The organism is Kitasatospora sp. NPDC097605, assembly GCF_040302725.1.
GTDB lineage: Bacteria > Actinomycetota > Actinomycetes > Streptomycetales > Streptomycetaceae > Kitasatospora.
The window spans coordinates 203,989-316,506 of the sequence record NZ_JBEOSF010000005.1; the positions used below are offsets into that span (position 1 = coordinate 203,989).

General features: G+C 73.9%; 107 protein-coding genes (2 of these 107 cut by a window edge). 52 read left to right on the forward strand and 55 right to left on the reverse strand.

Annotation, left to right across the window (positions count from 1 at the left end):
• Nucleotides 1-89: the 5' portion of a VOC family protein gene (locus ABTX81_RS08190; protein WP_350542397.1), read on the reverse strand. It extends 286 nt beyond the left edge of the window; only the first 89 of its 375 coding nucleotides appear in the window; its start codon is at nt 87-89; its stop codon lies off the left edge, out of view.
• A gap of 26 nt (nt 90-115) precedes the next feature.
• The gene (locus tag ABTX81_RS08195) at nt 116-1,018 is read right to left on the reverse strand and encodes an aminoglycoside phosphotransferase family protein (protein WP_502892729.1); all 903 of its coding nucleotides are present in this window, start codon (nt 1,016-1,018) and stop codon (nt 116-118) included.
• Nucleotides 1,019-1,101: 83 nt separating this feature from the next.
• On the opposite strand from ABTX81_RS08195, the gene ABTX81_RS08200 reads away from it, so the two are divergent.
• Together ABTX81_RS08200 and ABTX81_RS08205 are read left to right on the forward strand one after the other, a co-directional pair.
• Entirely contained in the window at nt 1,102-2,277 is a 1,176-nt protein-coding gene (locus ABTX81_RS08200) for a GNAT family N-acetyltransferase (protein WP_350542399.1), read from the forward strand.
• The gene (locus tag ABTX81_RS08205; RefSeq protein WP_350542400.1) at nt 2,274-3,029 is read left to right on the forward strand and encodes an alpha/beta fold hydrolase; all 756 of its coding nucleotides are present in this window, start codon (nt 2,274-2,276) and stop codon (nt 3,027-3,029) included. The genes ABTX81_RS08200 and ABTX81_RS08205 overlap by 4 nt, the downstream gene beginning before the upstream one ends.
• Nucleotides 3,030-3,129: 100 nt before the next feature.
• Here the strand turns inward: ABTX81_RS08205 and ABTX81_RS08210 are convergent, their stop codons facing one another.
• The 3 genes from ABTX81_RS08210 to ABTX81_RS08220 form a co-directional block, all read right to left on the reverse strand.
• The gene (locus ABTX81_RS08210; protein ID WP_350542401.1) at nt 3,130-3,753 is read right to left on the reverse strand and encodes a DJ-1/PfpI family protein; all 624 of its coding nucleotides are present in this window, start codon (nt 3,751-3,753) and stop codon (nt 3,130-3,132) included.
• Nucleotides 3,754-4,091: 338 nt separating this feature from the next.
• Entirely contained in the window at nt 4,092-5,030 is a 939-nt protein-coding gene (locus ABTX81_RS08215) for a HEAT repeat domain-containing protein (protein WP_350542402.1), read from the reverse strand.
• Nucleotides 5,031-5,125: 95 nt separating this feature from the next.
• A complete protein-coding gene (locus ABTX81_RS08220) occupies nt 5,126-7,606 on the reverse strand; it encodes a collagenase (RefSeq protein ID WP_350542403.1) in 2,481 nt (826 codons plus the stop codon).
• 329 nt (nt 7,607-7,935) lie between these two features.
• Here ABTX81_RS08220 and ABTX81_RS08225 point away from each other — a divergent pair, with 329 nt between their 5' ends.
• Together ABTX81_RS08225 and ABTX81_RS08230 are read left to right on the forward strand one after the other, a co-directional pair.
• Nucleotides 7,936-8,583 carry a DUF998 domain-containing protein gene (locus tag ABTX81_RS08225; protein ID WP_502892724.1) on the forward strand — a complete coding sequence of 216 codons (648 nt, stop codon included), beginning with the start codon at nt 7,936-7,938 and terminating at the stop codon, nt 8,581-8,583.
• A gap of 45 nt (nt 8,584-8,628) precedes the next feature.
• Nucleotides 8,629-8,844 (forward strand): DUF4287 domain-containing protein, encoded by a 216-nt coding sequence (locus ABTX81_RS08230; RefSeq protein WP_350542404.1) that lies wholly within the window; start codon nt 8,629-8,631, stop codon nt 8,842-8,844.
• Nucleotides 8,845-8,864: 20 nt separating this feature from the next.
• Here ABTX81_RS08230 and mqnP read toward each other — a convergent pair whose 3' ends face one another.
• Both mqnP and ABTX81_RS08240 read right to left on the reverse strand, forming a co-directional pair.
• Complete coding sequence (mqnP, locus tag ABTX81_RS08235; RefSeq protein ID WP_350542405.1) at nt 8,865-9,770, reverse strand: menaquinone biosynthesis prenyltransferase MqnP; 906 nt, start codon at nt 9,768-9,770, stop codon at nt 8,865-8,867.
• Complete coding sequence (locus ABTX81_RS08240; RefSeq protein WP_350542406.1) at nt 9,767-11,224, reverse strand: menaquinone biosynthesis decarboxylase; 1,458 nt, start codon at nt 11,222-11,224, stop codon at nt 9,767-9,769. Before ABTX81_RS08240 ends, mqnP begins: the two co-directional genes overlap by 4 nt.
• Nucleotides 11,225-11,352: 128 nt before the next feature.
• On the opposite strand from ABTX81_RS08240, the gene ABTX81_RS08245 reads away from it, so the two are divergent.
• From ABTX81_RS08245 to ABTX81_RS08260, 4 genes are all read left to right on the forward strand, one after another.
• On the forward strand, nt 11,353-11,757 hold the full coding sequence (locus ABTX81_RS08245) for a PLD nuclease N-terminal domain-containing protein (RefSeq protein WP_350542407.1): 405 nt from the start codon (nt 11,353-11,355) through the stop codon (nt 11,755-11,757).
• A 440-nt stretch (nt 11,758-12,197) separates the two neighbouring features.
• Entirely contained in the window at nt 12,198-13,799 is a 1,602-nt protein-coding gene (locus ABTX81_RS08250; RefSeq protein WP_350542408.1) for an acyl-CoA carboxylase subunit beta, read from the forward strand.
• 88 nt (nt 13,800-13,887) lie between these two features.
• The gene (locus tag ABTX81_RS08255) at nt 13,888-14,100 is read left to right on the forward strand and encodes an acyl-CoA carboxylase subunit epsilon (RefSeq protein WP_350542409.1); all 213 of its coding nucleotides are present in this window, start codon (nt 13,888-13,890) and stop codon (nt 14,098-14,100) included.
• 241 nt (nt 14,101-14,341) lie between these two features.
• Nucleotides 14,342-14,956 carry a ScbR family autoregulator-binding transcription factor gene (locus tag ABTX81_RS08260; RefSeq protein ID WP_350542410.1) on the forward strand — a complete coding sequence of 205 codons (615 nt, stop codon included), beginning with the start codon at nt 14,342-14,344 and terminating at the stop codon, nt 14,954-14,956.
• 233 nt (nt 14,957-15,189) lie between these two features.
• On the opposite strand, the gene ABTX81_RS08265 is transcribed toward ABTX81_RS08260, so the two are convergent.
• Nucleotides 15,190-15,840 (reverse strand): ScbR family autoregulator-binding transcription factor, encoded by a 651-nt coding sequence (locus tag ABTX81_RS08265; RefSeq protein WP_350542411.1) that lies wholly within the window; start codon nt 15,838-15,840, stop codon nt 15,190-15,192.
• Nucleotides 15,841-16,204: 364 nt separating this feature from the next.
• Between ABTX81_RS08265 and ABTX81_RS08270 the strand changes: the two genes are divergently transcribed.
• Nucleotides 16,205-17,269 carry a ScbA/BarX family gamma-butyrolactone biosynthesis protein gene (locus tag ABTX81_RS08270; RefSeq protein ID WP_350542412.1) on the forward strand — a complete coding sequence of 355 codons (1,065 nt, stop codon included), beginning with the start codon at nt 16,205-16,207 and terminating at the stop codon, nt 17,267-17,269.
• A 23-nt stretch (nt 17,270-17,292) separates the two neighbouring features.
• On the opposite strand, the gene ABTX81_RS08275 is transcribed toward ABTX81_RS08270, so the two are convergent.
• The 7 genes from ABTX81_RS08275 to hemL all read right to left on the reverse strand — a co-directional run bounded on the left by ABTX81_RS08275 (nt 17,293) and on the right by hemL (nt 24,399).
• Complete coding sequence (locus ABTX81_RS08275; RefSeq protein WP_350542413.1) at nt 17,293-17,679, reverse strand: hypothetical protein; 387 nt, start codon at nt 17,677-17,679, stop codon at nt 17,293-17,295.
• Nucleotides 17,680-17,823: 144 nt separating this feature from the next.
• Nucleotides 17,824-18,957 (reverse strand): c-type cytochrome biogenesis protein CcsB, encoded by a 1,134-nt coding sequence (ccsB, locus tag ABTX81_RS08280; protein ID WP_350542414.1) that lies wholly within the window; start codon nt 18,955-18,957, stop codon nt 17,824-17,826.
• Between the two features lie 3 nt (nt 18,958-18,960).
• Entirely contained in the window at nt 18,961-20,727 is a 1,767-nt protein-coding gene (resB, locus tag ABTX81_RS08285; protein ID WP_350542415.1) for a cytochrome c biogenesis protein ResB, read from the reverse strand.
• A 3-nt stretch (nt 20,728-20,730) separates the two neighbouring features.
• Nucleotides 20,731-21,504, reverse strand: a complete 774-nt coding sequence (locus ABTX81_RS08290; protein WP_350542416.1) for a cytochrome c biogenesis CcdA family protein — start codon at nt 21,502-21,504, stop codon at nt 20,731-20,733.
• Complete coding sequence (locus ABTX81_RS08295) at nt 21,501-22,115, reverse strand: TlpA family protein disulfide reductase (protein ID WP_502892725.1); 615 nt, start codon at nt 22,113-22,115, stop codon at nt 21,501-21,503. Before ABTX81_RS08295 ends, ABTX81_RS08290 begins: the two co-directional genes overlap by 4 nt.
• Before the next feature lie 260 nt (nt 22,116-22,375).
• Nucleotides 22,376-23,023, reverse strand: a complete 648-nt coding sequence (locus ABTX81_RS08300) for a histidine phosphatase family protein (RefSeq protein ID WP_350542532.1) — start codon at nt 23,021-23,023, stop codon at nt 22,376-22,378.
• 47 nt (nt 23,024-23,070) lie between these two features.
• Nucleotides 23,071-24,399: a glutamate-1-semialdehyde 2,1-aminomutase gene (hemL, locus tag ABTX81_RS08305; protein ID WP_350542418.1), complete on the reverse strand. Its 1,329-nt coding sequence runs from the start codon at nt 24,397-24,399 to the stop codon at nt 23,071-23,073.
• A 320-nt stretch (nt 24,400-24,719) separates the two neighbouring features.
• Between hemL and ABTX81_RS08310 the strand changes: the two genes are divergently transcribed.
• Complete coding sequence (locus ABTX81_RS08310; RefSeq protein WP_502892726.1) at nt 24,720-25,349, forward strand: hypothetical protein; 630 nt, start codon at nt 24,720-24,722, stop codon at nt 25,347-25,349.
• Nucleotides 25,350-25,659: 310 nt separating this feature from the next.
• On the opposite strand, the gene ABTX81_RS08315 is transcribed toward ABTX81_RS08310, so the two are convergent.
• The 5 genes from ABTX81_RS08315 to ABTX81_RS08335 form a co-directional block, all read right to left on the reverse strand.
• Nucleotides 25,660-27,387: an LCP family protein gene (locus ABTX81_RS08315; protein ID WP_350542419.1), complete on the reverse strand. Its 1,728-nt coding sequence runs from the start codon at nt 27,385-27,387 to the stop codon at nt 25,660-25,662.
• 158 nt (nt 27,388-27,545) lie between these two features.
• Nucleotides 27,546-28,046, reverse strand: coding sequence for a MarR family winged helix-turn-helix transcriptional regulator (locus ABTX81_RS08320; protein ID WP_350542420.1), 501 nt, complete (start codon nt 28,044-28,046; stop codon nt 27,546-27,548).
• A gap of 35 nt (nt 28,047-28,081) precedes the next feature.
• Complete coding sequence (locus ABTX81_RS08325; protein WP_350542421.1) at nt 28,082-29,245, reverse strand: putative hexosyltransferase; 1,164 nt, start codon at nt 29,243-29,245, stop codon at nt 28,082-28,084.
• 295 nt (nt 29,246-29,540) lie between these two features.
• Nucleotides 29,541-29,774 (reverse strand): hypothetical protein, encoded by a 234-nt coding sequence (locus tag ABTX81_RS08330; protein ID WP_350542422.1) that lies wholly within the window; start codon nt 29,772-29,774, stop codon nt 29,541-29,543.
• Between the two features lie 201 nt (nt 29,775-29,975).
• Nucleotides 29,976-30,218: a chaplin gene (locus ABTX81_RS08335; protein WP_350542423.1), complete on the reverse strand. Its 243-nt coding sequence runs from the start codon at nt 30,216-30,218 to the stop codon at nt 29,976-29,978.
• A gap of 475 nt (nt 30,219-30,693) precedes the next feature.
• On the opposite strand from ABTX81_RS08335, the gene ABTX81_RS08340 reads away from it, so the two are divergent.
• From ABTX81_RS08340 to ABTX81_RS08350, 3 genes are all read left to right on the forward strand, one after another.
• The gene (locus tag ABTX81_RS08340) at nt 30,694-30,936 is read left to right on the forward strand and encodes a chaplin (protein ID WP_350542424.1); all 243 of its coding nucleotides are present in this window, start codon (nt 30,694-30,696) and stop codon (nt 30,934-30,936) included.
• Nucleotides 30,937-31,047: 111 nt separating this feature from the next.
• A complete protein-coding gene (locus ABTX81_RS08345) occupies nt 31,048-31,350 on the forward strand; it encodes a chaplin (RefSeq protein ID WP_350542425.1) in 303 nt (100 codons plus the stop codon).
• Between the two features lie 119 nt (nt 31,351-31,469).
• Complete coding sequence (locus ABTX81_RS08350; protein ID WP_350542426.1) at nt 31,470-31,844, forward strand: hypothetical protein; 375 nt, start codon at nt 31,470-31,472, stop codon at nt 31,842-31,844.
• A 76-nt stretch (nt 31,845-31,920) separates the two neighbouring features.
• On the opposite strand, the gene ABTX81_RS08355 is transcribed toward ABTX81_RS08350, so the two are convergent.
• Nucleotides 31,921-32,577: a hypothetical protein gene (locus ABTX81_RS08355; RefSeq protein ID WP_350542427.1), complete on the reverse strand. Its 657-nt coding sequence runs from the start codon at nt 32,575-32,577 to the stop codon at nt 31,921-31,923.
• Nucleotides 32,578-32,886: 309 nt separating this feature from the next.
• Between ABTX81_RS08355 and ABTX81_RS08360 the strand changes: the two genes are divergently transcribed.
• From ABTX81_RS08360 to ABTX81_RS08370, 3 genes are all read left to right on the forward strand, one after another.
• Nucleotides 32,887-33,231 (forward strand): rodlet layer protein, encoded by a 345-nt coding sequence (locus ABTX81_RS08360; protein WP_350542428.1) that lies wholly within the window; start codon nt 32,887-32,889, stop codon nt 33,229-33,231.
• An 82-nt stretch (nt 33,232-33,313) separates the two neighbouring features.
• Nucleotides 33,314-33,658 (forward strand): rodlet layer protein, encoded by a 345-nt coding sequence (locus ABTX81_RS08365; RefSeq protein WP_350542429.1) that lies wholly within the window; start codon nt 33,314-33,316, stop codon nt 33,656-33,658.
• A 126-nt stretch (nt 33,659-33,784) separates the two neighbouring features.
• Entirely contained in the window at nt 33,785-34,048 is a 264-nt protein-coding gene (locus ABTX81_RS08370) for a hypothetical protein (RefSeq protein WP_350542430.1), read from the forward strand.
• Nucleotides 34,049-34,130: 82 nt separating this feature from the next.
• On the opposite strand, the gene hemB is transcribed toward ABTX81_RS08370, so the two are convergent.
• The 7 genes from hemB to ABTX81_RS08405 all read right to left on the reverse strand — a co-directional run bounded on the left by hemB (nt 34,131) and on the right by ABTX81_RS08405 (nt 41,545).
• Nucleotides 34,131-35,111, reverse strand: coding sequence for a porphobilinogen synthase (hemB, locus tag ABTX81_RS08375; RefSeq protein ID WP_350542431.1), 981 nt, complete (start codon nt 35,109-35,111; stop codon nt 34,131-34,133).
• A gap of 65 nt (nt 35,112-35,176) precedes the next feature.
• On the reverse strand, nt 35,177-36,847 hold the full coding sequence (locus tag ABTX81_RS08380; protein WP_350542432.1) for a bifunctional uroporphyrinogen-III C-methyltransferase/uroporphyrinogen-III synthase: 1,671 nt from the start codon (nt 36,845-36,847) through the stop codon (nt 35,177-35,179).
• Entirely contained in the window at nt 36,844-37,857 is a 1,014-nt protein-coding gene (hemC, locus tag ABTX81_RS08385; protein WP_350542433.1) for a hydroxymethylbilane synthase, read from the reverse strand. Before hemC ends, ABTX81_RS08380 begins: the two co-directional genes overlap by 4 nt.
• Before the next feature lie 41 nt (nt 37,858-37,898).
• On the reverse strand, nt 37,899-39,236 hold the full coding sequence (locus ABTX81_RS08390) for a glutamyl-tRNA reductase (protein ID WP_350542434.1): 1,338 nt from the start codon (nt 39,234-39,236) through the stop codon (nt 37,899-37,901).
• A 31-nt stretch (nt 39,237-39,267) separates the two neighbouring features.
• A complete protein-coding gene (locus tag ABTX81_RS08395) occupies nt 39,268-40,155 on the reverse strand; it encodes a redox-sensing transcriptional repressor Rex (RefSeq protein ID WP_350542435.1) in 888 nt (295 codons plus the stop codon).
• Nucleotides 40,156-40,256: 101 nt separating this feature from the next.
• Nucleotides 40,257-41,033, reverse strand: coding sequence for a 3'-5' exonuclease (locus tag ABTX81_RS08400; RefSeq protein ID WP_350542436.1), 777 nt, complete (start codon nt 41,031-41,033; stop codon nt 40,257-40,259).
• A gap of 227 nt (nt 41,034-41,260) precedes the next feature.
• Nucleotides 41,261-41,545, reverse strand: a complete 285-nt coding sequence (locus tag ABTX81_RS08405; protein ID WP_350542437.1) for a glutaredoxin family protein — start codon at nt 41,543-41,545, stop codon at nt 41,261-41,263.
• 118 nt (nt 41,546-41,663) lie between these two features.
• Between ABTX81_RS08405 and ABTX81_RS08410 the strand changes: the two genes are divergently transcribed.
• From ABTX81_RS08410 to ABTX81_RS08420, 3 genes are all read left to right on the forward strand, one after another.
• Nucleotides 41,664-42,662, forward strand: a complete 999-nt coding sequence (locus tag ABTX81_RS08410; RefSeq protein ID WP_350542438.1) for an HAD family hydrolase — start codon at nt 41,664-41,666, stop codon at nt 42,660-42,662.
• A 598-nt stretch (nt 42,663-43,260) separates the two neighbouring features.
• The gene (locus ABTX81_RS08415; RefSeq protein ID WP_502892730.1) at nt 43,261-44,034 is read left to right on the forward strand and encodes an ECF subfamily RNA polymerase sigma factor, BldN family; all 774 of its coding nucleotides are present in this window, start codon (nt 43,261-43,263) and stop codon (nt 44,032-44,034) included.
• Nucleotides 44,035-44,329: 295 nt separating this feature from the next.
• On the forward strand, nt 44,330-45,685 hold the full coding sequence (locus tag ABTX81_RS08420; RefSeq protein ID WP_350542439.1) for a DUF5667 domain-containing protein: 1,356 nt from the start codon (nt 44,330-44,332) through the stop codon (nt 45,683-45,685).
• A 77-nt stretch (nt 45,686-45,762) separates the two neighbouring features.
• On the opposite strand, the gene ABTX81_RS08425 is transcribed toward ABTX81_RS08420, so the two are convergent.
• The 6 genes from ABTX81_RS08425 to ABTX81_RS08450 form a co-directional block, all read right to left on the reverse strand.
• Nucleotides 45,763-46,776 (reverse strand): lysophospholipid acyltransferase family protein, encoded by a 1,014-nt coding sequence (locus ABTX81_RS08425; RefSeq protein WP_350542440.1) that lies wholly within the window; start codon nt 46,774-46,776, stop codon nt 45,763-45,765.
• Nucleotides 46,777-46,782: 6 nt separating this feature from the next.
• Entirely contained in the window at nt 46,783-47,880 is a 1,098-nt protein-coding gene (locus tag ABTX81_RS08430; protein WP_350542441.1) for an NAD-dependent epimerase/dehydratase family protein, read from the reverse strand.
• 150 nt (nt 47,881-48,030) lie between these two features.
• Nucleotides 48,031-48,147 (reverse strand): 30S ribosomal protein bS22, encoded by a 117-nt coding sequence (locus ABTX81_RS08435; RefSeq protein ID WP_425311139.1) that lies wholly within the window; start codon nt 48,145-48,147, stop codon nt 48,031-48,033.
• A 171-nt stretch (nt 48,148-48,318) separates the two neighbouring features.
• Nucleotides 48,319-48,528 (reverse strand): helix-turn-helix domain-containing protein, encoded by a 210-nt coding sequence (locus ABTX81_RS08440; RefSeq protein WP_045937940.1) that lies wholly within the window; start codon nt 48,526-48,528, stop codon nt 48,319-48,321.
• Between the two features lie 251 nt (nt 48,529-48,779).
• On the reverse strand, nt 48,780-49,976 hold the full coding sequence (locus ABTX81_RS08445) for an acetoin utilization protein AcuC (RefSeq protein WP_350542442.1): 1,197 nt from the start codon (nt 49,974-49,976) through the stop codon (nt 48,780-48,782).
• A 69-nt stretch (nt 49,977-50,045) separates the two neighbouring features.
• A complete protein-coding gene (locus ABTX81_RS08450; RefSeq protein WP_350542443.1) occupies nt 50,046-50,423 on the reverse strand; it encodes an HGxxPAAW family protein in 378 nt (125 codons plus the stop codon).
• Between the two features lie 149 nt (nt 50,424-50,572).
• Here ABTX81_RS08450 and ABTX81_RS08455 point away from each other — a divergent pair, with 149 nt between their 5' ends.
• Entirely contained in the window at nt 50,573-51,058 is a 486-nt protein-coding gene (locus tag ABTX81_RS08455; RefSeq protein ID WP_350542444.1) for a MarR family transcriptional regulator, read from the forward strand.
• Here ABTX81_RS08455 and ABTX81_RS08460 read toward each other — a convergent pair.
• Nucleotides 50,997-52,232, reverse strand: coding sequence for an MFS transporter (locus tag ABTX81_RS08460; protein ID WP_350542534.1), 1,236 nt, complete (start codon nt 52,230-52,232; stop codon nt 50,997-50,999). The genes ABTX81_RS08455 and ABTX81_RS08460 overlap by 62 nt on opposite strands.
• 339 nt (nt 52,233-52,571) lie before the next feature.
• Between ABTX81_RS08460 and ABTX81_RS08465 the strand changes: the two genes are divergently transcribed.
• Nucleotides 52,572-52,934, forward strand: a complete 363-nt coding sequence (locus ABTX81_RS08465) for a peptidoglycan-binding domain-containing protein (RefSeq protein ID WP_350542445.1) — start codon at nt 52,572-52,574, stop codon at nt 52,932-52,934.
• Between the two features lie 65 nt (nt 52,935-52,999).
• Here the strand turns inward: ABTX81_RS08465 and ABTX81_RS08470 are convergent, their stop codons facing one another.
• Complete coding sequence (locus ABTX81_RS08470; protein ID WP_350542446.1) at nt 53,000-53,653, reverse strand: HAD family hydrolase; 654 nt, start codon at nt 53,651-53,653, stop codon at nt 53,000-53,002.
• A gap of 31 nt (nt 53,654-53,684) precedes the next feature.
• Nucleotides 53,685-54,512, reverse strand: coding sequence for a pyrroline-5-carboxylate reductase (proC, locus tag ABTX81_RS08475; protein ID WP_350542447.1), 828 nt, complete (start codon nt 54,510-54,512; stop codon nt 53,685-53,687).
• A gap of 334 nt (nt 54,513-54,846) precedes the next feature.
• Here proC and ABTX81_RS08480 point away from each other — a divergent pair, with 334 nt between their 5' ends.
• Both ABTX81_RS08480 and ABTX81_RS08485 read left to right on the forward strand, forming a co-directional pair.
• On the forward strand, nt 54,847-55,281 hold the full coding sequence (locus ABTX81_RS08480; RefSeq protein WP_350542448.1) for a hypothetical protein: 435 nt from the start codon (nt 54,847-54,849) through the stop codon (nt 55,279-55,281).
• Nucleotides 55,282-55,470: 189 nt separating this feature from the next.
• Nucleotides 55,471-56,826: an SCO2583/SCO2584 N-terminal domain-containing protein gene (locus ABTX81_RS08485; protein ID WP_350542449.1), complete on the forward strand. Its 1,356-nt coding sequence runs from the start codon at nt 55,471-55,473 to the stop codon at nt 56,824-56,826.
• A gap of 12 nt (nt 56,827-56,838) precedes the next feature.
• Here ABTX81_RS08485 and ABTX81_RS08490 read toward each other — a convergent pair whose 3' ends face one another.
• The 8 genes from ABTX81_RS08490 to ABTX81_RS08525 all read right to left on the reverse strand — a co-directional run bounded on the left by ABTX81_RS08490 (nt 56,839) and on the right by ABTX81_RS08525 (nt 67,687).
• A complete protein-coding gene (locus ABTX81_RS08490; protein WP_350542450.1) occupies nt 56,839-57,366 on the reverse strand; it encodes a hypothetical protein in 528 nt (175 codons plus the stop codon).
• Nucleotides 57,367-57,456: 90 nt separating this feature from the next.
• Nucleotides 57,457-59,301, reverse strand: a complete 1,845-nt coding sequence (gene ilvD, locus ABTX81_RS08495) for a dihydroxy-acid dehydratase (RefSeq protein WP_350542451.1) — start codon at nt 59,299-59,301, stop codon at nt 57,457-57,459.
• Nucleotides 59,302-59,420: 119 nt separating this feature from the next.
• Nucleotides 59,421-60,227, reverse strand: coding sequence for a class I SAM-dependent methyltransferase (locus ABTX81_RS08500; protein WP_350542452.1), 807 nt, complete (start codon nt 60,225-60,227; stop codon nt 59,421-59,423).
• A 32-nt stretch (nt 60,228-60,259) separates the two neighbouring features.
• On the reverse strand, nt 60,260-61,087 hold the full coding sequence (locus ABTX81_RS08505; protein ID WP_350542535.1) for a sugar phosphate isomerase/epimerase family protein: 828 nt from the start codon (nt 61,085-61,087) through the stop codon (nt 60,260-60,262).
• A 619-nt stretch (nt 61,088-61,706) separates the two neighbouring features.
• Entirely contained in the window at nt 61,707-62,669 is a 963-nt protein-coding gene (locus ABTX81_RS08510; RefSeq protein WP_350542453.1) for a Ppx/GppA family phosphatase, read from the reverse strand.
• Between the two features lie 228 nt (nt 62,670-62,897).
• Nucleotides 62,898-64,190, reverse strand: a complete 1,293-nt coding sequence (locus ABTX81_RS08515) for an SUKH-4 family immunity protein (protein ID WP_350542454.1) — start codon at nt 64,188-64,190, stop codon at nt 62,898-62,900.
• A 97-nt stretch (nt 64,191-64,287) separates the two neighbouring features.
• On the reverse strand, nt 64,288-67,224 hold the full coding sequence (locus ABTX81_RS08520; RefSeq protein ID WP_350542455.1) for a toxin glutamine deamidase domain-containing protein: 2,937 nt from the start codon (nt 67,222-67,224) through the stop codon (nt 64,288-64,290).
• 103 nt (nt 67,225-67,327) lie between these two features.
• On the reverse strand, nt 67,328-67,687 hold the full coding sequence (locus ABTX81_RS08525; protein ID WP_350542456.1) for a hypothetical protein: 360 nt from the start codon (nt 67,685-67,687) through the stop codon (nt 67,328-67,330).
• A gap of 305 nt (nt 67,688-67,992) precedes the next feature.
• Here ABTX81_RS08525 and ABTX81_RS08530 point away from each other — a divergent pair, with 305 nt between their 5' ends.
• Complete coding sequence (locus ABTX81_RS08530) at nt 67,993-68,817, forward strand: DUF3109 family protein (RefSeq protein WP_350542536.1); 825 nt, start codon at nt 67,993-67,995, stop codon at nt 68,815-68,817.
• A 47-nt stretch (nt 68,818-68,864) separates the two neighbouring features.
• Here ABTX81_RS08530 and ABTX81_RS08535 read toward each other — a convergent pair whose 3' ends face one another.
• On the reverse strand, nt 68,865-70,034 hold the full coding sequence (locus tag ABTX81_RS08535) for an NADH-quinone oxidoreductase subunit D (RefSeq protein WP_350542457.1): 1,170 nt from the start codon (nt 70,032-70,034) through the stop codon (nt 68,865-68,867).
• Nucleotides 70,031-71,086 (reverse strand): SAM-dependent methyltransferase, encoded by a 1,056-nt coding sequence (locus tag ABTX81_RS08540; protein WP_350542458.1) that lies wholly within the window; start codon nt 71,084-71,086, stop codon nt 70,031-70,033. The genes ABTX81_RS08535 and ABTX81_RS08540 overlap by 4 nt, the downstream gene beginning before the upstream one ends.
• 139 nt (nt 71,087-71,225) lie before the next feature.
• Between ABTX81_RS08540 and ABTX81_RS08545 the strand changes: the two genes are divergently transcribed.
• The 24 genes from ABTX81_RS08545 (at nt 71,226) to ABTX81_RS08660 (ending at nt 97,410) form a co-directional block, all read left to right on the forward strand.
• The gene (locus tag ABTX81_RS08545) at nt 71,226-72,458 is read left to right on the forward strand and encodes a sensor histidine kinase (RefSeq protein WP_350542459.1); all 1,233 of its coding nucleotides are present in this window, start codon (nt 71,226-71,228) and stop codon (nt 72,456-72,458) included.
• Between the two features lie 65 nt (nt 72,459-72,523).
• A complete protein-coding gene (locus tag ABTX81_RS08550; protein ID WP_350542460.1) occupies nt 72,524-73,216 on the forward strand; it encodes a response regulator in 693 nt (230 codons plus the stop codon).
• Nucleotides 73,217-73,322: 106 nt separating this feature from the next.
• Nucleotides 73,323-74,258: a Rossmann-like and DUF2520 domain-containing protein gene (locus tag ABTX81_RS08555; RefSeq protein ID WP_350542461.1), complete on the forward strand. Its 936-nt coding sequence runs from the start codon at nt 73,323-73,325 to the stop codon at nt 74,256-74,258.
• On the forward strand, nt 74,258-75,163 hold the full coding sequence (gene panC, locus ABTX81_RS08560; protein ID WP_350542462.1) for a pantoate--beta-alanine ligase: 906 nt from the start codon (nt 74,258-74,260) through the stop codon (nt 75,161-75,163). The genes ABTX81_RS08555 and panC overlap by 1 nt, the downstream gene beginning before the upstream one ends.
• A gap of 59 nt (nt 75,164-75,222) precedes the next feature.
• Nucleotides 75,223-75,672 (forward strand): aspartate 1-decarboxylase, encoded by a 450-nt coding sequence (gene panD / locus ABTX81_RS08565; protein ID WP_350542463.1) that lies wholly within the window; start codon nt 75,223-75,225, stop codon nt 75,670-75,672.
• Nucleotides 75,673-75,686: 14 nt separating this feature from the next.
• Nucleotides 75,687-77,363 carry an L-aspartate oxidase gene (locus ABTX81_RS08570; protein WP_350542464.1) on the forward strand — a complete coding sequence of 559 codons (1,677 nt, stop codon included), beginning with the start codon at nt 75,687-75,689 and terminating at the stop codon, nt 77,361-77,363.
• A 4-nt stretch (nt 77,364-77,367) separates the two neighbouring features.
• Nucleotides 77,368-78,360 carry a carboxylating nicotinate-nucleotide diphosphorylase gene (gene nadC / locus ABTX81_RS08575; RefSeq protein WP_350542465.1) on the forward strand — a complete coding sequence of 331 codons (993 nt, stop codon included), beginning with the start codon at nt 77,368-77,370 and terminating at the stop codon, nt 78,358-78,360.
• Between the two features lie 85 nt (nt 78,361-78,445).
• Complete coding sequence (locus ABTX81_RS08580) at nt 78,446-79,240, forward strand: type III pantothenate kinase (protein WP_350542466.1); 795 nt, start codon at nt 78,446-78,448, stop codon at nt 79,238-79,240.
• 177 nt (nt 79,241-79,417) lie between these two features.
• The gene (locus ABTX81_RS08585; RefSeq protein WP_350542467.1) at nt 79,418-79,699 is read left to right on the forward strand and encodes a LuxR C-terminal-related transcriptional regulator; all 282 of its coding nucleotides are present in this window, start codon (nt 79,418-79,420) and stop codon (nt 79,697-79,699) included.
• Between the two features lie 137 nt (nt 79,700-79,836).
• Nucleotides 79,837-80,253 (forward strand): hypothetical protein, encoded by a 417-nt coding sequence (locus ABTX81_RS08590; protein ID WP_350542468.1) that lies wholly within the window; start codon nt 79,837-79,839, stop codon nt 80,251-80,253.
• 90 nt (nt 80,254-80,343) lie between these two features.
• Entirely contained in the window at nt 80,344-81,306 is a 963-nt protein-coding gene (locus ABTX81_RS08595) for a hypothetical protein (protein ID WP_350542469.1), read from the forward strand.
• A 90-nt stretch (nt 81,307-81,396) separates the two neighbouring features.
• A complete protein-coding gene (locus ABTX81_RS08600; RefSeq protein ID WP_350542470.1) occupies nt 81,397-82,356 on the forward strand; it encodes a hypothetical protein in 960 nt (319 codons plus the stop codon).
• A gap of 88 nt (nt 82,357-82,444) precedes the next feature.
• Nucleotides 82,445-84,112, forward strand: coding sequence for a peptidoglycan-binding protein (locus tag ABTX81_RS08605; protein WP_350542471.1), 1,668 nt, complete (start codon nt 82,445-82,447; stop codon nt 84,110-84,112).
• Nucleotides 84,109-84,825, forward strand: a complete 717-nt coding sequence (locus tag ABTX81_RS08610) for an ABC transporter ATP-binding protein (protein WP_350542472.1) — start codon at nt 84,109-84,111, stop codon at nt 84,823-84,825. The genes ABTX81_RS08605 and ABTX81_RS08610 overlap by 4 nt, the downstream gene beginning before the upstream one ends.
• Nucleotides 84,822-86,060, forward strand: a complete 1,239-nt coding sequence (locus ABTX81_RS08615) for an ABC transporter permease (protein ID WP_350542473.1) — start codon at nt 84,822-84,824, stop codon at nt 86,058-86,060. The genes ABTX81_RS08610 and ABTX81_RS08615 overlap by 4 nt, the downstream gene beginning before the upstream one ends.
• 117 nt (nt 86,061-86,177) lie before the next feature.
• Complete coding sequence (locus ABTX81_RS08620; protein WP_350542474.1) at nt 86,178-86,951, forward strand: hypothetical protein; 774 nt, start codon at nt 86,178-86,180, stop codon at nt 86,949-86,951.
• Between the two features lie 145 nt (nt 86,952-87,096).
• The gene (gene lysX, locus ABTX81_RS08625; RefSeq protein ID WP_350542475.1) at nt 87,097-88,653 is read left to right on the forward strand and encodes a bifunctional lysylphosphatidylglycerol synthetase/lysine--tRNA ligase LysX; all 1,557 of its coding nucleotides are present in this window, start codon (nt 87,097-87,099) and stop codon (nt 88,651-88,653) included.
• Nucleotides 88,654-88,657: 4 nt separating this feature from the next.
• Complete coding sequence (locus tag ABTX81_RS08630) at nt 88,658-88,780, forward strand: hypothetical protein (protein WP_350542476.1); 123 nt, start codon at nt 88,658-88,660, stop codon at nt 88,778-88,780.
• A gap of 119 nt (nt 88,781-88,899) precedes the next feature.
• Entirely contained in the window at nt 88,900-89,337 is a 438-nt protein-coding gene (locus ABTX81_RS08635; RefSeq protein ID WP_350542477.1) for a BlaI/MecI/CopY family transcriptional regulator, read from the forward strand.
• Nucleotides 89,338-89,346: 9 nt separating this feature from the next.
• Nucleotides 89,347-89,883 carry an amino-acid N-acetyltransferase gene (locus ABTX81_RS08640; protein WP_344339283.1) on the forward strand — a complete coding sequence of 179 codons (537 nt, stop codon included), beginning with the start codon at nt 89,347-89,349 and terminating at the stop codon, nt 89,881-89,883.
• A 92-nt stretch (nt 89,884-89,975) separates the two neighbouring features.
• Nucleotides 89,976-90,326 (forward strand): histone-like nucleoid-structuring protein Lsr2, encoded by a 351-nt coding sequence (locus tag ABTX81_RS08645; RefSeq protein WP_344339286.1) that lies wholly within the window; start codon nt 89,976-89,978, stop codon nt 90,324-90,326.
• A gap of 585 nt (nt 90,327-90,911) precedes the next feature.
• The gene (locus ABTX81_RS08650; protein WP_350542478.1) at nt 90,912-93,431 is read left to right on the forward strand and encodes an ATP-dependent Clp protease ATP-binding subunit; all 2,520 of its coding nucleotides are present in this window, start codon (nt 90,912-90,914) and stop codon (nt 93,429-93,431) included.
• Nucleotides 93,432-93,783: 352 nt separating this feature from the next.
• A complete protein-coding gene (locus tag ABTX81_RS08655) occupies nt 93,784-96,132 on the forward strand; it encodes an immune inhibitor A domain-containing protein (protein ID WP_350542479.1) in 2,349 nt (782 codons plus the stop codon).
• Between the two features lie 426 nt (nt 96,133-96,558).
• Nucleotides 96,559-97,410, forward strand: coding sequence for a M23 family metallopeptidase (locus ABTX81_RS08660; RefSeq protein ID WP_350542480.1), 852 nt, complete (start codon nt 96,559-96,561; stop codon nt 97,408-97,410).
• Nucleotides 97,411-97,447: 37 nt separating this feature from the next.
• On the opposite strand, the gene ABTX81_RS08665 is transcribed toward ABTX81_RS08660, so the two are convergent.
• Nucleotides 97,448-98,074, reverse strand: a complete 627-nt coding sequence (locus ABTX81_RS08665; RefSeq protein WP_350542481.1) for a TetR/AcrR family transcriptional regulator — start codon at nt 98,072-98,074, stop codon at nt 97,448-97,450.
• Nucleotides 98,075-98,330: 256 nt separating this feature from the next.
• Here ABTX81_RS08665 and ABTX81_RS08670 point away from each other — a divergent pair, with 256 nt between their 5' ends.
• Nucleotides 98,331-99,959, forward strand: coding sequence for an MDR family MFS transporter (locus tag ABTX81_RS08670; protein WP_350542482.1), 1,629 nt, complete (start codon nt 98,331-98,333; stop codon nt 99,957-99,959).
• Between the two features lie 73 nt (nt 99,960-100,032).
• On the opposite strand, the gene ABTX81_RS08675 is transcribed toward ABTX81_RS08670, so the two are convergent.
• Entirely contained in the window at nt 100,033-100,971 is a 939-nt protein-coding gene (locus tag ABTX81_RS08675; RefSeq protein ID WP_350542483.1) for an HhH-GPD family protein, read from the reverse strand.
• 182 nt (nt 100,972-101,153) lie between these two features.
• On the opposite strand from ABTX81_RS08675, the gene ABTX81_RS08680 reads away from it, so the two are divergent.
• Nucleotides 101,154-102,062 (forward strand): hypothetical protein, encoded by a 909-nt coding sequence (locus ABTX81_RS08680; RefSeq protein WP_350542484.1) that lies wholly within the window; start codon nt 101,154-101,156, stop codon nt 102,060-102,062.
• Between the two features lie 88 nt (nt 102,063-102,150).
• On the opposite strand, the gene disA is transcribed toward ABTX81_RS08680, so the two are convergent.
• Nucleotides 102,151-103,209, reverse strand: a complete 1,059-nt coding sequence (disA, locus tag ABTX81_RS08685; RefSeq protein ID WP_344345239.1) for a DNA integrity scanning diadenylate cyclase DisA — start codon at nt 103,207-103,209, stop codon at nt 102,151-102,153.
• A gap of 189 nt (nt 103,210-103,398) precedes the next feature.
• Nucleotides 103,399-104,889, reverse strand: coding sequence for a DNA repair protein RadA (gene radA / locus ABTX81_RS08690; RefSeq protein ID WP_350542485.1), 1,491 nt, complete (start codon nt 104,887-104,889; stop codon nt 103,399-103,401).
• Nucleotides 104,890-105,084: 195 nt separating this feature from the next.
• Here radA and ABTX81_RS08695 point away from each other — a divergent pair, with 195 nt between their 5' ends.
• The gene (locus ABTX81_RS08695) at nt 105,085-106,929 is read left to right on the forward strand and encodes a sigma-70 family RNA polymerase sigma factor (protein WP_350542486.1); all 1,845 of its coding nucleotides are present in this window, start codon (nt 105,085-105,087) and stop codon (nt 106,927-106,929) included.
• A 36-nt stretch (nt 106,930-106,965) separates the two neighbouring features.
• On the opposite strand, the gene ABTX81_RS08700 is transcribed toward ABTX81_RS08695, so the two are convergent.
• The 3 genes from ABTX81_RS08700 to ABTX81_RS08710 all read right to left on the reverse strand — a co-directional run bounded on the left by ABTX81_RS08700 (nt 106,966) and on the right by ABTX81_RS08710 (nt 111,139).
• Entirely contained in the window at nt 106,966-107,637 is a 672-nt protein-coding gene (locus tag ABTX81_RS08700; RefSeq protein ID WP_350542487.1) for a GAP family protein, read from the reverse strand.
• Between the two features lie 805 nt (nt 107,638-108,442).
• On the reverse strand, nt 108,443-109,783 hold the full coding sequence (locus tag ABTX81_RS08705) for a DUF1254 domain-containing protein (RefSeq protein ID WP_350542488.1): 1,341 nt from the start codon (nt 109,781-109,783) through the stop codon (nt 108,443-108,445).
• A 21-nt stretch (nt 109,784-109,804) separates the two neighbouring features.
• Entirely contained in the window at nt 109,805-111,139 is a 1,335-nt protein-coding gene (locus ABTX81_RS08710; RefSeq protein ID WP_350542489.1) for a DUF1254 domain-containing protein, read from the reverse strand.
• Between the two features lie 219 nt (nt 111,140-111,358).
• On the opposite strand from ABTX81_RS08710, the gene ABTX81_RS08715 reads away from it, so the two are divergent.
• A complete protein-coding gene (locus tag ABTX81_RS08715; protein ID WP_350542490.1) occupies nt 111,359-112,399 on the forward strand; it encodes an NAD-dependent epimerase/dehydratase family protein in 1,041 nt (346 codons plus the stop codon).
• 66 nt (nt 112,400-112,465) lie between these two features.
• On the opposite strand, the gene ABTX81_RS08720 is transcribed toward ABTX81_RS08715, so the two are convergent.
• Nucleotides 112,466-112,518, reverse strand: partial view of a family 2 encapsulin nanocompartment cargo protein polyprenyl transferase gene (locus tag ABTX81_RS08720; RefSeq protein WP_350542491.1) — the final stretch only. 997 nt of this gene lie beyond the right edge of the window; the window shows 53 of its 1,050 coding nt (coding positions 998-1,050); its start codon lies off the right edge, out of view; the stop codon is at nt 112,466-112,468.

Below are 112,518 nucleotides of genomic sequence, written 5' to 3' on the forward strand. Positions count from 1 at the left end.
ACCTCTCCGCCGAGCAGTTCCGCGTAGAACCGGGACAGCACGGCCGGGTCCGGACAGTCCAGGACGACGCACTGCAGTTCGCCGATCATCGGGGCTCCTTCGGGAGGGGTGGGGTTCACAGCGGATCGCCGAGCGCCGCCTCGATCTGGTGGCGGGTGGCCCGGGCGATCCGGGGGTCGGTGGCGGCGTAGTGGGAGTACGCGTTGAGGCCGGTGGCCAGCGCCCAGCCGCGGCCGCGCAGCCAGGTGGCGTCGTCCACGCCGAGGGCGGTGCGCAGCACCGCCCGGGCGGGGGCGTCCAGCAGGGTCCAGGCGATGACCAGGTCGCAGGCCGGGTCGCCGGCACCGAGACCGCCGAAGTCGATGACGGCGGTGAGCCGGCCGTCGACGGCGAGCAGGTTCCCGGTGTGCAGGTCGCCGTGGAACCAGACCGGTGGGCCGTGGTGGGCGGGCGCGTGCACGGCGGCGTCCCAGAGCGCGGTGAGCGCGCGGGTGTCGAACGCGCTCCCGACCGCCGCGATCCGGGCGCGCGTCCCGGCGTCACGGCCGGCCAGCGGGGCGCCCAGGTGGTCGTTGTGCGCCCCCGGCGCGAGGCCGGGGGCCGTCGGAAGCGCCTGGAGCGCGGACAGGAAGCCGGCCAGCCTGGCCGCCTCGGCGGACAGGTCGGTGAGGACGGCGGGCCCGGCGGGCGTCCCGCCGTCCAGCCAGCGGGCGACCGACCAGTGCCACGGGTACCCGTGCGCCGGCCGCCCGACGGCCACCGGCGCCGGCACCGCCAGCGGCAGGTGCGGCGCGAGCCGCGGCAGCCAGCGCGCCTCCTTCTCGGCCTGCCCGGCCGCCCACTCCCCCCGGGGCAGCCGGACGGCCAACGCGTCGCCGAGCCGGTGGATCACATGGTCGGAGCCGCCGGGCTCGACCCGGCGCAACGGCAGCCGGGCCCACTGCGGGAACTGCTCCCCGAGCAGCCGCCGGACCAGCGCGGTGTCGAGGGCCGGGGTCTGCGAGGTCACAGCGGACAGTTCAACCCGCGGGTGCCGCCCTGTCGAACGGTTTTCGCGCGATCATGGTGGACAGGCGGTCCGGGGACCGCCAGCATGCTCGAATGGCCACCGACGACGGATCCGTCCACGCGCACCTCGACCGGCTGCGCCGGGAGCGCGGCCTGCTCACGCCCACCGAACTGCTCGAACTCGCCGAGTACGGCGTCGCCGTGCTCGATCCGTTCTCGGTGATCGTCTCCCGGCGGGTCAAGCTGGGGCCGGACAATGTGCTCTACCCCGGCGTCGTCATCGAGTGCGACGAGCGGAGCCGCTGCGCGGTGGGCCCCGGCAATGTGCTGCACGGCGGCACCCGGATCACCGCCGTCGACGGCGGCAGCGTCACCATCGGAGCCCGCTCGGAGTTCGGCGGCGGCACCCGGATCAGCGCCGGGGCGCACGAGAGCATCGAAATCGGCGACGAGGTCCGGCTCATGGGCGGCGCCTCGGTCACCGGCGACAGCCTGCTCGGCGACGGCTCGCAGATCCTCGGCGGGATCTCGGCGCACTCGGTCGAACTCGCCGCCGGCCGGCCGCACGGCTACCCGGACCCGGACGGCCGCGGCGGCGTGATCGAAGGGTACGGCCGGGCCACCGGCGCCGTGGTCCCCACCGGCGACCAGATCTTCAACATCGGCTACGAGATCGGCCACACGACCACCGACCGGCAGCGCTCCTACCATCCGGAGGCCCCGCGGCTCGGCCCCGGGCCCACGCTGGAGCGGCTGACGGCCGAACACGCGGGCGCCGTCCTCGCGTTCGAACAGGAGAACCGGGACTTCTTCGCCGATTCGGTGCCTGACCGCGGGGACGAGTACTTCACCCCCGACGGCTTCGCCGAACGGCACCGGGCGCTGCTCGCCGAACAGGCCGAGGGCCGCTGCCACTTCCACGTCGTCCTGAACGGCTACGGCCGGGTCATCGGCCGGGTCAACCTGGTGGACGTGGCCGACGGCGGCGCCGAGCTCGGCTACCGGGTGGCGGAGGCCGACACCCGGCAGGGCGTGGCCCGGGTCGCCGTCGAGCAGGTCTGCCGGCTGGCCGCCACCCGGTACGGGCTGACCTCCCTCACCGCCGTGACCGCGGAGGACAACGAGGCCTCCCGGGCGCTCCTCGCCCGCACCGGGTTCATCGCGACGGGCAGGCGGTCCGCCGGCGGGGAGCCGGGCCTGGTCCACCGCCGCATGCTCCGAGCCGCGCGGTTCGAGGGCCCCGGTCCGGGGGAATCACGGGGGGCATGACGATCCCTCACCGCTTGGTCGGCTCCGGCGCCCACAAGGTCCTGGTGCTGCACGACTGGTTCGGCACCAGCGCCGGCTGGGGCCCGTTCCCGGACTACCTGGACGGCTCCGCCTTCTCCTACGCGTTCCTCGACTACCGGGGCTACGGCGAGCGCAAGGACGTGACCGGCGCCTACACGCTGGCCGAGATCGCGGACGACGCGCTCGCGCTGGCCGACCAGCTCGGCTGGCCGGAGTTCTCGCTGGTCGGGCACTCGATGGGCGGCAAGGCCGTCCAGCAGGTGCTCGCCCGGGCGCCGCACCGGGTGCGGCGCCTGGCCGGACTGGCGCCCGTCCCGGCCGGGCCGTACCCGATGGACGCGGACGGCGAGGCGCTGTTCTACGGCGCGGCCGAGGACCGGGCGAAGCGGTACGAGATCCTGGACCGGGTGACCGGGCGGCGGGCCGGCCGGGTCTGGCTCGACCGGATGGTGGACCGCTCGCTGGAGCTCTCCACCCGTGAGGCCTTCGGCCGGTACGTGCGGGACTGGACCACCGCCGACCTGGTGGACCGGATCACCGGGAACCCCGTGCCGGTCCGGGTGTTCGTGGGCGAGCACGACCTCCTGCTGACCGCCGAGGCGATGCGCGCCACCTTCCTGGTCCACTACCCCAACGCCGAGGTCGAGCAGCTGCCCGCCGCCGGCCACTACCCGATGCACGAGACCCCGGTCGCCCTGGCCGCGGCGCTGGAGTCCTTCCTGCGCGCCTGACGGCCCTCCGCCGCCGCCCGCACGGGTTCATGGCGAACGCGCGCTGCGCTGGGCCGCCGGGATCCGGGCGGTTCCGCCGAGCCGCCGAGGTCCGGCGCCGCTACCCGAGCTCCTTGATCCGCTCCCGCACGGCGGGCGAGGCCTTCGCCCAACTGCCGCTGTCGAAGGGCGGTTCGGGGTCGTACTCGGCGTGCAGCTGGATCGCCCGGGCGGTGGTCTCGTCGGTGAGCAGGGCGGCGAGCCGGAGCGCCATGTCGATGCCGGCGGAGACGCCGGCCGCCGTGACGATCCGGCCCCGGTGCACCACCCGCTCGGGGGTGAACACGGCGCCGTAGGCGGCCAGTTCACCGGCGGCCGCCCAGTGCGTGGTGGCGTCGAGGCCGTCCAGCAGCCCGGCGGCCCCGAGCAGCAGCGCACCGGTGCACACGGAGGCGGTGAACCGGGTGGTCGCGTGCACCCGGCGCAGCCAGTCGAGGAAGTCGGCGTCGCCCCTCAGCGGCCGGGTGCCGTGCCCGCCCGGGACGAGCAGCACCTCGCACGCCCCGACCTCCGTGTACCGGGCGGGCACGTCCAGCCGCATCCCCCCAATGCTGTCGGCCACCGGCCCCCGCTCCCCCGCCGCCACGAACCGCACGGTGGCCCCGGGAAGATAGCCGAGCACCTGGTACGGGCCGATCGCGTCGAGCGGCTCGAAGTCGTCGAAGAGCGGGATGACGATGTCCATGTCCCGCAGCGTAGGCCCGAGTTGGCACCCCGTCCCGCCCCCGGTCAGCGGATTCACGAGAACGAGTGGTCTGCACCACCGGCCTTTACCCCGACGCATCCGGCCCCGGCGCCCTTCCTCGCCGCCGTCGAGCGGCAGGCCGCCGAACCGGTCCGCGCCGCCGAGGCGCTCCTCTCGACGGCAGCGGCTACCAGGGCAGCGGGGAGCCGAGCCCATGCGCCATCTCGACGTCGTCGGCGGGCTCATGGCGTACACGTCGTCCCCGGCCGCGGGCTTGGTCGTCTGCCAGGTGACCGCACCACCGAACCGACCGGAGCGGCGCCGGTCCGGCGTCGGGGCTACGGGCGCGGCTGCGCCGGGTGGTCGGCGATGACCAGGTCGGCCGCGTGGGACAGGTCGTCGTCCGCGCGGGCCAGCAGGGCCGTGACGTCGTAGACAGGGGCGTCCGGGTCGGTGCCGATGGCCAGGGTCAGGCCGGGTTCGCAGCGGGTCGCCCGGAGGGCGGGCGCGAGGTCGGGGCGCTGCCGCTCCACGGCGCACGCCAAGTCCCAGGCCCGGTCCTCCAGTCGGCGCCGCCGCGCCGGGTCGCAGGCGGCCAGTGCCTCGGCCACCCCGTGGTCGTCCGGGTCGTAGTCCTCCAGCAGCGGCAGCAGTTCGGGGGCGGCCAGGATCTCCGCCGCCCGGAAGGTGAGGACGGCCGCGCCGTCCGGGTCCGCCAGCAGCTCGCCCAGCAGCGGCACGGCCCGGGGGTCGCGCCGGCGGGCCAGGCCGCGGACGCCCTCCTCGCGGGCGTCCGGGTACTCGTCACCGGTCCGCTCCCAGAGCGCCGCCCGCACCTCGGGGCCGTCGGCCTCGCACTGGAAGCCGAGCGTGAACGTCGCCCAGTCGCGGACCTCCGGGTCCGGGTCCCGGGTCAGGCCGATGAGCGCGCGCACGCCGGGGGCGTCCGGGCCGGCGGTGACCACCTCGTCGAGGGACAGCGCGGAGGCCACCTCCTTGCGCACCTCCCTGTCGGGGTGGCCGGCCAGGGCGACCAGGACGGGGGCCGCCCGTCCGTCCCCGGTCCGGCCGAGGGCGTGTGCCAGGCGGGCCAGGACGCGGTCGTCCCGCTCCCGCTCGGCGAGCCCGAGCAGTGCGGTCAGGGCGCCGTCCCGGACCGCTTCGTCGCGGTCGGCCGCCCCGCCGACCAGATCGCAGCCCGCCGCCCGCTCGGCCGCCTCCGCCGAGCCGAGCAGCTCGGACCCGTGCGCGAGCGCCGCCCCCGTGTTCATCACCATGCGGTCAGTCTGGCGCACGGCCCCGCCCGGGCGGAACGCCCGGCCGGGGAATCCCGGCCGGGCGTCGGCACCCGGTACCGCTGCCGCGGGTCGGGTCAGAACTCGGTGCTGACCGTGACTCCGCTGAAGTCGGTCACGGCGTACAGGCTGAGGTAGCGGTAGCCGGCCGTGGCGTTGGTGACGGTGAGGGACTGGGTGGTGCCGGCGCCGGTGGAGGAGGCGGTGAAGGCGTTCGGCGAGGCCCAGGTGTCGGCGTTGTAGTACAGGTGCGCGGTGCCGGTGCCGCCGGAGGTGGTGACCTTCAGCGTGGTGGTGCCGGCCGGCAGGTAGATGTACAGGTAGTCGGAGTTACCGGCGGTCGCGGCGCGGCCGGTGCGCGAGCAGTTGCGGCCCATCGCGTCGGCGCGCTGCTCGGGGCAGGCCGGCAGGACGACCGGGGCGTCCTTCACGGTGACCGTGGCCGCGGTGGTGGCGGCCCGGCCGGTGTCGTCGGTGGCGGTCAGGGCGACGGTGTACGAGCCGGCCGCCGCGTAGGTGTGGCTCGGGTTGCGCTCGTCCGAGGAGGTGCCGTCGCCGAAGGTCCAGTGCCAGGCGGTGATCCGGCCGGAGCCGGTCTGCACGGCCCGCTCGGTCGCGGTGACGGTCGCGCCGTTCACCGAGGTGTCGAACAGGGCGGTCGGACCGGCCGCGTAGCAGGCGCCGGCGGCGCAGGTGGTGAGCCAGGCGTCGAAGTCGGCATCGTAGGAGGTGCCGAGGTCGTTGTAGACCGCGTAGCCGCCGGGGTAGTCACCGGCCCGGAAGCGCTCCAGCATGGCCTGGACGTCGGCCGGGTGCCGCTCCAGCATGTACCGGACGGACAGGTAGCCCCACGGGTAGATGCGGGTCGAGTCCGAGTTGGCGTAGGTGTTCTGGAAGAGGGTGCTGAGCTTGTAGGTGTGCTTGGCCGCCTGGGCCATCGCGTCGACGTCGGTGGCGCCCCGGTAGCTGTACGAGATGTACTCGGCGAGGCCCTCGACCCACCACTTGTTCGGGACCGACGACTGGGTGGTGTAGCTGCCCTTCAGGTTGTAGATGCTGTCGAGGTAGTGGGTGTACTCGTGGTTGAGGTTCCACACCCGGGCGGGGTCGTTGACGTTCCAGGCCTTCTGGTACATCACGGTCGCGGCCCGGTTGTTCGGGTCACTCGCGTCCATGACGGTCTGGCCGCCGTTGTCGGTGTCGTTGCCGAAGATCGCCCACGAGTAGGTGGTGTAGTCGGCCTTGTTGGCGAAGATCCCGAAGGTGACGGTCTTGGCGTACTGGTTCGGGATCGGTCCGTTGTCCTTGGCCACGCCGTGGAAGAACGCGTCCTGGTTGCGCAGGCTGGCGCAGACGGTGGCCAGTTCGGCGGCCGACAGGGCCTGGGCCTGGAGGGTGCGGTTGTCGCAGACCAGCTGGTTCGGCAGGACCACCGAGGTGAGCTTGGCGGGCAGGTCGCAGGTGCCGTAGTAGGAGCACTGGTTGTTGTCGAACCAGTTCGCCTGGACGGCCGTGTGCACGTACAGCGACGCGTGGGGGCTGAGCAGCGGCGCGGAGTCCAGCACCTTCTTGACCAGCGGCTTGGCCACGGCCTCGGCGGCGGGGCTGGTTCCGGCGAACCGGGCCAGGTCGTTGCCCGCGTTGGTGTCGAGGAAGGCGTTGGACCCGCTGAGCAGGTCCCGGTGCTTGATCGCGAAGTCGGCGAGCGAGTTGACGAGGCTCGGATCGGCGGCGAGCGCCCGGACGAAGTCCTTGTTCCGGTAGCCCTCCCAGAGCGGGTAGTACAGCACCGAGTTGACGGCGCTGACCATCTGCGGGAAGGCGCTGTAGGAGTTGTCGAACTCGTCCAGCATCCGCTTGTAGACGCCCATGTAGTGGGCCTGGACGTTGGCGCTGTCGGTGAGCCACACCACCTCCTTGAGGACGCGGCCGTTGTCCTCGGTGACGTCGCGCCAGCGGGTGCCGGCGAAGAGCGCGTCCAGGGCGGACGTGACGGCGTCGGTGAGCGCGGGGGTGTACGGGCCGGCCGCGGCGGGGTAGTGGAACTGGATGTAGTAACCCACCTGCAGGTACTTCACCAGCTGGGTGATGCCGGTCGAGTTGTCGCCGGTGTAGCCGGCCGCCAGGTCCTTGAGGGCGGCCGCGACGGACAGCATCCGGGACTGCTGGAAGATGCTCGGGTCGGCGCTGCCGCTGCTGTACAGCGACTTGACGCAGTCCACCGTCGAGCTCTTGATGAACGCGACCAGGTCGGCCCCGGTGCGGGCCGCGAAGTCGGCCGGTGTGCAGCTCTGCGCGGCGAGGGACTTGGACAGGGCGGGGGCGCCCGCCTCGTCGTCGGCGGTCGGCTCGGTCATCCGCGTCGCGCCGATCAGCGCCGGGGGCAGCGCGGCCGCGGGCTCGGCGAGGTCCTCGGACCCCGTCGTCGCGGTCGGGGCCGGCGCGGCGGGTGCGGCAGGGGGTGCCGCGAAGGCCTGGGCCGGGAGCACGGCGGTGGCCGTGGCGCAACAGGCGACGACGCCGGCTGCGAGCATGGAGAGTCTGGTGCGCAGGAGCACGCCGAATCCTTCGTCGAGTGGGGGCAGCCCGGCGTGGGGCCGGGCTGAAGGAAGGAGATGTGGCGTGGATCCTGTCACCAGCCGAAGATCAGAACAATGTCACAGGTTATATTGCACGAGAATTTCGGCCACCCCGCCGTTCGCGGCGCCCTCCGGGCGGCTGACCTGCGACGTTCACGGCCGGGGCGGTTCGCCGCGCACGCGCCAAAGGGACGTCGGACCACGAGCCGGGCGACCGCAGCGGCCGAAAAGCCACCCGGACTGGCCGATCCGCACCCCCACCGCGAACGCCCGGCGGAGCGGTGACGCGCGTCACATCCGATCCGCCGATGAGTTTCCGCGCCGCCCCCGGTCCTAAGGGCATGACCAACACGCTGACGGCGCAGAGCGCCCCCGCCACCGCCCGCCCGCTGCTGACCGCCGGGGCGGTCGGCGGGCCGCTCTTCCTCGCCGCCGGCCTCGCCGGGGGATTGACCCGGGAGGGGTTCGACTTCTCCCGCAACGCGCTCAGCCAACTGAGCCTCGGCGAGCTCGGGTGGATCCAGCAGGGCGCGTTCCTGCTCACCGGCGCGCTGCTGCTCGCGGGCGCCGTCGGGCTGCGCCGGGCGCTGCCCGGCAGCATCTGGGCGCCGCGGCTGGTCGGGGTGTTCGGCGCGAGCTTCGTCCTGGACGGGTTCTTCGCGGCCGACCCCGGCGCCGGGTTCCCGGTCGGGGCGCCCGAGGAGCGGGTGACCGGGCTGAGCGGGCACGGGGCTGTGCACCTGGCCGGCGGGACGGTCGGCTTCCTCGCGCTGTGCGCCGCGTTCCTCGTCCTCGCCCGGCACCTGGACCGCCGCCGGGCCCTCGCCTCGCGCGTCGTCGCGGCCGTGGTGCTCGTCGGCTTCGGCGCCTCGGGCGTCACCGTGCTCGCGTTCACCCTCGCGGCCGCGCTCGGCCTCGGCTGGCTGACCGCTGTCGCGATCAAGCTCCATGCATGAAGATCACCATCAGAAGATCATCCGATAGCCGAGGAGAGTCACCCCATGAGCGAGACCCCCGCCGTCAAGGGCCCGGCCAGCTACTTCCCCTCCATCGAGCAGAAGTACGGGCAGCCGATCGCGCACTGGAAGGAGCTGATCCGCTCCTCCCCGCTGACCAGGCACATGGAGCTGGTCGCCTGGCTGAAGGAGGAACACGGGCTCGGCCACGGGCACGCGAACGCCCTCGTCAAGCACACGCTCGACGAGGGCGGGAAGTAGGGCCCCGGAGGGGCGCGGTCTCAGACGCCGAGGCCGCGCACCACCAGGTCCACCAGCGCGAAGAAGAACAGCGAGATGCCGACGAAGCCGTTCGTCTGGAAGAACGCCCGGTTCAGCCGGGACAGGTCGTTCGGCTTGACGATGGTGTGCTCGTAGACGAAGGCGCCGGCCACCACCAGCAGGCCGATCCAGAACGCCACGCCCGCGTCGGTGAGCACCGCGTACCAGCCGAGCAGCAGCGTGGTGACGACGTGGCAGGCGCGCGCGCCGCGGATGGCGGCCGGGACGCCGAAGCGCGCCGGCACCGAGCGCACGCCGCCCTCCCGGTCGGACGAGACGTCCTGGCAGGCGTAGATCAGGTCGAAGCCGCCGATCCAGATGCCGACCGCCGCGCCGAGCACGACGGCGTCCCAGGACCAGCTGCCGGTGACGGCCAGCCAGGCGCCCACCGGGCCCATCGCCTGGGCCAGGCCCAGGATGGCCTGCGGGAAGTCGGTGAACCGCTTGCCGTACGGGTAGACCACCATCGGCACCACGGCCACCGGCGCGAGCGCCAGGCAGAGCGGGTTGAGCAGCGCCGCGGCGCCGAGGAAGACCACCAGGGCGATCGCCGAGCCGATGTACGCGGTCTTCAGCGAGACGGCGCCGGTGACCAGTTCGCGCCCGGCCGTGCGCGGGTTGCGGGCGTCGATCTCGCGGTCGATGATCCGGTTGGCGGCCATGGCGAAGGTCCGCAGGCCCACCATGCAGACCGTGACGATGAACAGCTCGCTCCAGTGCACCCGCCCGTCGGCCAGGAACATCGCCGTCAGCGCCGCGATGTAGGCGAACGGCAGGGCGAAGACCGAGTGCTCGATCATCACCAGCCGCAGGAAGGACTTGACCTTGCCGGGCTGGGCCTCCGGGAGCGCGGCGGCGGTGCTCACAGCCCGTACTCCTTCCAGCGCCGGTCCACCAGGGCGGCGGTCGCCGGGTCGGAGCTGACCATCTCGGGCCAGCCGCCGTCGCGGGTGTAGCCCTCCTCGGGCAGCTTGCGGGTCGCGTCGATGCCCGCCTTGCCGCCCCAGAACTGCTGGTAGGACGCGTGGTCGAGGTGGTCGACCGGGCCCTCCACCACGGTGAGGTCGCGGCTGTAGTCGACGTTGCCGAAGGCCCGCCAGGCGACCTCCTGGTAGTCGTGGACGTCGCAGTCGGCGTCCACCACGATGATCAGCTTGGTCAGCGACATCATGTGCGCGCCCCAGATGGCGTGCATGGTCTTCTGCGCGTGCTTCGGGTACTTCTTGTCGATCGAGACGATCACGCAGTTGTGGAAGCCGCCGGCCTCGGGCAGGTCGTAGTCGACGATGTCCGGGATGATGATCTTCAGCAGCGGCAGGAAGAACCGCTCGGTGAACTTGCCCAGCGGGCCGTCCTCCGTCGGCGGGCGGCCGACCACGATGGACTGCAGGATCGGCCGGCGGCGCATCGTCACGCAGTCGATCGTCAGCGCCGGGAACGGCTCCTGCGGCGTGTAGAAGCCGGTGTGGTCGCCGAACGGCCCCTCGAGCAGCAGCTCGCCGGGCTCCAGCCAGCCCTCCAGGACCACCTCGGCGTCGGCCGGGACCTGCAGCGGGACGGTCTTGCAGTCCACCATCCGCACCCGCTCGCCCGCGACGAAGCCGGCGAACAGGTACTCGTCGATGTCGCCCGGCAGCGGCGCGGTGGCCGCGTAGGTGACGGCCGGCGGGCAGCCGAAGGCGATCGCGACCGGCAGCTTCTCGCCCCGCTTGGCGGCCACCGCGGCGTGGTTGCGGCTGTCCTTGTGGATCTGCCAGTGCATGCCGATGGTGCGGCGGTCGTGCCGCTGCAGCCGGTACAGGCCGAGGTTGCGGACGCCGCTGTCCGGGTCCTTGGTGTGGGTGAGGCCCAGGTTGAAGAAGGAACCGCCGTCCAGCGGCCAGGTGAACAGCGCCGGCAGCTCGTCCAGGTTGACGTCCTCGCCGGTGAGCACCACCTCGTGCACGGGCGCGTCGCCGGACTTGACGTGCTTCGGCGGCACATGGGCCATCGAGGCGAGCTTGCCGAAGGCGTCCCGGAAGCCGGTGAAGCCCTGCGGCAGCTCCGGCTTCAGCAGACCGGAGATCCGGTCGCCGATCTCCTCCGGGCCCTTGAGGCCCAGCGCCTTGGAGAGCCGGCGCTCGGTGCCGAAGACGTTCATCGCCAGCGGCATCGTGGAGCCCTTGACGTTCTCGAACAGCAGCGCCGGACCCTTGGCCTTCTGCACGCGGTCGACGATCTCGCCGATCTCCAGATAGGGGTCCACCTCCGCCTTGATGCGCTTGAGGTCGCCTTCGCGGTCGAGGGCCCGCAGGAACGAGCGGAGATCGTCGTATGCCATGCCAGCCAGTATCCGCCACCCGCTAGCCTGGCCTGTGTCAAGGGCCCCCTTGGAACGGCGCACCGCCAGCGCGGCCGCCGCCCGAGGGACCCGACCGCCACCGACGCCGCCCGGGGGAGATCGCCGCCGTGCTGAGGATCCTGACCTTCGTGCTCCCGCTCGCCCTGTGGGTGTGGGCCTTCATCGACTGCCTGACCACCCCCGAGGAGGAGGTGAAGCACCTCCCCAAGGTGGTCTGGGTGATCATCGTGCTGCTCTTCCCGCTCGTCGGCTCGATCGCCTGGCTGGTGGCCGGCAAGCAGCGCGCGGTGCGCACCGCCCCGGCCGGCGGTCACGGCGCGAGCGGCCCGGCATACGACCGCCGCCGCGACGGCCGCCCGCTCGCCCCGGACGACAACCCGGAGTTCCTCGCCTCGTTGAAGAAGCACAACAACGAGCACGAGGACATGCTCAAGCAGTGGGAGGCGGATTTGCGCCGCCGCGAGAACGAGCTGCGCGGCAAGGAGGACCCGGACGAGGAACGGCGGTCCTGACCCCGGATCGCTCGGACAGCCCACCCGGCACCCACCGGGTGGGCTGCGGTGTTTTTGGCGCATCCCTACGACTGGGAGGGCACCACCGGCCGGCGGCCCCGGCCTTCACCACCGCACCGAGCGCCCCTCTAGCAGCCCTTGAGCAGGCCCGGGCAGGATTCATCGAGACAGCTCTGACCTGCGTTTTTCCTCATGTTCAGCTCACTCCCGAGCCATCCGCGCGACAGCTCGGGGTAATCGAACGGCTACCCGTCGCACGGGCCGAAACGCTTCGGTTTCTGTGCAGCCCTGACATCTAAACGGACGCGACCTTGTACGGAATCGACGCCGAAACCAGCGTGCGGCCCCTCGTACAGTCATAAGTGAAGAAGTGATTCGCAGCCGGGGGCATCGCAGACGTTGGCTGTCGGACAGTTCCCTCACCTTTGGAGTGGTTCGAGATGACGGTTGTGCACCAGGCGCCGGTCGACGACGACGCCCCCGAAGTACCCGCCGACGTGCGGGGCAGGGTCGCGGAGCTGCACGAGCTGCGCGAGCAGGTCCGGCGCGGCCCGAGCGAGAAGGCCACCGAGGCCCAGCACGCCAAGGGCAAGCTGACCGCCCGCGAGCGCATCGACCTGCTGCTCGACGAGGGCTCCTTCCACGAGGTCGAGCCGCTGCGCCGGCACCGCGCCCAGGGCTTCGGCCTGGAGGCGAAGAAGCCGCACACCGACGGCGTCGTCGTCGGCTGGGGCACCGTGCACGGCCGGACGGTCTTCACCTACGCCCACGACTTCCGGATCTTCGGCGGCGCGCTCGGCGAGGCCCACGCCCAGAAGATCCACAAGATCATGGACATGGCCATCGCGGCCGGTGCCCCGCTGGTCTCGCTGAACGACGGCGCCGGCGCCCGCATCCAGGAGGGCGTCACCGCCCTGGCCGGCTACGGCGGCATCTTCCAGCGCAACACCAAGGCCTCCGGCGTCATCCCGCAGATCTCCGTGATGCTCGGCCCGTGCGCCGGCGGCGCGGCCTACTCGCCGGCCCTCACCGACTTCGTCTTCATGGTCCGCGAGACCTCGCAGATGTTCATCACCGGCCCGGACGTCGTCCAGGCCGTCACCGGCGAGAAGATCAGCCAGAACGGGCTCGGCGGCGCCGATGTGCACGCCGGGGTCTCCGGCGTCTCGCACTTCGTCTACGACGACGAGCAGTCCTGCATCGAGGAGGTCCGCTACCTCCTCTCGCTGCTGCCGCAGAACAACCGCGAGATGCCGCCGGCGGCCGTCAACGACGACCCGGTGGACCGCCGCAACGAGTCGCTGCTCGACCTGGTGCCGGCCGACGGCAACCGGCCGTACGACATGCGCAAGGTGATCGAGGAGATCGTCGACCACGGCGAGTACCTGGAGGTCCACGAGCGCTGGGCCACCAACGTGCTCTGCGTGCTCGCCCGGATCGACGGCCACGTCACCGGCATCATCGCCAACCAGCCGCAGTCGCTGGCCGGCGTCCTGGACATCAACGCCAGCGAGAAGGCCGCCCGCTTCGTCCAGATGTGCGACGCCTTCAACATCCCGCTGGTCACCATGCTCGACGTCCCCGGCTTCCTGCCCGGCGTGGACCAGGAGCACGACGGCATCATCCGGCACGGCGCGAAGCTCCTCTACGCCTACTGCAACGCGACCGTGCCGCGGATCCAGCTGATCCTGCGCAAGGCCTACGGCGGCGCCTACATCGTCATGGACTCGCGCTCGATCGGCGCCGACCTCTCGTTCGCCTGGCCGACCAACGAGATCGCCGTCATGGGCGCCGAGGGCGCCGCCAACGTCATCTTCCGCCGGGACATCAACGCCGCCGACGACCCGGACGCGATGCGCACCCAGAAGATCAAGGAATACAAGAGCGAGCTGATGCACCCGTACTACGCGGCCGAGCGCGGCCTCGTGGACGACGTCATCGACCCCGCCGAGACCCGCCAGGTCCTGGCGTCCTCGCTGGCCATGCTGCGCACCAAGCACGCGGACCTGCCCAGCCGCAAGCACGGCAACCCGCCGATGTAGCGGCGGCGCCGCCCGGCCGGGCCACCGCACCGCCGGGCACGCCGACGACGACCACCTTCACCACCATCCGCCGGGAGAGAACCGGACCATGACCGCTTCCGCCGAACCACTCGTCCGCATCGTCCGCGGCTCGCTCTCCGACGAGGAGCTCGCCGCCCTGACCGCCGTGCTGATGGCCCGCGCCGCGGCCGCCCAGCAGGCGGCGGCCGCCGCCTCGCCGGTCGAGCCGATCGCCAACTGGCAGCGCCTGGAGCGCCGCCCGGCGTACTACTCGCCGGTCAGCTGGCAGTGGGCCGCCTGACGGCTCCACCGAGGACCCGGACGCCCGTCCGACCGCCGGCCGGCCACCCCTCCGCGGGGGTGGCCGGCCGGCGGCGTTCCTCCCCGCGGCGATCCCGGCGATCCCGGCGGCCGCGCGCGACCGGCGTGCACCGGCGCCCGGGACGGCTCGAAAGGATCGCTACCGCACAGTACGGGGGCCACCGCCCGGCCCGCCGCCGTAGGATCCAGCCGCTGCCGACGACAGAGACCAGGGAGGCCGCATGGCCAGGCAGGCCCGGGCGCTGGCGACCCGCCAGACGGTGCTGCACGCCGCGGCCGAGGTGTTCGACGAACGCGGCTACGCGGGCGCCACCATGGCCGAGATCCTGGAACGGGCCGGCGTCACCAAGGGCGCGCTCTACTTCCACTTCCCGTCCAAGGAGGAGCTGGCGCTCGCCGTGATCGAGGGCCAGGGGGCCCTGCTGGCCGCCTGGCAGCCCGCCACCGACAGCCCGATGCAGACCGTCATCGACCTCGCCTACGCCTTCGCGCACGGGCTGCTGGACGATCCGCTGCTGCGCGGCGCGATCCGGCTGACCATCGAGCACGGCAGCTTCACCCAGCCTCAGGTCGGCGCCTACCAGGGCTGGATGGACGCGGCGAGCGAGCTGCTGGAGCGGGCGCTGGAGGCCGGCGAGCTGCACCCGGGCGTGCGGCCGGCGGCCGCCGCCGGGGTGATCACCGGCGCGGTGACCGGCATCCAGCTCAGCTCACAGGTGCTGACGGACCGCAGGGACCTGCTGCAGCGGATGGCCGACCTCTGGACGCTCCTGCTGCCCGGCCTGGTCGAACCGGCCACCCTCGCCCGCCTGGACACCACGGGAAGGGCTCTATAGTCGCCCGCTCGCCTCCGGGGCGCTCCGACCCGGCGCCGACGGTCGGCGGGCACGGCGCCACCTCCTCCGTCGGCGGCTTGGCCCTTCTCCCTTTCGGCACCGGCGCGCCCCTTCGGCTCGGGGCGGGTGTCGTGCTCGTTCCGGCTCGGGGCGGGTGTCGTGCTCGTTCCGGCTCGGGGCGGGTGTCGTGCTCGTTCCGGCTCGGGGCGAGTCGCCCGCTCGCCTGGGTCCCGCTAGATCCGGTAGCCCGGGAGGTGGTCGGCCGGGACGAGGGACGGGAGGGCGGCCGACCAGAGGCCGCTGATCGCCGCGGGGGCGAGCCGGCCGGTGGACTCGGCGGCGAACAGGACCAGGCCGGCCGCCAGGGTGGTGAGCAGGCCGGCCGCCTGCGCCCGGTCGAGCCCGGGCCGCAGTTCGCCGGCCGCCGCGGCCCGGTCGAGCAGGGTGCGGAAGACCGCGGTCAGGCTCCGCCAGGCGTCCGCCGAGGGCTCCGGCGGCGAGCCCGCCGGGGCCACCACCGCGCCGACGGCGCAGCCCGCCGGCCGGCCGCCGAGGCCGAGCAGCACGCCGGCCCTGACCACCACGTCCTCGCGCAGCAGCCGGGCCAGTTCGTGGGTCAGGTCGACGAGTTCCTGGACGGCCGGCCCGCCGCCGCGCAGCGCGCGCAGCACCGCCAGGCCGACGGTGTCGGCGGCCTCGGTGCGGACCCCGTCGGCCAGCGCCTGCTTGGAGACGAAGTGGAAGTAGAGCGCGCCCTTGCTGACGCCCGCCCGGCGGCTGATGTCGACCAGGCTGGCCGACTCGAAGCCCGCGTCGGCGAAGGTGTCCGCGGCGGCGAGCAGCACGGCCTGCCTGGTTCGCCCCGCCCGTTCCTGCTTAGCCACTCGGCCCCTCCGGCCCCGGCCGCGACGGGCTGCGGCCCGCCCGGTTGCTGTCACGGCGCCCCCGTCGATGCCGCGGCGCCCCGTCTGCGGACCATCGGTGGCGCGCCGCGCCCGCCCGAAACCGCATGGTTGGTATCTAATCTAGCCCCTGTCCGGCCCCCGCCGTCCAGGGGGGAACGGGCCCCCGCCCAAGGGCCGGAGCGGGCCGACCGGGCGTTGCCGCAGGCCGGCGCCCGGGTACGGTGGGCATCGCGGGAGGAGGCCAGTGGCGACCCCGCAGAGGGAGCAGAAACCGGGTGGCCTGTATGTTTTGCGAGGGCCGCCCGCACGGCCGGCCGACCGACACCCGGGAGTGGGGCCCGTCATGCCAGTGTTCACCGCGATGGACGGCGACGCCCCGTATCCCCACCCCCACCCCGGCCCCGTCCACCGGGGCCAGGGCCGCTACGACTTCCACGAGCGGACCGTCTCGCGGCACCTGGTGCGCCGCTCCTCGGTCGCCGAGGTGCTGATCACCGGCTGGCAGGCCACCGGCCCGTACGACTTCCTGCTCGGCGCCCAGTGGCCCCGGCTGCACGGCTTCTACCGGCTGCCCGGCGACCGGCACCACGACCCGGTGCTGATGGCCGAGACGGTCCGTCAGGCCGCCCTGCTGGTGGGCCACGCCGGCTTCGGCGTCCCGCACGACCATCACGCGGTGCTCGACGAGCTCGGCTACACGCTCGGCCCGGCCGGTCTGGACGGTCTCGCGGTCACCGCCGCCCCCACCGAGCTGATGCTCCGGATCAGCTGCCACGACGTCCGGATGCGGCACGGCCGGCTGGCCGCGCTGCGGGTGCAGGCCGAGGTCGAACGCGACGGCCGCCCGGTCGCCCGCGGCTTCGGCGGGCTGCGGATCCTCTCCCCCGCCGCGTACGAGCGGCTGTGCGGCCCCGGCCCGGCCGCCGCCCCGCTGCGGCTCCCGGACCCGGCCACCGCACCCGAGCTGGTGGGCCGCCAGCAGGCCGCCGACGTCGTGCTCGGCCCCGCGCTGCTGCCCGGCAGCTGGCTGCTGCGCGCGGACTCCGGCCACCCGGTGCTGTTCGACCCGATGGACCCGGCGCCCGGCCACCTGCCCGGGATGCTCGTCCTGGAGGCCGCCCGGCAGGCCGCCCAGCGGCTGCACCACCCGGACCGGGTGGTGCCGCTGGAGCTGGTCACGTCCTTCCACGACCCGATCGCGCCGGACCGCCCCTGTGTGGTGCGGGCGGTCCGGGAGGCCGGTCAGGAGACCGGCGGCGGCAGCGGGCGGCGGGCGGCGCTGCGGGTCCTGCTGGTGCAGGAGGGCCGGACGGTCGCCGAGGCCCGGCTGCTCACCGGGCCGGCCGGCGGCGGCCCGGCCCAGGCCGCGCCGGCCCCGGCCCGCCGCGGCCTGCCGCTCGCCAGCTGAACCCCGCGCGCGGGCCGGCCGGGTCAGGCGGCCACCAGCGCGGACGGCCGCCCGGCGTGCATCACCGAGAGGTTCTCCGCCAGCCGCCCCGGGTCCTGGGCCAGCCACAGCCGCAGCGCGGCGCCCAGCATCGCGCTGGCCGAGCCGATCCGCACCTGGGTCAGCTGGGCGATCCGGGCCGCGCCCGGCACCAGCAGGTCGGCCAGCGGCGTCGGCAGCCAGACGGTCAGCGCGCACGGCGCGGGGGCCGCGAGGGCGCCCAGCAGCCGGTAGGCGTCGGCCGGCGAGCTCAGCGTGGGGATGATGTCCAGCAGCCCGTCGGCCACCACCTCGGACACGTCGCTGCGGTGTCCCTGGGCGAGCCGGCGGAGCAGCAGGTGCTCGGCGGCGGTGATTCGGACGGTCAGCATGACCTCGTCGCACTCCATTGCGCGATTTCCTCCTCAGTTCCTCCCCGTGCCGGACCGGGCGGGCCGGCACGAACTACCCCTGTCGCACCTCGGCCCGGCTTCCTGGTGTGGAGTGCCGGGCCGGTGGGTGGTTTCCGGTCCCGGTCAGATCCCCGCGTAGGAGTGCTTGCCGGTGACGAAGATGTTCACGCCGTAGTAGTTGAACAGCCAGCAGGCGAAGGCGGCGAGCGCCAGGTACGCGGCCTTGCGCCCCTTCCAGCCGGCGGTGGCGCGGGCGTGCAGGTAGCACGCGTAGGCGACCCAGGTGATGAACGACCAGGTCTCCTTCGGGTCCCACTCCCAGTACTTGCCCCAGGCGGCCTCGGCCCAGATCGCGCCCGCGATGATGGTGAACGTCCACAGCGGGAAGACCAGGGCGTTGATCCGGTAGGACAGCTTGTCCAGGGTCGAGGCGGCGGGCAGCCGGCGCCAGATGGACGGCGAGGTGCCGAGCGGGCCCCTGGCCAGGCCGGCCGCCATCCGCTTGTCGAAGGAGTCCTTGCCCAGGTACAGCAGCGTGGTGACGAACGCCGCGTAGAAGGCGCCGCCGCAGACGATCGCGGTGGAGACGTGGATCGCCAGCCAGTACGAGTGCAGCGCCGGGACGAGCTGCTCGGACTCGGTGTACAGCACCTCCGTGGCGATGCCCAGGGTGAGCACGACCGCCAGGGTGACCGGCAGGCCCAGCCAGCGGACCGGCTTCTTGGCGACCAGCAGGCCGACGAAGGCCGTCGTCATGGCGAGCGCGAAGGCGCAGGAGAACTCGTACATGTTGCCCCACGGCCAGCGGGAGACCGAGAGGCCGCGGGTGAGCACGCCGCCGATGTGCAGCAGCAGGCCGAGGACGGTGAGCGAGACCGCGATCCGGCCGGACAGGTCGGCCTTCTCGCTGGTGCCGGCCGCGCCGGGCCCGTCGACCTCCTCGTCGCCGCGCCCGCTGGTCACCACCGTGGCGCCCTCGCCGGCCAGTGCCGTCCGGGTGAGCGTGGTGGTGCCGCCGCGCGCCGAGGCGACGGTGACGGTGACCTTCTTGGCGCCCTTGGCCTTGGCCTCGGCGTCCGCGACGGTCGCGGCCAGGCCCGCCTGTTCGGTGGAGCGGACGGCGACGGCGCCCTTGGCACCGAAGGTCCACTCGAACATGTAGGCGAACATGGCGATCAGATAGACCGCCATCGCCGAATAGATCAGCTTGTTGGACAGGTCGGCCAGCTGCGGGTCGACCGACGAGGCGAGGTGCACCGTCTACTCCTTGGAGTTCTGGTCGGCGGGGACTGCGGATTCTTCGGGTGCTGAGGCCTCGTCGGCCTCGGTGGCGCCGCCCTCGGCGGGCTCGCCGCCCTCCTCGGGCTCGTCGTCGAGCGCGGGAGCGTCGTCCTGGAGGTCCACCGCGAGCGCGGCCAGCTCCTCGGCGATCTTCGCCGACTCGCTGCGGCCCAGCCCGGCCAGCTCGACCAGCGTCCCGCCGTCCGGCAGGGCCACCGCCCGCACCCAGATCCGGCGGCGCTGGATGAACAGCGAGCCGATCAGGCCGGCGATCGCCGCCACCGCGCCGGCCAGCGCGATGCCGTTGCCCGGACGGTGCGAGACGTTGAAGCTGGCCCACTTCTTGTAGCCCTCGAAGGTGACCGTGCCGTAGCCGTCCGGCAGCTCCCAGACCTGGTTGGGCTTCAGCCTGGCCTTCGCCGGCTCGCCGTCCCGCTGGAGCTGGGTCAGGTTCTTGGTGTTGAGCTGGTAGATGTTCTGCGGCAGGCCGGAGTCGGTGCCCAGGTCGCCCGCGTAGGCGTTGAGCACCAGCGCCGGGTCCGCGTCACCGGGGAACAGCGAGCGCGGGCCGGTGTTCTTGTCGAAGGCCACCGGGGCGGTCGGCAGGAAGAAGCCGGAGAGGCCCAGCTGGGTCTTCTTGCCGTCCTTCTCGCCGTAGTCGGAGACCTTGATGACGCCGGTGGAGGTCAGGTTGCCGTCCTGCGGCAGGAACGGGGTGGCACCGGTGTAGACGACGTCACCCGCGGCGTTGCGGACCGTGATCACCGGGGCGTAGCCGTGGCCGATCAGGTAGAACTTGCTGCCGCCGATCTCCAGCGGGTGGTTGACCTCGATCTTGCCCGTCCTGAGCTTCGACGGGTCGCTGCCCTCGTAGTACTCGACCCCCGCGGTGAACTCCCGCGCGCTGCCGATCTGGGAGCCGTTGCTCTGGAACTTCGAGGTGAAGCTGGACAGCTTCACGTAGAAGGGGTCGAGGTCGTCGCTGCCGTAGAAGCGGGTCCCGGTGAAGTCGTCCAGCTGCGTGATGGTGTTGGAGTAGCCCTCGCCCTCGACCAGCAGCTTGCCGCCGGTGCCGCTGGCCAGGCTCGCCCAGGCGAAGCCGCCGAGCAGCGCGAACAGCGACAGGTGGAAGACCAGGTTGCCGACCTCGCGCAGGTAGCCCTTCTCGGCCGCCACCGCGCCGCCGTCCAGGTGCGCCCGGAACCTGCGCCCGCGCAGCAGCCGGTGGGCGGCGGTGCCGACGGCCTCGGCGTCCGCGTCGGTCCGCCAGGCCGCGTACACCGGCATCCGGGTCAGGTTGCGCGGCGCCGCCGGCGGCCGGGAGCGCAGCACGCCGACGAACTGCCAGGTGCGCGGCACGATGCAGCCGGCCAGCGAGACGAACAGCAGGATGTAGATCGCCGAGAACCAGACCGAGCTGTAGACGTCGAACAGCTGGAGCTTCTCGTAGATCGGCGCGACCGTGGTGTGCTGCGCCTTCCAGGTCTCGACCTTGAACTGGTTCTGGCCGTTCTGCGGGATCAGCGAGCCCGGGATGGCGGCCAGCGAGAGCAGGAACAGCAGGATCAGCGCGACCCGCATCGAGGTCAGCTGGCGCCACATCCAGCGCAGCCAGCCGAGCACGCCGATACCGGTGGGGCCGTCGGACTCGGCCGGGGCGGTGGTGAGCCGCTCGGCCTCGTCGTCCTCCGCACCCCGCGCGGCGTCGGCCGCGCGCCGCTCGCGATCGGTCGTGGTGTTGGTCACGGGTCAGATTCCGATCTCGAAGTCGCCGAACTGGCTCTGCAGCTCACTCACCATGGAGTCCCAGATCCCGGTGACCAGCAGCAGACCGACCACGACGAGCATGCCGCCGCCGATCCGCATGACGAGCGGATAGTGCCGCTTGACCCAGCCGAAGGCGCCCAGCGCCCGGCGGAAGGCCAGCGCGGCCACGACGAACGGTACGCCCAGGCCCAGGCAGTAGACGGTCATCAGCAGGGCCGCGCGGCCGGCGTCGGCCTGGTTGAAGGCCAGCGTCTGGATCGCCGACATGGTCGGGCCGAGGCAGGGCGTCCAGCCGACGCCGAACACAACGCCCAGCATCGGCGCGCCGAGCAGGCCGACGGCCGGACGGCGGTGCGAGCGCAGCTCGCGCACGCTCAGCCCGGGCACCAGGCCCATGAACGCCAGGCCCATGACGACGGTCACCGCGCCGAGCACGATCGAGATGACCCGCTTGTGCTCCTGGAGCGTCTGGCCGAAGAAGCCGAACAGCGCGCCGCCGGAGACGAACACGGCGGTGAAGCCAAGGATGAAAAGCAGCGCGCCAGCCAGCATCCGGCCGCGCCGGGCCCCGCGGGCGTCCGCGAGGTCGGAGGCGGAGAAGCCGGTGACGTAGGAGAGGTAACCGGGGACGAGCGGGAGCACGCACGGCGAGAAGAACGACACCAGACCGGCCGCCAGCGCGATCGGCGCGGCCACCAGCAGCGCCCCGCTCTGGATGGTCCCGGTGGTGTCGGCGAGCTGCAGCGCCGCGCTCACCGCTGCTGCTCCGCCACGACCGGCTGGAGCATCGTCTCCAGGGCGTCGTCGGTCTGGCCGCCGACGGCGCGGGCGGCGAGCTTGCCGTCCCGGTCGACCACCAGGGTGGTCGGGATGGACTGCGGGTTGAGGCTGCCCTTGGGGAACTTGAGCAGCTCCTCGCCGGCCGGGTCGTAGAGGCTGGGGAAGGTGACGCCCTTCTCCTGCTCGAAGCGGACGGCGTTCTTGATCTCGGTGTCCCGGGTGTTGATCCCGAGGAACTGCACGCCCTGGTCCTGGTACTTCTCCCAGACCCGCTGGAGGTCGTCGGCCTCCGAGCGGCACGGGCCGCACCAGGAGCCCCAGACGTTCAGCACGACGACCTTGCCCCGGTAGTCGGAGAGCTTGACCGGGGTGCCCTCCAGGGTCGTGCCGCCGATGTCCGGCGCGTCCTGGCGGTGGCCGGCGGCGGCGGTCGAGATGTTGCTGCCCTTGGCGGTGACGAACCCGATCTGCCCGTCACCACTGGCCGAGGAGCCGGAGGAGCTGCAACCGGTGAGGACCAGCGCGGCAGCGGCGGCGGTGACCGCGGCGGCGGCGAGACGGGGTCGGGGGCGCGTCATGCCAGACATGTGAAAAGTTTCGCATGGAGTCGCGGGCGGGCCCCGGGGGGTCCGGCCTTGTCTGCCGGACCCCCTCTGACCTGCGGCGGGACCATGGGACCTGGTGTCGCGGGAGTGTGACGCAGGTCTTACTCACACGGCTCTTACGCCGGATCGGGAACCATGAACACCGTTCCGCGCGTCCGGGCTTCCTCGGCGTACCCGGATTCCGGGTGCCCCGGAGCCGCTGTCGCGTGTGGCTGTCGACCCGTGGCTGGTCGCCCCCGTGATCAGGCGCCGAAGCTCTTGCCCACCGGCTTGCTCTTGCCGCCCTTGCCGACCAGGTGGGCCGGCAGCAGGTCGCGGGCCGGCTCGCGGTAGCCGACCGAGACGATCCGGTCCCCCTCGTAGGTGAAGCTGGTCAGCGAGGCCAGCGAGCACTGCCGGTTGCGCGGGTCGTGCCAGAGCCGGCGGCGCTCCACGAAGGAGCGGACGATCCAGATCGGCAGCTGGTGGCTGACGCAGACCGCCTCGTGCCCGCGCGCGGCGTCCCGGGCCGCGGCCAGCGCGCCCATCATCCGCACCGCCTGCTCCAGGTACGGCTCGCCCCAGGAGGGCTTGAACGGGTTGGTCAGGTACTTCCAGTAGGACGGGTTGCGCAGCGAGCCGTCGCCCACCCCGAAGGTCTTGCCCTCGAAGATGTTCTCCGCCTCGATCAGCCGCCCGTCCGACGCGACGTCCAGGCCGTGCGACTTGGCGATCGGCGCGGCCGTCTCCTGGGCGCGCTCCAGCGGGGACGCCACCACATGGGTGATGTCCCGCCCGGCCAGGTCCTCGGCGACCCGCTCGGCCATCTCGCGGCCCAGCTCGGACAGCCGGTAGCCCGGCAGCCGCCCGTACAGGACGCCCTCCGGGTTGTGCACCTCGCCGTGCCGCATCAGGTGGACGACGGTGATGTCCTTGGCACTCACTTCTCGGTCCCCCCTCAGGCGGTGGCTTCGGCGGCGGCCCGGGCGGCGGCGGGCAGCGCGGCGGCGATCCGCTCCAGCGCCCGCTCGTCGTGCGCGGCGGAGACGAACCAGGACTCGAAGGCGGACGGCGGCAGGTAGACGCCCTCGGCGAGCATCGCGTGGAAGAACGCGGTGAAGCGGAACGCCTCCTGGGTCTTCGCCTCGGCGTAGTTCGTCACGGCGTCCTCGGTGAAGAACACCGAGAACATGTTCCCGGCGGTCTGCAGCCGGTGCGCCACGCCCTCCTTGGCGAGCGCCGCGGAGACCAGGCCGGAGACCTCGCCGGCGACCCGGTCGACGGTCGCGTAGACCTCGTCGGTGCAGCCGCGCAGCTGGGCCAGGCCGGCCGCGGTGGCGATCGGGTTCCCGGAGAGGGTGCCGGCCTGGTAGACCGGGCCGGCCGGGGCGAGGTGGGCCATCACGTCGGCGCGGCCGCCGAAGGCCGCGGCCGGGAAGCCGCCGCCCATGACCTTGCCGAAGGTCAGCAGGTCGGGCGCCCAGCCCTCGTTCGCCGCCTCCAGGCCGTACCAGCCGGCCTTGGAGACGCGGAAGCCGGTCATCACCTCGTCGGAGATGAACAGCGCGCCGTTCTCCCGGCAGAGCCGGGCCAGGCCGCCGTTGAAGCCCGGCAGCGGCGGGACGACGCCCATGTTGCCGGGCGAGGCCTCGGTGATCACGCAGGCGATCTCGCCGGGGTGGGCCCGGAAGGCCTCCTCGACGGCGGCGAGGTCGTTGTAGGGCAGCACGATGGTGTCGCCGGCCTGGGCGCCGGTGACGCCCGGGGTGTCCGGCAGGCCGAAGGTGGCGACGCCGGAACCGGCGGCGGCCAGCAGCGCGTCCACATGGCCGTGGTAGCAGCCGGCGAACTTCACGACCTTCGCGCGGCCGGTGAAGCCGCGGGCCAGCCGGATCGCCGACATGGTCGCCTCGGTGCCCGAGGAGACCAGGCGGACCTGCTCGACCGGGGCGACCCGGGAGACGATCTCCTCCGCCAGCTCGACCTCGCCCTCGCCGGGGGTGCCGAAGGAGGTGCCGCGGGACACCGCCCGCTGCACGGCGTCGAGCACGTCCGGGTGCGCGTGGCCGAGGATCATCGGTCCCCACGAGCAGACCAGGTCGACGTACTCGCGGCCGTCGGCGTCGGTCAGGTAGGGGCCGGTGCCGGACACCATGAAGCGCGGCGTACCGCCGACCGCGCGGAAGGCGCGCACCGGCGAGTTGACGCCGCCGGGGGTCACGACCGACGCGCGGTCGAAGAGCGACTGGGACTGGGGTGCTTCGTAGGGATAGCTCACAAGAGACATGGTCTCAAATCGTGTCCTTCACCTCTGCATGTCGAACCTCATCATCTGGAACGATGATCCGGGCGCCCGCATCTGTACGGTTATCCATACAACGGGGCCCCTGGCTGCGCCGGACACCCGGACCAGTCAGACTATGTACCCAGAGTGTCTCCGGAGTCCCACCGGCCGCTAGGACGGACGGGCGCTCCGGGTCGATGCAGGGGTGTGAAGAGGACTGCCGCGTACCGCGACTGGGTACGGCGGCGCATGACGGGTAAGGAGCACGTCCGGAGGACACCGGATGTGCGGGGGTCTGTCGATTCCGGCGAATTCCGGTGAGGATGGTCCGAGTGTCCGAGGCGCAGGACGGTCACGACGAGGCCGCGGGTGGCCCCCGCCGGCCCACCGAGGCCGCACGCGGGGGTAAGGGAGCGGGAACGGGGCGTAGCGGCCGTGGCCGTGAGAGGCGGGGTGAGGGACGCGTGGGGGTGACGTACAAGTACTTCGGCGCACCCGACCGGGCGACCGCGGCCCGGGTCCCGACCGCCCTGGGGCCGGGCGGGCTCGGGCTGGACGCGGGCGAGCTCGGCTCGCTCGGCCGGCTCGGCGACCTGATGGAGACCAGTGGCTCCCCCAACGGCCACCTCTCCACCAAGATCAAACCGGAGACCATGAGCGCGATGGTCCTCACCGGCATCCAGGGCGTGCCGCTGCACCAGGTGCCGCCGCTGGAACTGGTCGTGCTGCACCCGGACTACGCCGTCGTCCAGCTGCCGCAGAACGTCGTCGAACCGCTGCGCAAGGCGGACGAGACCGAACTCGGCGCCGCCGCCTTCATCTGGTCCACCGTCCCCGACCGCCGGGGCCCGCGCGACGCCTTCGTGATCTACAGCATGCTGCACGAGTGGCAGGACTTCGCCAACCGCCTGCACGACGCCGGCCACCAGCTCTACTGCCTGGTCTGGCCCTGACCGGGGCGTGAACGCGGGAGGGGCCCCGGTCGGGGCCTGAGGTTCCAGGAGTCGCGGCGACAACCGGTTCTGCGGCCCCGGCCGTCGGTCGCCGACGCGGCCACGGCCGGTCCGCCGCCTTCCGCCACGCCTGCGCTCACGGGACCCGGACCACATCGTGGCGGTGCGCGGGGACGACACCGCGCACCGCCGCCACACCCGGACCTTCTACCGAGTCCTCGACACCGTCCAGGACCTCATACGGGCCTGGACCGGCGAATGCCCCATCTGGCCGCGAGTCACCCACCACCACCCCGGACCTGACGGCGTACTAGTAGCTGGTGTTGGCGCAGATGTCGTCGTCCGCCGAGCGGGCGTCCTCGGTGACCGAGGTGGGCAGCGGGGCGGGGACCGCCGGGGTGCCCGGAGCGGTCGTTCCGGCGGCGCCGCCGTTGGCGTCGGCGAAGTCCTTGCCGAGGACGACGCTGATGCCGGCCGCCGAGGTGGGGGTGAGGGTGGCACCGGGGAACAGCTCGGCGACCTTCTCGGCGTTGGCCTTCTGCCCGGCGCCGTACTCGATCGTGGTGGTGGCCTTGTCGGTGGACCTCGCCTGGTTGACCCCGGTGACGGTGAACTGCGCCGCCTTGAGCGCCTCGCCCGCCTTGGCGCCCAGGCCGTTGTAGGTCGTTCCGTTGTAGACGGCGACCTTGATCGGGGCCGCCGGGGCGGTGTGCGCGGGGGGCGCGGTGGTGGTCGGCGGGGCCTCCGGGGTGGGGGTGGCGGGCGCGTCGGGCTGCTGGCCGGTGGCGTCCTTGCCGTCCAGGGTGCGGTCGGCGCGGATCGCCTCCCACAGCCGGTCCACGTCCGGCTTCACCAGGTCGAGGTTGGCCTCGTTGTAACGCCACGGCGGAGTCACGAACTTGAGGTCGTGGAGGTCGATGTTCTTCAGCGACAGGGCGAAGGACATCAGCTTGTCGACCGTGTCGAGCCCCTCGTCGACGCGCAGCGACTTGGTGGCGGCGTCGGCCAGCGGCAGCAGGGTGGTGGGCTCCAGGCCCTTCTTCTTCACCGTGCTGATCATCGAACTCATGAAGGCCTGTTGACGCTTCATCCGGCCGATGTCGGAGCCGTCGCCGATGCCGTGCCGCAGCCGGACGTAGTCGAGCGCCTGCTGGCCCTCCACCTTCTGCGGACCCTTCTTCAGGACGAGGGAGCCCTTCGTGGGCAGCTTCTCGTTGAGGTCCTTCTGGTAGATGTCCTTGGGCAGGCAGACCTCGACCCCGCCGACGGCCTTGGTCATCGCCGCGAAGCCCTGGAAGTCGACCACGATGGTGTGGTCGACCCGGATCCCGGTGAGCTTCTCCACGGTGTTCTGGGTGCAGGCGGGGTTGCCCTCCGCCGTGCCGCCCACCGAGAAGGCGGCGTTGAACAGGACGTCCTTGCCCTTTTGTTCCTTGGTCCACTTCCCGTTCGGGAGCTTGCACGGCGGGATGGTGACCAGGGAGTTGCGCGGGATCGAGACACCGATGGCGTTCTTGTGGTCGGCGTAGACGTGCAACAGGATCGTGGTGTCCGAGCGGGCGCCATCGGTGTCGCCACCGCCGAGGTCCGAGTTGTCGCCGCCGCGGCTGTCCGAGCCGATCAGCAGGATGTTCACCGGCTTGTTGCCGTTGGCGTCGACCTGCGCCTCCGGCGGGCGGTCCTTGCTGAGCGCGTCGGAGTCGATCGTCTTGATGTTGCCGTTGAGCTTGAGGTAGATCGCGCCACCGGTGCCGGCTATCAGCACCAGTGCGCCGACCGCGGTCCAGCCGACGATCTTCTTGACGTTGCGCTGGGGCTTCTTGCCGCGACCGCCCGCGCGGCGGTGGCCCTGGCCGTTCGACCCGCCGTCACCACCCTGCCCGCCACGGCCCTTCGACTGCGCCGCCCGCCGCGCCTCGGCCCGGCCGCCCGGCCTGGGCGCCGGCACGGCGGCGGTCGATCCGGTGCCCGACGAGCCGCTCCGCGCGCCGGTGGACCCCGCCGAGCCGGTCGAACCCTCCGGACGTGGCTTGGCCACGCTGGGCTGACTCCTGTCTCGGCGACCCGACATCCCCGCACCTCTCACGGCTGTGCCATCGAACGATCAGCGGCCAGGACGTCCCCCCTGGCGCCAGGTGGAGCATACAAGCCGACCGGAAACGGGCTACCGCCGCGCCCGGGCCTCACCCCGGGCGGTCAGCCCCGGGCCCGGCGGGCGCGGCGCACCGTCCGCTCGCCCCCGACCGGATCGGCCAACGCCCCTCCCCCGTCGACCAGGCGGCTCAGCGCGGTGACGAAGGCCGTCCGCTCGGCCCGCGGCAGCGATTCCAGCACCTCCCGGTGCACCCGGTCGGCGATCGCCGTACCGCGCTCGACGGCCTGCTCGCCCGCCTCGGTGACCCGCACGATCCGGGCCCGCCGGTCGGCCTCGGCCGGGCGCCGCTCGGCCAGCCCGGCCCGCTCCAGCTCGTCGACGGTCACCACCATGGTGGTCTTGTCGAGGTCGGCCAGCTCCGCCAGCTGGATCTGGGTGCGCTCGGCCGCCAGCGCGTGGAAGAGCACGCCGTAGGCGCGCGGGGTGACGCCCAGCTCGGTGAACGCCGCCGCCATCCGGGTCGCCAGGACATGGCTGGCGTGGTCCAGCAGACCGGAGAGGTCGCTGATCTGGCGCACGGGCGGTGTGCGGCTGGTCGTCATGCGTCGAGGTTACGCGGCACCGCGCGGGCCCTCGGCTACGGGATGCCGAGCTCGAACAGGGCGTACCCCGCGTACCATCCGGCCGCCACCGCCGGCATCGCGACCAGGCCGCCCAGCGTCGTCGGGCGCAGCCGGCGCAGCGCCACCGCCAGGCCGATGAACAGCGGGAAGGCCGGCAGCAGGTAGCGCGAGATGTTGCCGTAGATCTGGTTGCTGCTCAGCGCCAGGACGACGGTCAGCAGCGTGTAGAGCACCAGGACCAGCGGTGGCCGCAGGCGCAGCAGCAGCACCAGCAGCCCGGGCAGGGCGATCAGCAGGCCCACCGCGATGAGGTCCGGCGCCGGGTTGGACTGCCAGAACGTCCAGTGCCCGGTGACCGTGTCCAGGGTGCTGCGGGCGGTGGACGCGCCCCAGTCGAAGTAGCGGTTCCAGGCGCCGCGCTGGAGCTTGAAGTACCCGGTCCAGTCGCCCATCCGGTAGCCGACCCAGGCGACGTAGCCGACCAGGCCCCACGGGGTGATCAGCATCGCGGTCAGCGGGCGGGCCACCCCGTCGGTGCGCCGCACCAGCGCCACCAGCGCGGAGATCGAGACCGCGGCGATCAGCGCGGCCGCGGTCGGCCGGTTGAGTCCGGCCACCAGGGCGAGCACTCCGGCGGCGAGCCAGTGGCGGGTCATCACGCAGTAGCAGGCCCAGGCCGAGAGGGCGACGAACAGCGAGTCCGAGTAGACCGCCCACTCCACGCCCGAGCCGGGGAACAGGCCCCAGATCACCGCCGCGATCACCCCGGCCCGGAAGCCGCCGAGCCGGTCGGCGACCGCGAAGATCCCGGCCGCGGCGACGAAGGAGGCGAGCACCGAGACGACGATGCCCGAGCCGTACGGGCCGAGCCCGGTGACCGCCCCGACCAGCCGCATCAGCCACGGGTACAGCGGGAAGAAGGCGGAGGAGTTCTCGTAGTAGGTGGCCAGCGGGTAGCCGTGCAGCGGGATCAGCTGCGGGTCGTAGCCGTTCTCGGCGATCCGCTGGTACCAGACGCCGTCCCAGGTGCCGAGCACGTCCCACGGCCGGGCGCCGCCGCCGCGCCCCGGGTCCTTCTTCAGGAAGTCCTCGGTGTGCGAGAGCAGGAGGAGGAAGACGGTCAGGCCGGTCGCCTTGACCACCGCGTACGCGCCGAGCGCGGGCGCGTAGCGGTCCACCGCGGCGCCGAACCGGCCCGGGGCCCAGACCTCCGACGCCTCTGACGTGTCCGGCGTCTCCGGCGTTTCCGGCGTTTCCGGGGCTTTCTCCACCGGAGTGGCGGACGGCGGGGGCACGCCCGCGCCACCGCCCGACGATTCGGTGCTCGATGCCGCGCTCATCAGCTCTGGTACTCCCCGCCCCGCTCGTGACCGGCGCGCCGCCGATACCGCGACGCCGGGCGAGAATACGACACCGCCGCCGCCGTGCGGACGGGCAGCCCGCCCGGCGGACGGGCAGCGGGTCGCGGACGGATCAACCGTGCAGGTGGACGATGCCGAGCTTGGTGAGCCGCCACTGCTGGGCCGGGGCGCCGGCGCCGGCGGCCAGTTCGACGAGCGGGTCGCCCTTGGCGTCGAGCCGGCCGGTGGCGGTGGCGAGTTTGCGGCGGTCCTGGGAGTCGGCCGGCTTCCACAGGCCGTCACCGGCCGGGCTGACCACCCAGCGCTGGTTGCCGCCGCCCTCGCCGGCACCGCCCGTCAGCGGCATCGTGCTGCACTGCCTCGCGCAGGTCTCACCTGCCAGGTACTGACGAGTAACGCAACAAGGATCCTGACGGCACCGGCCGTTGACGGCGGCGCGGGCCGCGGCGGCTCCGCGAACGGCCCCGGAAACGCCGAGAGCCGCCACCCCGCGCCCCAGGAGGGAAGCACGGAAGCGGCGGCTCGCACCGGCCGGACCGACGGCTGATCAGCCGGCGTTGATGCAGGTGTTGCCGAAGGCCGGGTTCAGGACGCCGATGAGGACGTTGACAGTGTTGCCGCACACGTTGAGCGGAACGTGCACCGGGATCTGGATCTGGTTGCCGGAGACGACACCGGGGGAGTTGGCGGCGACGCCCTGCGCGCCGGAGCTGGCCAGCGCGGTGCCGGCACCGGCGGCGACGATGCCGACCACAGCGGCGCCGACGGCGGCCGTCTTCTTGATGCTCATGGGAGCCTCCTGACTGTTCGACAGAGATGCACGGGGAGTGCGACATCTCCAACGAGACCCCCTCGGGCCGGTTGCGAAGGCACCCCCACTGTCACCCGACCGGAGGAACGGCGCCGCCGGGCCCGGCAATCGGGTGACACCCGGATCCGACCGTTTCCCCCGGCACCCTGCCTCGTTCTCCAGTCGGAACACGCTCCACCCGCCCCGCTACGACGAGGAGATCCGCCGCCGGTCCAAACCCGTCCGGAATTCTCCCGGTCGCGCGTCGATTCGAATACTTCCCGGCCGTGCGGGAATTGTTCGCGGCGCACGGTTCCGCGGCGGCCGCTCATCGCCCGAGCCATGGGCGACACGCGCCATCTGGGCCACCCGAGTGACAATCACGGCATTCCCAGAAGCCAACGGGCCAGGATTTCCCCTCGCCCGGCTCCCGACTATTCCACAGACGGTCGGGAAGAATACGGAGGAAGAACACATGCGCAACGTCAAGAAGACCGCCGTCCTGTCGATCGCCACCGCCGGCCTGGTGGTCGGTGCGGCCGGCGGCGCGTTCGCCAGCGCCGGTGCCGAGGGCGTCGCCGCCAACTCCCCCGGTGTCATCTCCGGCAACCAGCTGCAGGTGCCGATCCACGTGCCGATCAACCTGTGCGGCAACACCATCAACATCATCGCGCTGCTGAACCCGGCGTTCGGCAACACCTGCGTCAACGCCGGCTGAACCGGCGGCCGCCGAGCCGGCGGCCGCGGCTCCACCGCACCCGTGCCGCACCCCGCCACCGGGCGGGGTGCGGCCCGTTCAACCCGTGTGTGATCGAGGAGATCAACCCCCATGCAGAACGTGAAGAAGGCCGCCGTCCTCACCGCCGCCGCCGCCGGCCTCGTGCTGGGTGCGGCGGGCGGTGCCGCCGCCAGCGCCGGTGCCGAGGGCGTCGCCGCCGGCTCGCCCGGTGTCATCTCCGGCAACCAGATCCAGGTCCCGGTGCACATCCCGGTCAACCTGTGCGGCAACTCCATCAACGTGGTCGGCATCCTGAACCCGGCGTTCGGCAACACCTGCATCAACGCCGAGGCCCCGCAGCAGCACGTCGAGCACGAGCACGTCGAGCACGAGCATGTCGAGGACGACTGCTGATCCCGATCAGCACGCGTTCCGCCCGAACTGCCCCCCGGCCCGCCGGCCGGGGGGCGGTTCGGCGTACCCGGGCGCGGTCAGGTCGCCCGGGGAACCCCTCCCCCCGAAGGTGGAAACCCATGGTTTCGAAGAAGAGCGGGGCCGGCCTCGCCGCCGCCCTGGGCGCCGCGGTGCTGCTCGGCGGCGCGGGCGCGGGCACGGCCCACGCGGCCCCGGCCGGTGGCGGCGCGGCCCTGGCCAAGACCGACCTCGCCCAGGCGCTCGGCGGCACCACGACCGGTCTCGGTTACGGCATCGCGCCGCTCAAGGACCTGCGGCTGGACCCGTGGGCCAACTCCTCGGCCGATGTGCTGAACAACGGCGCGACCGTCCAGCCGGAGGGCTCCGGCCTGGCGCCGGTCGGCACCGACCTCCTCACCGGCCCGCTCAGCGCCGGCGGCGGTCCCCGTGACCTGCCGCTGATCGGCGGCCTGCTCGGGGCGCTGCCCGGCTGAGCCGCCGGCCGTCCGTGCGAGAGCCCGGCACCCCGTCGTGAGGGGGTGCCGGGCTCTCGTGCCGTCCGGCTGCCCGTCAGAGCTGCGTCAGGCCGGCCAGGCCGGTCTCCCCGACGACGCCGGTGGTGGTGGCGGTCGCGGTGGCGGCCAGGTTCCCCACCGAGTCGGTCACCGAGATCCGCTCGTCCTCGGTGCCCAGGGTGGCCTTGGCGCCTGGCACCGCCTGGACGGCGCCGGTCACCAGCCGCGGGTCGAGCTCGCCCAGCTTGAGCCGGCCGTCGGCGAGCTGGCCGGTGCCGTCCTCGACGAGCGAGAGCGGCTTGCCGAGGCCGACCGCGGGGGTGTCGGCGTGCAGCGGCGCGGCCGGGGCGTCCAGCAGCAGCTCGCCGAGGTCGGCGCTCCGGTCGAGCAGCGGCAGCGGCAGCTCGGCCTTGGCGGTCGGGCCCACCTTGCCGATGCCGAGCGCGGGCACGACGCGGTCCGGGATCAGCGCGTCCCCCGTGGTGTGGGTGGGAGCCGGCGGCATCAGCAGCGAGGTCGGGATGGCGCCCGAGATCCGGCTGTCCAGCGGCGCCAGCGGGATGTCCACCGGCACCTGCTGGGTGGCCAGCTGGTCCTCCAGCGCCCCGACCTGCTCGGGACCGACCGGGGCGGCGGACGCCGCCCCCTGGGAGGCGAGTACGCCCGCACCGACCGCCAGCAGCATCGCGCCGGCCCGCTTGGAGAACCTCATGCTTTTCACCGTTCTGCCTGTCCGTACTGGAGATCCAATGGGGGGCGGCCGCGCGGGCGCGGCCGAAAGCAATGGGCTCAACGAGCGACCGGTGTTCCCGATGGCACCGGTTAACCGTTTCGGGTTAATAATCCGACCGGACACTCGGCGCCGCCGCGCCTCCCGGACTCTTTTCCAAAATCCCCGTAACCTTCCGAGCCGTGATTCTTTGATCTGAACGTCAGTGACCGCAGACCGGGTCTGGGCGTTGAACGCGTCGTACGCACGGAAACCGCACGGAAACCGAGTTTTTCAGAGAGGGATCTCCTCATGATCCAGAAGTCCTTCGCCGCCGCCGGCCTGGCCGCCGCCGCGCTGGCCGCCGCCGCGACGCCGGCCTCGGCCATCGCTGACTCGGACGGCGCCGCCGGGTCGTTCCAGGGCAACGGTGGCACCAACTTCACCGGCACCGTCGGCGACCACAGCCCGAACTTCCACTTCCTGGACAACGCGAACATCTGCCTGCCCGAGATCCACAACATCGCCGTCGGCGTGGCCGGCATCGCCGTGCCGATCGAGGTCCCGATCGCCAACAGCGGTGGCAAGCAGTACTGCACCCAGGGCCAGGGCACCCAGAGCCACGGCGACGCGGGCATCTCGCACCTGATCGGCTGACCCGCCCGTCCCGGCAGCGTCACCCTTCCGAACCGACCACCTTCGAATCGCTCCCCGATTCACCCCCGAGAGGAACACCGCAATGATCAAGAAGTCCCTCGCCGCCGCCGGCCTGGCCGCCGCCGCCATCGCGATGTCCGCCGGCTCGGCCGGCGCCATCGCCGACTCGGACGGCTCGGCCGTCTCGGTCCAGGGCAACGGTGGCACCAACCACACCGGCACCAACGGTGACCACAGCCCGAACTTCCACACCCTGGACAACCCGAACATCTGCCTGCCGGAGATCCACAACGTGGCGGTCGGCGTCCTCGGCCTGGCCGTGCCGATCGAGGTTCCGGTCCTCAACAGCACCCCGAAGCAGATCTGCAACGTCGGCCAGAACACCCAGTCCTCGGGCGACGCGGGTGTCTCGCACCTGATCGGCTGATCCAGCCGCACGGCGCGACGGAGGGCCCGGGGACGACTGGTCCCCGGGCCCTCCGGGCGTCCGGGCGGAAGCACACCCCACAGACCGAGCGCCCGCCCCGGGCGCTCCGGAAGAAAGGGCAGATCCATGAAGAGCACGCTGGGCAAGATCACCCTGACCGCCATCGGCGCCCTGGCGCTGGCCGGTCTCGCCGCCCCGGCGGCGTCCGCGCACGTCGGCGTGGCCGGCGGCGGCGGCTTCGTCGCCTCCGCCGACCCGGTGTTCGCGGCCGGCGGGGGTGGCGGCATCGCCCACACCTCCAACATCAAGGCCGGCGAGTTCGGCGGGGGCGCCGCGACCTCCACCGCCCTCTTCGGCGGCGGCGGGGGCTTCGCCCACATCGGCGACTGATCGCCGGCACGGACGAAGGCCGGGTCCCTCCCGTCGGAGGGGCCCGGCCTTCGCCGTGCGCGGGGTGCTGCCTCGGCATCCGCTACTTGAGCATCGCGGCGGCCTCGACGGCCCAGTAGGTGAGGATCTGCTCGGCGCCGGCCCGGCGGATCGAGGTGAGGGTCTCCAGGATGGTGCGCTCCCGCTCGATCCAGCCGTTGGCGGCGGCGGCCTCCACCATCGCGTACTCACCGGAGATCTGGTACGCGGAGACCGGCACCGGGGAGGCGTCGGCGACCTGCCGCAGGACGTCCAGGTAGAGCATCGCGGGCTTGACCATCACCATGTCGGCGCCCTCGGCGAGGTCGAGCTCCAGCTCGCGCAGCGCCTCGCGGGCGTTCGCCGGGTCCTGCTGGTAGGTCTTGCGGTCGCCCTGGAGCGAGGAGTTGACGGCCTCGCGGAACGGCCCGTACAGGGCGGAGGCGTACTTGGCGGTGTAGGCGAGGATCGCCACGCCCTGGTGCCCGGCCTCGTCCAGCGCCCGGCGGATCACGGCGATCTGGCCGTCCATCATGCCGGACGGGCCGACCATGTGGACGCCGGCCTCGGCCTGGACCACGGCCATCTCGGCGTAGCGCGTCAGGGTGGCGTCGTTGTCCACGCCGCCGTCCGCCGTCAGCACGCCGCAGTGGCCGTGGTCGGTGAACTCGTCCAGGCAGAGGTCCGACATGACCACCAGCTGGTCGCCGACCTCGGCGACCACATCACGGATCGCCTGCTGCAGGATGCCGTCCGGGTTGGTCCCCTCGGAGCCGACGGCGTCCTTCACCTCGGGCAGGCCGAACAGCATGATGCCGCCCACCCCCGCCTCGGCGGCCTCCACCGCGGCCTTCCGCAGGGTGTCCCGGGTGTGCTGGACCACGCCGGGCATCGAGGAGATCGGCTTCGGCTCGGTGATGCCCTCGCGGACGAAGGCGGGGAGGATCAGTTCCGCCGGGTGCAGCCGGGTCTCGGCGACCAGCCGGCGCACCGCCGGGGTCGAGCGGAGCCGGCGCGGGCGGACGTACGGGAATTCAGCGGACACGGCTTCTCTCTCCGAACGATGGTGCGGTGCCGGGGGCGGCGGTCGGGCCGCCCCCGGTCTCTACGTCAGCGCGCGGCCTTGCGGCGCGAGCCGGGACGGCGCTCACTGGGGCGGTAGACCGGTTCGCCCGCGGCGGTCGCGGTGTCCCGGCGCTTGGCCCCGAAGTCCGCCAGCGCCTGGGCCAGCGCGGCCGCCGACGGCGCCGGGGCCATCACGTCGACCCGCAGGCCGTGCTCCTCGGCGGTCTTGGCGGTGGCCGGGCCGATGCAGGCGATGACGGTCACGTTGTGCGGCTTGCCCGCGATGCCGACCAGGTTCCGCACGGTCGAGGACGAGGTGAACAGCACCGCGTCGAAACCGCCGCCCTTGATCGCCTCACGGGTCTCGGCCGGCGGCGGCGAGGCGCGCACCGTCCGGTACGCCGTCACGTCGTCGACCTCCCAGCCCAGCTCGACCAGGCCGGCCACCAGGGTCTCGGTGGCGATGTCGGCGCGCGGCAGCAGCACCCGGTCGATCGGGTCGAACACCGGGTCGTACGGCGGCCAGTCCTCCAGCAGCCCGGCCGCGGACTGCTCGCCGGAGGGCACCAGGTCCGGCTTCACGCCGAAGTCCACCAGCGCCTGCGCGGTGGTCTCGCCGACCGCCGCGACCTTGATCCCGGCGAACGCCCGGGCGTCCAGGCCGTACTCCTCGAACTTCTCCCGCACCGCGCGCACCGCGTTCACCGAGGTGAAGGCGATCCACTCGTAGCGGCCGGTGACCAGGCCCTTGATCGCCCGCTCCATCTGCTGCGGGGTGCGCGGCGGCTCGACCGCGATGGTCGGCACCTCCTGCGGCACCGCGCCGTACGAGCGCAGCTGCTCGGAGAGGCCGTGCGCCTGCTCCTTGGTGCGCGGCACCAGCACGTTCCAGCCGAACAGGGGCTTGGTCTCGAACCAGGAGTGCGAGGCGCGGTGGGCGACCTGCTCACCGACCACGGCTATCACCGCGGTGGCCGGGTCCACCGGGGCGGAGACCGGGGAGGGCAGCACCCGGGCGGCCTTGAGGTCCGCCGCGATGGAGGCCAGGGTCGCGGTGAAGGTGCGCTGGCGGGTGGTGGTGCCGGAGAGCGTGGCGCTCAGCGCGGAGTCCGGCTTGCGGCCGTTGGCGACCAGCGCGTTGGCGGTGGCCGGCAGCTGGCCCAGGGTGGTGCGCACCACCAGGGTCGTCTCCGGCGCGCCCAGGTCCACCGGGGAGCCGGCCAGCAGCGCCGCGGCCTCCACGAAGCGGACGTCGGTGCCGGCCGCGCCGCGCAGCGGCACGCCCGCGTAGGCGGGGACGCCGACCGACTGGGCGACGCCCGGGATCACCTCGAAGGCGATCCCGGCACCGGCGCAGCCGAGCATCTCCTCGGCCGCGCAGCCGTCCAGGCCCGGGTCGCCGTCGACGGTCCGCACCACGTGCTTGCCGGAGCGCACGGCCTCGGCGACCAGGTGGGCCAGATCGAACTCCGGGCCCTCGGCGCCCGGGGCGTGCACCTGCACACCGGACGGACAGTGGCTGCGCACGGCGGCGGCGGTCAGCGGGTCGGCGACCAGCACGTCGGCGGAGGCCAGCACCTCGACCGCGCGCAGGGTCAGCAGGCCCGGGTCGCCGGGGCCCGCGCCCAGGAAGGTGCAGCGGCCGGCGGAGGGGACCGTGCCCCCGAAGGGGCTGTCGGCCGGGAACGGGCTGTCGGTGGCGGCGGTGGGGCTCATCGGGCTCGCTCCCCCATCAGGGCGGCCGCGCCCGCGTCGAGCAGCCGGGCGGCCAGGGCGCGGCCGAGGGCCGCCGCCTGCTGCTCGGCGGTCTCGTCGAGGACGATCGGACCGTGGGCGGACATCTTCAGCAGGGTGGCGCCGTCGGGGGTGCCGACCACACCTTCCAGCCGCAGTTCGGTCTGGTGGTTCCAGCCGGCCAGCGCGGCGACCGGCGCGGAGCAGCCGGCCTCCAGAGCGGCCAGCAGGGCACGCTCGGCGGCCACCGCGACCCGGGTGGGGGCGTGGTCGAGGGCCGACAGCTCGGCGGTCAGGCCGGTGTTCGCGCTGGTGCACTCCACGGCGAGCGCGCCCTGGCCCGGGGCCGGGATCATCAGCTCGGGGTCGAGGTGCTCGGTGATCTCGGCGCTGCGGCCGAGCCGGTTCAGGCCGGCCGTGGCCAGCACGACCGCGTCCAGCTCGCCGGAGGTGACGAAGCCGATCCGGGTGTCCACGTTGCCGCGGATCGCGACCGTCTCCAGCTGGGCGCCGTTGGCCTCGGCCCAGGCGTTCAGCTGCGCCATCCGGCGCGGCGAGCCGGTGCCGATCCGGGCCGGGCGGCCGGCGCCGGCCAGCTTCTCGACCAGTTCGCCCAGCGCCAGGCCCTCGCGCGCGACCAGGGCGTCGCGGCTGTCCTCGCGCTGCGGGACGGCCGCCAGCACCAGGCCCTCGGGCTCGGCGGTCGGCAGGTCCTTGAGGGAGTGCACGGCGAAGTCGATCCGGCCCTCCAGCAGCGCGTCGCGCAGCGCCGAGACGAACACCCCGGTGCCGCCGATCTGGGCCAGCGCCTCGCGGGAGGTGTCGCCGTAGGTGGTGATCTCCACCAACTCGACGGGGCGTCCGGTGAGGCGCGTCACCTCCCGGGCGACCATGCCCGACTGGGCCATGGCGAGCGCGCTGCGCCGGGTGCCGAGCCGCAGGGGGGCCGCGGTGGCGTCCGGCGTCCGGCCGGTGAGCGGTTGACCATTCATGAGGTGATCGTCCCGGTGGTACTCGTGGGATGGCTGACGGTTCATCCGGCGCCCCCGCCCGCAGGCTGCTGGGTGCCGATCGGGGTGCCCGAAACCGCGTGCACGGCGGCCGGGTCGAGGTCGAAGAGTTCGCGCAGGGCCTCCGCGTAGGAGGCGCCGCCGGGCTCGGCGGCCAACTGCTTCACCCGCACGGTGGGCGCGTGCAACAACTTGTCCACCACCCGGCGGACGGTCTGGCCGATCTCGGCGCGGGAGCGCTCGTCCAGTCCGGGCAGCCGGGAGTCCAGGCGGCCCAGCTCGGCGGCGACCACCTCGGAGGCCATCGCGCGCAGCGCCACCACGGTGGGGGCGATCCGCGCGGCCCGCTGGGCGGCGCCGAAGGCGGTGACCTCCTCGGAGACGATGCCGGAGACGGCGTCGACGTCGCCCGCGCCGGGGGTGGCGGCGTGGGCGTGCGAGAGGCTCTCCAGGTCGACCAGCAGCGCGCCGGGCAGCTCGTGCACGGCCTGGTCGACGTCGCGCGGCATGGCGAGGTCGAGCAGGGCGAGCGGGGTCGCTCCGGCACGTGCCGCGACCGCGGCGGCGACGTCGTCGGCCTTGATCACCACGCCGGCCGCGCCGGTGCAGGAGATCACCAGGTCGACGTCGGCCAGCGCCTCGGGCACCTTGGCCAGCTCCAGCGTGCGGGCGACGTCCGCGCCGAGGATCTCGACCAGCCGCTCGGCGCGGGCCGGCGTCCGGTTGGCGATCAGCAGGTCGGTCACGCCGGAGCGGACCAGGGTGGCGGCGGCCAGCGAGCTCATCGAGCCCGCGCCGACCACCAGCGCCCGCTTGCCCGCGATCTCGCCCGCGCCGGCCGCGACCTGCTCCAGGCCGAAGGTCACCAGCGACTGGCCGGCCTTGTCGATGCCGGTCTCGCTGTGCGCCCGCTTGCCGACCCGCAGCGCCTGCTGGAACAGCTCGTTCAGGCCGCGCCCGGCGGTGTGCTCCTCCTGGGCCTTGGCCAGGGCGTCGCGCAGCTGGCCGAGGATCTGGCCCTCGCCGACCACCATCGAGTCGAGGCCGCAGGCCACCGAGAAGAGGTGGTGGACGGCGCGGTCCTCGTAGTGGACGTAGAGGTGCGAGGTCAGCTCCTCCAGGTCCACCCCGCTGTGGTGGGCCAGCAGCAGCGACAGCTCGGCGACGCCGGCGTGGAACTTGTCCACGTCGGCGTACAGCTCGATCCGGTTGCAGGTGTTCAGCAGCGCGGCCTCGGCGACGGTCGCGGACGCGGCCGCGTCGTGCAGCAGCCGCGTCGGCACCCCACCGGTCAGCGCGGCGCGCTCCAGCACGCCGACCGGGGCCGTGCGATGGCTCAGCCCTACGACGAGAAGACTCACGCCCGCTCCCTGGTCCCACGAATCTCGGTGCTCATGCCGGCATCACCGCGGACAGCTCGCCCTCGCCGGCCTTGCCGGGCTTGCCCTTCGCCGCCGGGTCCGCGTCCTCGGCGGCCGCGCGCGTCTTGCCGCTGCCCCCGGCCGCCCGGCGGAGCTTGGCGGCGGCGGCGCGCACCGGGCCGGGGGCCCGGTCGAGCACGGACTCGGTGCGGTCCGGCTCGTCGCCGGCCTTGCGCTGCTCGTGGAAGGCGAGGATCTGCAGCTCGATGGAGAGGTCCACCTTGCGCACGTCCACGCCGTCCGGGACGGACAGCACGGTCGGGGCGAAGTTCAGGATGCTGGTGACGCCGGCCTCGACCAGCCGGTCGCAGACCTGCTGGGCCGCGCCGGGCGGGGTGGTGATGACGCCGATCGAGACGTGCTGGCTCTCCACGATGGACTCCAGTTCGTCCATGTGGCGCACGGGCAGGCCGGCCGCGCTGCTGCCGACCACGGCCGGGTCGGCGTCGAGCAGGGCGGCGACCCGGAAGCCGCGGGAGGCGAAGCCGCCGTAGTTGGCGAGCGCGTGGCCGAGGTTGCCGATGCCGACGATGACGACCGGCCAGTCCTGGGTCAGGCCCAGCTCGCGGGAGATCTGGTAGACCAGGTACTCGACGTCGTAGCCGACGCCGCGGGTGCCGTAGGAGCCCAGGTAGGAGAAGTCCTTGCGGAGCTTGGCGGAGTTCACGCCGGCCGCGGCGGCCAGTTCCTCGGAGGAGACGGTCGGCACCGAGCGCTCGGAGAGCGCGGTGAGCGCGCGCAGGTAGAGGGGCAGCCGGGCGACCGTCGCCTCGGGGATCCCCCGGGCACGCGAAGATCGGCGCGCGGCGCCCGGGTCGGGCGTCTGCGAACTGCTCTGTGGTGATCGGCCGACGGCCACGGCGCTCCTGTGGGTGAAGCTGGGCTTTGGCAGCCAGGCTATGCGTTTGTGAACGTGTGCACAAAGATGGTGTCCGATTTGTCCCTGCACAGTGACGCGCATCACGCCGTCGACCCCATAGCACCGGCCGCTTTCCGGGCCGTCGCCGGGGGCGGTGCAGCGGGTGGCCGGGGACCGTACGGAAGGCGCTCCGGCAGGTCACGCGGGGCGGGGAGGGGAACCGGACGGGCGAGGTCGCGCAGCACCAGCGGGACCGGCTCGCCGGACGGCCGGGAACGCGCCCGGCCCAGCCGCGGCCACGGCACCCGGGCCGCCTCCCGCAGCGGCTCCGCCCAGTCCCCCGGCGGGCAGGACGGCGCGTCCAGGCAGTGCCGCAGCAGGTCGGCGGTGGCACGGGCGTCGCCCAGCGCGGTGTGCGCCGCGAACCCGCCGAGGCCGGCCGCCTCCACGCAGGCCGCCAGGCCGAAGCCGCGGGCCTCCGGCAGGTGGGCACGGGCCAGCCGCATGGTGCAGAGCAGCGGCACCGGCGGCAGCGGCACGCCGATCCGGGCGAACTCGCGATCCAGGAACGCGTGGTCGCAGGTGACGTGATGGCCGACCAGCACCCGGCCGGTCAGCAGCTCCAGCAGCCTCGGCGCGATCTCGCGGAAGCGCGGGGCGCCCTCGACGTCCTGCTGCTCGATCCGGTGCACATGGGTCGGGCCGACCGGGCCGAGCGGGTCCAGCAGGGTGCAGAACTCGCCCTCCGGGCGGAGCCGCTCGTCCAGCAGCACCACGGCGACCTCGACCACCCGGTGCCGCCAGGGGCTGCGGCCGGTCGCCTCCACGTCCACCACGGCGAAGCCCGCGCGGGCGGCCGGCGACGGCTCGGGAAGCATGGCGGCACTCCTCGCGTGCTCAGCCCCCCTTGGGCGCAAACGAGTTCGATCGTAAGCCGACCGACGGGAGGCGCCCCAAGCCGAGCGCGCCGAATCTTCGCAACGATTCGGCGAACCGCCCCCGCCGTCCGGCGGGGGTCGGGCGCGCCACCGGCGGGGCCGGGGGCGGGTGCGGGGCGGCGCCTCCGGCGGTGGCCGGGGCGACGGCCGAGGGCGGCCGGTGGGGGTCAGGCGCCGAGGGCGGTGCGCAGGCGCTTCTCGTCCACGCGCCAGAAGTCGTGCTGGCGGCCGTCGACCAGGGTGACCGGGATCTGCTCCCAGTAGCGCCGGTAGAGCTCCTCGTCCTGGGTGATGTCCTTCTCCTCGAAGGACGCGCCCAGCTCGGCCGTGACCCGGACGATCACCTCCCGGGCGTCGTCGCACAGGTGGCAGCCGGGCTTGGCCACCAGGGTCACCGTCCGGTCGGCGGGCTTCGGCCCCGGGTTCTTGTCACGTCGCAGCAGTGGGCTCACCCCGCCATTGTGCGACGCCCCTACAAACGGGCCGGACACGACCGGCCTTCCCCCCGTTCACCCGGCGGGCACGCCGCCGTCACGGCCGCCGCACAGGTGGCTGGCTATGCTCGATGACATGGCCGTGCTCCGAAGGCTCACCCAGGCAAGGCGTTCCACCAGCTCGCGGACCGCCCTGGCGGGCGAGGCCGCGGCCGAGGCGGCGGAGGCCGCGCTGCGGGCCGCGCCGGAGCCGCCCGCCGACGAGGACCGGCCCGGCGAGGCCCAGTCCGAGGAGGCCCAGCCGGCCAAGCGCGGCAAGGCGCCCAAGGCCCCCGAGGGCAACCACACGCCCGAGCCGGACGACCCGCGCGCCGCCGCGTTCTTCGACTGCGACAACACCATCCTGCGCGGCGCCGCGATCTTCTACCTCGGCGTCGGCCTCTACCGGCGCGGTTTCCTCAGCCGCCGGGACATCGCCCGGTTCGCCTGGCAGCAGGCCTGGTTCCGGCTGCACGGCGCCGAGGACCCGGAGCACATGGCGGACGCCAAGCACACCGCGCTCGGCGTGGTGGCCGGCAAGCGGACGGCCGACCTGGAGGCGCTCTGCGAGGAGGTCTTCGAGGACGTCATCGCCGACAAGGTGTGGCCGGGCACCCGCGCGCTGGTGCAGATGCACCTGGACGCCGGGCAGCGGGTCTGGCTGGTCACCGCCGCGCCGGTGGAGGTGGCCCGGATCATCGCGGCCCGGCTCGGCATGACCGGCGCGCTCGGCACGGTGGCCGAGGCGCGCGACGGCGCGTACACCGGCCGGCTGGTCGGCGACCTGCTGCACGGCCCGGCCAAGGCGGCCGCCGTGCGCTCGCTGGCCCGGCGCGAGCGGCTCGACCTGGACCGGTGCGCCGCCTACAGCGACTCGGCCAACGACATCCCGATGCTCTCGCTGGTCGGCCACCCGTACGTGGTGAACCCGGACGGCGCGCTGCGGCGGCACGCCCGGGCGCAGGGCTGGCGGGTCCGGGACTTCCGGACCGGCCGGAAAGCGGCCCGGGTGGGCCTGCCGGCGGCCGCCGCGCTCGGCGTGGTGGCGGGCGCCGCGGCGGCCGGGGTGGCGCTGCACCGCCGGCACCGGGCCTGACCCGCCGGCACCGGGCCTGACCCGCCACGCCCGGACGGTCGCCCCTCGCCGGGGTGAGCGCGGTCAATCCGCACGCTGACCAGGCCGCTCGTACGGGCGAACTCCCGCGTGCCGCGGGGCCGTCCGGGCCCGCTGACCGAACCCGACACCCGGTGACCGGATCTGATTGTTCGCCGGTTCGCGAAACTCGGGGATTATCCGACCCTCAGGCCGGGAAACCGCCCGCGCTACCGCCGAATTGGTCACCTGGCGCATCCGTTCTGTCACGTTGAGCCAAGCCATCGCCGACATGTTCGGTCAATGTCAGCCGGATATGCACCCCATGCGGATCCCAAACGACCACTTCGACCACACGGTGTAGCTGTCATTGCACAAAGCGTTATTCTCTCCTGGATGCACGTCACCCACCCGCCCCAGGCACGACCGGGCGGGACGGACGTGCTCTCCGCGCAGGCGGAGGTGATCCGTCCACAGTTCTGCCTCTGGGAGTCCCGTGTACCCACCCGTCCGGAACGACGCGCCTGCACCCTCCCGCCCGTCGTCCGCGCCCCTGCGCTCCCGCACCAGCCTCCGCGGCCGCACCGTCCCGCCCCGGCAGATCTCCACCGGCCTGGACCTGCTGCGCAGCCTGCTTCGCAGCCAGCTCGCCGCCACCCCCCAACTGGTGCCCGCCGGAGCCCCGTTCGTCCCCGCGCCCGCCGCCGGCGGCCCGCTGCTGCGCACCACCGCCGCCGGATCGGCCGGCGCCGGCGCGCGCGGCCGCACCGGCGCCGCCGGAGGCCGCAGCCGCGCCCGCACCACCACCGGCCCCGGCTACGAGACCGAGCACAACCCGGTCATGGAGCTGGTCGAGCGGGCCCAGGCCGGCGAGAGCGAGGCCTTCGGCCGGCTCTACGACCACTACGCGGACACCGTCTACCGCTACATCTACTACCGGGTCGGCAGCCGGGCCACCGCCGAGGACCTCACCAGCGAGACCTTCCTGCGCGCGCTGCGCCGGATCGGCACGTTCACCTGGCAGGGCCGGGACTTCGGCGCCTGGCTGGTGACCATCGCCCGCAACCTGGTCGCCGACCACTTCAAGTCCAGCCGCTTCCGGCTGGAGGTCACCACCGGCGAGATGCTCGACTCCAACGAGTGCGAGCGCAGCCCCGAGGAGTCGGTGCTGGAGTCGCTCTCCAACGCCGCCCTGCTGGAGGCCGTGCGCCGGCTGAACCCGCAGCAGCAGGAGTGCGTCACCCTCCGCTTCCTGCAGGGGCTCTCGGTCGCCGAGACCGCCCGGATCATGGGCAAGAACGAGGGTGCCATCAAGACCCTCCAGTACCGCGCCGTGCGCACCCTGGCCCGCCTGCTCCCGCCCGACGCGCGATGAGCCGGCGCGCGACGAGCCGGCAGCGCTCCGGGGAGGGCTCCGGGGAAGCGGCGGGAGAGATAGGAAGCGGGCCGTCACCTTCCGGGGCGGCCCGACACATCCGGGTGAACGGTCGGTCCGATGATCAGCCGCGCGTAACCGACCGCCCGCACCGCTCGTTGGCCAGCGTGCAAGCCCCCACCAGGCGTACGGTCAAGTCGAATTGCGACCTCTCACCCGATGGAGTGGCTTTGGCTTGCCGGGGCAACCGTCCGGCAGGCCGGGGTGTCGACAACGACGAAGGGAGGTGTGGCCCGTGACGGCAAACGTGCTGGAGCACCGGCGGGCGAAGGCCTTCGCCGAGGCGCTGGAGGCCCACCAGGCGGAGCAACGCGCTGCCGATGGTGACGGAACGGCCAACACCGCTGGCGGGCACGCCGGTTCGGCCGCGATGGCGGAACTCATCGACACGGTCGGCGCGCTCCGCGCGCTGCCCGCCCCGGAACTCGGCGACGAGGTCCGGACCGTCCAACGCGCCCAGCTGATGGCCGCGTTCGAGCAGGCCCTGGCGGGCGGCCCGGGCGCCACCGTGCCGCGGCAGCGCCGCCACCGGGCCATCCGCACCGCGCCACGCGGACGCTGGAGCCGCCGGTTCGCGATCGGCGGGCTGGTCGCCGGCCTCGCCGTCGGCAGCTTCGCCGGCGCTGCGGCCGCCAGCGGCAACGCCCTTCCCGGCGACCCGCTGTACGGCATGAAGCGCGGACTGGAGGGGCTGCGGCTCAACCTCGCGAACTCCGACAGCGAACGCGGCGAACTGCTCCTGGACAACGCGGCCACCCGCCTCGGCGAGGTGCGGTCCCTGGTCGGCCGGACCGACTCCGGCGGCGCGCTCAGCCCGGGCACCGTCGAGCAGGTCCGCAGGGCCCTCGACGCCATGCACGCCGACGCCCTCAGGGGGCGCGACCTGCTGCGCGCGATCTACCGCACCAACGGCTCGCTCGACCCGATGCGCACCCTGGCCGGCTTCGCCCAGGACGAGGACGGCACCTGGGCCGAGCTCCAGTCCCGGCTCCCGGTCCAGCTCACCTCCCAGGCCCACCTGGTGGACCAGCTCTTCGACGACATAAGCCAGGACGTCGCGCCCCTGCGTCTGGTCCAGCAGCCCGCCCCGAGCGGTGCGCCGGCCGGCGGCGGGGCGGGCGGCGGCACCCACGGTCCGGGCGCCGGCGGCTCGGGCGCGCCGTCGGCCGGGACGGCGCCCGGCGGCAACCCGGCGGGCGGGGAGACGCCCGCCCAGGGCGGCGCCACCGGCGGTCCGGCGGCCGGCGTGGTCGGCGGCCGGCCGGGCGTCGCCCCGCAGGTCCCGCCCCAGGGCGGTGTCCCCGCCGCTCCGGCGGCCCCCGCGGCGCCGCTGCTCCCGCTGCCGAGCGGCCCGGCCAATGTCGTCCCGGACCAGGTCGGCGGGCTGGTGGACGACCTCACCAGCGGGCTCACCGGCGCCAGGCCCTCGCCCAGCGCCGACGCCCCGGCCCCGGCGCCCGCGCCGGACCAGCCCCCGGCTCCGCCGAGCGAGGCTCCGCCGAGCGCCGGCGGAAGTGCCGCCCAGCAGGGCGTCGAGGTGCCCCCGCTGATCCCGGGCCTGCTGCCCGGGCTGCGGATCCTCGGCGGCTGACCGGGCCCGGACGGACCGGAGAACGGAGCGGGCCCCGGCGGACACCTCGTCCGCCGGGGCCCGCCCGTTCCGCTCCGTCAGAAGAAGACCGACCGCCGCTGCACCAGCAGCTGGTAGAGCGTGTGCTGGATGGTCTCCCGCACCTCGTCGGCCAGGTCGAAGACCAGCACCGGATCGTCCGCCGCCTCCGCCGGGTGCCGGTCGGTGGCGATCGGCTCGCCGAACTCGATGATCCACTTGGTCGGCAGCGGCACCGCCCCGAGCGGCCCCAGCCACGGGAAGGTCGGCGTGATCGGCACGTACGGCAGGCCCAGCAGCCGGGCCAGCGTCCGGAAGTTCCCGATCATCGGATAGGTCTCCTCGGCCCCGACGATCGAGCACGGCACGATCGGCACCCGCGCCCGCAGCGCCGAGGAGACGAACCCGCCCCGGCCGAACCGCTGCAGCTTGTACCGCTCGGCGAACGGCTTGCCGATCCCCTTGAAGCCCTCCGGCCAGACGCCGACCAGCTCGCCGCGCTCCAGCAGCGCCTGGGCGTCCTCGTTGCAGGCCAGGGTGTGCCCGGCCTTGCGGGCCAGCTCGTTGACGCCCGGCAGCACGAACACCAGGTCGGCGGCGAGCATCCGCAGGTGCCGGCGGCTCGGGTGGTGGTCGTGTATCACCACCTGGGTCATCAGGGCGTCCAGCGGGATCGTCCCGGAGTGGTTGGCCACGATCAGCGCGCCGCCCTCGGCCGGGATGTTCTCGATCCCGCGCACCTCCACCCGGAAGTACTTCTCCGCCAGCGGCCGCAGCAGCCCGAGCAGCACCTCCTCGGTGAGCTCCCGGTCGAAGCCGAACTCGTCGACCTCGTAGTCGCCGGTGATCCGGCGGCGCAGGAAGGCCAGGCCGTCGGCGGCCCGGTCCTCCCAGCCCTTGCCGAACGCCCGGGTCGCGGCCGCGCCGAGCCGCCCGGCCAGCGCGCCGCCGACGGCGTCGGCGACCCGGTCGGCCAGGCCGGCACCGGCGGCCGGCGGCTCGGTCCAGCTGGGCGCGGACTCGATCGGGATGACCTTCGCCTCGCCCGGCGCGTTCTCGGCGGCGGCACTCATGCGGGTTCAGCTCCTGGGTGGGTGCGGGCGGGCGGTGGCGGTGCCGGACCCGGCCAGCAGCGCGGCCAGGCCGTCGGTGACGGCGGTCAGCCGCCGCGGGGGCAGCAGGCCGGGCGACTGCGCGGCGGCGAAGTCCGCGAAGGCCTCCGGGGTGGTGAACGCCGGGCGGTAGCCGAACGCCTCGCGCAGCCGCCCGGTGTCCACCACCCGGCCGTGGGTCAGCAGCCGCAGCTGCTCCGGCGAGACGTCGACCAGCCGGGTCTGCCGGGCCAGCCCGGCCATCCAGCTGACGGCGGGCAGCAGCAGCGGCAGGGTCGGCCGGCCCAGCCGGCGGGCGCACTGGGAGAGCAGCAGCACGCCCTCCCCCGCGACGTTGAAGGTGCCGGTGTTCACGGTGTCCGGCGCGGCCGGGAAGGAGGCCCGGCAGAGCACCTCGACGACGTCGTCCTCGTGCGCGAACTGCAGCCGGGGGTCGTAGCCGAGGACGGTCGGCAGCACCGGCAGCGCGAAGTAGTCGCTGAGCGGGGTGTCCGCGCCCGGGCCGACGATGTTGGCGAACCGCAGCACGGTGACCGCGACGTCCGGACGGCGCCGGGCGAAGCCGCGGACGTAGCCCTCCACCTCGACGGCGTCCTTGGCGAAGCCGCCGCCCGGCAGGACCTTCGGCTGGGTCCGCTCGGTGAACACCGCCGGGTCGCGCGGCGCCGAGCCGTAGACACCGGTGGTCGACTTCACCACCAGCCGCCGCACCCCCGGCGCCTTCTGGCAGGCGCCGAGCAGCTGCATGGTGCCGATCACATTGGACTCCTTCACCGCGGAGCGGTGGGTGGAGCCCAGGCCGGTGGCGCTGACCGCGAGGTGGACGACCGTGTCGACGCCGTGCTCGGCGATCACCCGCGCCACGGCGGGGCGGCGCAGGTCGAGCGGGTGGAAGCGGTACGGCGCGGCGGGCCCGTCCGGCTCCGCGAGCGCCCGCAGCTCCGGGCGCGGCGGCTGCACGTCCACGCCGACCACCAGGTCCACCCCGGGCCGGCGGCGCAGCTCGGCGGCGAAGCGGGCGCCGAGGTGGCGGGCCACGCCGGTGACGAGCACGACCGTTCCCACAGCGCTGCACCCCATTCCTCGGCCCGGGAGGCCCTGCGTGCACCGTACCGCGCCGCCGCGACGGGCCGGGAAACGACACCGCCCGCCCAGGCCGTGAGGCCGGGGCGGGCGGTGCGAAGCGCCGGGCGCGCGAGGCGCGGCCGGGGGCGCTTACTTCTTGTTGCGACGCTGAACGCGGGTCCTCTTCAGAAGCTTGCGGTGCTTCTTCTTGGCCATACGCTTGCGACGCTTCTTGATGACAGAGCCCACGGAACAACCCTCGCTCACTGAGACTCTCGCCCGTGAGAGACGGAGTCCATACGACTGACGGAGGGCCCAGCCTACCCGTCACTCGCCCAGGGCCGTAATCGCGCTCCCCGAGGTGGGCGAACTCAAGGCGAATCCGGGGCGAACGGATACGGGGTCCACCTTGGTGGACCCCGTACCGGACCGGCCTGCCTACGCGCTCTCGAGCCGCACGTAGGACTCCTTGAGGTACTCGTGCACTGCCTGCTGGGGCACCCGGAACGAGCGGCCGACCCGGATGGCGGGCAGCTCACCGCTGTGCACCAACCGGTAGACCGTCATCTTGGAGACCCGCATGACCGCGGCCACCTCGGCCACGGTCAGGAAGACGACGTCCTGCAAGGGGCGTTCGCCGGAACTCATGACCATCACCCGACCCTTACCCGTGTGCAAGGCACCGGCTTCCCCTCCGGTGACTCCACCGGCACACGTGTATCCCCAGAGTAGTTATGGGTGGTACCAGTGGGAAGAGGGAGAAGCGCAGTCCTCGTACGGTGAGGGATAAGCCTGTTGCAGTACGTAGCCGATCGGCGGTCTGCACTAGTCGGCGTGCGCACGGAACGCGACCGGGCACCAGGTCTCCACAAACGGGGGCACCGGTTCGGCCGCCCGGGTCAGGGCATCAGGCCGTGGTGCGGCAGGACGGCGCGGCGGGTGGCCAGGATCGCCTGGTCGAGGCGGTCCGCCGGATCGTATCCCGCCTCGAAGTCGCGCCAGACCGGACGGGCGCCGTCGGTCATCCGCAGCGGGGCCGGGCGGCGGGTGCGCCGGTAGACCTCGGCGCGCCAGGACTCCGGGGTCTCGGTGGCCGGGTCGACGGGGCGGCCGGCCGCGGTGGCGACCAGGTGGGTCCAGGTCCGCGGGACCACGTCGACGACGGCGTAGCCGCCCCCGCCGAGGGCGAGCCAGCGGCCGTCGGCGTGCTCGTGGGCCAGCGCGTGCAGCTCCTGGGCGATGGCCCGCTGGGCGTCCACGGTGACGGCGAGGTGGGCCAGCGGGTCCTCCAGATGGGTGTCGGCGCCGTGCTGGGTGACCAGGAACTGCGGGCGGAAGGCGGCGAGCAGCTCGGGCACCAGGGCGTGGAAGGCGCGCAGCCAGCCGGTGTCGCCGGTGCCGGCGGGCAGCGGGAGGTTGACGGCGGAACCGACGGCGCCGGGGCCGCCGGTCTCGGTGGCCCAGCCGGTCTGCGGGAAGAGGGTCGCGGGGTGCTCGTGCAGGGAGACGGTGAGCACCCGGGGGTCGTCCCAGAAGGTCTGCTGGACGCCGTCGCCGTGGTGGACGTCGACGTCGACGTAGGCGACCCGCTCGGCGCCGAGTTCGAGCAGCCGGGCGATGGCGAGGGCCGGGTCGTTGTAGACGCAGAAGCCGGAGGCGCGGTCCGGCATGGCGTGGTGCAGCCCGCCGGAGAAGTTGACGGCGTGCGGGGTCTCGCCGCGCCAGACCGCCTCGGCGGCGGCGACGGACTGGCCGGCGATCAGCGCGGAGGCGGAGTGGACGGCGGGGAAGGACCAGTTGTCGTCGGTGCCGAGGCCGTGCCGCGGGTCCTGGTGCTCGGGGTGGGCGGCGGCGTACTTGACCGCCTCGACGTACTCCGCGGTGTGCACCAGGCGGAGGGTGGACTCGCCGGCGGGCGGCGCGGCGCGGACGGTGACCCCCGGGCCGGCGGCGAGGCCGAGGTCCTCCACCAGGCGCATGGTGAGCGCCAGCCGGGTCGGGTCCATCGGGTGGCCCGGACCGAAGTCGTAGGCGGTGACCTCCTCGTCCCAGAAGAGGTGCAGGCCGCAGGAGGTGTCACGCTCGGCTTCGGGCATGGCCTCCACCGTAGTGGGTGGGGACGGCCCGGCCCGGCAACGGGTCCTTGAACGCTGGTTGTACGGACGTCAGCCCCGTGCGGGTCCGGCGGCGGGCCCGGCCGCCGGGGCCGGGGCGACGGGGGCCGGGACGGCGGCGCGGCCGGGGCGGCGGCCGGCGATCCGGCAGCCCAGGCAGTCCGGGTGACCGCGCCGGCCGGCCGGGTCCGGGGTGCGCCAGTGGCGCAGGCCGGGCGGGCGGGGGCCGGTGGCCTTGCCCCGTCCGGCCAGGTGGAGCAGCCAGGCAGCGACCGCCCCGAGGGCGGTCAGCGCCGCGCCGGCCCACAGCCCGGGCGCGGAGCCGGCGATGAGGGCCGCGCCCGTGACGGCCGAGCCGAGGGTGGCCACGGCGGTGCCGGTCCAGCCGGCCACCGTGTGGCCCATGTCGTGATCACCGTGTGCGCCCATGTCTCCTCGTTTGGTGTGATGGACGGGTTCGCCCGGGCTCCCCCGCCCGCGCGACGACCGGTCGATCGATCGGACCGACCGAGCGATCGACCGATCGACCGATGTTTTATCTCACGAGATAAGTAACTTAGATGCTAAGGAGATATTCCGTGGAGGGCAAGCCTCGCCCGGACGCGACGGCCGAACAGGCGCTCTACGCGATGGACCGGATGATCGCGCTCGCGCAGTTCGGCCAGCAGGACATCGCGGCGCGGCTCGGTCTGAACGTCACCGACCTCACCTGCCTCGGCTTCCTGATCGAGGCGGCCATGGCCGAGGAGTCCCTGGCCGCCGGAGACCTCGCCGAACGCGCCCAGCTGACCACCGGCGCCGTGACCGGTGTGCTCAACCGGCTGGAGAAGGCCGGGTACGCCCGGCGGCAGGCCGACCCGGGCGACCGCCGCCGGGTGCGGGTGGTGCTGGAGGCCGACGCGCAGGCCCGGATCCTGGAGGTCTACGGCCCGTTCTACGAACGGATCGACCGCCTCTTCGCCGACTACACCCCGGACGAGATCGCCGTCCTCGCGGACTGGTTCACCCGCGCCAAGGAGATCCTGGGCGAGTCGCTGGCCGAGGTCCGCGAGGCGACGCCGTAGCCACCGGGGCGGACGCCGCCGGGGCCGGGGCGAAGCGGTCGGCGAGCGGCAGCACGGCCAGCACCAGCAGCATCGGCGCGAGCAGCGCCCAGCGGTACGAACTCGCGTCCGCCAGCGCCCCCACCAGCGGCGAACCGACCAGGAAGCCCACGTAGTTGAAGAGGTTGAGCCGGGCCACGGCGGCGTCCGAGTCCGCCGGGAAGAGCCGCCCGCCGGCCGCGAAGACCTGCGGGATGATCGCGCAGATCCCGAGGCCGAGCACGGTGAACCCGGCGATCCCGGCCCAGGCGCCCGGTGCGGCGGCGGCCACCGCGAAGCCGAACGCGGACAGCGCGGCGCCGCCCCGCACCACCGGGACGGCGCCCCAGCGCTGCACCGCGCGGTCGCCGAGCGCCCGGCCGAGCAGCATCGCCACCATGTAGCCGAGGTAGGAGAGCTTGGCGACGTCCTCGGGGCTGCCCAGGCCGTCGGTCAGGTACTTGACGCTGTAGTTGGAGACCGAGGCGTCGGCGATGTACGCGAAGGCCATCGCCAGGCAGAGCGGCAGCAGCGGGCGCCAGGGCACCGACCGGGCGGCGGCCTCGGCGGCCTCCCTGACGGCGTCGCCGAGTTCGGCGGGCCCGGCGAACCACCGGCCGGCCAGCAGCGCGAGCGGGGCGATCACCGCGGCCGCCGTCCCGAACAGCACCGGCAGCCCCAGGTCGTAGTGCGCGCCGAGGCCGGCGACCGCCGCGCCGAGGATGCCGCCGAGGCTGAACGCGGCGTGGAAGCCGAGCATCACGGAGCGGCCGTAGCGGTGCTGGAGGCCGACCCCGAGCATGTTCATACTCGCGTCGAGCGCGCCGACCAGCAGCCCGAAGGCGCCCAGCGCGAGCGCCAGTTGCCAGAGCGCGTCGCCGAGCCCGGCGGCGGCCAGGGTGGCGCAGACGGCCGGCTGGACCACCCGCAGCACGGCCCGCGCGCCGGCCCGGCGGACCAGCCGCTCGGAGGCGATCGACCCCGCCCCGGCCAGCACCGGCACCGCGGCCAGGAAGAGCGGCAGCAGCGCGTCGCTCAGCCCGTACCGGTCCTGGAGCTCCGGGATGCAGGTGACCAGCAGGGCGAAGGTGACGCCCTGGAGCAGGAAGCCGACCGCCAGCGCCGCCCGGCCGACCCGGAGCCCGGGCGTGATCACCGGCCCCCCGGAGCCCTCGGCACGGTCGGCGTTCTCGGCACCCTCGGTACGCACATGCACCTCGCTACTGGCCGGTACGGCGGTCGGTGGCGAGAGCGTAGGCGCAGTCGGCCGTTTTCGGGAGGGGGTGCGCGTGTGAGACACCGCGGCGGCGGTTCGCGGCCGACCTGCGACGCCGTCCCCCCGCCGTCTCAGAACGGATCGTGGGACGCGCTTGAGACGCCCCGGCCCTTGGCCGTCGGCATGCGGACCAGCAGAGTCGTCGCCGGGTCCGGCACCGTGCCGGGCCCGCCGAGCGTGTGCCGCTCCCGGCACACGTTCCCAGGGAGGGAACCCATCATGCGCAAGATCATCACCGGCCTGGCCGTCGCCGGTCTCATCCTCGCGGGCGGCGTCTCCACCGCGACCACCGCGTCCGCCGCGGGCGCCGGCCAGCCCTGCTCGGGGTACAGCACCGCCGAGCCGCTGCTGCGGGCGGGCGCCACCGGCGACGCGGTGAAGGAACTGCAGTGCGAGCTGAACCGCGCGATCACCCCCAGCTCCGGCTACTACCTCACGGTCGACGGCGTGTTCGGCCAGGCCACCCTGCGCGCCGTCTACCGCTTCCAGGGGTGTGTGGGCCTCCAGGTCGACGGCGAGGTCGGCCCGCAGACCTGGTCGAAGCTGGACTACTGGAGCCTCCAGTCCAGCTACGCCTGCTGATCCGCGGAGCGGCAGTGGGGGCGGGGCACCGGCCGGTGCCCCGCCCCCCCGGGGGGCCCTCGTGTTCAGCCGAGCAGGGCGGGCACCTCGGCGAGGTCGGCGATCAGGCCGGTGGCGCCGGCCGCGGTCAGCTTCGCCGGGTCGGTCAGCGCGGTGTAGCCGTAGACGTCCATGCCGGCCGCGCGGGCGGCGAGCACCCCGTTGGGGCTGTCCTCCAGCACCAGGCAGGCCGCCGGGTCGACGCCGAGGGTGCGGGCCGCGTGCAGGAAGAGGTCCGGCGCGGGCTTGCCCACACCGACGTCCTGGGCGCTGAAGATCCGCTCCTCGGCGAGGTGGCCGCGCAGGCCGGTGGCGTCCAGCGCGGCGCGGATCCAGCTGTGGTGGGCGGAGGAGGCCAGGCAGTACGGCACGGCGCGCCGCTGGAGCTCCTTCAGCAGCGCGTCCGCGCCGCGGACGGCGGTCAGGTCGGTGGTGAAGGCGTCGAAGACCCGGCCGTGGAAGTCGTCGTCGAAGCCCTCCGGGAGCCTTGCGCCGTCGTAGCGCTCGGCGATCACGTCGTGCACCCGGTGGGCGGCGGTCCCCATGAAGTCCCGGTAGGAGTCCTCGATCGTGGTCGGGTAGCCCAGTTCGGTCAGGTACTCGGCCAGCAGCCGGTTGGAGAGCGGTTCGCTGTCCACCAGGACGCCGTCGTTGTCGAAGATCACCAGCTCATAGGTCATGCGTTCGACCCTATCGGCCCGGCCGCAGCGGTCACTTGCCGCCGGAGGCCAGCTCCCGGGAGCGGTCCCGGGCCGCCTCCAGGGCGCCCAGCAGGGCCGCCCGGACGCCGTGGTTCTCCAGCTCGCGGATGGCCGCGATGGTGGTGCCGGCCGGCGAGGTGACCGCCTCGCGCAGCTTCACCGGGTGCTCGCCGGAGTCCCGCAGCATGACCGAGGCGCCGATCGCCGACTGCACGATGAGGTCGTGCGCCACCTGCCGGGGCAGGCCGAGCAGGATGCCCGCGTCGGTCATCGCCTCGACCAGGAAGTAGAAGTACGCCGGGCCGGAGCCGGAGAGCGCGGTCGCCGCGTCCTGCTGGGACTCGGGCAGCCGCAGCGCCTTGCCGACCGAGCGGAAGATCTCCTCCGCCCGCTCCAGGTGCGCCTCGGTGGCGTGCGAGCCGCCGGAGATGACGCTCATGCCCTCGTCGACCAGGACGGGCGTGTTCGGCATCACCCGGACCACCGGGGTGCCGGCCGCCAGCCGGGCCTCGAACCAGGCGGTGGGGATGCCGGCCGCCGCCGAGATCACCAGCCGGTCCGGCGCGACGTGCGGCGCCAGCTCGTCCAGCAGGGTGCCCATGTCCTGCGGCTTCACCGCGAGGATCAGGGTGTCGGCGAGCTTGGCGGCCTCGGTGTTGCCCACCACGCCGACCCCGTACCGGGAGGCCAGCTCGGCGGCCCGCTCCGGACGGCGGGCGGTCACCAGGACGTCCCCCGGGTCCTTGCCGGCCCGCAGCAGACCGGAGAGCAGGGCCTCCCCGATCTTGCCCGTGCCGAGGAAGGCGATCTTCTGTCCGTGCGCCGCGCTGCTGGTCATGGCCGCTCCTTGCCTCCGGTACCGCGTTCCGGCACCGCGGCCATCCTCGCACCGCGCACCCGCCACCGGCGGCAGCGTCCACTCTGCGGGCACGGTCGCTGCGCGGCCCCCGGGGTCCGTCGTCAAGCCCCCGTCGTCCGCCGGAGGGCGGGCCGGGCGGCGTCCAGGCGCGTGCATCGCACGGCGGAGGTGGGGTACCTCCCGGCCGAAGGCTGGGGGAGCGCCGCCCGGCAGGCGGGGGTTCGAAGACGGCCCCCTAGGGCGAAACTCCGGGTTCTCCCCTATGGCCCGGGGGTGGAGGCGGGCGCACCGTGGAGTCATGGCACACGGAGAGATGTCCCGACGTGAGAACCGGCAGGTCGCCGTTGCCGCGGCGACCCTGGGGCCGTGGCGGACGGCCGCGGGAGTCGGTGCGGTGGTGGGGGCGACGGACCTGGCGATCGAGCTGATCGACGGGGACTGGTCGCTGAGCATGCTGGCCGGTCCGGCCGGCTGGGGCCTGTTCTTCTTCTTCCTGGTCGGCACCGTCGGCGCCCGGCTGCGCCGGGAGGCCGCCGACCGGCGGCTGCAGCGGTGGGCGAACGAGCACCCGTGGCAGGCGGCGCTCCCGGCGGCCGGCGGACTGCTGGTGCTGAACATGCTGGCGCAGCTCTTCCTCGGGGACGCGGACGTGTTCGAGGCGTTCTTCGAATCGCTGTTCCCGGCCGCCGTGCTGGTGACCGTCGCGGGCGTGGTCGGCTCGGTGAAGAAGGCCCGCGGCAAGGACTGACGGGGGCTCGGCGGCAGGTCGGCGGGGTCCGGCGGCGGTCCGGCAGGGGTTCGGCAGGGGTTCGGCGGCGGTCCGGCAGGGGTTCGGCAGGGGACAAAAGCGGGCCGATGCCCGCACACCGCCGGTGTGTTCACCGGACGGTGTGCCCCCGATCGAACATCTGTCACCGCCCGTCGGCATACTGGCGCGATGCCGATCGCCGAAGATCCAGAACCGCGCCCGTCCGAGGGCCGGGAACCGGACGGGACCGCCCCGTCCGGACCGGACGGGAAGGACCCGTTCGCCGACCTCGTCCTCGACGAGGAGTTCGTCCAGGGCGCCTCCGTCAAGGAGCAGGCGGGCCGCACCCGGATGCTCGCCGCCCAGTGGAAGCACACCCCGCCGGTCGACCCCGGCGGCCGCCGCTCGGTGAACGACGGGCCGGCGCCGAAGAAGCGGTTCGCCCGCAAGGCACGCCCGGCCGACCCGTGGGGCAACCCGCGGCCGCGCCGTTCGCCGGAATGGCGCACACCGCTGTTCGTGCTGCTGGCCGTCGCCGTGGTGCTCGCCGCGCTGAACGTCGACGGGCTGCGGAACTGGTACGAGAAGCGCACCGGCGGCGACTCGGCGAGCGCGGCGCCCGTCGAACCGGTCGCCCCGGCGACGGCTCCGCCGACCACCGCGCCGCCGCAGGCCGACCCGAAGCAGCCGACCGTCGACCGCCCGTGGGCCGGCTCCCCCGCCGAGGGGTGGCCCACCAGCATCACGGTGTTCGAGCCCAAGGAGCCGCCGGCGGCCACCGGGGTGTTCACCGCCCAGCAGGTGGCCGACCAGGTCAAGCTGGTCAAGGAGTACCTGGCCGCGACCAACCTGGACCCGAAGGTGGTGGCCGGCGGCCGCCCGGAGGCGGCCCTGGCCATGCTCGACCCCGAGACCCGGCAGGACGCCGAGAAGGCGCTCGCCAAGCCCTCCCGCGAGTCGGACCCCACCAGCTGGTTCAGCCGCTTCGACGCGCGCGACGCGATCCCGGTCGGCGACACCTACCGGCTCCAGGGGTGGATCACCGTGGAGGGGGACGGCAAGCGGGGCGTGCTGGTGCACACCGACTTCACCTTCGTGTACCCGGTGCGGCCCGGCCCGGACGCGGCCAAGCGCGCGATGGCGCCCAAGCCCTCCCGGCCGCCGGGGCCGTCGGGCGCCCCGGCGCCGACCGGACCGGGGGCGGGGGACGGCGCGGTCAAACCGGTGGGCCTGCTCACCCCAGTGGACGACGTGGCCGGGGACACCTGGACCGCGCGGACCCTGGTGCGCCGGATCGCGACGTTCCGGTTCTACGACCCGGCGAAGTACGATGTCGAGCGCGGCAAGATCTACTTCGAGAGCAACCAGTCCGACGTCGCCAACAGTGAGTGCGATGTCGACGACGGCTACTACCACCCGCAGTTCGACCAGTTCGCGGCCGCGCAGGCACCGAACCCGAACCAGTCCGGGCCGACCTCGGACCCGTACGACCTCACCCAGCCGCCGGACCCGAGCGATGTCTGCGGGACGGTCAGCCGCAGCTGAGCGCGGTCCGGCTCAGCGCTTGCGCTTGGCCCGGCCCGGCGTCCTGGCGCCGGGCCGGCCGCTGCGGCCGGCCTGCCGGCGCTCATGGCGGTCGAGCTCCCGCTCGTACCGGGCGCGCCGGACGGCCTCGCCCGGGGCCTCGCGCAGGCTGCGGACGAAGTAGGCGAGCAGGGCGCCGACCCCGCCGATGATCCAGACCACGCCGAGCGACTTCTCCTCGGCCATCCAGCCGGTCAGGTTCTCCTTGCCCTCGGCGAGCAGCTTCCAGGTGCGCAGCGCGGCGAGCAGCGAGCAGATCGCGACGGCGGCGACCAGCAGCCCGTTGAGGAACCCGCCGTTGTCGGCGATCCGGATGCCGTCGACGGCGAAGCGCAGCACCAGCGCGGCGGCCGCGGCGGCGAGCAGGGCGCCGACGGGGACGAGGACGCGGCGGAGCCGGTAGTCGCCGCCGCGCTCGACCCAGCTGGTGCCGAACCAGCGGATCGGCTCCGGCTGGGGGGCGCCGGCGGGCTGGGCAGAGGGGCTGGGTTCCTGGGTCACGGGTCCGATTATCCCCGGCGGGCGGAAACGGCGAGGAGCCGTCCCGGTGACCGGGACGGCTCCTCGCCGTTTTCCGTGGCGCGGGCGGGCTCAGCCGAGCTTGCTGACGTCCCGGACGGCGCCCTTGTCGGCGGAGGTGGCCATCGCGGCGTACGCCCGCAGGGCCTGGCTGACCTGGCGCTCGCGGTTCTTCGGCCGGTAGCCGTTGCCCGCCTCCAGCGCCCGGCGGCGCTCGTCCAGGACCTCGGCGGGCACCTCCAGGGAGATCCGCCGTCCCGGGATGTCGATGGCGATGGTGTCGCCGTCCTCGACCAGCGCGATGGTGCCGCCGGACGCGGCCTCCGGGGAGGCGTGGCCGATGGACAGGCCCGAGGTGCCGCCGGAGAACCGGCCGTCGGTGACCAGCGCGCAGGCCTTGCCCAGGCCGCGGCCCTTGAGGAAGGAGGTCGGGTAGAGCATCTCCTGCATGCCCGGGCCGCCCTTGGGGCCCTCGTAGCGGATGACGACGACGTCGCCCTCCTTGACCCGCTTGGCGAGGATCGCCTCGACCGCGTCCTCCTGGGACTCGACGACGACGGCCGGGCCGCTGAACGTCCAGATCGACTCGTCGACGCCGGCGGTCTTCACGATGCAGCCGTCCTCGGCGAGGTTGCCGTACAGCACGGCGAGGCCGCCCTCGACGGAGTAGGCGTGCTCGACGCTGCGGATGCAGCCCTTGGCGGCGTCCGTGTCCAGCGACTCCCAGCGCTCGGACTGCGAGAAGGCCTCGGCGGAGCGGACGCAGCCGGGGGCGGCGTGCCACAGCTCGACGGCCTCGGCGGACGGCGAGCCGCCGCGGACGTCCCAGGTCTTCAGCCACTCGGCGAGCGAGTCGGTGTGCACGGTGTGCACGTCCTCGTTGAGCAGGCCGCCCCGGTAGAGCTCACCGAGGATGGCCGGGATGCCGCCGGCCCGGTGCACGTCCTCCATGTAGTACGAGCCGTTGGGCGCGACCTTGGAGAGGCAGGGCACCTTGCGGGAGATCGCGTCGATGGCCCGCATGTCGAAGTCCAGCTCGGCCTCCTGGGCGGCGGCGAGCAGGTGGAGGATGGTGTTGGTCGAGCCGCCCATGGCGATGTCGAGGGCCATGGCGTTCTCGAAGGCCGCGCGGGTGGCGATCGAGCGGGGCAGGACGGAGTGGTCGTCCTGGCCGTAGTGGCGGTTGGCGATCTCGACCACGGTGTGGCCGGCCCGCTCGTAGAGGGCGCGGCGGGCGGTGTGGGTGGCGAGGACGGAGCCGTTGCCGGGCAGCGAGAGGCCGATCGCCTCGGTGAGGCAGTTCATCGAGTTGGCGGTGAACATGCCCGAGCAGGAGCCGCAGGTCGGGCAGGCGTTCTCCTCGATGATCGCGATGTCCTCGTCGGAGACGTTCTCGTTCACCGCCTGGGAGATCGCGTCGACCAGGTCGAGCTTGCGCACGGTGCCGTCGACCAGGGTGGCCTTGCCGGCCTCCATCGGGCCGCCGGAGACGAAGACCGTCGGGATGTCGAGGCGCAGCGCGGCCATCAGCATGCCGGGGGTGATCTTGTCGCAGTTGGAGATGCAGATCAGCGCGTCGGCGCAGTGCGCGTTGACCATGTACTCGACCGAGTCGGCGATCAGGTCGCGCGAGGGCAGCGAATAGAGCATGCCGCCGTGGCCCATCGCGATGCCGTCGTCGACGGCGATGGTGTTGAACTCACGCGGGATGCCGCCCGCCTCCTTGATCGCCTCGGAGACGATCCGGCCGACCGGCTGGAGGTGGGTGTGGCCGGGGACGAACTCGGTGAAGGAGTTGGCGACCGCGATGATCGGCTTGCCGAAGTCCTCGCGGGCTACGCCGGCCGCCCGGAGAAGCGCCCGGGCGCCTGCCATGTTGCGACCGTGGGTGACCGTACGGGACCTCAGCTCGGGCACTGTGCTCCACTCCTTCGGAGGCTGGCTGGCGGCCCCGGTCGTTCGGAGGGTGCGGGGCCACTGTGTCCGTCGAGCCTACGCCCGCCGTCCGGGCGGCGGACGCCGCGTCCGCGATGCGGTCAGCGCCGCGGTCGGTGCGGGACGACCGCCACCGTGAGGTCCAGCACGTACGGCTCGATCACCCAGCCGTCCGGGAACTCCGCGAGCAGGGCCTCGCGCTCGACGGCCAGCAGCGGCCCGCGCTGCTCCGGGGTGAGCGCGGCGAGGTAGGAGCGCGAGGAGAGGTCGGTGATCAGGTGGTCGACGGTGATCCGGCGCTCCCAGTGGAGCACGGCATGCCCGGTGGGCAGGCCGTACGGGGCGAGGTGGGAGGCGAACTCCCGGACGGCGCCGTAGCCGTGGTAGGTCCCGGGCAGCGCGGCGGCGAACCGCTCCCCCATCGCCCGCACCCAGCTGACGCCGCTGTCCTTCACGTTCCACCAGGCGGCCAGCGCCCCGCCGGGCCGCAGCACCCGGACCGCCTCGGGGACGGAGCGCTCGGGGTCGGTCCAGTGGAAGGCCTGGGCGTAGGTGACGAAGTCCGCCGAGTCGTCGTGGAACGGCAGCTCGTCGCCGGTGCCCTTGACCAGCGCCAGACCCGGACCGCCGGCCAGGAACTGCGCCGCCATACCGGCGCTCGGCTCCACCGCGATCACCTCGGCGCCCCGGGCCGCCAGCAGCCGGGTCGAGATCCCGGTGCCCGCGCCGACGTCCAGCACCCGTGCGCCCTTGAGGCCCCGGCCCGCCAGCCGCTCCAGCTCGTCGAACAGCTCCCGCGGGTACGAGGGCCGCGCCCGGTCGTACTCCGCCGCCACCCCGCCGAACGACTCCGCGAGCCCGCGGAAGTCGCCGCCCGGCCTGTTTCCGGTTCCGCCCTGTTCCACCATGTCTCCCCCTGAGTCCGGCAGTTCGTGTGCCGTCAGCGTACGCGCGCGGGGGTGGCCAGGTGCAAGCGGGTGAAGGCCAGCGCCTCGGCCAGATCGGCCTCGCGTTCGGCGGGCGACGCGGCCCGGCGGGTGTTGACCTCCAGCACCACATGGCCGTCGAAGCCGGTCCGGGCGAGGTGTTCCAGCAGCTCGGCGCAGGGCTGCTTGCCCCGGCCCGGGATGAGGTGCTCGTCCTTGCCGGAGCCCGAGCCGTCGGCCAGGTGGATGTGGGCGAGCCGGTCCCCCATCCGGTCGACCATCGCGAAGGCGTCCACCCGCGAGGTGGCGACGTGCGAGAGGTCGATGGTGAAGTGCCGGTACTCCTCGTCGGTGACGTCCCAGCCCGGCGCGTACGCCAGCATCTCGCGGTCCTTGTAGCGCCACGGGTACATGTTCTCGACGGCGAACCGGACGTCGGTCTCCCCCGCCATCCGGTGGATGCCCTCGACGAACTCGCGGGCGTACTGGCGCTGCCAGCGGAACGGCGGGTGGACGACCACCGCGCTCGCGCCGAGCTTCTCGGCCGCCGCCCGGGCGCGGACCAGCTTGGTCCACGGGTCGGTGGTCCACACCCGCTGGGTGATCAGCAGGCACGGCGCGTGCACGGCGAGGATCGGCATGCCGTGGACGTCGGAGAGGCGGCGCAGCGCCTCGATGTCCTGGCTGACCGGGTCGTTCCAGACCATCACCTCGACGCCGTCGTAGCCCAGCTTGGCGGCCAGCTCGAAGGCGATCGCGGTGTTGGCCGGGTAGACCGAGGCGGTGGACAGGGCGACCTTGGTGTCCGGGATGTGCAGGGTCGGGTGCGCGGGCAGCACCAGGCGGTCGGTGGTGCGCAGCAGCGGGGGGCGGGCGGCGGCCTGGCGGGCGGCCTTGACGGACTTCACCGACTGGACGGCGGCCTTGGCGGCGCCGGCCGCCCGGGCGGTGCGGGTGCCGCGGGCGGGCTGGGCGGCGGGGGTCCCGGGGGCTTCGGGGGCCTCGGAGGCTCCGCCGGTCGCCTTGCCGCGGGTCTTCGGCTTGCCGGACGCCTTGGCCGCGGGCTTGCCGGGGGCGTCGGCCGGGGACCTGTCCGCCGCCCTTCCCGCCGCCCGGGTGGCGGCCTTGCGGGCCGCTTTCTCGGCGACGCCGCCGGCGGCCTCGCGGGCCGCCTTGCCGAGCTTGCGGGGCCGGGCGGACGGTTTCGGGGGCGTTCCCTTCGAGGGCGCTCCGGACTCCGGTTCCCGGGCCGGTTCCGGGGACCCGGCGGCGGGCGGCCCGGCGGCGGTACGGCGGGGGGCGCGACGCGGGGCGTCCGACCGCGGCTGCCCGTCCTCGGGAGCGCGGCCCTCCCGCGTTCCGTCCTCGCCCGCTGGTTGCGCCACGGGAGACAGCGTAAGCGGACCGCGCCCGGAACGGGGAGCGGGTCGGCGCCCGCCCGGCCGTTCCGGACGCCGTCCGTCAGGGGGTGAGGGCCGGCCGGCGGCGGTCGGCGGCGTTGTCCATGGCGTCCAGCCGGCGCAGGATGATGCCCTCGCGCAGCGCCCAGGGACAGACGTCCAGCTCGTCGAGGCCGAACAGGTCCATCGCGGCGTCGGCGACCAGCGCGCCGGCCAGCAGCTGCTTGGCGCGCCCCTCGGAGACGCCGGGGATCTGCGCCCGCTCGGCGACGGTCATCGCGGAGAGCCGGGGCAGCCAGGCGGCGAGGTTGCTGCGGGTGAGCCGGCGGTCCGCGTACGGGCCGGCGTCGGCCGGGGCGGCTCCGGTCATCCGGGCGAGCTGCTTGAAGGTCTTGGAGGTGGCGACGGCGTGGTCCGGGGAGCCGAGGCGGGAGATCTCGCCGACGACGGTGGCGATCTCGGCGCGGATGTGCCGCCTGAGCCCGCGCAGCTGCTCGGGGTCGGCGACGTCGCCGGGCAGCCAGCGGGCGGTCAGCCGGCCGGCGCCGAGCGGCAGCGAGCAGGCGGCGTCCGGCTGCTCGTCCAGGCCGCAGGCGATCTCCAGCGAGCCGCCGCCGATGTCGAGGTTGAGCAGCCGGCCGGAGGACCAGCCGAACCAGCGACGGACCGCCAGGAAGGTCAGCCGGGCCTCGTCCTGACCGGAGAGCACCCGCAGCTCGACACCGGTCTCCTCGGCGACCCGGCGCAGCACCGCTTCGCCGTTGGCGGCCTCGCGCACGGCGGAGGTCGCGAAGGGCAGTATGTCGACCACGCCCTTGTCCTCGGCGACCCGCAGCGAGGAGGCGACCATGCCGATCAGCCTCTCGACGCCGGCCTCACTGATCGCACCCTGCTCGTCGAGGAGTTCGGCGAGCCGCAGCTCGGCCTTGTGGGAGTAGGCGGGCAGGGGGGCGGCGCCCGGATGGGCGTCCACCACGAGGAAGTGGACCGTGTTGGAACCTACGTCGAGCACACCGAGTCGCATAGCTCTCCACGCTACGCGATCCGGGGCCGGAGGAGACCGGTCGTGCCGGTGTCCGTGCTGGTCCGGGCACTGATCGCGGCTCCGGAGGGTGGTTCGGGCGGTGATCGGCGAGGGCGTTCGAACAGTATTCGGACGGCGTTGTTCCGGCGTTCACCCGGGCGGCGGAGGGTCGGTGCGGGGGCGGGCCGGTGCGGTGGGACCATTCAGAGCAGGCAGCGGCGGGACCGTTCAGAGCAGGCCGTCCCAGAGCTGCTCGACGACGACCGCCCACCAGTTCTCGGGGTCGGCGAACACCTCCGGGTCCACCGCCGCGAGGCCGCGCTGCAGTTCGGCGACGGCCGCCCCGGCGGCCTCCCGGTCGAGCCCGCGCAGGCCCGGCAGCCAGCCGGCGAACAGTTCCAGGGAGCTCACGAAGGCGGTGAGCGAGGCGTTGCAGTGGCGGGCCGTGGCGTAGTCGGGGTCGACGGCGCGGACGGCTCCGCAGGCGGTGTCCAGGGTGATCAGCGCCCAGCCGTCGGTGCCGAGCACCAGCTGCGGGGCGAGCGTCCGGCGCTCGCGCTCGGCCACCCTGGTGCCGCGGCCCGCCGCCGCCAGGTGGTCGGCCACCGGCGGCAGCACGGCGGGCGGGCGGGCACCGCCGAGGACCGGGTCCGGGCGCGGGTCGTGCAGGGCGAAGTAGCCCTCGACGGCGGTCGGCACGCCCACCGCCAGCAGTACCCGGGCGTCGGCGTCCGGCAGGTCGGCGGCGGCGATGTCCGCCGGGGCGAACCGGCGCACGCCGTCCGGCCCGAAGCGCGCCGTCAGCCGCTCCGCGAGCGCGTGCTCCGACTCGGCGGGCGGGCGCTGGACGGCGCGCGGGAACGGGACCCGGTTACGGGCCGGGCCGTCGCCCTCCTCCCGCGGCAGCGCGCGGACGGCCGCCGCCCGGTGGTCGGAGCGGGGACCGTACGGCAGGTCGAAGTCGAGCCGTGTGCCGGGGAGTTCGGCCGCCAGCGCGTACGCCGAGTAGCCGCCCGGCAGGGCGCTCAGCCGCAGCTCGGTGCGGACCGCGAGCACCTCCTCGGGCCGGACACCCTGCTCGCGCAGCCACCACCAGCCGCGCAGCGCCGGGTGCGGCAGTCCCGGCGCCGACCGCAGGGCCAGGACCCGCCGCTCGCCGGTCGCGTCACGGTAGGTCAGCTCGGCGCGGGTGCCGCGGCCGGTGGCGGGCGGCTGGGTGGGGTCGTACCCGCCCGCGCCGACGAAGTCCCGGTACAGCCGGACCACGTCGGGCACCGGAACGGACGGCCAGACGGTGAACCGCCCGTCCGCCCGGTCCACCACGGCGCAGGCCGCCCCGATCTCCTCGGGCGCCCGCCGCTCCCCGGTCCGCGGGTCCACCTGGACCGGCGGGGGCTCGGCCCAGAGCACCCAGCCCAGCTCGAACTCGTGGAGGCGCACCCGCCGGGCCCGCGCCGTCGGCAGGTCGCCGTTGATCCACCGGTGCGCCGCCTCGATCGCCGCCGCCCTCGTCACCGCCACCGCGGCCACCTCCGTTCGCTCACCACACGCCGTCCCGGCCGCGCTCCGCGCCCCTGGACATGTGTAGTCCGGTCCGGCGGGCGGCGCCGCACGCGGGTCACGGGGTGGGGGCGAGCAGGTCGAGGGGGCGGCCTTCGGGGCCGAGGGCGATGGCCCAGAGCCCGTGGTCGGCGGGGTGCAGCGGGGCGGGGTCACGGCGGCCCGCCTGGTGGTCGAGGTAGGTCACGGTGTCCCGGTGGTTCACCGCGTTCCAGGCGTGCGGGCGGCCGAAGCCGTCCAGCGTGAGCAGCACGGCCTGCGCCCCGTGGCCGGCCCGGCGCAGCCCGCCCGCCAGCCGGGCGAAGGCCTGGTCGCCGTCGCCGAGGTCGCGGAACGGCGCGCCGAGTTCGCGCTCGGCCCGGTCGCGGCCGCCGCGCTCGCCCGCGTCGCCCTCGGTGGGGACGCGCGGGGCGGCGCAGGTCGGCCGGCCGGTGAAGGTGTCGACAGCGGAGAGGGCGATCTCCAGGCTGTTGTTGGCCCGCCCCGGTTCGCGGTACCCGCCGTCGTTGACCACCTCGGTCCAGCCGCCGGCCGCCGGGTCGGGGTGGCGGACGGGCAGGCCGTCGGCGTCCCGGGGCGCCCGGCGCTCGCTCTCGCGCTGGTGCTCCGGGTCCACCGGGCCGAGCCCGCCGGGCAGGCCGGTCGGACGGCTGTCGGCGATGGTCCGCAGCCGGACCACGGGCGCGCCCGGGACGCCGTCCGCGCGCAGCGCGCGCATGGCCAGGTGCAGGGCGGTCGCGTGCGCGGTGGCCATCGGCACCACGCCCCAGGCGAGCCCGGGCTGGCCGTCGGCGGGCGGCCCGTCCGTCCGGCGGCGGTGCGGGTGGTGGCCGTCCGGGTGGTCGTCGGAGCGCCCGGGCACGGGGGCGCCGGGTGCGGGACCGGTTCCGGGCCCGGGCACCGGAGCCGCGCCCGCGCCGGGCCCGACCGACGGCGGGACCGCCGGGGGCGGGGGCACGGGCAGCGGCACCGGGGCGCCCACCGGGACGACGGCCGGGTGCCCGGGCCCGGCGGCCGCGCGCGGTGCCGCCGCGCCGGGTGCACCGGCGGCCCCGGGCGCGGGGGCGGGGGCGGACGACGGCGGACCGGCCGGGGCGCCCGCGCCGATCCCGCTGCCGAACGGGGCCGGGCCGTGCGCGCCGGACGCTCCCGGCGCCGCGGACGGGCCCGGGGTCACGCCGACGGCCAGCGGGCCGGGGCCGACCGCCCCGCCGCCACCGGCGCCCGGCGGTGGGGCGGTGATCGGCGCGGCGTAGGGACCGGCGTGGGCGGCGATGTGCGGCGCGGGCGTCCAGCCGCCCGCCGCCGGAGCCGTCGTGGGGACGGGCGCCGGGGCCGCCGCCGGGACGTCGTGGGCGGTGACGGGCTGGGGCGCGGGCGGTGCGAGCACCGAGTCGGTGCGCACGGTCACCGGGGCGGGGGCGTACCCGCCGCCACCGCCGCCGCCTCCCCCGGCGTGCACCGGGCTCGGCGCGGGCGCGGCGGCCGGCGGCAGCAGATAGTCGTTGTCGGCCGCGCGGGCGTGCCCGGCCGGGCCGGCCGGACCGCCGCCGCCCCCTCCCCCGCCGCCCCCGTCGGCGTGGTGGACGGGCGTCGGCCCGGGCCCCGGGGACCGGTCCCCGCCACCGCCGGAACCGCCCCCGCCCACCGGACCGTCCGTGACATCCCCCGGCCCCGGCCGGTGCCCGTGCCCGCCCGGGCCGGGGCCGGTCACCACGCCCTGGTCGCCCAGGCCGCCGGACGCCCCCGAGGACCCCCCGAGCACCGTGTCCGCCCCGGCCGTCACCGCCGTCACCGGCCCGCCCTCGCCGGCCCCGTGCCGATGGCCGTCGCCGTCCGCGCCGCCGTCACCGCCGTGGCCGTGCCGCCCGTCCGTCTCCACCGGCCCGACCACCGGCCCGGGAAGCGGCCCCGACGGCGACCCCGCGAGCGGCACCCCGGTGATCTCCCGGCCGTCCTGCCCGGTCAGCACCGGCTGCCCGTCCTTGCCCAGCACCGGCCGCCCGTGCTCGTCCAGCTTCACGGCCAGGTTCTCCACCCCGACCACCGGCCGGCCGTCCGCACCCGCCACCACGATCAGCCCGTCGGCGTCCGCCACCGGGGTGCCGTCGGCGCGCACGATGACCGGGTCGCCGTGCTCGTCCAGGACCGGCCGCCCGGCCTCGTCGAGCTTCACCGCCAGCCCGGGCACGCCCACCACCGGCCGGCCGTCCTGCCCGAGCACCACGGCCAGCCCCGTCCCGCCGGGCCCGCCGAGCACACCCGGCTCGCCGAGCACCACGGGCAGCCCGGCGGCCACCGGGTCGAAGGCCCCGGCGACGCCGCCCGGGTGGCCGGCCGCCCGCACGCCGTCGCTGCCGGGCGGCGCCAGACGCAGCAGCGCGACCACGGCCGGCTCCCGCAGCGCGGTGCCCAGGCCGTCCTTCATCGCCCGGCCGAGTTCGTCCAGCAGCCCGCCGATCCTCAGCCCGGCGGCCTCGACGGCGGCGGCCGCCACCGCCCGCGCGGCCTGTTCGGCGGCCGCGTCGGCGGTCTGCCGCACCGCGTCGAAGAGCCCGCCCGTCCCCGGCGCCGGCTGCGCCTGGGCGGCGGCGGCCCGGGCCCGGGCGGCCTGTTCCTCGGCCTTCCTCAGTTCGGCGGCGAGTTCGCGCAGCGCGGCGACGATGTCGGCCTTGCAGGAGTCGACGGCCCGGGCGGCCGTGTCGAACGCGCCGGCGACCAGCCCGGCGGCGGAGTGCGCGTCGTCCAGGTGCCCCTTGCCGGCGCCGCGGAACGCCTGCCAGTAGGCGGCGAAGGCCTCGACGGCGCGGCCGGAGTTGTCCCCGGTGACGCGCCGCACGGCGTCGCCGCCGCGCCTGGCGAGCCGGTCCGCCTCGGTGCCGAACTCGCGCCAGAGCCCGGCCGCCCTGCGCAGCCCCTCCTCGTCCGCCAGCGGCCACCGGTGACCGGTCCGGGCCAGCACCGGGACGAGTTCCTCGGGCAGTTTCCGGGACACGCGCTTCCCCCTTCGACGGACGGCCCTGCGATGCCGGGCGGTGCTCCGCCCCAGAGGAGGACGCGCGCCGGGCCCCGAACGGTGCGCGCGTCCGCCGCCGGCGTCAGGCCGAGCGGTCCTTGCCGGTGCCGCGCCCGCCCGGCGCGCCCCCGGCGAAGCCGCTCGCCGCCGAGGTGTCGGTGTCGGCGGTCCGCTCGGCCATGCCGTGCAGACCCGCGCCGACCGTCCCGAGCCGCCCGGCCAGCCCGCGCAGCCCGCCCACCAGCCCGCCGTGCGCCGCCCGGTACGCGGCGGCGAACCCGCTGCCCGGGGTGTCCGCGCCCCACGGGGTGCCGAGGGCGGCGAGCCCCTGCTCCAGGGCGGTGGCGGCCTTCCCGAAGTCCGCCGAGATCTTCTCGAACTCCCGCCCCTCGCCGTGCAGTTCCCACGGCTTGATGACGAACTCACTGCCGCCGCCGGCCATCCCGGTACCTCCCCGTCTGCCGCACCGGCCGCCATCCTAGGCCCGCCCCGGCCCCCGTCCGGCGCCCGCCGACCGCCCCTTCACCCGGCCTTCACCGCGACCCCGCACCCGCCGGAACACCCCCGCGGCCGGGCACCGGGCAGTGAACTCCTCGCGAAGCCCGTGGCCGGGAAGGGTTGGTCGCCGCGCGAAGGCTCTACCCTTGCCGAGTGGCAGCAGCAGACACGTCCCAGCACAGCAGCGGCACCTCCAAGGGCAGGAAGGCCAGGCCGAAGGCCGGCGGCCCGGCCGCCGTCGACCTCGCGATGCCGGTCCTCCGCTCCGAGCTCCGTCCCGAGGTCCCGCTCGACTTCCCCCGTGCCTGGGTCGAGTTCACCGACCCGGAGGACGAGGAGCAGGTCTTCCGCTGCGACCTGACCTGGCTGACCTCCCGCTGGTCGTGCATCTTCGGCCAGGGCTGCCAGGGCATCCGCGAGGGCCGGGGCGAGTCCGACGGCTGCTGCACGCTGGGCGCGCACTACTCGGACGAGGACGACGAGAAGCGCGTCACCGCCCACGCGGCCCGGCTCACCCCGGAGATCTGGGAGAACCACGCGCACGGCACCGACGCCAAGGGCCGGATCAGGACCGACGGCGGCATCACCATGTTCGACGAGGACGGCGACCGCCAGACCCGGCGGGTCAACGGCGCCTGCATCTTCGTGAACAGCCCCGGCTTCGCCGGCGGCGCGGGCTGCGCCCTGCACGCGCTCGCCCTCAAGGAGGGCCGCGAGCCGCTGGAGACCAAGCCGGACGTCTGCTGGCAGCTGCCGGTGCGCCGCACCTACGACTGGATCGACCGCCCGGACGACACCCGCTACCTCCAGGTCACCATCGGCGAGTACGACCGGCGCGGCTGGGGACCGGGCGGCCACGACCTGCACTGGTGGTGCACCGGCAGCCCGGACGCCCACCAGGGCGCCGACCCGGTCTACGTCAGCTACCGCCCGGAGCTCACCGAGCTGATGGGCCGGGCGGCGTACCGGGTGCTGGCCGGGCTGTGCGAGGAGCGGATCGCCACCAAGGGCGACCGGAAGGTGGCCCCGCACCCGGCCGACCCGGCGAAGAAGCCGAAGGCGCCCAAGAAGTAGCGCCGAGGGGGCGGGCCCGGCCCGCCCCCGTCAGCCGGTCACCGGCCTCACTTGTCGATGTCGCCGACGACGAAGAACATCGACCCGAGGATCGCCACCATGTCCGCCACCAGCGTCCCCGGCAGCAGCTCGGTGAGCGCCTGGATGTTGTTGAACGACGCCGAGCGCAGCTTGAGGCGCCACGGCGTCTTGTCGCCGCGCGACACCAGGTAGTAGCCGTTGACGCCGAGCGGGTTCTCGGTCCAGGCGTAGGTGCTGCCCTCGGGGGCCTTGAGCACCTTGGGCAGCCGCAGGTTGACCGGCCCGGGGGCGAGCTCGGCCAGCTTGTCCAGGCAGGCGTCGGCGAGGTCCAGCGCGTTGACCGTCTGCTCCAGCAGGCACTCGAAGCGGGCCAGGCAGTCGCCCTCCTCGCGGGTGACCACGGTGAGCACCCGCCGCAGCTCCTCGGTGCCGTACGCCAGGTAGGGCTCGTCGCGGCGCAGGTCGAAGTCCAGGCCGCTGGCCCGGGCGATCGGGCCGCTGACGCCGTACGCCTCGGCCTGCGCCCTGGTGAGGACACCGACCCCGGCGGTGCGGGCGCGGAAGATCTCGTTGCCCAGCACCAGCTCCTCGAAGACCGGCAGCTGGGAGCGGACCACGCCGACGGCGGCGCGGACCCGGCCGAGCCAGCCGGCCGGGAGGTCCTCCTTCAGGCCGCCGACCCGGTTGAACATGTAGTGCATCCGGCCGCCGGAGGCCTCCTCCAGCACGTGCTGGAGGTCCTCGCGGCCGGTGAAGGCGTGGAAGATCGGGGTGATCCCGCCCAGCTCCAGCGGGTAGGAGCCGAGGAACATCAGATGGTTGAGGACGCGGTTCAGCTCGGCGAGCAGGGTGCGGATCCACACCGCGCGCTCGGGCACCTCCATGCCGAGCATCCGCTCGACGCCGAGCACCACGCCCAGCTCGTTGGAGAAGGCCGACAGCCAGTCGTGCCGGTTGGCCAGCATGATGATCTGCCGGTAGTCCCGGGCCTCGAAGAGCTTCTCGGCGCCCCGGTGCATGTAACCGATCACCGGCTCGGCGCTGACGATGCGCTCGCCGTCCAGCACCAGCCGCAGGCGCAGCACGCCGTGGGTGGCCGGGTGCTGCGGGCCGATGTTGAGCACCATGTCGGTGGCGCCCGCCTCGCCCGTGAAGTTCTCGGCTCCCGCCCCGATGCCGACCGTGGTCTCCCTCATGGAGTGAGAGTCTGCCATCCCGGCAGCGCCTCCAGGCTCTCCGGTACCGGCATGCGGACGGTCTGCGCGAGCCAGCCGAACGCGCCGAGACCGGCCGGGTCGGTGAGCTCCGCACCCTCGCCGGCGCCGCCGAGGGCCCGCAGGTAGGCGACCGGGTCGGTGGACGCGAGGGCGAGCGCGGGCCGGGCGCCGCTGACGCCGAGCGCCCGCAGCGCCTCCCGCTGCGTCGTCCACAGGCTGTGGAGAGCGGGGACGGCGACGGCGTCCAGCGCGACGTGCGCGGTGACGTCGCAGGAGCCGTCGGGCACCGGGGCCACCTCGCGGCCGGCCAGGAAGCCGGTGCGGGTGGGGAACGGCGGGCGGCGGGCGGCGGTGTGCCCGTAGTCGACGGCGACGGCGAGGCCGCGCTCGAGGCCGGCCACCGCGTGCGCCCAGGCGGCGTCCCTGGGGGTGCCGAACTCGACGAAGTCCCCGGGGCGTTCGGCGGGCCACCAGCGGGCGGCCCAGGCGGCGTCGGCGGTGTCCACCGGGTCGCCGAGCCGCTCCTCGCCGGTCCCGGTGTCCACCTCCAGGTAGCGCAGCAGCCCGTCCTCGCCGACCTCGCCGGTGTCCAGCGGCACGTTGTCCAGCCACTCGTTGGCGAACAGCAGCCCGGTGACGCCGCGCGGCACCTCGTCCGTCCACACCACCCCGGCCCAGCGCTCCTCCGTCCACAGCCCTGTGGACGGAGCGGCGGGCGGCAGCGGCGGCCGGTCGGCGAGCTCCACCGCGTACACCCGCAGCCGCTCCCCCACCGCCTGCGGCAGCTCCGCCAGCACCCCGGCGGCCAGCTCGCCCCGCCCGGCCCCGACGTCCACGAACGCCAGCTCCTCCGGACGGCCGAGCGCCGTGTCCACCTCCAGCAGCAGCCGGGCGACCGCCCGGGCGAACAGCGGCGAGGCGTGCACCGAGGTGCGGAAGTGCCCGGCGGGGCCCTCCGGCCTGCGGTAGAAGCCGCCGTCGGGTCCGTAGAGGGCGCGCTCCGTCGCGGGCGCCCACCGCATCCAGGTCATGGGGCGGGACGCTACACACCCGGTCCGTACCCACCCAATCCGTACGGCATCGGTACGTCCCCCTCTCCGACCTAGGGAGTAGGGCGGATCGCTCTCCCGGCGGACCTTGGGGCGGGCCTCACCTGCCTACGCTTGACCCGTGCATCGACTCAACGCGTGGCTCCGCCGACACCCCATGGTGGTCGACTCCGCCTGGGCCGCGCTGGTGCTCGTCCTCGGCATCCTGCCGGAGGAGGGGAGCGGCAACGAGGGCTGGCGCGCGGTGGTCGGCCTCGTCGTCGCCGTCGTCCTGCCGCTGCTGATGGTCTTCCGGCGCCGCTTCCCCGACCTGACGGTGGCCGCCGCGATCACCGTCGGTCTCACCCAGGTGGCCCTCGACGTCAACCCGGCGATCTCCAGCATCGCCTATCTGGTGTTCGCCTACACGGGTGCCGCCTTCGGCCGGCCGTGGACGTCCCGGGCGGCCCTGGCCGGCGGACTGCTGGCCGGCCCGCTGGTGTTCTGGCGGCTCCATCCGATGAAGGCCACCCGGCTGCCCGACGGCGACATCAGCTACGTCGAGTACTCCATCCCCGAGGCGCTGTTCTACGCCGGGATGATGACCACCCCGTTCATCCTCTGCTGGGCGTGGGGGCGGCTCACCCGGGTCCGCCGGGCCTATCTGGTGGAGCTGGAGGACCGCGCGTCCCGGCTGGAGCGCGAGCGCGACGCCCAGGCCAAGGTGGCGGTCGCCGCCGAGCGGGCGCGGATCGCCCGCGAGCTGCACGACGTGGTCGCGCACAACGTCTCGGTGATGATCGTCCAGGCGGACGGCGCCGCCTACGTGCTGGACAACTCGCCCCAGCAGGCCAAGGAGGCGCTGGGCACCATCGCCTCCACCGGCCGACAGGCGCTGGTCGAGATGCGCCGGCTGCTCGGCGTGCTGCGCACCGCCGACACCAAGGGCGAGGAGTACGTGCCGCAGCCGGGCGTCGAGGAGCTGCCGGAGCTGCTGGACCAGGTCCGCACGGCCGGCCTCCAGGTGGACTTCGCGACCTCGGGCAATCCGCGCGAGCTGCCGCGCGGCGTCGAGCTGACGGTCTACCGGATCGTCCAGGAGGCGCTGACCAACGTCCGCAAGCACGGCGGCCCCGATGTGCACGCCCGGGTCGCGGTCGACTTCGGCGAGCGCGAGCTGGCCGTGCTGGTCGAGGACGACGGGCGCGGCAGCACCGACGAGCAGCTGGCGGCCGGCGGCACCGACGGCCAGGGCCACGGCCTGATCGGCATGCGCGAGCGGGTCGGCATGGTCAGCGGCAGCCTCGACGTCGGGCCACGGCCCGGCGGCGGCTTCCGGATCCGCGCCGTGCTGCCGCTCAAGGCGGCCCACTGACCCGGGCACCGCCCACCGACCCCCGCGTTCCCCCGCCGTTCCCCCCGAGGAGCTAGGAGCCACCCTTGACCATCCGCGTGATGCTGGTCGACGACCAGGAGCTGCTGCGTACCGGATTCCGGATGATCCTGCAGTCGCAGGGCGACATCGAGATCGCCGCCGAGGCCGGGGACGGTGCCCAGGCCGTGGAGAAGCTCCGGCACACCGCGGTGGACGTGATCCTGATGGACGTCCGGATGCCGCGGCTGGACGGTGTGCAGGCCACCCGGCAGATCTGCCTGGCCGAGGACGGCAGCCCGCTGCCGGACGCCCCGCACGTGCTCATCCTCACCACCTTCGACCTCGACGAGTACGCCTTCGCCGCGCTCAAGGCCGGCGCCAGCGGCTTCCTGCTCAAGGACGTGCCGCCGACCGAGCTGGTGGCCGCGATCCGCGCCGTCCACGGCGGGGACGCGGTGGTCGCGCCGACCACCACCCGCCGGATGATCGACCGGTTCGCCGAGGTACTGCCCACCCCGCAGAGCGGCCCCGGCCGCCCGGACACCCTCGGCCCGCTCACCGAGCGCGAGCGCGAGGTGTTCCTGCTGGTCGCGCAGGGCCTGTCGAACGGGGAGATCGCGGCCCGGCTGGTGCTCTCCGAGGCCACCGTGAAGACCCACGTCGGACGGATCCTGGCCAAGCTGAACCTGCGCGACCGCGTCCAGGCGGTGGTCCTGGCCTACGAGGCCGGCCTGATCCGGGCCGGCGCCTCGGACTGAGCCCGCTCGGGCCGCCCGGGCCCGTTCCCGCCGCCCGTAGAATGGGCCGGTACGTCCGGTACCCGTCGAGTGGACCGGAACGGGTCCCCTGGACAAAGGTGGGTGCGTGAGTCTGTCCGACTACGGCGATCTGGCCCCGCTCGAGGACCCGGCCGACCCCGGCAACCGCCCCGCGCGGCTCGCCGTCGGCGTGGTCGGCACCGGCCGGGTCGGCCCGGCGCTCGGCGCCGCCCTGCAGCTGGCCGGCCACAAGGTGGTCGCCGCCTCCGGGGTCTCCGCCGCCTCCCGCCGCCGTGCCGAGACGCTGCTGCCCGGCGTACGGATCGTCACCCCGCCGCAGGTGCTGGCCGCCGCCGACCTCGTCCTGCTCACCGTCCCCGACGACGCGCTGGCCGACCTGGTGGCCGGCCTCGCCGCGACCGGCGCCGTCCGCCCCGGCCAGCTGCTGGTGCACACCTCCGGCGCGCACGGCGTGGCCGTGCTGGAGCCGGCCACCCGGACCGGCGCGCTGCCGCTGGCGCTGCACCCGGCGATGACCTTCACCGGCACCTCCGTCGACCTGGCCCGGCTGGCCGGCTGCCCGTTCGGGGTGACCGCCCCCGAGGAGCTGCGCCCGGTCGCCGAGGCGCTGGTGGTCGAGATGGGCGGCGAGCCCGAGTGGGTGCCCGAGGACGTCCGCCCGCGCTACCACACCGCCCTCGCGCACGGCGCCAACCACCTGGTCACGCTGGTCGCGCAGGCGATGGAGCTGCTGCGCTCGGCGGGCGTCGCCGAGCCCGGCCGGATGCTCGGCCCGCTGCTCGGCGCCGCGCTCGACAACTCGCTGCGCTCCGGCGACGCGGCCCTCACCGGCCCGGTCGCCCGGGGCGACGCCGGCACCGTGCGGCGCCACCTGGCGCAGCTCAGTACGGTGTCCCCGGACATCCCGGCCGCCTACCGGGCGATGGCCCGCGCCACCGCCCAGCGGGCCCTGGCCCACGGGACGATCGACGAAGCGTCGGCGGCGGCGCTGCTGGACGTACTGAACGAGGAGAAGCAGTAATGGCACGCGGCAAGCAGCCGGGCAAGACCCAGCGCGCCCCGAAGGTCCACCGGGCCGTGCTCACGCACACCGTCGACGACTTCGAGGCGGCGTTCTGGCCGGACGAGCAGCCGGTGGACAACGCGGTCGTGATGACGATGGGCGCCCTGCACGAGGGCCACGCGGCGCTGATCCGCGCCGCCCGCAAGCAGGTCGGCCGGGACGGCCGGGTCGCCGTCTCGGTCTTCGTCAACCCGCTGCAGTTCGGCGCCGGCGAGGACCTGGAGCGCTACCCGCGCACCCTGGACGAGGACCTGCGGCTCGCCGAGGCCAACGGCGCCGACGTGGTCTTCGCGCCGTCCGTCGACGAGGTCTACCCGAACGGCGAGCCGCAGGTACGGCTGGCCGCCGGCCCGATGGGCGAGCGCTACGAGGGCGCCACCCGGCCCGGCCACTTCGACGGCGTGCTGACCGTGGTCGCCAAGCTGCTGCACATCACCGACCCGGACTTCGCCTTCTTCGGCGAGAAGGACGCCCAGCAGCTGGCGATCGTCCGCCGGATGGTGGCCGACCTCGACTTCGACGTCGAGGTGGTCGGCGTGCCGACCGTCCGCGAGGAGGACGGCCTGGCGCTCTCCTCCCGCAACCGCTACCTCTCGGCGGAGGAGCGCGTCCGCGCCCTCGCCCTGTCCGAGGCGCTGTTCGCCGGCCGGGACGCGGCCGCGCGGGGCCCGAAGGCCGTGCGCGAGGCCGCCTCGGCCGTGCTGGACGCCGCCGAGGGCGTGGACCTCGACTACCTCGCCCTGATCGATCCGCACGACTTCACCGAGGCGCCGGACGACTTCCAGGGCGAGGCGGTGCTGGCCGTCGCCGCGAAGGTGGGCGCGACCCGCCTGATCGACAACGCCCGCGTCATCGTCCGGTGATCCGGTAGTCCCACCGCAGTTCCCCCCTAGGCATGCACTCACAGGAGGCGTGACCCGCAATGCTCCGCACCATGCTCAAGTCCAAGATCCACCGGGCCACCGTGACCCAGGCCGACCTGCACTACGTCGGCTCGGTCACGGTGGACGAGGACCTGCTCGACGCCGCCGACCTGCTCCCCGGCGAGCTGGTCCACATCGTCGACATCAACAACGGCGCCCGGCTGGAGACGTACACCATCGCCGGGCCGCGCGGCTCCGGCGTCATCGGCATCAACGGCGCCGCCGCCCGGCTGGTCCACCCCGGCGACCTCGTCATCCTGATCGCCTACGGGCAGATGGACACCGCCGAGGCCAAGGGCTACCTCCCCAAGGTCGTCTTCGTCGACGAGCGGAACCGGATCACCGGCACCGGCGGGGACCCGGCCGAGGCCGGGGAGGGCACCGGACTGCTGCGCGGGGACGCGGCGTACCGTGGCGGCAGCGGCGCCGTCGACGCCGCCGCGCGCTAAGGAGCCAGCACGACATGTCCGCCGTCACGCACCGCCTCACCGCCCCGGCACCGGGCTGGACCACCGACACCGATGTCGTCGTGGTCGGCTCCGGCGTGGCCGGGCTCACCGTCGCTCTCAACGTCCGCAAGGCCGGCCTGCGGGTCATGGTGGTCACCAAGGCGATGCTGGACGACGGCTCCACCCGCTGGGCCCAGGGCGGCATCGCGGCCGCCCTGGGCGAGGGGGACACCCCCGAGCAGCACCTGGCCGACACCCTGGTGGCCGGCGCCGGGATCTGCGACGAGGACGCCGTCCGCACCCTGGTCACCGAGGGCCCGGACGCGGTCCGCCGGCTGATCGCGGTCGGCGCCGCCTTCGACCGCGGCGAGGACGGCGCGGTCCTGCTCACCCGCGAGGGCGGCCACCACCGCAACCGGATCGCGCACGCCGGCGGGGACGCCACCGGCGCCGAGATATCCCGGGCCCTGGTCGACGCCGTCCGGCGGGACCCCGAGGTGGAGCTCATCGAGCACGCCCTCGTCCTCGACCTGCTCACCGACGCCGACGGGCACGCCGCCGGGCTGACCCTGCACGTCATGGGCGAGGGGCAGCGGGACGGCGTCGGCGCCGTCCGGGCCCGCGCGGTGGTGCTCGCCACCGGCGGCATGGGCCAGGTCTTCTCGGCCACCACCAACCCGGCGGTCTCCACCGGCGACGGCGTGGCGCTCGCGCTGCGGGCCGGCGCCGAGGTCACCGACCTGGAGTTCGTCCAGTTCCACCCCACCGTGCTCTGGCTCGGCCCGGAGGCGCACGGCCAGCAGCCGCTGATCTCCGAGGCGGTCCGCGGCGAGGGCGCCCACCTGGTCGACGCCGACGGCGTCCGCTTCATGGTCGGGCAGCACGAGCTCGCCGAGCTGGCCCCGCGCGACATCGTCGCCAAGGGGATCACCCGCCGGATGCAGGAGCAGGGAACCGACCACATGTTCCTGGACGGGCGGCACTTCGGCGCCGAGATGTGGGAGCGGCGGTTCCCGACCATCCTGGCGTCCTGCCGCGCGCACGGCATCGACCCGGTCACCGAGCCGGTCCCGATCGCCCCGGCCGCGCACTACGCCTCCGGCGGGGTGCGCACCGACGGCCACGGCCGCTCCTCCGTCCCCGGTCTGTACGCCTGCGGCGAGGTCGCCTGCACCGGGGTGCACGGCGCCAACCGGCTGGCCTCCAACTCGCTGCTGGAGGGCCTGGTCTTCGCCGAGCGGATCGCCGCCGACCTGACCGCCCGGCACACGGCCGGCGACCTGCCCGAGCGCACCGTCGACGCGGCGGCCGCCCGCGCCGCCCGCCCGGTGCCGCTGCCCGCGCCCGAGGCGCGGGCCGAGATCCAGCGGCTGATGTCGCGCGGCGCGGGCGTCCTGCGCTCCGCCGCGTCGATGGCCGCCACGGCGCAGGGGCTGGCGCTGCTCGCCGAGCACGCCCGCGCCGACGCCGCCGAGCAGAAGCCGGCCGACCCCCGGGTGGAGACCTGGGAGGCCGCCAACCTGCTGCTGGTCGCCGACGCCCTGGTCACCGCCGCCGCGCAGCGCGAGGAGACCCGCGGCTGCCACTGGCGCGAGGACTTCCCGGAGCGGGACGACACGCACGGGCGACGCCACCTGATCACCACCCTCACCGCCTCCGGCGGCCCCGTCAGCACCCCCGAGGAGCAGTAACACCATGACCGACGCGACCGACGTGACCCACCTGCACGAGCACGAGCACGAGGAGCTCCCGCTGGCCGGCGGCTGCGGCGACGGCTGCGCCTGCGGGGACGGCGAGGGCTACGAGACCGGCCTGGACCCGCAGCTCGCCGAGCTGCTGGAGGAGGCCGGGCTCGACCCGATCGAGGTCGAGGACATCGCCACCCTGGCGCTGGCCGAGGACCTGGCCGGCGGCGAGGACGTCACCTCGGTGGCGACCGTGCCGGCCGACGCCGTCGCCACCGCCGACTTCACCGCCCGCCAGGCCGGCGTGGTGGCCGGCCTGCGGATCGCCGAGGCGGTCGTCTCGCTGGTCTGCGAGGAGGAGTTCGAGGTCGAGCGGCACGTCCAGGACGGCGACCGGGTCGAGGCCGGCCAGGTGCTGCTCTCGGTCCGCTCGCGCACCCGCGACCTGCTGACGGCCGAGCGCAGCGCGCTCAACCTGCTCTGCCACCTGTCCGGCATCGCCACCGCCACCCGCGCCTGGGCGGACGCCCTGGAGGGCACCGGCGCGGTGGTCCGCGACACCCGCAAGACCACCCCGGGCCTGCGCGCGCTGGAGAAGTTCGCGGTCCGCTGCGGCGGCGGCGCCAACCACCGGATGGCGCTGTCGGACGCGGCGCTGGTCAAGGACAACCACGTGGTCGCGGCCGGCGGCGTCGCCGAGGCGTTCCGGGCCGTCCGGGCGGCCTACCCGGAGCTGCCGGTCGAGGTCGAGGTCGACACCCTGGAGCAGATCGCGCCGGTCCTGGAGGCCGGGGCCGACCTGATCCTGCTGGACAACTTCACCGTCCCCCAGCTGGTCGAGGCGGTCGCCCTGGTGGCCGGCCGGGCCAAGCTGGAGGCCTCCGGCGGGCTCACCCTGGCCACCGCGCGCGAGGTCGCCCAGACTGGTGTCGACTACCTGGCGGTGGGCGCGCTGACCCACTCCTCGCCGGTCCTGGACATCGGCCTGGACCTGCGCGCCTGACCGTCCGTCCGCCTGACCGCCTGACCGTCCGCCCGACCGCCCGTCCGTCCGTCCGTCCGCTGGTCCTCGACGAAGAAAGCACCCCATGCTGCTCACCATCGACGTCGGCAACACCCAGACCACCCTCGGCCTGTTCGGCGGCGACGAGGTCGTCGAGACCTGGCGGATCTCCACGGATCCGCGCCGCACGGCGGACGAACTGGCGGTGCTGCTGCACGGCCTGATGGGCTCGCAGGGGTCGCGCACCGCGATCTCCGAGGCGAAGGTCGAGGGCCTGGCGATCTGCTCCTCCGTCCCCTCCGTGCTCCACGAGTTCCGCGAGGTGACGCGCCGCTACTACGGCGACGTCCCCGCGGTGATCGTGGAGCCGGGGGTGAAGACGGGGGTGCACGTCCTGATGGACAACCCCAAGGAGGTCGGCGCCGACCGGATCGTCAACGCGCTGGCCGCCAACCACCTCTACGGCGGCCCGTGCATCGTGGTCGACTTCGGCACCGCCACCACCTTCGACGCGGTCAACGCCCGCGGCGACTACGTCGGCGGCGCGATCGCCCCCGGCATCGAGATCTCGGTCGAGGCGCTCGGCAACCGCGGCGCCCTGCTGCGCAAGATCGAGCTGACCCGCCCGCGCAATGTGATCGGCAAGAACACCGTCGAGGGCATGCAGTCCGGCATCCTCTACGGCTTCGCCGGCCAGGTCGACGGCCTGGTCGACCGGATGGCCCGCGAGCTGTCCAAGGACCCGGACGACGTCCAGGTGATCGCCACCGGCGGCCTGGCCCCGCTCGTCCTCGGCGAGGCCGGCTCGATCGACGTCCACGAGCCCTGGCTGACCCTCATCGGCCTGCGTCTGGTCTACGAGCGCAACCGCCCGAGCTGAGCCGCCGGAATGTGACGCGGATCACACCTTCGCGAACGAGGACATTCACGCACGGTCCCCCCATCGCGACCGCACGTGATCAACACCCGTGCTCCGCACCGTGCTAGCGTCGAGCAACGGGGCCCCATCACCCGCCGCTTCCCGTCGAGGAGCGGTAGGCACTGAGGGGGGAAACACATGCACGGAACCATGGTGGCCGTCGATGACGCCCTGGACGACCTGCGCACCTCGGCGTCCCGGATCGACAGCCTGAGCGACCGCCAGGAAGAGGTGCTCCACCTCCTGGTCCTGGACCTCTCCAACCAGGAGGTCGCCGACCGCCTCGGCATCACCGAACGCACCGTCAAGGCGCACGTGGCCGCCCTGATGGACCGCCTCGGCGTCGACTCGCGGCTGCGCCTGGCGATGATCGCGCTCTACCACCGCATGGCCTCCTGTCCTTGCGGACAATGGTCATGACCCGAACGACCGCCTAGATTCATGACCGCCGGGTTCTCTCGCACACCCCGGCAGCTCTTGGGGGGGAGCACTGTGCGCTCCTCTCCTTCGCGGTCCCGCCGGTGCGACACCGGCGGGCAGTTCGAAGGAACTCTCCGATGAACCTCAAGCGAATCACCGGCGCCGGCGCGGCGCTGTTCGCCGCCGTCGGCCTGGGGGTGGCCGTCGCCCCGCAGGCCTCCGCCCTCGACGGGGACTGCCACACGTACAGCGCCTGCCTGTACTACAACTCCAGCGGGCACGGCTACGGCGCCTTCTTCGAGCAGCAGGGCGACATCTCCAACTACGGCACGCTCTACCGCTTCAACCCGGGCGCCCACGGCACCAGCGGCGCCGGCGTGTACGTCAAGAACCACGCCGCCTACGCGGACAACTGGAACCCCGACCGCTCCTTCACCGTGTACGAGTTCAGCGCGGGCGGCGGAAGCGGCCGGATCGACTGGATCGCCCGGTACGGCGAGGCCGACCTGACGGTCACCCACGACAACAACGCGGGAGCCAAGTTCACCGGCTGATCAGCACCGGGTGGCCGGCCCCTTCGCACCGCCGGGGCCGGCCACCCGGGGCGGCGGCCCCCTTCGCCCGATCCACGGAGACCCCACGCCATGACGCACTACCGCCCGACCGTGACGCCCGCGGCCCGCGTGGCCCTCGCGGGCGTCGTCGCGCTGCTCGCAGCGGCCTGCACGAGCACCACGTCCGAGGAGAGCGAGGGCCCGTCGACGCAGGTCAAGGGGGTCCCGCCGGTCTCGGCGGCGCCGACCATCGCCTCGGCCGCCGACAAGGCCCTGCCGATCGACCCCTACCTGCTCGGCTTCGAGCAGCGGGACCAGTTGGAGCGGGCCGAGTCCGTGCTGGTGAGCCGCTGCATGGCGCGGTTCGGCATCCAGTACCAGGCCCCGCCGCAGATCCCCACCGGGAACCGGCCGCGCAGCCGCACCGACCGCCGGTACCTGGAGAGCACCGCGGCCCGCGCCCAGGCGAACGGCTACCACGCGGCCGAGGGCGACCAGCCCACCGCCGCACCGGCGCCGCCCCAGGTCTCCGACGCCACCCGGATGGTGCTGACCGGCAGCGCCGCCGCGGGCGCCAAGAACGGCCAGGGCGGGCAGGACTACAACGGCGCGACGGTGCCCAAGGGCGGCTGCGTGGGCGAGACCAAGGACAAGCTCGGCGCCAACCCGGCCAACAACAACGGCGGCGACGCCCAGCTCGCCCGGGACATCGACGCCACCGCCCGGGAGCGGTCCAAGACCGACGACCGGGTGCTGGCCGTCTTCCGGTCCTGGTCCGAGTGCATGAAGAGCAAGGGCTACGACTACGCCGACCCGATCAAGGTCCTCGACGACCCGCGGTGGACCTCCCCCACCCCCACCGACGTGGAGCGCGCCACCGCGGTCGCCGACGTCGCCTGCAAGGAGCAGACCAACGTGGTGGGCGTCTGGTTCACCGTCGAGGCGGCCTACGAGACCCAGCTCATCGAACAGAACGCCCCGGCCCTCGCCCAGGTGCGCAAGGACAACGAGGACCGACTGCGCACCGCGGCCCAGGCCCTGGCGGCCGGGTGAGCCAGGAGAATCGGCGACAACCCCGACGGACAGTCAGCTCGTCTGCATAGCAGGACAGTTGTCTCGGATTTCCGGAACGAGGGTGGGGGCGTGGCCGATTTCGACCGGTCGGACGTGGCGGACGGAGACGTGGGCGGCGGCGGGCGGGGGTTCCGGCGGGGCCGGTGGACGCCGGTGCCGCTCGCGGCGGCGGCCGCGGTGGTGGCCGTGGCCGTGACCGGCTGTGCCGGCGGGGGCTCCACGGCCTCCTCGGCCACCGGGGCCGCCGGGGCCGCCCCGCCCCTGTCGCAGGGCGCCACCGAGGCCGCGCGGGAGGTGGGGTGGCCGCTGGAGGCGGCGCTGCGGGGGGACGCGGAGAGCCGGGCCGTCCTCGCGAACGCGCTGAACAAGATCTCCGCGAAGTGCGCCCGGGAGCAGGGGTACCAGGTCACCGAACGGCCGCCGGTGACGGCCGAGCAGCTCATCGCCGAGCAGAAGACGCAGGGGGGCGTCGCGAACCCGTACGCGTGGCCGTCCGCCCAGGCGCTGAAGGACTTCGGCTACGCCGGCTCCGCCCACGGCCGGGACGCGAAGCCGCCGGAGACGGAGCAGCCCGTCGCCGCGGACCCGGCGGCAGGCACCGCGGCGAGCAAGTGCGCCAAGGAGACGGCGGCCCGGCTCACGGCGGCCGATCCGGCCGGGAGTTCGGCCCAGAGGCGGTTGCGCGAGCTGACGGAGGAGGCGGACCGGCGGACCACCGCCGACGCCCGGATGGTCGCGGCGCTCGCCCAGTGGTCGGCGTGCATGAAGCCGAGCGGCTACAGCTACGCGAGCCCGCTGGAGGCGGAGCAGCAGTTCGAGAAGGTCGTCGGCGCCGCGGGTTCGCAGGAGCTGGCGGTCGCCCGGGCGGACGCCGACTGCCGGACCGCCGGCCGGCTGGCGGACGTGTGGGTCCAGGTCCGCTCGCAGGCGGAGCAGCAGCTGGTGGAGCAGAACGCCCAGGTGCTGAAGGAGGCCGCCGACGCCGACCGGCGGATGGCGCAGGAGGCGACCCGGGCGGCGGCCGGGTGAGCAGGGTGGATCGGGTGCGGCCTTGAGATCACGTCAGGTTGAACCCGCAGTCGAACAGTTGGATCGATTTCCAGGACAAGGGTGGGTCGTGGCCGAGTTCGAGGGGTCGGACGTGACGCCGGAGGCGGCGGACGACGAGATGGGCGGCGGCGAGCGGGGGGTCCGGCGGCGTCGACGGGCACTGGTGCTGGTCGTGGCGGCGGCGGTGGCGCTGGCCGGAGGCGGGGTGGCGGCGTCGACGATGATCAAATCGCCCGCCCAGGCGGCGGCCGACAGCGAGCCGCCGGCGCCGGACGTGCTGACGGCGGCGGTGGAGAAGCGGGTGCTGACCGACTCCGTGGTGATCCGCGGACAGGTGAGCGCCGGGCAGTCGGTGGACGTGGCGCCGGCCGGGGGCGGCGGGACGACCGGGGCGAAGCCGGTGGTCACCAAGCTGCCGGCCAAGGTCGGCGACCAGGTGCAGGCCGGGCAGTCGGTGCTGGAGGTGGCGGGGCGGCCGGTGTTCGCGCTGCACGGCGACCTGCCGGTGTACCGGGACCTCAAGCCGGGCGCCACCGGACAGGACGTCAAGCAGCTCCAGCAGGCCCTGAAGGAGCTGGGTTTCGGCTCGGACGGCGACCCGGAGGGCAGCTACGGCGCCGGCACCAAGGAGGCGGTGAAGAACTTCTACGCCGCGCGCGGCTACGACCCGCTGCCCGCCACGCCGGAGGGGGATGCCCAGGTGACCGCCGCCCAGGACGCGGTCACGGGCGGCGAGCGCGCGCTGGCGGACGCCAAGGACGCGCTGAAGCAGGCGAAGAAGCGCTACGACGACGCGGTGACGGCCGCCCGGCAACAGGAGCAGGCCCAGCAACAGGCCCAGCAACAGCAGGCCCAGCAGCAGCAGGCCCAGCAGCAGGCGCAGCAGAGCGCCACGCCGACCACCGGGTCGGGCGACACCGGCCGTCCCGCCGCCCCCGGCGGCGCGGCCCCGGCCCCGGCCGGGGAGAGCCCGGTGGACGCGGCCCGCACCGCCGTCGACACCGCCCAGAAGCAGGTGAACCGGGCCACCGAGGACCTCGCCAAGCTGCGGAAGAAGGTGACGGACGCGAAGACCGCCGCCGGCCCGATGGTCCCGGCCGCCGAGCTGCTCTTCCTCTCCGGCTTCCCGGCCCGGGTCGACGCGGTGACCGGCCGGGTCGGCGGCGAGGTGTCCGGCAAGGTACTGACCGTGTCGGCCGGGGCGCTGGTGGTCAAGGGCAGCCTGACCCTCTCCGACAAGGGCCTGGTGCACCCCGGACAGACCGTGGAGGTCCTCTCCGAGGTGACCGGCGTCAAGGCCGCCGGCAAGGTCGGCGCGGTCGCCGACACCCCCGGCGACGGCCAGCAGGCCGGCGCCGCCCAGGGCGGCGGGCCCGGCGGCGGCCAGAACCCGGCCCCCGCGCCGGGCGGCGCCGCGAACGGCTACCCGATGGTGGTCCAGCCGGACGCCCCGCTGGACCCGCGGCTGGCCGGCCAGGACGTCCGGCTGACCGTCCAGGCCGCCTCCTCGGCCGGCCCGGTGCTGGTCGTCCCGCTGTCGGCGGTCTCCGCGACGGCCGACGGCAAGACGGTGGTGACGGTGTACGAGAACGGGCAGCGCCGCCGGGTGGAGGTCACCCCCGGCACGGTCGGCGGCGGCAGCGCCGAGGTCCGGCCGCTGACCGAGGGCACGCTGAAGGAGGGCGACCAGGTGATCGTCGGCGTCAAGGACGCCACCAGGGCGGGCGCCAAGTGAGCGAAGCGCCCGACACGGCCGCCCCCGTCATCGAGTTCCGCCAGGTCGGCCTGACCTACCCGGGCCCGCCGCCGGTGGCCGCCCTGAAGCCGTGCGACCTGGCGGTCGCCCCCGGCGAGTACGTGACCGTGATCGGCCCGTCCGGCTCCGGGAAGTCCACCTTCCTGAACATCGCCGGCCTGCTGGACGCCCCCACCACCGGCCACTACCTGCTGGACGGCATCGACACCGGCAGCCTTCCGGACTCCGACCGCACCGCGCTGCGCGGACGCCGGATCGGCTTCGTCTTCCAGTCCTTCCACCTCCTCCCGCACCGCTCGGCGGCCGAGAACGTCGCCCTGGCGATGCTCTACACGGCCACCCGGGGCCGGCGCGCCGCGGCCGAGCGGCGCGAGCTGGCCCGCGCCGCGCTGGTCCGGGTGGGCCTCGGCCACCGGCTGGACGCGCTGCCGACCCGGCTGTCCGGCGGCGAGCGGCAGCGGGTGGCGATCGCCCGGGCCCTGGTCGGCCGGCCGTCGCTGCTGCTCTGCGACGAGCCGACCGGCAACCTGGACACCGTCACCGCCGAGTCGATCCTGGCCCTGCTGGACGAACTGCACGCCCAGGGCCTGACGGTGCTGCTGATCACCCACGACCCGCAGGTGGCCGCCCGCGGCCGGCGGACGGTGGCGATCCGGGACGGCCTGCTGCGCGAGGAGGTGGCCGCGGCGTGAGGCCGATCCGCCGCCGCGACCGGGTGGTCGAGCCCTCCCGGTTCCCGTTGCGCGACCTGCTCGCCGAGGCGCTGGCCGGGGTGCTCCAGCGGCCCGCCCGCTCGGCGCTCACCGGTCTGGGCACCGTCCTCGGGGTGGGCACCTTCGTGGCCATCCTGGGGCTGACCGCGACCACCTCCTCGCAGATCGACTCCCGGTTCAGCGTGCTGAGCGCGACCGAGGTGAGCGTCGAGGACATCGGCGGCACCCGCCCGGAGCTGGTGCCGCTCGCCTTCCCGGCCGACGCCGACGCCAGGATCCAGCGGCTGAACGGGGTCGAGGCGGCCGGCGTCTACTGGCCGGTGTCCCAGGCCTCCGGGACGGTCCGGGCCGCCCCGGTGGGGCGGCAGGGCGGCGGCGAGCAGGTCGCCGTGGTGGCCGCCTCGGCCGGGGTGCTCGCGGCCGCCGAGCCGCACCTGGTGCAGGGCCGGACCTTCGACAGCTGGCACGACTCCACCGGCCGGCAGGTGGCCGTGATCGGCGCGGCGCTGGCGTCCCGGCTGGGCATCACCACGCTGGACACCCAGCCGGCGATCTTCCTGGACAACAAGCCGTTCACGGTGATCGGGATCGTCGACGACGTGAAGCGCAAGGCGGACCTGCTGCTCTCGGTGACGGTGCCGCGCGGGACCGCCGCCCGGCTCTGGGGCGAGCCCGACCGCGACCGGGCCAAGATGATCATCTCGACCAGGATCGGCGCCGCCCGGCAGATCGCCGCCGAGGCCCCGCTCGCCCTGGACCCGGCGCACCCGGAGTACTTCAAGCCCGTCCCGCCGCCGGACCCGCGCACCCTGCGCTCCAACGTCACCTCCGACCTCAACCAGCTGTTCCTGCTGCTGGCCGGGATCTGCCTGGTGATCGGCGCGGTCGGCATCGCCAACACCACCCTGGTCGCCGTCCTGGAGCGGACCGGCGAGATCGGCCTGCGCCGGGCGCTGGGCGCCCGCGGCCGCCACATCACCGGCCAGTTCCTCTCCGAATCCGCCTCGCTGGGGCTGATCGGCGGCCTGATCGGCACCTCGCTGGGGGTGCTGACGGTGCTCGGGGTGGCGCTGGGCCGGGACTGGACACCGGTGGTCGACCCGGCGACGGTGGCCGCCGCACCGGCGATCGGCCTGCTCACCGGACTGCTGGCCGGGGTCTACCCGGCCTGGCGGGCGGCCAGGATCCAGCCCGCCGAGGCGCTGCGCCGCTGAGCCGGACCTCCTGCGGGCGGGTCTCCACGACCCGCCCGCAGGACGTTCCCGGGGCAAACGTGGGGCGTCGGCGCGACGCTACCGACAAATCGGATATTCCTCACGTAGTGTCAGCCCATGCCTACGCCACACGGATCGCGCGGCGGCATGGCCTTCAGCGCCGACGAAGTCCGCGTGCTGCGCCGCGCCCTCGCCCAAGCCCTGCACCCCGCCGTCCCCGTCCACCTCCAGCTCCCCGGCCGGCCGGCCCCCGCCGGTGCGGGCGCCGCGCTGTGGGCCGAGGACGTCCAGGACGCCCTGCGCCTGACCGAGGCGATCGACGAGGCCGTCCAGGAGGGCGGCCGGCTGCGCGCGTTCCTCCTCGCCGACCTCGCCCGCTACCGGGCCGCCCTGCCCGGCAGCGCCAGCGGCTACCTGGAACGGCTGGAGGAGGCGGTGGCCGACGGCTACCTCCCCGGGCCGGAGGACCTCACCGCGCTGCGCGGACTCAGCCGCCAGCCCTGCGGCCAGGGCGAGCGCTCCCGCCGCTCCCGGCTGGCCGGGCGCTGCCACGCGCTGGCCGAGGCCGCCGTCCGCGAGCGGCTCGCCCTCACCACCGGCCAGCGCCACCTCGTCGCCGTACCGAGCCCCGCCGCACCCCCGAACGCTTCCCTGACCCCTGTTGGCCCCAGTCCTGTTGGCACTCCTGTTGGAGGACGGATCCCGATGAGCAGCACCGAGCCCCCCGTCGAGCAGTCCGCCGACCCCCGCGCGCCGCAGGGCCGCAAGCCCGCCCGGCCGCACCGGATGCCCACCCCCGCCGAGCTGTTCGGCCGCCGTCCCAAGCCGCCGACCGGCCCGGAGGCGCCGCCCGAGCCCGAGGACGTGGAGTTGGCCACCGGCACCGGCTGAGCCCGCCCCGCCACCGCCTCCCGGGGAGGCCGCGCCGGATCCGTCCGGTACGGCCTCCCCGGTTCCGTTTCCGGCCGCCGGGCCGCACCGCCCGGCACGGTTATCCCGTGGCGGAGCACCGGTCCCGGCTGGCTACCCTGGTGGGGTGAGCGATCAGAGCCCTATCCCCGCGACCGACGACCTTCCCGAGCAGATGCGCGTCCGGCGCGAGAAGCTGGACCGGCTCCGGGCCGCCGGTGTCGACCCCTACCCGGTCGGCTTCCCCAGGACCAGCACCATCGCCGACCTCCGGGCCAAGCACCCGGACCTCGCCCCCGACACCGCGACCGGTGAGCGGGTCGGCATCACCGGCCGGGTGATCCTCTCCCGCACCGGCGGCAAGCTCTGCTTCGCCACCCTGCGCGACGGCTCCGGCGACCTCCAGGTGATGTTCTCCCTGGACAAGCTGGGCGAGGAGCGGCTGGCGGCCTGGAAGTCCGACATCGACCTCGGCGACCAGGTCGGCGTCGAGGGCGAGGTGATCACCTCCCGGCGCGGCGAGCTGTCGGTGATGGTGGACCGCTGGGAGCTCACCGCCAAGTGCCTGCGCCCGCTGCCGGACAAGCACAAGGGCCTGACCGACCCGGAGGCCCGGGTCCGCCAGCGGTACGTCGACCTGATCGTCAACCCCGAGGCCCGCGAGATCCTCCACCTGCGTTCCAAGGTGGTCCGCTCGATCCGCCGCACCTACGAGGAGCGCGGCTACATCGAGGTCGAGACCCCGATGCTGCAGCCGGTGCACGGCGGCGCCAACGCGCGGCCGTTCAAGACGCACATCAACGCGTACGACATCGACCTCTACATGCGGATCGCCCCCGAGCTGTACCTCAAGCGGCTGGTGGTCGGCGGCGCGGAGAAGGTCTTCGAGATCAACCGCAACTTCCGCAACGAGGGCGCGGACTCCACCCACAACCCGGAGTTCACCTCGCTGGAGTCGTACGAGGCCTACGGCGACTACGACACCCAGGCCGAGCTGATCCGGGCCACCATCGTCAACGCCGCCCGGGACGCCCTGGGCACCACGGTGATCAAGGGCCTGGACCCGCACGGCGTCGAGCACGAGATCGACCTGGCCGAGCCCTGGGAGGAGGTCGCCGTCTACCCGGGCATCTCCGCCCGCCTGGGCACCGAGGTCACCCCGGAGACCTCCGTCGAGGAGCTGCGCAAGCTGGCCGCCGAGCACGGCATCCCCTTCGAGAAGGAGTGGGGCCACGGCCAGATCGTGCTGGAGATGGTCGAGCGCCTGCTGGAGGAGAACGCCGTCCGGCCGACCTTCATCAGGGACTACCCGACCGAGGTCTCCCCGCTGACCCGCCAGCACCGCTCGGTCCCGGGCGTGGCCGAGAAGTGGGACCTGGTGATCTTCGGCACCGAGATCGGCACCGCCTACTCCGAGCTGGTCGACCCGGTCGAGCAGCGCGCCCGCCTCACCGCGCAGTCCCTGCTCGCGGCCGGCGGCGACGTCGAGGCGATGCAGGTCGACGAGGACTTCCTGCGGGCCCTGGAGTACGCGATGCCGCCGACCGGCGGCCTCGGCCTCGGGGTGGACCGCCTGATCATGCTGCTCACCGGCAAGAACATCCGGGAGACGGTGCTCTTCCCGCTGGTGAAGCCGGAGCCCAGGGCTTCCGCCGGTGCGGCGGAGAAGACCGAGGAGGAGTGACCTGATGGACTACGTCAGCGCGATCGTGCCGCCGCTGGTCATGGCGATCGGCTTCGGCTTCCTGGTGCGGGCCATCATCCGCAGCCAGGGCGGGGCCCAGAAGACCAAGGAGGACGTGGTCGACTGACCCCGTCGGTCGCCCGCGAACACCGCGCGCCGCCATTCCCGGATTCCGGGGGTGGCGGCGCGCCGGTTTGGCGGCACTTCACAAGATTTGCCCCATTCACTCCCTATCCTGGCCGCACTATGGTCCGGCAACTCGGCGAACTTGAGAACGCCATCATGACCCGGGTGTGGCAGTGGAACCGACCGGTCACGGTTCGCGAGGTTCTCCTGGATCTGCGGTCGGAACGCGATATCGCGTACACCACGGTGATGACCGTCCTGGACAAGCTGCACAGAAAGGGCTGGCTCCGCCGGGAGCGCGCGGGGCGGGCCTATCGATATGAACCGGTCTCCTCGCGTGAGGCGTACACGGCGGCCCTGATGAACGACGCCTGGGCCACCAGCGACAATCCCGCGGCGGCCCTGGTGCACTTCTTCGGCCTGATGTCACCCGGGCAACGGGAGGCGCTGCGGGACGCCTTGCGGGTGGCCGCTCTGTCCCCGTCCGATCCGTCCGCACCGGATTCCCCGGAGGGCGGACCGGATACCGGGGAGACCGGCTCGGGGCCGGCACGATAACGTCCCGCCATGGAGGTCACCATCCGCCGGGCGCGGACCACGGACGTGCGGGCCGTGCGCGGGCTCATCGACGCCTACGCGCGCGACGGGATTCTGCTCGACAAGCCCACCGTCACACTGTTCGAATCGGTGCAGGAGTTCTGGGTCGCGGAACGCGACGACGACGGGACGGTGGTCGCCTGCGGCGCGCTGCACGTGATGTGGGAGGACCTCGCCGAGGTCCGCACCCTCGCGGTCGACCGGTCCTGCCGGGGCCACGGGGTCGGACACCTGCTGCTGGAGAAGCTGCTGCAGACCGCCCGCTGGCTCGGCGTCCGTCGGATTTTCTGCTTGACGTTCGAGGTCGCCTTCTTCGCGAAACACGGTTTCGTGGAGATCGGGGAGCTCCAGGAAACCGATGATGGTACGACAGACCCGGCGGCGATCGCTACGGATGTCTATGAAGAACTTCTCCGCTCGTACGATGAAGGTGTCGCCGAGTTCCTCGACCTGGAGCGGGTGAAGCCCAACACACTGGGCAACTCGCGCATGCTGCTGCACCTGTGAGCCGCCCCCGGGACGGCCAGGGGTTTGTGTTTTCCGGGAAAAGGCGCTTTCCTTTCCTTAGGCAATGGGTCGTTTAGCGGAAAGGGAAGCCCGTGGCACAGAGGGTGCAGGTCATTCTTGAAGACGATCTCGACGGCGGGTCGGCGGACGAGACGGTCACGTTCGCGCTCGACGGCGTTGCCTACGAGATCGACCTGAAGAGCGCCAACGCGGACAAGCTCCGCGGTCTGCTGGCGCCGTACGTGGAGAAGGGGCGCAAGCAGAGCGGCCGCCTCGCCGGCACCCGCCGCGCCGGCCGCGGGTCCGCCCCGCGTCCGTCCGGCAGCGTCCCGGACACCGCCAAGATCCGCGCGTGGGCCAAGGAGCAGGGCCTGGAGGTCAACGACCGCGGCCGCGTCCCCAGCAATGTGCGCGAGGCCTACGAGAAGGCCAACGCGTCCTGAACCGGGCGACGCCCGGCCGTCCGGACGGGTGCGGGGCCCCGGGCGGCGCGTGAGGCGTCCGCGACATGCCCGCGGGGCGCGGAGGGACCCCCTCCGCGCCCCGCGGCGCACACCGTCACCGCCTGTGCAACGCTGGAAGGGCGGAGCGGCGACGCGGACGACCGGGCCGGCGCACCGGCCCCGGCCCCGACTGATCCACCGTCAGCGGCGGCCCGACTTCTCGCCAGGCGAACACCGCCACCGCGGAAACTGCGCGAGAACCACCCCGATACCGGGTATGAATGCAGGGGGACGGGGTCCACGACCCCGTCCGGGGCAGGACGCGTGACCGGTCGGACACCCACCGGCAGCGCCGTGGCGGAGGTTGTTCGCCGATGGCGTAGCGGTATCCGGTGCATCCGGCACCCGTGCGGGAACACCGTCTTCCAGCATCGGGTTGGGAATGGTGTCGGCTGGTCGCGCAGCATCTCGCTCCCCTTCGAGGGAGTGAATCCGTGGGCCGCGCCGCTGAGCGGGACTAGCATGCGGAAGGACAGGGCGGGGACGGACCCCGAACTGCCCGACCGCTCTGAGGAGCGATAAACGATGTTCGAGAGGTTCACCGACCGCGCGCGGCGGGTTGTCGTCCTGGCTCAGGAAGAAGCCCGGATGCTCAACCACAACTACATCGGCACCGAGCACATCCTCCTGGGTCTGATCCACGAGGGTGAGGGTGTCGCCGCTAAGGCCCTGGAGAGCCTCGGGATTTCTCTTGAGGCCGTTCGCCAGCAGGTCGAGGAGATCATCGGCCAGGGCCAGCAGGCCCCGTCCGGCCACATCCCCTTCACCCCCCGGGCGAAGAAGGTCCTGGAGCTGTCGCTCCGCGAGGCCCTGCAGCTCGGCCACAACTACATCGGCACCGAGCACATCCTGCTCGGCCTGATCCGCGAGGGCGAGGGCGTCGCCGCCCAGGTCCTGGTGAAGCTGGGCGCCGACCTGAACCGGGTCCGCCAGCAGGTCATCCAGCTGCTCTCCGGCTACCAGACCCCCGGTGGCAAGGAGTCGGCCACGGCCGGCGGGCCCGCCGAGGGCACCCCGTCGACCTCGCTGGTCCTGGACCAGTTCGGCCGCAACCTCACCCAGGCCGCCCGCGAGGCCAAGCTCGACCCGGTCATCGGGCGCGAGAAGGAGATCGAGCGGGTCATGCAGGTGCTGTCCCGCCGCACCAAGAACAACCCGGTGCTGATCGGTGAGCCCGGCGTCGGCAAGACCGCCGTCGTCGAGGGCCTGGCCCAGGCGATCGTCAAGGGCGAGGTCCCGGAGACGCTCAAGGACAAGCAGCTCTACACCCTGGACCTGGGCGCCCTGGTGGCCGGCTCGCGCTACCGCGGTGACTTCGAGGAGCGCCTGAAGAAGGTCCTCAAGGAGATCCGCACCCGCGGCGACATCATCCTGTTCATCGACGAGCTGCACACCCTGGTCGGCGCGGGCGCCGCCGAGGGCGCCATCGACGCCGCCTCGATCCTCAAGCCGATGCTGGCCCGCGGTGAGCTGCAGACCATCGGTGCCACCACGCTCGACGAGTACCGCAAGCACCTGGAGAAGGACGCCGCGCTGGAGCGCCGCTTCCAGCCGATCCAGGTCGCCGAGCCGTCGCTGCCGCACACCATCGAGATCCTCAAGGGCCTGCGCGACCGCTACGAGGCCCACCACCGGGTCTCCATCACGGACGCCGCCCTGGTCGCCGCCGCCACCCTGGCCGACCGGTACATCTCGGACCGCTTCCTGCCGGACAAGGCCATCGACCTCATCGACGAGGCCGGCTCCCGGATGCGCATCCGCCGGATGACCGCGCCGCCGGACCTGCGCGAGTTCGACGAGAAGATCGCCGACGTGCGCCGCGAGAAGGAGAGCGCGATCGACGCGCAGGACTTCGAGAAGGCCGCGTCCCTGCGCGACGACGAGAAGCAGCTCCTGCAGGCCAAGGCCAAGCGCGAGAAGGAGTGGAAGGCCGGCGACATGGACGTCGTCGCGGAGGTGGACGAGGAGCTCATCGCCGAGGTCCTGGCCACCGCCACCGGCATCCCGGTCTTCAAGCTCACCGAGGAGGAGACCTCCCGGCTGCTGCGCATGGAGGACGAGCTGCACAAGCGCGTCATCGGCCAGAAGGACGCCATCAAGGCGCTCTCCCAGGCCATCCGGCGCACCCGTGCGGGCCTCAAGGACCCGAAGCGCCCCGGTGGCTCGTTCATCTTCGCCGGCCCGTCCGGCGTCGGTAAGACCGAGCTCTCCAAGACGCTCGCCGAGTTCCTCTTCGGCGACGAGGACGCGCTGATCGCCCTCGACATGTCGGAGTTCTCCGAGAAGCACACGGTCTCCCGGCTCTTCGGTTCGCCCCCCGGCTACGTGGGCTACGAGGAGGGCGGCCAGCTGACCGAGAAGGTGCGCCGCAAGCCGTTCTCCGTCGTCCTCTTCGACGAGGTCGAGAAGGCCCACCCGGACATCTTCAACTCGCTGCTGCAGATCCTGGAGGACGGTCGCCTGACCGACTCCCAGGGCCGCGTGGTCGACTTCAAGAACACCGTCATCATCATGACGACCAACCTCGGCACCCGGGACATCTCCAAGGGCTTCAACCTGGGCTTCGCGGCCCAGGGCGACACCCAGACCGGGTACGAGCGGATGAAGGCGAAGGTCAGCGAGGAGCTCAAGCAGCACTTCCGCCCCGAGTTCCTGAACCGCGTCGACGACATCGTGGTCTTCCACCAGCTGTCCGAGGAAGACATCATCCAGATCGTCGACCTCATGATCGCCAAGGTGGACGAGCGGCTCAAGGACAAGGACATGGGCCTGGAGCTCAGCGTCGAGGCCAAGCAGCTGCTGGCCAAGCGCGGCTACGACCCGATCCTGGGCGCCCGGCCGCTGCGCCGGACCATCCAGCGCGAGATCGAGGACCACCTCTCCGAGAAGATCCTCTTCGGCGAGCTGCGGGCCGGCCACATCGTGGTCGTCGGCGTCGAGGGCGAGGGCAAGGAAGCGAAGTTCACCTTCCGCGGCGAGGAGAAGTCCGCGGTCGCGGACACCCCGGCCGCGGTCGCCTCGCCGGGTCCGGACCTGACGAAGTAGCAACATTTAACAGATAACAGCAAACGGTTTGGGCCCCCGGCGTTCGCGCCGGGGGCCCAAACCGTTTTCCGCACCGCTCCCGAAGCTGTGATCCGGCCCACGAAGTGGCAGATGGGAGGCCAGACGGGGGGCCGGTGCGGGTGCGATCGAAGCTGCGCTCATCTTTAATGTCAATGTTGTTGACGGTGCGTCAGCTGATACGAAGTCGCGGAGGATAGCGCTGTGGCCATGTCACGGTCAAGGTCTATCTTTTCCGTCCACGCTTGGATCAAATGACGTCCACCTGTCTTTCATTGGTTTACCGGAAGGCCAAGAGCCGGACCGGTTTGGGGAGGACGTCACAACGTTGAAGATGACCAGGAAAGCCGCCGCGGTCGCCTCGGCCGCGGCGGTCATAGCCGCGCTCGGCGCGGGGATGCTCCCGAGCACGGCCGTCGCCGCCGGCTCCGCCCCCGTTCCGCAGGACCCGGCCGATGCCGTCCAGACCAGCACTGAGCACAACCTGCCGGGCCCGCTGACCGAGAAGGTCGAGGCCGAGCAGAAGGCCGCCACCGAGCAGCTGCTCGCCGGCACCGCCAAGATCGAGCAGCACGGCGGCAGCTCCAGCATCAAGCTGGGCAAGGACAAGTACGTCGAGCTCGCCCGTGAGCGCACGGACAAGATCTTCACCATCCTGGTGGAGTTCGGTGACGACGTCGACAACACCACGAAGACGCCGGACGGCCGGATCAAGTACGGCGGCACACCCGGTCCGCAGCGCAACCAGATCGAGAAGCCGGACGCGGCCACCAACAACTCGACCCTCTGGCAGGCTGACTACAACCAGCAGCACTACCAGGACCTGTACTTCAGCAAGACCGGCGACTCGCTGAAGACCTACTACGAGAAGCAGTCCTCGGGCCGCTACTCGGTGGACGGTCAGGTCACCGACTGGGTGAAGGTCAAGTACAACGAGGCCCGTTACGGCTCGGACTACTGCGGCCAGCACGTCTGCGCCAACGCGCAGGACCTGATCCGCGACGCGATCGACACCTGGGTCGCCGACCAGAAGGCCAAGGGCCAGACGGACGAGCAGATCAAGGCCACCATCGCGCAGTACGACCAGTGGGACCGGTACGACTTCAACCACAACGGCAACTTCAACGAGCCGGACGGTTACATCGACCACTTCCAGATCGTGCACGCCGGTGAGGACCAGTCGGCCGGCGGCGGCAAGCAGGGTACTGACGCCCTGTGGGCCCACCGCTCGTACGTCTACGGCACCGGCGCCGGCTCCACCGGCCCGGCCGACAACAAGCTGGGCGGTACCCCGGTCGGCGGCACCGGCGTCTGGGTCGGCGACTACACCATGCAGCCCGAGAACGGCGGCCTCGGTGTCTTCGCCCACGAGTACGGCCACGACCTCGGTCTGCCGGACCTCTACGACACCTCGGGCAGCGGGATCGACAACTCGGTCGGCTTCTGGTCGCTGATGTCCTCCGGCTCCTGGCTGGGCGAGGGCAAGAACTCGATCGGCGACATGCCGAACGACCTCGACGCCTGGAGCAAGCTGAAGCTCGGCTGGCTGAAGTTCGACAAGGCCAAGGCCGGCACCGAGTCGACCCACCACATCGGCCCGGCGGAGTACAACAGCAAGCTCCCGCAGGCGCTGGTCGTCGACCTGCCGAAGAAGGCCGTCACCACCACCATCAACAAGCCCTTCGCGGGCGCCAACGAGTGGTGGAGCGGCAGCGCCGACGACCTGAACGTCACGCTGACCCGCGACATCGACCTCACCGGCAAGACCTCCGCCTCGCTGTCGGCCAAGGCCTGGTACGACATCGAGCAGGACTTCGACTACGGCTACGCCGAGGTCTCCACCGACGGCGGCACCAGCTGGACCGCCCTCGCCGGTACCTACAACGGCACCGCCCTGCCGAAGGACCCCTCCGGCAACGCCTCGCTGACCGGTAGCTCGGGCGACAAGTGGGGCGACCTCGTCCTCCCGCTGGACGCCTACGCCGGCAAGGCCGTCAAGGTCCGCTTCCGCTACGTCACCGACGGCGGTCTGCACCTCAAGGGCCTGGCGCTGGACGACCTGGTCGTGACCGCCAACGGCGCCACCGTCTTCACCGACGGTGCCGAGAACGGCGACAACGGCTGGACCGCCAAGGGCTTCTCGCGGACCACCGGGTCGTTCACCAACGACTACAACCAGTACTACATCGCGGAGAACCGCCAGTACGTCTCGTACGACCGCACCCTCAAGGTCGGCCCGTACAACTTCGGCTTCGCCGACAAGCCGCTCTGGGTCGAGCACTACCCGTACCAGCCCGGTCTGCTGATCTGGTACTGGGACGAGTCGCAGAGTGACAACAACGTCACCAACCACCCGGGCCAGGGCCTGATCCTGCCGGTCGACTCGCACCCGACCCCGCTGAAGTGGAAGGACGGCACGCTGATGCGCCCGCGCATCAACGGCTACGACTCCACCTTCGGTTCGCGCAAGGTCGACGGCCTGACCCTGCACCGCGCCGGTGTCGAGACGGTCATCCCGAAGGCCAAGGGCATCGACGAGTTCTCCGACCTGAAGTCGTACTGGTCGAAGGACAACCCGTACAGCAGCGTCATCGTCCCGAAGACGGGCACCAGCATCGAGGTCGAGAACGAGTCCTCGAACTACCTGGAGACCTGGATCCGCGTCCGCCCGGTCGACAACTGATCGACCGCGCTCTGACGCCCGGTTCCTGACCGGGCAAGACCGAGCCGATCCGGCCCGCTCCCGCAGCCGCGGGGGCGGGCCGGATTCTTTGTGCCGTGGCGGCCCGGGGGGCCGGGGATCCGGGCGGTCCGGGCGGGTTCAAACCCGCGTTCCGGGTGGTGCTGCTCACAACCCCGGGGCACGGTACGAGCGGCGGTAGTAGGACGGCCGGGTGGCGCCCTCCGGCCGTGACCCCGTGAACGGACGATCCGACCGCATGATCGTCACTCCGTCGGTTTGAATCCCCGACGCGCCGATGACTACACGCCGTAGTACGTCACACGGTTTGGGACTCCGCTCGGTGACGGTTACACCTGAGTGGTCCCCCGCTCAGCACGCCCGAACGGGCTCAGCGTGCTGCCCCGTACGTTCGTGAGGTCGAGCTCCATGCCTTCCGTCCCGCCTCTGGGGCCGGCCCTGTGCCGGCTCGCCGACTCCTTCCTCCGGCAGACCGGTCGCAACCACTCCACCACCGCCGCCGCGGCCGGCGCGGCCGCCCTGACCGGCGCCCTGCTGCTGGTCGCCTCGGGCAGCGCCTCGGCGCAGACGGTCGCCCCGACCACCCCCGGCAGCTCGGCGTTCACCGCGTCGCACGGGGCGGCGCCCGCCTCGGCGCTGGTCCAGGTCGCCGGCCCGAGCACGTACACGCTGCCCTCCCAGCGGGCCTCGGCCCAGGAGTACGTCGCGGTCGCGGCCAACCTCGCGGCGCAGCCCGCCGAGCCGGCGCCCGCCGCCCAGCCGGAGCCCGCCCCGGCCCCCGCGCCCGCCCCGGAACCGGCCCCCGCGCCTGCTCCGGCCCCGGCCCCCGCTCCGGCCCCGGCCCCGGCTCCCCAGTGGTCCGCCCCGGTCCCGGGCGCGCCGACCAGCAACCCGTACGGTGGGCGCAACGCGCACTACGCGGCCGGGTACCACACCGGCGTGGACTTCGCGGTCTCCCCCGGCACCAGGCTGCTCGCGGTCGGCAACGCCACCGTGGTGTCGGCCGGCTGGGACGGCGCGTACGGCAAGGAGGTCGTGCTGCGGCTGGCGGACGGCCGGTACGCCCAGTACGCCCACATGTCGTCGATCTCGGTGTCGGCGGGCCAGCACGTCTCGGCCGGGCAGCAGATCGGCCGCTCCGGCAACACCGGCAACTCGACCGGGCCGCACCTGCACTTCGAGATCCGCTCCGCCAACAAGTACGGCGCGGTGATCAACCCGATCGCCTACCTGTCCGCGCGCGGGGTCACCCACTTCTGATCCCCCGTCCGGAGCCGGGCGCGGTCCGGGCGGCCGCTCAGTCCGTCGGCGCGGGATTGCCGATCAGCCGGCAGATCTCCAGCGCCACGTGCTGGGCGGCCGCGATCGCCTCCTCGCGGGTGGCCTCGTCGACCTGGACCTCGGAGACGTAGCGGTCGGCCTCGGGCCGCTGGTCCTGCTGCAGCAGGAAGAGCGCCGAGTTGATGGTGAACAGGGACATCGCCGCGCGCAGCCGGTCCTCGAAGCTCGCCTTCGGGCCGTGCATCAGCCGGACCAGCGCGATCATGGTGTCCCGGAACTCCCGCCCGGCCGGCAGGTCGCGCAGCGCGGGCTGGTTCTCCTGGAAGAAGCGGAGCAGTGGCGCCCGCTCGGACATCCCGGCCGCGAACCGGCGGATCAGCTCGTCCCGCACCTCGGGTGTCCAGGTCTGCTCGCGCCCCCACGCGATCAGCTCGTGGATCGGGGCGGCGGTGGCCGCCACGATGCCCTGGACGATGTCCTCCTTGGTCTTGAAGTGGTAGTAGAGCGCGGCCTTGGTGACACCCAGGCGGTCGGCGATCTCCCGCAGCGAGGTGCGCTCGTAGCCGTGCTCGGAGAAGAGCTCCAGGGCGACCGCGACGATGCGCGCCCGGGTGTCGCTACGGGGGCCGTGCGTGGTGCCCATCGCCTGCCTCTGACTGCGTCGTGATCGGTCCCCGCGCCGGCCGACGGCCGCCGCGGCGCAGCGGCGGACACCTCTGCGGCGCCCGCTCCTGCGTTCATTCTTCCTGCCCAGGGCGCCCGCCGAAAAACTGGCTTGACGACCGGCTAGTGGACAACCTACCGTGCCGACGGTCCACAAACTAGCCGGGCGACAAGTAAGGAGGGGCCGTCGCAGGCCGCGCCGGTCGCCCGACGTCCTGTCCGGGAGACGCCCACCCATGTCACAGCCCAAGGCCGACGCCGACGCCCCCGAGAAGAAACCGGCCGAGGAGGAGCAGCCCCGCTCGGCCCGCGAGATCCGCCTGGTCATGATCGGCCTGGTGGTCACCATGCTGCTCGCGATGCTCGACGGCCTGATCGTCGGCACCGCGATGCCGACCATCGTCGGCGAGCTCGGCGGCGCCGAGCACCTGTCGTGGGTGGTCACCTCGTACACCCTGGCCACCGCCGCCTCCACCCCGATCTGGGGCAAGCTCGGCGACCTCTACGGCCGCAAGGGCACCTTCCTCACCTCGATCGTGATCTTCCTGGCAGGCTCGGCGCTCTCCGGCCTCTCCCGGGACATGACCGAGCTCATCGGCTTCCGCGCCCTGCAGGGCCTGGGCGCCGGCGGTCTGATGGTCGGCGTGATGTCGATCATGGGCGCGCTGGTCCCGCCGCGCGACCGCGGCAAGTACCAGGGCATGTTCGCCGCGGTGATGGCCCTCGCCACCATCGGCGGCCCGCTGGTCGGCGGCTTCATCACCGACCACCTGAACTGGCGCTGGACCTTCTACATCAACCTGCCGCTCGGCGCCGTCGCGCTCGCCGTCGTGGTCGTCACGCTGAAGCTGCCGAAGGTCCGCAGCAAGGCCAGGATCGACTACCTCGGCGCGCTGCTGCTCACCACCGGCATCACCTCGCTCACCCTGATCACCACCTGGGGCGGACAGGAGTACGCCTGGGGCTCGAAGCAGATCCTCGGCCTGACCGCGCTGGCCGCGGCCACCCTGATCGGCTTCTGCTACGTCGAGCAGTGGGTCCAGGAGCCGATGCTGCCGCTGTCGCTGTTCCGGAACCTCAACTTCACCCTGGTCTCGATCATCGGCTTCGTGGTCGGCTTCGTGATGTTCGGCTCGACCGTCTTCCTGCCGCTCTACCAGCAGACCGTGCAGGGCGCCTCGGCGACCAACTCCGGCCTGCTGCTGATGCCGATGATGTTCGGCATGCTGGTGATCTCGCTGGTGGTCGGCCAGGCCGTGACCAAGACCGGCAAGTACCGGATCTACCCGATCATCGGCACCGTCGTGATGACCGCCGGCATGCTGCTGCTCTCCACCCTCTCCACCGGCACCTCGGGCTTCGTCTCCGCCTGCTGGATGGTAGTGCTCGGTGCCGGCATGGGCTTCCTGATGCAGATCACCATGCTGGTCGCGCAGAACAGCGTCGAGCTCAAGGACATGGGCGTGGCCAGCTCCACCGCCACCCTGTTCCGCACCATCGGCGGCTCGTTCGGTGTGGCGCTGTTCGGCGCGCTGTTCAACAACCGGGTCACCGAGACCATGAACGAGCGGCTCGGTTCGGCCGCCGGGGCGGGCGGCTCGCAGGGCGGCGACCCGGCGCAGCTGAGCCCGGCCGCGCTCAAGGCGCTGCCGGCGCCGGTCCAGGACGCCTACCACCACGCGGTGGCCAACGGCATGCACACCGTCTTCCTGTGGGGTGCCGCCGTCGCCGTGATCGCGGTCGCCGCCGCGGTCTTCATGCGCGAGGTGCCGCTGCGCGGGGCCGGCGCCCCGCCGGCCGACGGCGAGGGCGGCAAGGGCACGAAGGGCGCCGCGGCCGACAACATCGAGGCCGTCGCGATCTGACGCCGGAACGCACCGGGGCCCCCGTCCGCCGCACCGGCGGACGGGGGCCCTCGCGCGTGCGGGGGTGCCCGAGCTAGTGGGGCAGCCGGTAGACGCCCTGCTCGACCGGCTCGACCAGGCCGTCGGCGACCAGCCCGTCCAACGCGCGGGCCCGCTGCACGGCGTCCGGCCAGACCGCGTCGAGCCGGGCCTGCGGCACCTCGCCGTGCGCCTCGCGGAGCACCGCGAGCAGCTTGCCGCGCACCTGCCGGTCGGTGCCCTCGTACGACTGTCCGCGCCGGGCCGGTCCCTCGTACGGCGGGCGGCCGGCCCGCTGCCAGGCGCAGGAGGTGAACAGCGGGCAGTCCCCGCATTCCGGGCCGCGGGCCGTGCAGACCAGCGCGCCCAGCTCCATCACGGCCACCGCCCAGGTGGCGGCCGTACCGGCGCCCTCGGGCAGCAGGGCGGTCGCGGTGCGCCGCTCGGCCGCCGTGGTGGCCTGCGCCGGGTACTCCACACCGGTCACCGCGCGGGCGAACACCCGGCGGACGTTGGTGTCCAGCACCACGTGCCGCTGGCGGAAGGCGAAGGAGGCCACCGCCGCCGCGGTGTACTCGCCGACGCCGGGCAGCGAGAGCAGCGTCGCGTGGTCGTCCGGGACCTCGCCGCCGTGCTCCTCGGTGATCGCCACGGCGGCGCCGTGCAGGCGCAGCGCCCGGCGCGGGTAGCCCAGCCGGCCCCAGTGCCGGACGGCCTCGCCGGGCGGCTCGGCGGCCAGGTCGGCCGGGGTCGGCCAGCGCTCCATCCAGGCCTCCCAGACCGGCAGGACGCGCTTGACCGGGGTCTGCTGGAGCATGAACTCGCTGACCATCACGGCCCAGGGCGAGGCGTCCGGGGTGCGCCAGGGGAGGTCGCGGGCGTTGGCCTCGTACCAGTCGAGGACGGTCGTGTGCAGGACGGGCAGCGGCAGCGCGAGCTTCGGCCCTTCGGCCGGGGTCGCGGGGGCGGCGGGGGTGACGGTGTTGGCAGCCATGGCCCTTCGATCCTCCCACGCCCGGGTCGGGAGCCGAAGCGGATCATGACTCTCCGCCCAAGGGCGCAAAACACCCCATTCAGCCTCCCTCGAACGGCGCAAATGGCGGATCATGTGAAGGAAGGGGTGACTGTGCGGTGTTGGTGCGTCAAGGGGCACACACTGTCTCGTAGAGTTTGGGCGTGCCCTCTCTGCGTCAACCCGTAGGACCGCTGCCGGCCTCGATCTACTGGCGTCGGCGCATCGTCGTGCTCGTCGCCGTCGTCGCGGTCGCCGCCCTCGTCATCTGGCTGATGACCGATCAGGGCGGGGGTGGTGACGGCTCGAAGGACAAGGCCGCGCAGGCCGTACCGACCCAGTCGCAGAGCCAGACACCCGCCCAGGCCATCACGCCGGGCGCCTCGCCGACCGGGCCCGCCAACAACTCCCGGCCCGGGAGCGGCAGCAGCGGCGGCGGTGGAAGCGCCTCCGGCGGCGCCGTGGGCGGTTCCGGCGGCGGCGACGTCAGCCTGAGCACCGGCGGCACGACCGGCGGCGGCGCTGCTCCCGCGACCGGCGGGGCGGCGGCGGGCGGCGGTGCGGCCGGCGGGAGCGGTGGCGCCAACGGCGGCGGCACGGGCGGTACCGGCGGTGGCGGCACCGGCGGCCCGCCCCCGGTGAACACCAACGAGATCATGGCCCTGCCGGTCTGCGCCTCCTCTCAGGTGACGCTCAATCTGGCCGGCGCCCAGAACGCCTACCAGCCCAAGGACAAGCCCAAGCTGGCGCTGACCATCAACAACTCCTCCGGCACCACCTGCCGGCTGGACCTGGGCCGGACCGCCTCGGCGATCACCGTCACCGCCAGCAACGGCGAGCGCATCTGGTCGTCCGGCGACTGCCCGACCGACAAGGGCAGCAGCTGGGTCCAGCTCCCCGCCAACGGCGGGCTGACCGAGACCTTCAGCTGGGACCGGGTCCGCAGCAAGCCGCAGTGCGCCACCGCCGACGCGGCGCCCGCCCCGGCCGGCACCTACCTGGTGGTCGCCGACCTCACCGGCCTCTCCGGCGGCCAGGCCTCGGCCCGCTCCTCGATCCGCCTGGAGAACTGAGCGGCCCTCAGCGGCACGGCACCGCAGCACGAAGCCCGGACCGCTCAGGCGGTCCGGGCTTCGGCGTCCCCGGGGCGGCGGGCCCCGGTCAGACGTAGCGCTCCAGGATGGACGATTCGGCAAGCCGGGACAGGCCCTCGCGGACCGAACGGGCCCGGGTCTCGCCGACGCCCTCGACCGTCTGCAGATCGTCGATGCTCGCGGCCAGCAGCTTCTGCAGGCCTCCGAAGTGCTCGACCAGGCGCTCTATCACGGTGTTGGGCAGCCGCGGGATCTTGGCCAGCAGCCGGTAGCCGCGCGGCGAGACCGCCGAGTCCAGCGACTCCGGCGAGCCCGAGTAGCCGAGCGCCTTGGCCACCGTCTGCAGGTCGAGCAGCTCGGCGTGGGTCAGCGCCTCCAGGTCGGCCAGCACCTCGGTGACGGTCCGGCCCTTCTTGGCGGCGCGCTCCGGGAAGTAGTCCCGGGCCACCAGCTCGCGCTCCGGCTCCACGCCCGCGATCAGCTCGTCCAGCTGGAGCGAGAGCAGCCGGCCGTCGATGCCGAGCTCCAGCACGTAGCCGGCGATCTCGGTGGCGATCAGTCGGACCATCTCCAGCCGCTGCGCGACGGCGGTGACGTCCCGGACCGTCACCAGGTCCTCGATCTCCAGCGCGGAGAGCGTGCCGGCCACCTCGTCCAGGCGCAGCTTGTAGCGCTCCAGGGTGGCCAGCGCCTGGTTGGCGCGGGACAGCACGGTGGTGGAGTCCTCCAGCACCCGGCGGGTGCCGTTGACGTACATGGCGATCAGCCGCATCGAGTGCGAGACCGCGACCACCGGGAAGCCGGTCTGCCGGTTGACCCGCTCGGCGGTGCGGTGCCGGGTGCCGGTCTCGTCGGTCGGGATGGTGGAGTCCGGCATCAGGTGGACGCCGGCCCGGACGATCTTGGTGATGTCCTTGTCCAGCACCACCGCACCGTCCAGCTTGCACAGCTCGCGCAGCCGGGTCGCGGTGAACTCCACGTCGAGCACGAAGCCGCCGGTGCAGAGCGACTCGACGGTCTTGTCGAAACCGAGCACGATCAGGCCGCCGGTGTTGGCCCGGAGCACCCGCTCCAGCCCGTCGCGCAGCGCGGTGCCGGGGGCGATGGCGGTGAGGGAGGCCCGCAGCAGGGCCTCCTCGCGGGAGGACTTGTCCGCCCGGTCGCTGGCTGCCACGTGACTCCTCCGGTCGACCCCGTACCGCGCGCCCTCGCGCGGGGCGCCGGCCTACGGTCTGTTGCTCTGTCGCTTAGTACTGCCTTATCACCAATGAGACAGGGGAAAGTCTAACTGCGTGCGGCAACGACAGGGCTTGGGTCAGCGCAGTTCGTCGGAGTCGAGCGGCTCCCACCCCTCCATGACCTCCTCCGGGTAGGCCGTCGGCCGGGGCGCCGGCGGCGCCGACGGTGCCTCACTCCTCGGCTTGGCGGCGGCCCGGCGGCGGCCCGGGATGGCCCGCAGCGCCTCGCCGATGTCCGCCACCTCGACCACCTTCATGCCCGGCGGGACCTTGCCCGGGTCCGGCGGGACGAGCGCGTGGGTGAAGCCCAGCCGGTGCGCCTCGGCCAGCCGCCGCTGCACACCCGTCACCCGCCGCACCTCACCGGCCAGACCGACCTCGCCGATCGCGACCAGGTTGCTGGGCAGCGGGGTGTCGGAGGAGGAGCTGGCCACCGCGAGTGCCACCGCGAGGTCCGCCGAGGGCTCGGAGAGCTTCACCCCGCCGACGGTGGCGGTGTAGATGTCCTGTTTGCCCAGCTTCACCCCGCCATGACGCTCGACCACGGCCAGGATCATCGCGATCCGGGGCGACTCCAGGCCGGAGGTGGTCCGGCGCGGCGAGGGGATCTGCGAATCCACCATCAGCGCCTGCACCTCGGCCACCAGCGGCCGCTTGCCCTCCAGGGTCACGGTCAGGCAGGTGCCCGGCACGGGCTTGTCACGCCTGGTCAGGAAGAGGCCGGACGGGTCGGCCAGGCCCTCGATGCCCTCGTCGTGCAGCTCGAAGCAGCCGACCTCGTCGGTCGCGCCGTACCGGTTCTTGACCCCGCGGATGATCCGCAGCCGGGCATGGCGGTCCCCCTCGAAGCTCAGCACCACGTCCACCAGGTGCTCCAGCAGGCGCGGGCCGGCGATCTGGCCGTCCTTGGTGACGTGGCCGACCAGCAGGGTGGCCATGCCGCGCTCCTTGGAGGCCCGGATCAGCGCGCCCGCCACCTCGCGGACCTGGGCCGGGCCGCCGGGCGCGCCGTCCAGCTCGGCGGAGGCGATGGTCTGCACCGAGTCCAGGATCAGCAGACCGGGGCCGACCGCCTCGATGTGGCCGAGGACGGCGCCGAGGTCGGACTCGGCGGCCAGGTAGAGGTGGTCGGAGAGCGCGTTGATCCGGTCGGCGCGCAGCCGGACCTGGCTGGCCGACTCCTCGCCGGTGACGTAGAGGGTGCGGTGCTGCGCGGTGGCCGCCTTGGCGGCGACGTCCAGCAGCAGGGTGGACTTGCCGACACCGGGCTCGCCGGCCAGCAGCACCACGGCGCCCGGGACCAGGCCGCCGCCGAGCACCCGGTCCAGCTCGGGCACGCCGGTGGAGCGCGCCGTCGCCACCTGGCCGTCCACCTGGGCGATCGGGCGGGCGGGCGCGCTGACCGGGCCGGCGGCGGTGGTGCGGATCGGCACCGCGCCGTACTCCTCGACCGTGCCCCAGGCATTGCACTCCGGGCACCGGCCGACCCACTTGGGCAGCTGGTTGCCGCACTCGGTGCAGCGGTAGGCCGGGCGCGGCTTGGCGGTGGTCTTGGTACGGGCAGCCATGCGGTCACCGTAGCGCCTGGGTACGACAGCGCGGGGACGGCGGCGCGGGGACGGCGGCGCGGGCGGCCGACGGGGCGGGGCGCCCGGTGTGGTCCGCCCGGTGCGGTCCACGAATGGGCGATGTTGTTACCCGAAAGAAGTACAACCGGGCGGAATCCCCCGGAGCGGGCTGGTGCGCTCTCTACCGTCGGACGGGTGACAACGAGTACGGAAGGGCCGCGCGACGCCGTCCTCGCGGCGTACGAGCGGCAGGTGGACGGCCTCTTCACCTACTGCCTCTCGGTGCTGTGCGAGCACGAGGCCGCCGAGGCCGCCCTGCGGGAGGTGCGCGAGCTGGCGGTCCGGTACGGCGGCCGGCTCGCCGAGCCCGGGCTGGTCCGGGCCTGGCTCTACTCGCTGGCGCGGTACTGCTGCCTGCGGCGGCTGGCGGACGGCGCGGACCCGGGTGGCGGGGCGGGGAGCGCGGCGGAGGCCGGCGGGGGTGCCGGGCCGGGGACGGTCCGGGACGGCGGGGCGGAGGCGGTCCGGCGGCGGCGCGAACTGGCCTCGCTGGCCTGGCCCGAGGCGGCCGGCACCGATCCCGAGCAGCGCGAGGCCCTGGAGCTGTCGGCCCGGCACCGGCTGAGCCCGATCGAGGTGGCGGCCGTGCTGGGGCAGCCGTTCGAGACCGTCCGGGCGCTGCTCGCCTCCGCCCGGACCGAGGTCGACCGGACCAGGGCCGCCCTGCTGGTGCTCGGCGCGGGCAGCTGCCCCGAGCTGGACCGGCTCGGCGGCGCGGGGGCGGAGAGCCGGCGGGACCGGGTGCTCGGCCCCGCGCTCCGCCGGGAGCTGGTGCGGCACGTGGTGGACTGCCCGACCTGCCGGGGCACGGCGGAGCGGGTCGCGGGCGAGGTGCCGGAGGACGGGGCGGCGGGGCCGTCCGGGCTGCCGGTGCTCGCCGCGCCGTCCGACGGGGCGGGGCGGCCGGCCGGGACCGTTCCCTTCCTGCCCTCGGCGGCGCGGTCGCGCGCCGGGCGGCGGGCGGGCGCGCCGGTGCCGGTGGCCGAGCCCGGGCTCCGTTTCGACCGGGACGGGTTCCCCCGGCACCGCGCGCCGGACACCGGCCGGGGGCCGACGGTGCGGCGGCGGGTGGTGACCACCGGGGTGCTGGCCGCCGTCCTGGCCGCGCCGGTCGTCGCCCTGTGGGCCGGGCACCGGGGCGACGGCGGGCCCGGGGTGGCGGCGTCGGTCTCCTCCGTCCAGGCCGAGGGGGACCGGTCGGCGGGCGGGGCGGCCGGCGGGTCGGCGGGTGGCCCGGCCGGCGGGTCGGCGGATCCGGGCGGGTCGTCCGTGGGGAGCGCCGCCGGGGCGGTCGGCGCCGTGATCGGCGCCCTCGGCAGAACGCACCACGGGTCCGGTCCGGCGGTGGCCGGGATGGAGCTGGCCGGGGCGGGGCCGCTCACTGCAGAAACGTTGCTGCCTGGGATCCAGGGACCGCCGCTCCCGGTCCCTCCTGCCCCCGCACCTGCGGCGGGCACGGCCACGGCCGGTGCGCCGGTGGGGGCGCCGGCCCCGGTGCCGGTGCCGTCCGGCCTGCTGACCGTCGAGGCGGGCGAGTACGGCAGCCGCACGGTGCTCACCCTCACCAACTCCGGCGGCACCGAGATCCACTGGCACGCCGTCGTGGACGCGCCCTGGCTGCGGCTCAGCCGCGACGCGGGCACGCTCGCGCCCGGGCAGCGGATCACGGTGATCGCCAACGTCGACGAGGACCTCGCGCCCGAGGGCCACTGGACCGCCCGGATCGCGCTGCCGCCCTCCCAGGCCGTGGTCACCCTGGAGGGCGGTCCCCAGCACCGCGGCGGCAGCACCCCGACCCCGACCGCCCCGACCACCACCGAGCCGACCCCGACCCCGACCCCGACCACCACACCGACGGCCACCCCGAGCGCCACCCCGACCCCGACGGCCACCCCTGCGCCTACGCCGACAGCCACCCCGACATCCCCGACCCCCTCCCCGTCCACCCCCACGGCCACCGCAAGCCCCACACCGCACTGAGCCCGGACGGAGACCGTCCCGGGTTCGCCGCCGAGGTCAGGTGGTGAGGCCCGAGAGGGCGGTTCCGAGGTGGGTGGTGCCGAGGGTGAGGAGGAGGGTCAGCAGGATCGCGGTGTTGTGGGTGGCCGCCCAGGCCTTCCATTCCTCCAGGCGGCGCGGCGCGCGGTCGCCGCCGCGGAAGTGGACGGCGAGGGGCAGCAGGGAACCGAGGGAACCGATCAGCACCAGCAACGCGGCGGCGCCCGCCTTGCCGGGGACCGGGGCACCACCGGTGCCGATCGCCACGGCGGCGGCGACGGCCAGCAGCAGGTTCTTCGGGTCGGTCGCCAATAGGGCCGCCCCGAGGGCGGCGGACCGGGCGGGGGTGGAGCGGTCGACCGTCCGCATCCAGGCCGGTGGGCCGTGCACCCGGCCCTCGCGCGGGCGGTCCCACCACTGACGGCCCCCGAGCAGCAGGAGCAGGGCACCCACGGCCAGCTCGAACCACCACGACCAGTCCGGCGCGGCGATGCCCCCGGCGAGCCAGGATCCGAACGCCACGACGACGGCCGCCACCGCCGTCAGCGCGGCCGTCCAACCGGCGGCGAACGCCGTCGCGTTGGCCCGGCCCCTGGGCGTGGCGAGCAGGAGGACGGTCGCGATCAGTGCCATCGGGCTGATCGCGATGCCCGCGGCCGAGGCCAGCATCCGGCCGACGGCGTCGCCCATCGCGCTTCCTTCCTGGTCGAGCGTCCGCGGAGCCGGGCGCCGGACACCGGTGAACGGGCTCCATCTCCCACCGTCCCAGCAGCGAATGGCGGCGGCCAACGCACCGGACCGGTCGGCCGGAACCGACAACCCACCGGACAGGGCGGCCCGTCGCGCCTCCTCCCTGGTCACGCACGCTCCCGGACCGAGCGGAGGGCTCGGGCGCGTGGTCGACGAAACGGTGCAGCCGGTCCCGGACTCCGGCCTCGTACCCGAAGCCGGCGCCAACAGCGGCAACCGGCCGAGCCTGTGAAGCCGCTGCTGCCGCCACCGGCAGCAGCGGCTCGACCCGGCCCCACAGGTCATCCGACGCCAACCACGGCGGACTCATCCCCACGGCCTCATCCACCGGCGACCGAGCGGCGGGGCGTGAGCACCGCGCTGTTCTGTGGCGCTGCCGGCGGCCCAACGCGACGCCCCGCAGCGCGAGCGGCGAAGCAGCGGCCGGTCCACCGCAGCAGGCGCCTCCTTGCCGGTCGGGCACGCCCCGGCTCCACGCGACCCCGGCCCAGCGGCGCGAAGCGACGGCCAACCCGCCGAACCGAGCGGGTCATGCGCCATGGGCCCGTGGCCCGCGTCCGGCGATGGGAGTAGCGGCGGACCACCGGCCGGAACGGGCCGGGCCGGGCCGCCGGCTCGGTACCTCACAGGGAGCAGTGGGGCTCGTGGCAGGGGTGGCGGGTGAGGTGGCGATGGCCTACGTCTGACGGACGGGCCGGGGCAGGAGAGACGGAGCGGTGGGGGCGAACGCGGACCCGGCCGGGGCCTACGACCGGCGGAGGGGTGGGAGGCGGTAGGTGCCGTCGAGGGCGGTGGGGCCGGGGCGGTAGAGGCGGATCACCGGGCGGAAGGGGCCGGCGGGGGTGGGGAGCCAGTTCGCCGCTTCGGAGGGGGTGGTGGGGGGCTCGTGGCGGAGGTGGAGGGTGAGGCCGCCGTCCGGGTCGGGGTGCAGGCCGGGGGTGCGGCTGCCGATCGAGTGGCGGGCGGCCGGGTTGGCGACCAGGCGGCGGTCCGGGAGGCCGTACACGGTGAGGGACCAGAACTCCTCGGCCGGCGGCAGCCCGTCCGGCGGGAAGCGCAGGGTGTAGGGGTGGGTGCCGTCGAGGGGGCGGCCGTCGGCGTCGTCGGTGGTGGCGGCGTGCAGGGCCTCGTAGGCGTGGCAGCCCCAGAGGCCGGCCCGGGCGGCGGCGGCGCGGCTGAGGTAGGCGGCGCGGCGGTCGGGGATCCGCCACTCGGGGTCGTCGAGGGTGCCCGGGCCGAGGAAGGCGGTGTTGTGGTCGAACAGGTGGAGCGCGGCGCGCCACTCGCCGGGCGGGTGGTCCTCGGGCGTCCGGGTGGCGTCCTCGACCCGTTCGCGCCCGGCGGCGAGCCCGCTCGCCAGGGCGAGCGTCCAGTCGGGGGCGGCGGCGCGGTACGGCGAGGGGCCGGGGTCGAGGAGGCCGAGCGGTGCGAAGCGCTGCTGGTAGGCGTGGTCGGGGGCGGCGGGCGGGAAGGCGGCCATCCAGACCCGGAGCCGTTCGAAGAAGGCGAGCCGCTCGGGCACGTCCGGGTCCGGGTCGGGCAGTCCGGCGGCGACGCCGCCCGGTTCCAGCGGTTCGAGGACGAGCCCGTCCTGGAGGGCGCGGGCCCGCGGGAGGTCGTCCGGCCCGGCGCAGGCGAAGCGGCCGACGACGGTGGCGACCGTGGTCGGCGAGGCGATCACCCGGTCGGGGCCGGGCGCGGTGCCGTGCCACCCGGGCGGGACGACCAGCCAGGTCCGGGCCGCGCTGCCGGTGGCGCGGCTGCCCAGGTAGGCGAAGTTGTCGGTCCACGCGTCGATGAACTGCAGCACGTGGTAGGCGCCGCCGGTGTCGGGCGTGTGAAGCAGTTGCGGGCCTTCGGAGAGGTCGAGCTGGGCGGCCGAGTAGAGGACGTCGTTGTTGACGGAGACGAAGTCGTCGTCCGGCCCCGCCAGCCGGGTGGCGTGGGCGAAGCGGTTGAACGGGGTGGCCGGCAGGACGCCCAGGCCGCCGTGCACGAAGCGGTCGACCGTGGTGAGGCCGGCGACGAGCGGGTAGCCGTAGACGTAGGCGTCGGCGGCCAGGGCCTCCAGCTCGGGCTGGTTCATGGGGCGTCCTTCCGGGCGGGGTCAGCGCGGGGTGAGCGGCGGCGGTGTCCACCGGCCGTCGAGCACGGAAGCGTCCGGCCCGTACAGGCGGATGACGACGGTGAACGGCCCGTCCGGGGCGGGCAGCCAGTTGGCGGAGTGCTCGGCGTTCGGGGGCCGCTTGTGCTGGACGTGGAGGGTCAGTCCGCCGTCCGGGTCGCGGACCAGACCGGGGGTGCGGTCGCCGACGGAGTAGCGGTCCAGGGTGTTGTCGACCAGGTGGAGCCCGGGCAGCGCGTACATGGTCACGGACCAGAAGTGGCGGGCGGGCGGCAGCGCGTCCGGCGGGAACCGCAGCCGGTAGTCGCGCTCACTGGCGTCCGGCGGGCGGTGGCCCTCGCTGTCGGCCTGCCAGCCGCCGTACCAGGCCTCCTCGACGGGCAGTCCGTACAGGCCGGTGAGTGCGCCGACCGCCCGGTCGAGGTACCGGGTGCCGAGCTGTCCGCGGGTGCCGAAGAGCCCGACGGAGGACTCGGTGCGGGCGGCGGCGCGGGTCAGTTCGGCCTTGCCGTCGGCGATGCCGCGCTCGATCTCGGCGCGGACCGCGAGCGGCAGGGCGGCCGGTTCGAACTCGCCGCGGCCGTCGATGCCGAGGTCGGCCAGCCGGCCGCGCAGCTCGGCCTCGGCGGGCGGGGCGGCGTCGGCGGGCAGGAAACCGAGCAGGAAGTCGAGGAAGGCGAAGAACTCGATGGTGTCGAGCACCTCGTCGCGCCAGACCGGCCAGACCGGCTGCGGGGCGGGCTCGGGCTCCGGGGTGCCGGCGTACGCGTGCAGCGGGCGGAGGCGGTACTGCCGCTGGAGCGCGGTGAGTTCCGCGACGTCCCGGGGCGAGGTTCCGGCCAGGTGGGTGCGGCCGAGGATGCCGACCAGCCGGCTCGTCGTGCGGATGACGCTCCGGATGCCGGGCGGGGGTTCGCCGTGCCAGTCGGGGCCGGCCACCAGGTGGTCCCCGGCCTGCTGCCCGGTGGTCCGGGAGCCGACGAACCCGGCGTAGACGGTGTCGAGTTCGTGCACCGGCAGGACGTAGTAGCGGTCGGTGGCCGGGACGGAGAGCACCCAGGGCTCGGTCCGCAGGTCGAGCCAGGCCCAGGAGTACGGGGTGTCGTTGTTGGGCGTGACCACGTCGGTGTCGGCCGGAGTGGCGGGGTGCGGGTAGTGCCGGAAGACGCCGAAGCCGCCGACGTGGCGCGGGTCGGCGTCGTCCAGCGCCTGGGCGTACAGGGTGCGGTAGTTCTGCAGGATCGGATAGCCGCGGACCCACGCCTCGGCGGCGGTCGCGCGGATGGTGTCCGGGTCCACGAGTGCCGGGTTGACCATGGTGCCGCTCTTCCCTGCGCCGTGCCCCGGTGCCGGGGCCCGGCGGCTGCGTGACGGGCGTATCGGATGGACGTATCGGTACGCATCGGATGCTATGCGGGCCCCCGGGGGTCGGCATCTCGGCCGCCGCAGCCCGTCGGACCCGCCCGGACGGGCACCGGTCTCCGCCCACGGCGAACGGCGGCATGTGGGGGAAGGGGCCGGGACAGCCTTGCCGGTATGAAGATCCTTCTACTGGGCGGTTCGTCCTTCCTGGGGCGGGCGTTCGCCGCCGAAGCGCTCGCCCGCGGCCACCGGGTCACCACCTTCAACCGCGGGCGCACGGCCGCCGACCTGCCCGGCGTGGAAGCGGTCCGCGGCGACCGCGACGCGGCGGGGGACCTCGCGCGGCTGGCCGAGGGACGGCACTGGGACGCCGTGGTCGACACCTCGGCCCAGCAGCCCGCCCAGGCCGCGCACGCCGCCCGGCTGCTGCGCGAGCACGCCGGGCACTACACGCTGATCTCCTCCGTCCACGCCTTCGCCGACTGGCCCGCCCGGGTGGTCGACGAGACCTCCCCGCTGCACGCCTGTCCGGCCGACACCCCGCCCGGGCAGGAGTTCAGCGCCGCGCTCAAGGCCGGCTGCGAGCGCGCCGTCCTGGAGCACTTCGGCGCCGAGCGCGCGCTGGTCCTCAACAGCGGGCTGCTGATCGGCCCGCACGAGCGGGGCGGCCGACTGCCGTGGTGGCTGGAGCGGATGGCCCGGGGCGGACGGGTGCTGGCGCCCGGGGAGCCGGGACGGCCGATGCAGCTGATCGACGTCCGGGACTTCGCGGTGTTCGGGCTGGACCTGCTGACGGCGGGCACGGCCGGCCGGTTCCTCACCACCGCGCCGCCCGGCCGGCTCACCTTCGGGGAGTTCCTCGCGGGCTGCGCCGCGGTGGCCGGCGTCGCGGACACCGAGCTGGTCTGGGTCGCGGACGGGCCGCTGACGGCCGAGGGGCCGGACAGCGTCCAGCCGTGGAGCGAGCTGCCGCTGTGGATGCCCGACGTGCCGGAGGCGGCGGGCACCTGGCTGGCCGACACCCGCCGGGCCGAGGCGGCCGGGCTGCGCTGCCGGCCCTTCGCCGAGACGGCCCGGGACACCTGGGAGTGGCTGGGGCAGCGCGGGGCGGCGGACGACACCCAGGCCGACGGGCGCAAGCGCGGCCGGATCCTGCACGGGATCGAGCCGGCGAAGGAGCGACGGCTGCTGGACGCGCTCGCCCCGGTGCGGTGAACAGCGCGACGCGGTGAAGGGTGGTGCGGTGAACGGCCGTGCCCCGCTCCCCCGGCGGGGCACGGCTCAGTGGGTGCGGCGGGTGACCAGCTCGGCGAGCGCGAGGAGTTCGTCGGCGG

What these genes read in the sequence shown, in the direction of transcription:
- ABTX81_RS08200 (WP_350542399.1), top strand. Translation starts at nt 1,102, where the DNA reads ATGGCCACCGACGACGGATCCGTCCACGCGCACCTCGACCGGCTGCGC.
- ABTX81_RS08205 (WP_350542400.1), top strand. Translation starts at nt 2,274, where the DNA reads ATGACGATCCCTCACCGCTTGGTCGGCTCCGGCGCCCACAAGGTCCTG.
- ABTX81_RS08210 (WP_350542401.1), bottom strand. Translation starts at nt 3,753, where the DNA reads ATGGACATCGTCATCCCGCTCTTCGACGACTTCGAGCCGCTCGACGCG.
- ABTX81_RS08215 (WP_350542402.1), bottom strand. Translation starts at nt 5,030, where the DNA reads ATGGTGATGAACACGGGGGCGGCGCTCGCGCACGGGTCCGAGCTGCTC.
- ABTX81_RS08225 (WP_502892724.1), top strand. Translation starts at nt 7,936, where the DNA reads ATGAGTTTCCGCGCCGCCCCCGGTCCTAAGGGCATGACCAACACGCTG.
- ABTX81_RS08230 (WP_350542404.1), top strand. Translation starts at nt 8,629, where the DNA reads ATGAGCGAGACCCCCGCCGTCAAGGGCCCGGCCAGCTACTTCCCCTCC.
- ABTX81_RS08240 (WP_350542406.1), bottom strand. Translation starts at nt 11,224, where the DNA reads ATGGCATACGACGATCTCCGCTCGTTCCTGCGGGCCCTCGACCGCGAA.
- ABTX81_RS08250 (WP_350542408.1), top strand. Translation starts at nt 12,198, where the DNA reads ATGACGGTTGTGCACCAGGCGCCGGTCGACGACGACGCCCCCGAAGTA.
- ABTX81_RS08255 (WP_350542409.1), top strand. Translation starts at nt 13,888, where the DNA reads ATGACCGCTTCCGCCGAACCACTCGTCCGCATCGTCCGCGGCTCGCTC.
- ABTX81_RS08260 (WP_350542410.1), top strand. Translation starts at nt 14,342, where the DNA reads ATGGCCAGGCAGGCCCGGGCGCTGGCGACCCGCCAGACGGTGCTGCAC.
- ABTX81_RS08270 (WP_350542412.1), top strand. Translation starts at nt 16,205, where the DNA reads ATGCCAGTGTTCACCGCGATGGACGGCGACGCCCCGTATCCCCACCCC.
- ABTX81_RS08275 (WP_350542413.1), bottom strand. Translation starts at nt 17,679, where the DNA reads ATGCTGACCGTCCGAATCACCGCCGCCGAGCACCTGCTGCTCCGCCGG.
- ABTX81_RS08295 (WP_502892725.1), bottom strand. Translation starts at nt 22,115, where the DNA reads ATGTCTGGCATGACGCGCCCCCGACCCCGTCTCGCCGCCGCCGCGGTC.
- ABTX81_RS08300 (WP_350542532.1), bottom strand. Translation starts at nt 23,023, where the DNA reads ATGCGGCACGGCGAGGTGCACAACCCGGAGGGCGTCCTGTACGGGCGG.
- hemL (WP_350542418.1), bottom strand. Translation starts at nt 24,399, where the DNA reads ATGTCTCTTGTGAGCTATCCCTACGAAGCACCCCAGTCCCAGTCGCTC.
- ABTX81_RS08310 (WP_502892726.1), top strand. Translation starts at nt 24,720, where the DNA reads ATGGTCCGAGTGTCCGAGGCGCAGGACGGTCACGACGAGGCCGCGGGT.
- ABTX81_RS08320 (WP_350542420.1), bottom strand. Translation starts at nt 28,046, where the DNA reads ATGACGACCAGCCGCACACCGCCCGTGCGCCAGATCAGCGACCTCTCC.
- ABTX81_RS08330 (WP_350542422.1), bottom strand. Translation starts at nt 29,774, where the DNA reads ATGCCGCTGACGGGCGGTGCCGGCGAGGGCGGCGGCAACCAGCGCTGG.
- ABTX81_RS08335 (WP_350542423.1), bottom strand. Translation starts at nt 30,218, where the DNA reads ATGAGCATCAAGAAGACGGCCGCCGTCGGCGCCGCTGTGGTCGGCATC.
- ABTX81_RS08340 (WP_350542424.1), top strand. Translation starts at nt 30,694, where the DNA reads ATGCGCAACGTCAAGAAGACCGCCGTCCTGTCGATCGCCACCGCCGGC.
- ABTX81_RS08345 (WP_350542425.1), top strand. Translation starts at nt 31,048, where the DNA reads ATGCAGAACGTGAAGAAGGCCGCCGTCCTCACCGCCGCCGCCGCCGGC.
- ABTX81_RS08350 (WP_350542426.1), top strand. Translation starts at nt 31,470, where the DNA reads ATGGTTTCGAAGAAGAGCGGGGCCGGCCTCGCCGCCGCCCTGGGCGCC.
- ABTX81_RS08355 (WP_350542427.1), bottom strand. Translation starts at nt 32,577, where the DNA reads ATGAGGTTCTCCAAGCGGGCCGGCGCGATGCTGCTGGCGGTCGGTGCG.
- ABTX81_RS08360 (WP_350542428.1), top strand. Translation starts at nt 32,887, where the DNA reads ATGATCCAGAAGTCCTTCGCCGCCGCCGGCCTGGCCGCCGCCGCGCTG.
- ABTX81_RS08365 (WP_350542429.1), top strand. Translation starts at nt 33,314, where the DNA reads ATGATCAAGAAGTCCCTCGCCGCCGCCGGCCTGGCCGCCGCCGCCATC.
- ABTX81_RS08370 (WP_350542430.1), top strand. Translation starts at nt 33,785, where the DNA reads ATGAAGAGCACGCTGGGCAAGATCACCCTGACCGCCATCGGCGCCCTG.
- ABTX81_RS08380 (WP_350542432.1), bottom strand. Translation starts at nt 36,847, where the DNA reads ATGAGCCCCACCGCCGCCACCGACAGCCCGTTCCCGGCCGACAGCCCC.
- hemC (WP_350542433.1), bottom strand. Translation starts at nt 37,857, where the DNA reads ATGAATGGTCAACCGCTCACCGGCCGGACGCCGGACGCCACCGCGGCC.
- ABTX81_RS08400 (WP_350542436.1), bottom strand. Translation starts at nt 41,033, where the DNA reads ATGCTTCCCGAGCCGTCGCCGGCCGCCCGCGCGGGCTTCGCCGTGGTG.
- ABTX81_RS08410 (WP_350542438.1), top strand. Translation starts at nt 41,664, where the DNA reads ATGGCCGTGCTCCGAAGGCTCACCCAGGCAAGGCGTTCCACCAGCTCG.
- ABTX81_RS08425 (WP_350542440.1), bottom strand. Translation starts at nt 46,776, where the DNA reads ATGAGTGCCGCCGCCGAGAACGCGCCGGGCGAGGCGAAGGTCATCCCG.
- ABTX81_RS08440 (WP_045937940.1), bottom strand. Translation starts at nt 48,528, where the DNA reads ATGAGTTCCGGCGAACGCCCCTTGCAGGACGTCGTCTTCCTGACCGTG.
- ABTX81_RS08445 (WP_350542442.1), bottom strand. Translation starts at nt 49,976, where the DNA reads ATGCCCGAAGCCGAGCGTGACACCTCCTGCGGCCTGCACCTCTTCTGG.
- ABTX81_RS08450 (WP_350542443.1), bottom strand. Translation starts at nt 50,423, where the DNA reads ATGGGCGCACACGGTGATCACGACATGGGCCACACGGTGGCCGGCTGG.
- ABTX81_RS08465 (WP_350542445.1), top strand. Translation starts at nt 52,572, where the DNA reads ATGCGCAAGATCATCACCGGCCTGGCCGTCGCCGGTCTCATCCTCGCG.
- ABTX81_RS08470 (WP_350542446.1), bottom strand. Translation starts at nt 53,653, where the DNA reads ATGACCTATGAGCTGGTGATCTTCGACAACGACGGCGTCCTGGTGGAC.
- proC (WP_350542447.1), bottom strand. Translation starts at nt 54,512, where the DNA reads ATGACCAGCAGCGCGGCGCACGGACAGAAGATCGCCTTCCTCGGCACG.
- ABTX81_RS08480 (WP_350542448.1), top strand. Translation starts at nt 54,847, where the DNA reads ATGTCCCGACGTGAGAACCGGCAGGTCGCCGTTGCCGCGGCGACCCTG.
- ABTX81_RS08485 (WP_350542449.1), top strand. Translation starts at nt 55,471, where the DNA reads ATGCCGATCGCCGAAGATCCAGAACCGCGCCCGTCCGAGGGCCGGGAA.
- ABTX81_RS08500 (WP_350542452.1), bottom strand. Translation starts at nt 60,227, where the DNA reads ATGGTGGAACAGGGCGGAACCGGAAACAGGCCGGGCGGCGACTTCCGC.
- ABTX81_RS08510 (WP_350542453.1), bottom strand. Translation starts at nt 62,669, where the DNA reads ATGCGACTCGGTGTGCTCGACGTAGGTTCCAACACGGTCCACTTCCTC.
- ABTX81_RS08525 (WP_350542456.1), bottom strand. Translation starts at nt 67,687, where the DNA reads ATGGCCGGCGGCGGCAGTGAGTTCGTCATCAAGCCGTGGGAACTGCAC.
- ABTX81_RS08530 (WP_350542536.1), top strand. Translation starts at nt 67,993, where the DNA reads ATGCCGGTCCTCCGCTCCGAGCTCCGTCCCGAGGTCCCGCTCGACTTC.
- ABTX81_RS08535 (WP_350542457.1), bottom strand. Translation starts at nt 70,034, where the DNA reads ATGAGGGAGACCACGGTCGGCATCGGGGCGGGAGCCGAGAACTTCACG.
- ABTX81_RS08540 (WP_350542458.1), bottom strand. Translation starts at nt 71,086, where the DNA reads ATGACCTGGATGCGGTGGGCGCCCGCGACGGAGCGCGCCCTCTACGGA.
- panC (WP_350542462.1), top strand. Translation starts at nt 74,258, where the DNA reads ATGGCACGCGGCAAGCAGCCGGGCAAGACCCAGCGCGCCCCGAAGGTC.
- panD (WP_350542463.1), top strand. Translation starts at nt 75,223, where the DNA reads ATGCTCCGCACCATGCTCAAGTCCAAGATCCACCGGGCCACCGTGACC.
- ABTX81_RS08570 (WP_350542464.1), top strand. Translation starts at nt 75,687, where the DNA reads ATGTCCGCCGTCACGCACCGCCTCACCGCCCCGGCACCGGGCTGGACC.
- nadC (WP_350542465.1), top strand. Translation starts at nt 77,368, where the DNA reads ATGACCGACGCGACCGACGTGACCCACCTGCACGAGCACGAGCACGAG.
- ABTX81_RS08580 (WP_350542466.1), top strand. Translation starts at nt 78,446, where the DNA reads ATGCTGCTCACCATCGACGTCGGCAACACCCAGACCACCCTCGGCCTG.
- ABTX81_RS08585 (WP_350542467.1), top strand. Translation starts at nt 79,418, where the DNA reads ATGCACGGAACCATGGTGGCCGTCGATGACGCCCTGGACGACCTGCGC.
- ABTX81_RS08590 (WP_350542468.1), top strand. Translation starts at nt 79,837, where the DNA reads ATGAACCTCAAGCGAATCACCGGCGCCGGCGCGGCGCTGTTCGCCGCC.
- ABTX81_RS08595 (WP_350542469.1), top strand. Translation starts at nt 80,344, where the DNA reads ATGACGCACTACCGCCCGACCGTGACGCCCGCGGCCCGCGTGGCCCTC.
- ABTX81_RS08620 (WP_350542474.1), top strand. Translation starts at nt 86,178, where the DNA reads ATGCCTACGCCACACGGATCGCGCGGCGGCATGGCCTTCAGCGCCGAC.
- ABTX81_RS08630 (WP_350542476.1), top strand. Translation starts at nt 88,658, where the DNA reads ATGGACTACGTCAGCGCGATCGTGCCGCCGCTGGTCATGGCGATCGGC.
- ABTX81_RS08635 (WP_350542477.1), top strand. Translation starts at nt 88,900, where the DNA reads ATGGTCCGGCAACTCGGCGAACTTGAGAACGCCATCATGACCCGGGTG.
- ABTX81_RS08640 (WP_344339283.1), top strand. Translation starts at nt 89,347, where the DNA reads ATGGAGGTCACCATCCGCCGGGCGCGGACCACGGACGTGCGGGCCGTG.
- ABTX81_RS08650 (WP_350542478.1), top strand. Translation starts at nt 90,912, where the DNA reads ATGTTCGAGAGGTTCACCGACCGCGCGCGGCGGGTTGTCGTCCTGGCT.
- ABTX81_RS08655 (WP_350542479.1), top strand. Translation starts at nt 93,784, where the DNA reads ATGACCAGGAAAGCCGCCGCGGTCGCCTCGGCCGCGGCGGTCATAGCC.
- ABTX81_RS08660 (WP_350542480.1), top strand. Translation starts at nt 96,559, where the DNA reads ATGCCTTCCGTCCCGCCTCTGGGGCCGGCCCTGTGCCGGCTCGCCGAC.
- ABTX81_RS08665 (WP_350542481.1), bottom strand. Translation starts at nt 98,074, where the DNA reads ATGGGCACCACGCACGGCCCCCGTAGCGACACCCGGGCGCGCATCGTC.
- ABTX81_RS08670 (WP_350542482.1), top strand. Translation starts at nt 98,331, where the DNA reads ATGTCACAGCCCAAGGCCGACGCCGACGCCCCCGAGAAGAAACCGGCC.
- ABTX81_RS08675 (WP_350542483.1), bottom strand. Translation starts at nt 100,971, where the DNA reads ATGGCTGCCAACACCGTCACCCCCGCCGCCCCCGCGACCCCGGCCGAA.
- radA (WP_350542485.1), bottom strand. Translation starts at nt 104,889, where the DNA reads ATGGCTGCCCGTACCAAGACCACCGCCAAGCCGCGCCCGGCCTACCGC.
- ABTX81_RS08700 (WP_350542487.1), bottom strand. Translation starts at nt 107,637, where the DNA reads ATGGGCGACGCCGTCGGCCGGATGCTGGCCTCGGCCGCGGGCATCGCG.
- ABTX81_RS08705 (WP_350542488.1), bottom strand. Translation starts at nt 109,783, where the DNA reads ATGAACCAGCCCGAGCTGGAGGCCCTGGCCGCCGACGCCTACGTCTAC.
- ABTX81_RS08710 (WP_350542489.1), bottom strand. Translation starts at nt 111,139, where the DNA reads ATGGTCAACCCGGCACTCGTGGACCCGGACACCATCCGCGCGACCGCC.
- ABTX81_RS08715 (WP_350542490.1), top strand. Translation starts at nt 111,359, where the DNA reads ATGAAGATCCTTCTACTGGGCGGTTCGTCCTTCCTGGGGCGGGCGTTC.